102 protein-coding genes, 5 tRNA genes and 1 riboswitch (1 of these 108 running past the window's edge) are annotated in these 115343 nt (G+C 66.6%); of the genes, 71 read left to right on the plus strand and 36 right to left on the minus strand.

Annotated elements, in window-relative coordinates; translation table 11 throughout:
- The coding region (locus tag IEX43_RS00005; RefSeq protein ID WP_188808535.1) for an integrase core domain-containing protein at positions 1-253 on the plus strand (253 nt) is incomplete at its 5' end.
- On the opposite strand, the gene IEX43_RS00010 is transcribed toward IEX43_RS00005, so the two are convergent.
- Positions 250-984 carry an IclR family transcriptional regulator gene (locus tag IEX43_RS00010; RefSeq protein ID WP_188808536.1) on the minus strand — a complete coding sequence of 245 codons (735 nt, stop codon included), beginning with the start codon at positions 982-984 and terminating at the stop codon, positions 250-252. The two genes, IEX43_RS00005 and IEX43_RS00010, sit on opposite strands and share 4 nt — an antisense overlap.
- A gap of 305 nt (positions 985-1289) precedes the next feature.
- On the opposite strand from IEX43_RS00010, the gene IEX43_RS00015 reads away from it, so the two are divergent.
- A complete protein-coding gene (locus tag IEX43_RS00015; protein WP_188808537.1) occupies positions 1290-2621 on the plus strand; it encodes an MFS transporter in 1332 nt (443 codons plus the stop codon).
- A 126-nt stretch (positions 2622-2747) separates the two neighbouring features.
- On the opposite strand, the gene IEX43_RS00020 is transcribed toward IEX43_RS00015, so the two are convergent.
- The 3 genes from IEX43_RS00020 to IEX43_RS00030 all read right to left on the minus strand — a co-directional run bounded on the left by IEX43_RS00020 (position 2748) and on the right by IEX43_RS00030 (position 5815).
- Positions 2748-3395: a phosphoribosyltransferase gene (locus tag IEX43_RS00020; protein WP_188808538.1), complete on the minus strand. Its 648-nt coding sequence runs from the start codon at positions 3393-3395 to the stop codon at positions 2748-2750.
- Between the two features lie 124 nt (positions 3396-3519).
- Entirely contained in the window at positions 3520-4359 is an 840-nt protein-coding gene (locus IEX43_RS00025; protein WP_188808539.1) for an alpha/beta fold hydrolase, read from the minus strand.
- A 73-nt stretch (positions 4360-4432) separates the two neighbouring features.
- On the minus strand, positions 4433-5815 hold the full coding sequence (locus IEX43_RS00030) for an amino acid permease (protein ID WP_188808540.1): 1383 nt from the start codon (positions 5813-5815) through the stop codon (positions 4433-4435).
- A gap of 255 nt (positions 5816-6070) precedes the next feature.
- Between IEX43_RS00030 and IEX43_RS00035 the strand changes: the two genes are divergently transcribed.
- From IEX43_RS00035 to IEX43_RS00055, 5 genes are read left to right on the plus strand one after another with little or no spacing between them, the layout of a single operon-like run.
- Positions 6071-6781, plus strand: coding sequence for an NUDIX hydrolase (locus IEX43_RS00035; protein ID WP_188808541.1), 711 nt, complete (start codon positions 6071-6073; stop codon positions 6779-6781).
- Positions 6778-8082 carry a quinolinate synthase NadA gene (gene nadA, locus IEX43_RS00040; RefSeq protein WP_188808542.1) on the plus strand — a complete coding sequence of 435 codons (1305 nt, stop codon included), beginning with the start codon at positions 6778-6780 and terminating at the stop codon, positions 8080-8082. Before IEX43_RS00035 ends, nadA begins: the two co-directional genes overlap by 4 nt.
- A gap of 50 nt (positions 8083-8132) precedes the next feature.
- Positions 8133-9923 (plus strand): L-aspartate oxidase, encoded by a 1791-nt coding sequence (gene nadB / locus IEX43_RS00045; protein ID WP_188809029.1) that lies wholly within the window; start codon positions 8133-8135, stop codon positions 9921-9923.
- Positions 9916-10833 carry a carboxylating nicotinate-nucleotide diphosphorylase gene (gene nadC, locus IEX43_RS00050; protein WP_188808543.1) on the plus strand — a complete coding sequence of 306 codons (918 nt, stop codon included), beginning with the start codon at positions 9916-9918 and terminating at the stop codon, positions 10831-10833. The genes nadB and nadC overlap by 8 nt, the downstream gene beginning before the upstream one ends.
- Positions 10834-10836: 3 nt before the next feature.
- Positions 10837-11991 carry a cysteine desulfurase family protein gene (locus IEX43_RS00055; RefSeq protein WP_188808544.1) on the plus strand — a complete coding sequence of 385 codons (1155 nt, stop codon included), beginning with the start codon at positions 10837-10839 and terminating at the stop codon, positions 11989-11991.
- Between the two features lie 42 nt (positions 11992-12033).
- Here IEX43_RS00055 and IEX43_RS00060 read toward each other — a convergent pair whose 3' ends face one another.
- A complete protein-coding gene (locus tag IEX43_RS00060; protein ID WP_188808545.1) occupies positions 12034-12696 on the minus strand; it encodes a DUF1684 domain-containing protein in 663 nt (220 codons plus the stop codon).
- 155 nt (positions 12697-12851) lie between these two features.
- Between IEX43_RS00060 and IEX43_RS00065 the strand changes: the two genes are divergently transcribed.
- A complete protein-coding gene (locus IEX43_RS00065) occupies positions 12852-13664 on the plus strand; it encodes a hypothetical protein (RefSeq protein ID WP_188808546.1) in 813 nt (270 codons plus the stop codon).
- Between the two features lie 71 nt (positions 13665-13735).
- Positions 13736-14542, plus strand: coding sequence for a transglutaminase-like domain-containing protein (locus tag IEX43_RS00070; RefSeq protein ID WP_188808547.1), 807 nt, complete (start codon positions 13736-13738; stop codon positions 14540-14542).
- On the opposite strand, the gene IEX43_RS00075 is transcribed toward IEX43_RS00070, so the two are convergent.
- From IEX43_RS00075 to bcp, 8 genes are all read right to left on the minus strand, one after another.
- The gene (locus tag IEX43_RS00075; protein WP_104184868.1) at positions 14539-15021 is read right to left on the minus strand and encodes a MarR family winged helix-turn-helix transcriptional regulator; all 483 of its coding nucleotides are present in this window, start codon (positions 15019-15021) and stop codon (positions 14539-14541) included. The two genes, IEX43_RS00070 and IEX43_RS00075, sit on opposite strands and share 4 nt — an antisense overlap.
- Complete coding sequence (locus IEX43_RS00080) at positions 15021-16130, minus strand: LLM class flavin-dependent oxidoreductase (RefSeq protein ID WP_188808548.1); 1110 nt, start codon at positions 16128-16130, stop codon at positions 15021-15023. Before IEX43_RS00080 ends, IEX43_RS00075 begins: the two co-directional genes overlap by 1 nt.
- Before the next feature lie 136 nt (positions 16131-16266).
- Positions 16267-19497, minus strand: coding sequence for an efflux RND transporter permease subunit (locus IEX43_RS00085; protein ID WP_188808549.1), 3231 nt, complete (start codon positions 19495-19497; stop codon positions 16267-16269).
- A gap of 69 nt (positions 19498-19566) precedes the next feature.
- Complete coding sequence (locus IEX43_RS00090; protein ID WP_188808550.1) at positions 19567-21069, minus strand: malate:quinone oxidoreductase; 1503 nt, start codon at positions 21067-21069, stop codon at positions 19567-19569.
- A 79-nt stretch (positions 21070-21148) separates the two neighbouring features.
- Complete coding sequence (locus IEX43_RS00095) at positions 21149-22756, minus strand: ABC transporter substrate-binding protein (protein WP_377102885.1); 1608 nt, start codon at positions 22754-22756, stop codon at positions 21149-21151.
- Between the two features lie 240 nt (positions 22757-22996).
- Entirely contained in the window at positions 22997-23671 is a 675-nt protein-coding gene (locus tag IEX43_RS00100; protein ID WP_188727963.1) for a fasciclin domain-containing protein, read from the minus strand.
- Between the two features lie 254 nt (positions 23672-23925).
- A tRNA-Leu gene (locus IEX43_RS00105) sits at positions 23926-24007 on the minus strand.
- Positions 24008-24105: 98 nt separating this feature from the next.
- The gene (bcp, locus tag IEX43_RS00110) at positions 24106-24579 is read right to left on the minus strand and encodes a thioredoxin-dependent thiol peroxidase (protein WP_188808552.1); all 474 of its coding nucleotides are present in this window, start codon (positions 24577-24579) and stop codon (positions 24106-24108) included.
- A 96-nt stretch (positions 24580-24675) separates the two neighbouring features.
- On the opposite strand from bcp, the gene IEX43_RS00115 reads away from it, so the two are divergent.
- Entirely contained in the window at positions 24676-25137 is a 462-nt protein-coding gene (locus IEX43_RS00115) for a MarR family winged helix-turn-helix transcriptional regulator (RefSeq protein WP_188728229.1), read from the plus strand.
- Between the two features lie 223 nt (positions 25138-25360).
- Here the strand turns inward: IEX43_RS00115 and IEX43_RS00120 are convergent.
- The 3 genes from IEX43_RS00120 to IEX43_RS00130 all read right to left on the minus strand — a co-directional run bounded on the left by IEX43_RS00120 (position 25361) and on the right by IEX43_RS00130 (position 27885).
- Positions 25361-25436, minus strand: a tRNA-Lys gene (locus tag IEX43_RS00120).
- Positions 25437-25550: 114 nt separating this feature from the next.
- Positions 25551-26630, minus strand: a complete 1080-nt coding sequence (locus IEX43_RS00125; protein ID WP_229666241.1) for a PQQ-dependent sugar dehydrogenase — start codon at positions 26628-26630, stop codon at positions 25551-25553.
- Between the two features lie 49 nt (positions 26631-26679).
- Entirely contained in the window at positions 26680-27885 is a 1206-nt protein-coding gene (locus IEX43_RS00130; protein WP_188808554.1) for a sunset domain-containing protein, read from the minus strand.
- Positions 27886-28152: 267 nt separating this feature from the next.
- Between IEX43_RS00130 and ilvD the strand changes: the two genes are divergently transcribed.
- From ilvD to serA, 5 genes are all read left to right on the plus strand, one after another.
- Entirely contained in the window at positions 28153-29871 is a 1719-nt protein-coding gene (gene ilvD / locus IEX43_RS00135) for a dihydroxy-acid dehydratase (protein WP_188808555.1), read from the plus strand.
- Positions 29872-30217: 346 nt separating this feature from the next.
- Entirely contained in the window at positions 30218-32125 is a 1908-nt protein-coding gene (locus IEX43_RS00140) for an acetolactate synthase large subunit (RefSeq protein WP_188808556.1), read from the plus strand.
- A 2-nt stretch (positions 32126-32127) separates the two neighbouring features.
- A complete protein-coding gene (gene ilvN / locus IEX43_RS00145; RefSeq protein WP_009356538.1) occupies positions 32128-32640 on the plus strand; it encodes an acetolactate synthase small subunit in 513 nt (170 codons plus the stop codon).
- Positions 32641-32732: 92 nt separating this feature from the next.
- Positions 32733-33758 carry a ketol-acid reductoisomerase gene (gene ilvC, locus IEX43_RS00150; protein ID WP_188808557.1) on the plus strand — a complete coding sequence of 342 codons (1026 nt, stop codon included), beginning with the start codon at positions 32733-32735 and terminating at the stop codon, positions 33756-33758.
- Positions 33759-33885: 127 nt separating this feature from the next.
- Complete coding sequence (gene serA, locus IEX43_RS00155; RefSeq protein WP_188808558.1) at positions 33886-35475, plus strand: phosphoglycerate dehydrogenase; 1590 nt, start codon at positions 33886-33888, stop codon at positions 35473-35475.
- Positions 35476-35611: 136 nt separating this feature from the next.
- On the opposite strand, the gene IEX43_RS00160 is transcribed toward serA, so the two are convergent.
- Complete coding sequence (locus tag IEX43_RS00160) at positions 35612-35755, minus strand: hypothetical protein (RefSeq protein ID WP_188809072.1); 144 nt, start codon at positions 35753-35755, stop codon at positions 35612-35614.
- Here IEX43_RS00160 and IEX43_RS00165 point away from each other — a divergent pair.
- From IEX43_RS00165 to IEX43_RS00185, 5 genes are all read left to right on the plus strand, one after another.
- The gene (locus tag IEX43_RS00165; RefSeq protein ID WP_188808559.1) at positions 35685-38480 is read left to right on the plus strand and encodes an ABC transporter permease; all 2796 of its coding nucleotides are present in this window, start codon (positions 35685-35687) and stop codon (positions 38478-38480) included. The two genes, IEX43_RS00160 and IEX43_RS00165, sit on opposite strands and share 71 nt — an antisense overlap.
- On the plus strand, positions 38477-39232 hold the full coding sequence (locus IEX43_RS00170; RefSeq protein ID WP_188808560.1) for an ABC transporter ATP-binding protein: 756 nt from the start codon (positions 38477-38479) through the stop codon (positions 39230-39232). Before IEX43_RS00165 ends, IEX43_RS00170 begins: the two co-directional genes overlap by 4 nt.
- Before the next feature lie 34 nt (positions 39233-39266).
- On the plus strand, positions 39267-40826 hold the full coding sequence (gene metG, locus IEX43_RS00175) for a methionine--tRNA ligase (protein WP_188808561.1): 1560 nt from the start codon (positions 39267-39269) through the stop codon (positions 40824-40826).
- Between the two features lie 174 nt (positions 40827-41000).
- A complete protein-coding gene (locus tag IEX43_RS00180) occupies positions 41001-42053 on the plus strand; it encodes a 3-isopropylmalate dehydrogenase (RefSeq protein WP_188808562.1) in 1053 nt (350 codons plus the stop codon).
- Positions 42054-42155: 102 nt separating this feature from the next.
- Positions 42156-43268 carry a branched-chain amino acid aminotransferase gene (locus IEX43_RS00185; protein ID WP_188808563.1) on the plus strand — a complete coding sequence of 371 codons (1113 nt, stop codon included), beginning with the start codon at positions 42156-42158 and terminating at the stop codon, positions 43266-43268.
- Positions 43269-43420: 152 nt separating this feature from the next.
- On the opposite strand, the gene IEX43_RS00190 is transcribed toward IEX43_RS00185, so the two are convergent.
- The gene (locus tag IEX43_RS00190) at positions 43421-44014 is read right to left on the minus strand and encodes a hypothetical protein (protein ID WP_188808564.1); all 594 of its coding nucleotides are present in this window, start codon (positions 44012-44014) and stop codon (positions 43421-43423) included.
- 121 nt (positions 44015-44135) lie between these two features.
- Between IEX43_RS00190 and IEX43_RS00195 the strand changes: the two genes are divergently transcribed.
- The 8 genes from IEX43_RS00195 to IEX43_RS00230 all read left to right on the plus strand — a co-directional run bounded on the left by IEX43_RS00195 (position 44136) and on the right by IEX43_RS00230 (position 52031).
- On the plus strand, positions 44136-44972 hold the full coding sequence (locus IEX43_RS00195; RefSeq protein ID WP_229666242.1) for an MBL fold metallo-hydrolase: 837 nt from the start codon (positions 44136-44138) through the stop codon (positions 44970-44972).
- Positions 44973-44977: 5 nt separating this feature from the next.
- Positions 44978-45754, plus strand: coding sequence for a fumarylacetoacetate hydrolase family protein (locus IEX43_RS00200; RefSeq protein ID WP_188808566.1), 777 nt, complete (start codon positions 44978-44980; stop codon positions 45752-45754).
- A gap of 50 nt (positions 45755-45804) precedes the next feature.
- Positions 45805-47319, plus strand: a complete 1515-nt coding sequence (gene gltX / locus IEX43_RS00205; RefSeq protein ID WP_188808567.1) for a glutamate--tRNA ligase — start codon at positions 45805-45807, stop codon at positions 47317-47319.
- Positions 47320-47332: 13 nt separating this feature from the next.
- Positions 47333-48067, plus strand: coding sequence for an HAD family hydrolase (locus IEX43_RS00210; RefSeq protein WP_188809030.1), 735 nt, complete (start codon positions 47333-47335; stop codon positions 48065-48067).
- Between the two features lie 158 nt (positions 48068-48225).
- A tRNA-Gln gene (locus tag IEX43_RS00215) sits at positions 48226-48297 on the plus strand.
- Between the two features lie 138 nt (positions 48298-48435).
- A tRNA-Glu gene (locus IEX43_RS00220) sits at positions 48436-48511 on the plus strand.
- A 113-nt stretch (positions 48512-48624) separates the two neighbouring features.
- A complete protein-coding gene (locus tag IEX43_RS00225) occupies positions 48625-50418 on the plus strand; it encodes a dynamin family protein (RefSeq protein WP_377102879.1) in 1794 nt (597 codons plus the stop codon).
- Entirely contained in the window at positions 50415-52031 is a 1617-nt protein-coding gene (locus tag IEX43_RS00230) for a GTPase (RefSeq protein ID WP_188808569.1), read from the plus strand. Before IEX43_RS00225 ends, IEX43_RS00230 begins: the two co-directional genes overlap by 4 nt.
- Here the strand turns inward: IEX43_RS00230 and IEX43_RS00235 are convergent.
- Both IEX43_RS00235 and IEX43_RS00240 read right to left on the minus strand, forming a co-directional pair.
- Entirely contained in the window at positions 52009-52554 is a 546-nt protein-coding gene (locus tag IEX43_RS00235; protein WP_188808570.1) for a DUF1697 domain-containing protein, read from the minus strand. The genes IEX43_RS00230 and IEX43_RS00235 overlap by 23 nt on opposite strands.
- A gap of 50 nt (positions 52555-52604) precedes the next feature.
- Complete coding sequence (locus IEX43_RS00240; RefSeq protein ID WP_066276894.1) at positions 52605-53324, minus strand: IclR family transcriptional regulator; 720 nt, start codon at positions 53322-53324, stop codon at positions 52605-52607.
- A gap of 113 nt (positions 53325-53437) precedes the next feature.
- Here IEX43_RS00240 and leuC point away from each other — a divergent pair, with 113 nt between their 5' ends.
- The 6 genes from leuC (at position 53438) to IEX43_RS00270 (ending at position 59972) form a co-directional block, all read left to right on the plus strand.
- Entirely contained in the window at positions 53438-54892 is a 1455-nt protein-coding gene (gene leuC, locus IEX43_RS00245) for a 3-isopropylmalate dehydratase large subunit (protein WP_066280764.1), read from the plus strand.
- Between the two features lie 8 nt (positions 54893-54900).
- Positions 54901-55512 (plus strand): 3-isopropylmalate dehydratase small subunit, encoded by a 612-nt coding sequence (gene leuD / locus IEX43_RS00250; protein ID WP_188727996.1) that lies wholly within the window; start codon positions 54901-54903, stop codon positions 55510-55512.
- Between the two features lie 151 nt (positions 55513-55663).
- On the plus strand, positions 55664-56989 hold the full coding sequence (gene murA, locus IEX43_RS00255; RefSeq protein ID WP_188808571.1) for a UDP-N-acetylglucosamine 1-carboxyvinyltransferase: 1326 nt from the start codon (positions 55664-55666) through the stop codon (positions 56987-56989).
- A 9-nt stretch (positions 56990-56998) separates the two neighbouring features.
- Positions 56999-57772, plus strand: coding sequence for a lysophospholipid acyltransferase family protein (locus IEX43_RS00260; protein ID WP_188808572.1), 774 nt, complete (start codon positions 56999-57001; stop codon positions 57770-57772).
- Positions 57769-58821, plus strand: coding sequence for an NAD(P)H-dependent glycerol-3-phosphate dehydrogenase (locus IEX43_RS00265; RefSeq protein WP_188808573.1), 1053 nt, complete (start codon positions 57769-57771; stop codon positions 58819-58821). Before IEX43_RS00260 ends, IEX43_RS00265 begins: the two co-directional genes overlap by 4 nt.
- A gap of 2 nt (positions 58822-58823) precedes the next feature.
- Positions 58824-59972 carry a D-alanine--D-alanine ligase family protein gene (locus IEX43_RS00270; protein ID WP_188808574.1) on the plus strand — a complete coding sequence of 383 codons (1149 nt, stop codon included), beginning with the start codon at positions 58824-58826 and terminating at the stop codon, positions 59970-59972.
- 18 nt (positions 59973-59990) lie between these two features.
- On the opposite strand, the gene IEX43_RS00275 is transcribed toward IEX43_RS00270, so the two are convergent.
- Entirely contained in the window at positions 59991-60494 is a 504-nt protein-coding gene (locus tag IEX43_RS00275; RefSeq protein WP_188808575.1) for a DUF3515 domain-containing protein, read from the minus strand.
- Positions 60495-60752: 258 nt separating this feature from the next.
- Here IEX43_RS00275 and thiL point away from each other — a divergent pair, with 258 nt between their 5' ends.
- Genes thiL through rsmD form a run of 4 tightly spaced genes read left to right on the plus strand, consistent with a single transcriptional unit; the run spans position 60753 to position 65638 of the window.
- Positions 60753-61703, plus strand: a complete 951-nt coding sequence (thiL, locus tag IEX43_RS00280; protein WP_229666277.1) for a thiamine-phosphate kinase — start codon at positions 60753-60755, stop codon at positions 61701-61703.
- A 22-nt stretch (positions 61704-61725) separates the two neighbouring features.
- The gene (locus IEX43_RS00285) at positions 61726-62712 is read left to right on the plus strand and encodes a DAK2 domain-containing protein (protein WP_188808576.1); all 987 of its coding nucleotides are present in this window, start codon (positions 61726-61728) and stop codon (positions 62710-62712) included.
- Positions 62702-64969 carry an ATP-dependent DNA helicase RecG gene (locus IEX43_RS00290; protein WP_188808577.1) on the plus strand — a complete coding sequence of 756 codons (2268 nt, stop codon included), beginning with the start codon at positions 62702-62704 and terminating at the stop codon, positions 64967-64969. Before IEX43_RS00285 ends, IEX43_RS00290 begins: the two co-directional genes overlap by 11 nt.
- Before the next feature lie 45 nt (positions 64970-65014).
- Complete coding sequence (rsmD, locus tag IEX43_RS00295) at positions 65015-65638, plus strand: 16S rRNA (guanine(966)-N(2))-methyltransferase RsmD (RefSeq protein ID WP_188808578.1); 624 nt, start codon at positions 65015-65017, stop codon at positions 65636-65638.
- Between the two features lie 28 nt (positions 65639-65666).
- Here rsmD and IEX43_RS00300 read toward each other — a convergent pair whose 3' ends face one another.
- Complete coding sequence (locus IEX43_RS00300) at positions 65667-66452, minus strand: spermidine synthase (protein ID WP_188808579.1); 786 nt, start codon at positions 66450-66452, stop codon at positions 65667-65669.
- Complete coding sequence (locus IEX43_RS00305) at positions 66452-67681, minus strand: aminotransferase class I/II-fold pyridoxal phosphate-dependent enzyme (RefSeq protein ID WP_229666243.1); 1230 nt, start codon at positions 67679-67681, stop codon at positions 66452-66454. The genes IEX43_RS00300 and IEX43_RS00305 overlap by 1 nt, the downstream gene beginning before the upstream one ends.
- Before the next feature lie 43 nt (positions 67682-67724).
- Between IEX43_RS00305 and coaD the strand changes: the two genes are divergently transcribed.
- The 5 genes from coaD to mutM all read left to right on the plus strand — a co-directional run bounded on the left by coaD (position 67725) and on the right by mutM (position 70837).
- Positions 67725-68225 (plus strand): pantetheine-phosphate adenylyltransferase, encoded by a 501-nt coding sequence (gene coaD / locus IEX43_RS00310; protein WP_188808581.1) that lies wholly within the window; start codon positions 67725-67727, stop codon positions 68223-68225.
- Between the two features lie 123 nt (positions 68226-68348).
- The gene (locus tag IEX43_RS00315) at positions 68349-68873 is read left to right on the plus strand and encodes a YceD family protein (RefSeq protein ID WP_188808582.1); all 525 of its coding nucleotides are present in this window, start codon (positions 68349-68351) and stop codon (positions 68871-68873) included.
- 36 nt (positions 68874-68909) lie between these two features.
- On the plus strand, positions 68910-69113 hold the full coding sequence (rpmF, locus tag IEX43_RS00320; RefSeq protein WP_009356569.1) for a 50S ribosomal protein L32: 204 nt from the start codon (positions 68910-68912) through the stop codon (positions 69111-69113).
- 21 nt (positions 69114-69134) lie between these two features.
- The gene (rnc, locus tag IEX43_RS00325) at positions 69135-69863 is read left to right on the plus strand and encodes a ribonuclease III (protein ID WP_188809032.1); all 729 of its coding nucleotides are present in this window, start codon (positions 69135-69137) and stop codon (positions 69861-69863) included.
- Between the two features lie 2 nt (positions 69864-69865).
- Positions 69866-70837, plus strand: a complete 972-nt coding sequence (gene mutM / locus IEX43_RS00330; protein WP_188808583.1) for a bifunctional DNA-formamidopyrimidine glycosylase/DNA-(apurinic or apyrimidinic site) lyase — start codon at positions 69866-69868, stop codon at positions 70835-70837.
- Positions 70838-70872: 35 nt separating this feature from the next.
- On the opposite strand, the gene IEX43_RS00335 is transcribed toward mutM, so the two are convergent.
- Genes IEX43_RS00335 through IEX43_RS00345 form a run of 3 tightly spaced genes read right to left on the minus strand, consistent with a single transcriptional unit; the run spans position 70873 to position 75592 of the window.
- A complete protein-coding gene (locus tag IEX43_RS00335; protein WP_188808584.1) occupies positions 70873-71844 on the minus strand; it encodes an NAD-dependent epimerase/dehydratase family protein in 972 nt (323 codons plus the stop codon).
- The gene (locus tag IEX43_RS00340) at positions 71841-74576 is read right to left on the minus strand and encodes an alpha/beta fold hydrolase (protein ID WP_188808585.1); all 2736 of its coding nucleotides are present in this window, start codon (positions 74574-74576) and stop codon (positions 71841-71843) included. The genes IEX43_RS00335 and IEX43_RS00340 overlap by 4 nt, the downstream gene beginning before the upstream one ends.
- The gene (locus tag IEX43_RS00345) at positions 74570-75592 is read right to left on the minus strand and encodes a 3-oxoacyl-ACP synthase III (RefSeq protein WP_066276852.1); all 1023 of its coding nucleotides are present in this window, start codon (positions 75590-75592) and stop codon (positions 74570-74572) included. Before IEX43_RS00345 ends, IEX43_RS00340 begins: the two co-directional genes overlap by 7 nt.
- Positions 75593-75824: 232 nt before the next feature.
- Here IEX43_RS00345 and smc point away from each other — a divergent pair, with 232 nt between their 5' ends.
- Positions 75825-79412, plus strand: a complete 3588-nt coding sequence (gene smc, locus IEX43_RS00350; protein WP_188808586.1) for a chromosome segregation protein SMC — start codon at positions 75825-75827, stop codon at positions 79410-79412.
- 75 nt (positions 79413-79487) lie between these two features.
- On the plus strand, positions 79488-80696 hold the full coding sequence (gene ftsY, locus IEX43_RS00355; protein ID WP_188808587.1) for a signal recognition particle-docking protein FtsY: 1209 nt from the start codon (positions 79488-79490) through the stop codon (positions 80694-80696).
- A gap of 19 nt (positions 80697-80715) precedes the next feature.
- Here the strand turns inward: ftsY and IEX43_RS00360 are convergent, their stop codons facing one another.
- Positions 80716-81906: an MFS transporter gene (locus IEX43_RS00360; protein WP_188809033.1), complete on the minus strand. Its 1191-nt coding sequence runs from the start codon at positions 81904-81906 to the stop codon at positions 80716-80718.
- A gap of 282 nt (positions 81907-82188) precedes the next feature.
- On the opposite strand from IEX43_RS00360, the gene IEX43_RS00365 reads away from it, so the two are divergent.
- Both IEX43_RS00365 and IEX43_RS00370 read left to right on the plus strand, forming a co-directional pair.
- Positions 82189-83550 carry an ammonium transporter gene (locus IEX43_RS00365; RefSeq protein ID WP_188808588.1) on the plus strand — a complete coding sequence of 454 codons (1362 nt, stop codon included), beginning with the start codon at positions 82189-82191 and terminating at the stop codon, positions 83548-83550.
- Entirely contained in the window at positions 83547-83885 is a 339-nt protein-coding gene (locus tag IEX43_RS00370) for a P-II family nitrogen regulator (RefSeq protein WP_066276845.1), read from the plus strand. Before IEX43_RS00365 ends, IEX43_RS00370 begins: the two co-directional genes overlap by 4 nt.
- Before the next feature lie 141 nt (positions 83886-84026).
- Here IEX43_RS00370 and IEX43_RS00375 read toward each other — a convergent pair whose 3' ends face one another.
- Positions 84027-85430: a glucose-6-phosphate dehydrogenase gene (locus IEX43_RS00375; protein WP_188808589.1), complete on the minus strand. Its 1404-nt coding sequence runs from the start codon at positions 85428-85430 to the stop codon at positions 84027-84029.
- A gap of 117 nt (positions 85431-85547) precedes the next feature.
- Between IEX43_RS00375 and ffh the strand changes: the two genes are divergently transcribed.
- Positions 85548-87131 (plus strand): signal recognition particle protein, encoded by a 1584-nt coding sequence (gene ffh / locus IEX43_RS00380; protein ID WP_188808590.1) that lies wholly within the window; start codon positions 85548-85550, stop codon positions 87129-87131.
- A 105-nt stretch (positions 87132-87236) separates the two neighbouring features.
- Entirely contained in the window at positions 87237-87968 is a 732-nt protein-coding gene (locus tag IEX43_RS00385) for an alpha/beta hydrolase (RefSeq protein WP_188808591.1), read from the plus strand.
- A gap of 76 nt (positions 87969-88044) precedes the next feature.
- Here IEX43_RS00385 and thiC read toward each other — a convergent pair whose 3' ends face one another.
- Positions 88045-89868: a phosphomethylpyrimidine synthase ThiC gene (gene thiC / locus IEX43_RS00390; protein WP_188808592.1), complete on the minus strand. Its 1824-nt coding sequence runs from the start codon at positions 89866-89868 to the stop codon at positions 88045-88047.
- Positions 89863-89970, minus strand: a riboswitch (TPP riboswitch). Its footprint overlaps the gene before it by 6 nt.
- Before the next feature lie 77 nt (positions 89971-90047).
- Here thiC and IEX43_RS00395 point away from each other — a divergent pair.
- The 17 genes from IEX43_RS00395 (at position 90048) to IEX43_RS00475 (ending at position 103536) form a co-directional block, all read left to right on the plus strand.
- Entirely contained in the window at positions 90048-91130 is a 1083-nt protein-coding gene (locus IEX43_RS00395; RefSeq protein WP_188808593.1) for an amidohydrolase family protein, read from the plus strand.
- 100 nt (positions 91131-91230) lie between these two features.
- The gene (locus tag IEX43_RS00400; RefSeq protein ID WP_188808594.1) at positions 91231-92106 is read left to right on the plus strand and encodes a VOC family protein; all 876 of its coding nucleotides are present in this window, start codon (positions 91231-91233) and stop codon (positions 92104-92106) included.
- 235 nt (positions 92107-92341) lie between these two features.
- Positions 92342-92782 carry a hypothetical protein gene (locus IEX43_RS00405; RefSeq protein ID WP_188809034.1) on the plus strand — a complete coding sequence of 147 codons (441 nt, stop codon included), beginning with the start codon at positions 92342-92344 and terminating at the stop codon, positions 92780-92782.
- 214 nt (positions 92783-92996) lie between these two features.
- The gene (gene rpsP / locus IEX43_RS00410) at positions 92997-93419 is read left to right on the plus strand and encodes a 30S ribosomal protein S16 (protein WP_104184819.1); all 423 of its coding nucleotides are present in this window, start codon (positions 92997-92999) and stop codon (positions 93417-93419) included.
- A gap of 1 nt (position 93420) precedes the next feature.
- Positions 93421-93663, plus strand: a complete 243-nt coding sequence (locus tag IEX43_RS00415; protein WP_018759999.1) for an RNA-binding protein — start codon at positions 93421-93423, stop codon at positions 93661-93663.
- A gap of 107 nt (positions 93664-93770) precedes the next feature.
- The gene (gene rimM / locus IEX43_RS00420; RefSeq protein WP_188808595.1) at positions 93771-94319 is read left to right on the plus strand and encodes a ribosome maturation factor RimM; all 549 of its coding nucleotides are present in this window, start codon (positions 93771-93773) and stop codon (positions 94317-94319) included.
- Positions 94320-95132, plus strand: coding sequence for a tRNA (guanosine(37)-N1)-methyltransferase TrmD (gene trmD, locus IEX43_RS00425; RefSeq protein WP_188808596.1), 813 nt, complete (start codon positions 94320-94322; stop codon positions 95130-95132).
- 275 nt (positions 95133-95407) lie between these two features.
- Positions 95408-95767, plus strand: coding sequence for a 50S ribosomal protein L19 (rplS, locus tag IEX43_RS00430; RefSeq protein ID WP_066276805.1), 360 nt, complete (start codon positions 95408-95410; stop codon positions 95765-95767).
- 84 nt (positions 95768-95851) lie between these two features.
- The gene (lepB, locus tag IEX43_RS00435) at positions 95852-96526 is read left to right on the plus strand and encodes a signal peptidase I (RefSeq protein ID WP_188808597.1); all 675 of its coding nucleotides are present in this window, start codon (positions 95852-95854) and stop codon (positions 96524-96526) included.
- The gene (lepB, locus tag IEX43_RS00440; RefSeq protein WP_188808598.1) at positions 96527-97354 is read left to right on the plus strand and encodes a signal peptidase I; all 828 of its coding nucleotides are present in this window, start codon (positions 96527-96529) and stop codon (positions 97352-97354) included.
- 2 nt (positions 97355-97356) lie between these two features.
- Positions 97357-98139: a ribonuclease HII gene (locus tag IEX43_RS00445; RefSeq protein ID WP_188808599.1), complete on the plus strand. Its 783-nt coding sequence runs from the start codon at positions 97357-97359 to the stop codon at positions 98137-98139.
- 48 nt (positions 98140-98187) lie between these two features.
- Entirely contained in the window at positions 98188-98514 is a 327-nt protein-coding gene (locus IEX43_RS00450; protein WP_056335405.1) for a DUF2469 domain-containing protein, read from the plus strand.
- Positions 98515-98651: 137 nt separating this feature from the next.
- Entirely contained in the window at positions 98652-99008 is a 357-nt protein-coding gene (locus tag IEX43_RS00455; protein WP_066276799.1) for a YraN family protein, read from the plus strand.
- On the plus strand, positions 99009-100553 hold the full coding sequence (locus tag IEX43_RS00460; RefSeq protein ID WP_188808600.1) for a YifB family Mg chelatase-like AAA ATPase: 1545 nt from the start codon (positions 99009-99011) through the stop codon (positions 100551-100553).
- Positions 100550-101755 carry a DNA-processing protein DprA gene (dprA, locus tag IEX43_RS00465; protein ID WP_229666244.1) on the plus strand — a complete coding sequence of 402 codons (1206 nt, stop codon included), beginning with the start codon at positions 100550-100552 and terminating at the stop codon, positions 101753-101755. The genes IEX43_RS00460 and dprA overlap by 4 nt, the downstream gene beginning before the upstream one ends.
- A gap of 109 nt (positions 101756-101864) precedes the next feature.
- The gene (locus IEX43_RS00470) at positions 101865-102791 is read left to right on the plus strand and encodes a tyrosine recombinase XerC (RefSeq protein ID WP_188808601.1); all 927 of its coding nucleotides are present in this window, start codon (positions 101865-101867) and stop codon (positions 102789-102791) included.
- 241 nt (positions 102792-103032) lie between these two features.
- On the plus strand, positions 103033-103536 hold the full coding sequence (locus IEX43_RS00475; RefSeq protein WP_066276789.1) for a DUF3145 domain-containing protein: 504 nt from the start codon (positions 103033-103035) through the stop codon (positions 103534-103536).
- A gap of 88 nt (positions 103537-103624) precedes the next feature.
- Here IEX43_RS00475 and IEX43_RS00480 read toward each other — a convergent pair whose 3' ends face one another.
- From IEX43_RS00480 to aceE, 6 genes are all read right to left on the minus strand, one after another.
- Positions 103625-104860 carry a beta-ketoacyl-[acyl-carrier-protein] synthase family protein gene (locus IEX43_RS00480; RefSeq protein WP_188808602.1) on the minus strand — a complete coding sequence of 412 codons (1236 nt, stop codon included), beginning with the start codon at positions 104858-104860 and terminating at the stop codon, positions 103625-103627.
- A gap of 207 nt (positions 104861-105067) precedes the next feature.
- A complete protein-coding gene (locus IEX43_RS00485; protein ID WP_009359314.1) occupies positions 105068-105313 on the minus strand; it encodes an acyl carrier protein in 246 nt (81 codons plus the stop codon).
- A gap of 79 nt (positions 105314-105392) precedes the next feature.
- Positions 105393-106454: a beta-ketoacyl-ACP synthase III gene (locus IEX43_RS00490; protein ID WP_188808603.1), complete on the minus strand. Its 1062-nt coding sequence runs from the start codon at positions 106452-106454 to the stop codon at positions 105393-105395.
- Positions 106451-107380, minus strand: coding sequence for an ACP S-malonyltransferase (locus tag IEX43_RS00495; protein WP_188808604.1), 930 nt, complete (start codon positions 107378-107380; stop codon positions 106451-106453). The genes IEX43_RS00490 and IEX43_RS00495 overlap by 4 nt, the downstream gene beginning before the upstream one ends.
- Positions 107381-107468: 88 nt before the next feature.
- The gene (locus IEX43_RS00500) at positions 107469-108713 is read right to left on the minus strand and encodes a PucR family transcriptional regulator (RefSeq protein WP_188728069.1); all 1245 of its coding nucleotides are present in this window, start codon (positions 108711-108713) and stop codon (positions 107469-107471) included.
- Positions 108714-108867: 154 nt separating this feature from the next.
- Entirely contained in the window at positions 108868-111621 is a 2754-nt protein-coding gene (gene aceE / locus IEX43_RS00505) for a pyruvate dehydrogenase (acetyl-transferring), homodimeric type (RefSeq protein WP_188808605.1), read from the minus strand.
- Between the two features lie 426 nt (positions 111622-112047).
- Here aceE and IEX43_RS00510 point away from each other — a divergent pair, with 426 nt between their 5' ends.
- The 5 genes from IEX43_RS00510 (at position 112048) to IEX43_RS00530 (ending at position 114507) form a co-directional block, all read left to right on the plus strand.
- Positions 112048-112467: a DUF3052 domain-containing protein gene (locus tag IEX43_RS00510; RefSeq protein WP_066276773.1), complete on the plus strand. Its 420-nt coding sequence runs from the start codon at positions 112048-112050 to the stop codon at positions 112465-112467.
- Positions 112464-112958: a peroxiredoxin gene (locus IEX43_RS00515; RefSeq protein WP_188808606.1), complete on the plus strand. Its 495-nt coding sequence runs from the start codon at positions 112464-112466 to the stop codon at positions 112956-112958. The genes IEX43_RS00510 and IEX43_RS00515 overlap by 4 nt, the downstream gene beginning before the upstream one ends.
- 6 nt (positions 112959-112964) lie before the next feature.
- A complete protein-coding gene (locus IEX43_RS00520; RefSeq protein WP_188808607.1) occupies positions 112965-113885 on the plus strand; it encodes an NAD-dependent protein deacetylase in 921 nt (306 codons plus the stop codon).
- Between the two features lie 111 nt (positions 113886-113996).
- Positions 113997-114072 (plus strand) — tRNA-Val (locus tag IEX43_RS00525).
- Between the two features lie 144 nt (positions 114073-114216).
- Complete coding sequence (locus IEX43_RS00530; protein WP_188808608.1) at positions 114217-114507, plus strand: hypothetical protein; 291 nt, start codon at positions 114217-114219, stop codon at positions 114505-114507.
- Between the two features lie 215 nt (positions 114508-114722).
- Here IEX43_RS00530 and IEX43_RS00535 read toward each other — a convergent pair whose 3' ends face one another.
- Positions 114723-115343, minus strand: the 3' portion of a protein-coding gene (locus IEX43_RS00535; protein ID WP_104186114.1) for a FadR/GntR family transcriptional regulator. 105 nt of this gene lie beyond the right edge of the window; only the last 621 of its 726 coding nucleotides appear in the window; the start codon falls outside the window, past its right edge; its stop codon occupies positions 114723-114725.

Here is a 115343-nt window from a genome sequence, read left to right on the forward strand (position 1 = left end):
CACCTGCCAAGAACTGGGGATCACGGCAAAGAAGACCCGGCCATATCGCCCACAGACCAACGGCAAGATCGCACGCTTCCACAGAACCCTTGCCGACGGGTGGGCCTTCAAGCGCTTCTACGCCACGGAATCAGCCCGCAGAAACGCCCTCCCGGCATGGCTGCACCACTACAATCACCACAGGCCCCACACCGCAATCGGAGGCCACCCGCCCATCAGCCGCTTAACCAACCTGCCTGGGCAGTACACCTAGGCCAGCTGCCGTTCAATCCTTGCCGCGCTCTCAACCAGCGCGGCTCCCACCGCCGCGGGATCACGGGATGAGCGGATATAGACGACGGCCAGCGCAGCAGGGCGGCCGCCGGGAACCCTGACAGGCGCGGCCAGGGAGGAAACTCCCGCAATCACCTCATCGTGGCTGGCCGAATAGCCTGTGCGGCGGGCTTCGGCAGCCTCGGGGCGGTAGGGGATGCCCGTGGCCAGCCGGTCCCATTCCGCCTCGGTGAGCGCGGACTGGATGGCGATCCCGGGCGCGCCGGCGTTGATGGGGTGGCGGGTGCCGGGATGCTGCGCCACGGTGGCACCGGAATGCCGGGGCTCCACCGTGAGCAGGGTGATGCAGTCGTGGTGGTCCCACACCGCGACGAACGCCGTCATATCCAGGGCATTGGCCAGCTGCGTCAGTTCCGGCAGTGCGGCAGCCTGCAGGTTGCGGGAAACGCCGCGCGCCAGGACCGCAAGCCCGGGCCCCGGCTGGACCCGGCCGGCGTCGTCTCGTACCAGGAGTGAATGGTCCTCCAGGGTACGGAGGATCCGGTAGGCCACCGAGCGGTGCACGCCCATGGCGTCGGCCAGTTCCGCGATGGTGAGCGGCCCGGGCGCTGCCGCCATGATCTCCAGGGCACGGATTCCCCGCGACAGGGTCTGGGAGGGGGAAGCCTGCGCCGGCGCTGCTCCGGCCGGGGCTGCAGCGGTGGGATTCATGGTGTCCATCCTAGGTGGCGGGTATGGGCGACGCCCCAAGGCCGGGCCGGCTAACCCGGGTTGGCGTCCTGAATACGAAACGGCATTCCAAATATAGAACTCGGGCTTTGGGGAGTCCACGGGCGCCGGGTACCGGGCAGCGGGCGCCACGGAGATGCAAGCCTCTTCTGCCAACCGCGCAAGAAAGTTCCGGGAGGCCGTGTTCCGCCTCACATTTTCGGTGTACCCTACTAACTAACTGACCGTTCTGTCGGTAATCCTGAAGGCGTCCCGGCAGCACTGCTGCCTTGAACAATGGAGTTTCAATGACCACACCTTCCAAGGTGGACACACTCGCCGGTCCCAGCTCCCGGCGGGAGGAACGCAAGGTCCTCGCCGGCACCCTCGTCGGTACCACCATCGAGTGGTACGACTTCTTCATCTTCGCGCAGCTGACGGCAACGCTGCTGTCACCGCTGTTCCTGGCACCGCTGAACGAGTCCGACCCCGGCCTGGCGCAGATCCTCTCGTTTGCCCTGATCGGCATCAGCTTCCTCTTCCGGCCCCTCGGTGCCGTGGTGGCCGGGCACCTGGGCGACCGCCTGGGACGCAAGGCAGTGCTTGTGATGACCCTGGTGATGATGGGTGCTGCCACCGCCTTGATCGGCATGCTGCCGACCTATGCCCAGATCGGCGCGTGGGCCCCAATCCTGCTGATCCTCCTCCGCATCCTCCAGGGGTTCTCTGCAGGAGGCGAATGGGGCGGCGCGGCCCTGATGGCGGTGGAACACGCACCCCTCAACAAGCGCGGCCTGTTCGGCGCCTACCCGCAGATCGGCGTGCCGATCGGCATGATCCTGGCCACCGGGCTGCTCTTCCTGCTCAACACCAGCATGTCGCGGGAAGATTTCACCTCATGGGGCTGGCGGGTGCCTTTCCTTCTCTCCATTGTCCTCATCGTTGTTGGTTACCTGATCCGTCGCGCCGTGGCCGAAAGCCCGGTCTTCCAGGAAATGGCAGCACGGAAGAAGGAAAGCAAGGCCCCGCTGGGAGAACTGATCCGCAACCACAAGAAGCCGGTCCTGTACTCCACCATGATCTTCATTGGCAACAATGCCGCCGGTTACCTGCTGATCGCCTTCTTCATTGCCTACGCCACCCGGACGCTGCAGATGCCCACGCCCCAGGTTCTCCTGGCCACCACGCTTGCCTCCTTCGGCTGGCTGATCTTCACCCTGGCGGGCGGCTGGATCTCGGACCGGATCGGCAGGGTCAAGACGTTCCTGACCGGGTACGCCATCATCTTTGTTTGGATGATTCCCATGTTTGCCCTCATCGATACCAGGAACATCTGGCTGTACGGACTGGCGCTGTTTGTCCTCACCATTGGGCTCGGACTGTCCTACGGACCGATGTCCGCAATGTACGCCGAGATGTTCCCGGCCAACGTGCGCTACTCGGGAATCTCCATCGGTTACGCGTTCGGCGCCATCCTGGGCGGCGCGTTCGCAGCGACCATCGCTGAGACCCTGCTGCAGGCCACCAAGTGGACAGGCTCCATCGGCATCTACATCATGATCCTGTGCGTCATCTCCGCCGTTGGTGTGGTCCTGGCCAAGGAAACCAAGGGGCGGCCACTCGGCGTCAGCCACCACTGATCCCCAGCACCGCCCAGTGCAGGACGACGGCGGGCCGGACCATGGCGGTCCGGCCCGCTTCGCCGTAAGGGCCTCCTGTGCGGTACCGGGCCCCTTGCCTCCCCCGAAACGTAGGGGCCCGCGGCGTTACTGCTCGAGGACGCTGATCGCTTCGTCGTCGGACAGCTGGTCAAAATGCCGGTAGAAGCTGCCTACCGCCCGGAACTTGCCGGGCAAGTGGAGGCACATCACGGCGTCGCAGACCCGCTCCACGGACGCCGCCGCCTCCACGGAGCCCACCGGGGCGGCGGCCACGACGGTGGCCGCGCCGCCCCCACGCACTGCTTCTACCGCTGCCCTCATGGTGGCTCCGGTGGCCAGGCCGTCGTCGACCAGGAGGACGGTCTTTCCCGCCACGTCCAGGTCCGCTCCGGGGTAGATCTCCACGCGGCGGAGCATCTCGGTCCGCTCCCGCTGCTCCACCGCGTCCAGCCACTCCTGGTGCACGCCGTGTTCGAGGACCCGGTCCAGCAGGGGTTTGTTGATCAGCCGGACGGTGCGGCCCCGGACCCACGCCAGTGCCCCGTAGGCCGTTTCTTCGTGGCCGGGAATCCCCAGCTTCCGGACCAGGACTGTTCCGAGGGGCAGGTAGAGGGCTTTGGCGACGGCGGCCGCTACCGGGATACCGCCCCGGGCCAGGCCCAGGACTACTGTGTTTGGCCGCTCCCGGAACTGCGTTAGTACAGCGGCGAGCCGCTCACCGGCGTCCGTACGGTCTTCGAAAAACGTGCCCATCAGTCCCTCCAGGCTCTTCCAGCCTAAAGTTCAGCCTACCGTTTGCGGGGACGGCAGGCGCCCCCGGGTACCGGCAAATCCGCCTGACGAACCGTCTCTGGAACGGGCCGGAAGAAAGCGGCCCTCAGGCAGGTTCCTGGCCGGCCAGGAACCTGACGGCCGCCTGCTTGAACGCCCTGCTGGTGATAGCGTTCGTGTGGTTCCGGCCGGGAAGGACCAGCTGTTCGGCCGTCCCTCCGGCCTTCCGCGCCAGTTCAGCAAGCTGCGGCAGGCTGCCGGCGCGTTCGTCCTTGTCCCCGGCCACCAGGAGCATGGGGACGTGGGGCACGGCTTCTGCAGGGTCGTAGGGTTCGGCTTTGATGGCCTCCACAAGGGAGAGCAGCGCGAAGATGTTGTTGCTGGGCAGCAGCAGCGCCATCTTGAGCAGCTGGGCCGTGGATTCGTCCGCGATCGGCGTGCCGTCGGCCAGGTAGTCCTGTGCGGCCCGAAGGTCGAACTCCGCCAAGGGATCGGAGACGTTGGGACCGCCCAGGACGAGGCGGTGCGTGATTTCCGGCTGGGTTGCGCCGAACTCCCAGGCGAGCCGGGAACCCAGCGAGTAGCCCACCACGTCAAGGCCGCTGGAAGGTTCCCCCTCCTGCAAAGGCCGAACGCCGGCGTCGAACGCTGTTTGCAGCAGGTCCGCGCGGATCCTGCTGGGGGAGTAGGAGTCCAGGTCTTCCGGCGCGCCGCTGCGGCCATGCCCGGGCAGGTCCACCGTGATGACGCGCCGCCCGGCATCGAGGAGCGCTGCCACCCAGCCGGTGTCCTCCCAGTTGAGCTTGCTCGACGAGGAGAAGCCGTGTACCAGCAGGACGGGGCGGAGCCCGGCGTCAGCGGCGGGTTCGTGCACCGCCACGTAGAGCTGCGGGTCCGTGCCCTCCACGGTATGCGTCTGCTGTTGGCCGCTGTGCCTGCCGCTCATGGTGTCAGTCCTCATCAACTACGGCGCCCGGGCGGACCCGGCGCTTCGGTGCCTCTTGCTTTTGGACGTTACTCTACCTGCCGGCCCGCTGCGTGAGCCGGGCTCCCAATGCACAGGCCAGAGCGATGCCGGCGATGAGCCCAAATGTGCTGAACAGCTGGATGCGGCTGCCTTCGGCGCTGAAACCCACGGCGAAAATGATGGACAGAAGCACAAGTCCCAGGATGGTCAGGCCGGGGAAGCCCTTCATCCGCAGGGGCAGGGGCGTGCCGGCGCGGTCAGCGCGGCGCCGAAGGATCAGCTGCGACACGAGGGCGCTTCCCCACACCACCAGGCAGGTGGACCCCACCAGCTGGAACAGCGCCGGCAGGATCCGTTCGGGGAAGAGGAGTTCCAGCACTGTGGCGATGAATCCGAACGCCACCGAGACCCCGACGGCCAGCACGGGCACGTTCGCGCCGTGAAGCCGCGTCAGGAACCGGGGTGCGGCCGAGCGCTGGGCGAGGGAGTAGGCCATGCGTGAGGCCCCGTAGAGGTTGGCGTTCAGAGCGGACAGGAGTGCGACGACGGCCACCAGGGTGATGGCCGTGCCGGCACCGGGGATCCGGGCGGCGTCCAGGACGCCGGCGAAGGGTGAGGACAGGCTCTGGGAGGTTGCCGGCAGGACAGCGGCGATGACGAAGACGGAGCCGATGTAGAAGACCAGGATGCGCCACACCACAGTGCGGATGGCTTTGGCCACGCTCCGCTCTGGATTTTCGGTCTCCGCTGCCGCCACGGACACGATCTCCGTGCCGCCGAACGCAAAGATGACCACGAAGAGCGCCGAGGCGATGCCGCCGAGGCCCTGCGGGGCGAAATCAGCGGTGAGGTTGGACAGCCCCGGCGAGGCGACGTCCGGCAGCAGGCCCAGGAGCAGGGCGGCGCCTACCGCAAGGAACAGCACAATCGCAGCCACCTTGAGGATGGCGAACCAGAACTCGAACTCCCCGAAGTTCCGTACCCCGGCAAGGTTGATGCCGGTGAAGACCACCATGAACACCAGCGACAGGGCCCAGACCGGAACGGCGGGCCAGACGGAGAAGAGGAGGGCCGCAGCGCCGAGGGCTTCGGCGGCGATGACCACCACCAGTTGGAGCCACCACAGCCAGCCGATAGTGGCTCCGGCGGTCTTGCCCAGGGCGCGTTCGGCATAAACGGAGAAGGCTCCGCTGTTGGGGTTCGCGGCGGCCATCTCGCCCAGCGCCCACATGACCAGGATGATGAGGGTGCCGGCCACCAGGTACGAAATGAGGACCGCCGGGCCGGCGGCCTGCACGCCGGCGCCTGAACCCAGGAAGAGCCCAGCGCCGATGGCACTGCCCAACCCCATCATGGTCAGCTGCCTGGGCTTCATGCTGTGGACGGGATGCAGGCGGCGCCCTTCGGGTCGTGCTGTGGTGGACTTCGTCGTCATAATGCCGTGAACCTTCTTGGGGTCTGGATGATGGCTCCTTGTGGGACCACTTGAATTTACCGCCTCCGTCCCGCCGGCGGTATTCGGCGCAGTGGAGTGCTTAGCGGAGTGCCCGGTGGAAAGTCCGGGCAGGCGGGCAGAAACATTTGGTGTTTCCACGGCGCGTGCCCGTACAATTAGTTTTGGTCATACTGACCATAACTAGACCGGGCCCTTGCCGAACAAGGGCCCCTGCTGCCAGGAAGGCGGTGGAACATGTACTCCAGCTCTGCGAATGTCTCGGAGCGCCAGGCGGCACCCCCCTCACTGGCCATCTCCACCGTCATTTTTGCCCTCCGGCCCAGTGAAAGCTCCGGCCGGCCCACGCTCTGGCTGCCTTTGGTCCGCCGGATCAGGGAGCCCTTCAAGGGGCTCTGGGCGCTTCCCGGCGGTCCGCTCAGCCACGCGGAGTCACTCCAGGACGCCGCGTCCCGGAACCTGAGGGAGACCACCGGGCTCGCCCCCAGCTACCTGGAGCAGCTGTATGCGTTCGGTGGGCTGCACCGCTCACCCACCCAGCGGGTGGTGTCGATCGTGTACTGGGCCCTGGTCCAGCCGACGGAAGCCGCGCTCGCCGATGAGTCCGAAAACGTCCGGTGGTTCCGGGCGGACCGGCTGGGGGAGCTGGCCTTCGACCACAACGCGATCGTGGACTACGCCCTCTGGAGGCTGCGCAACAAGCTCGCCTACGGGTCCGTGGCCTACCACCTCCTGGGGGAGTACTTCACGCTGGCCCAGGTCCGCGAGGTCTATGAGGCAGTGCTGGACCGTGAGCTCGATCCGGCGAACTTCCGAAGGCAGCTGAAATCCACCCCCGAAATAGAGGAAACCGGCGAGTACCTCCAGGGCGGCAAGCACCGCCCCCCGCGCCTCTACCGCTTTACCGGCCGGCCCGGCCTTGACCCAGACAACAGGAGCACACCATGAGCAGCGTCAACACAGCAATCCAGCTGATCACGCGCGAACAGGCGGAACAAGGCGCGACGGCGAAGGGCAGCACCTGCAGTCCCGCCCTGGCCAAGGGCCCGTGGGACTACGACCTCGCCGAGGCGCTCGCCGGCATCCCCGCCTATGGTCCCGGAGCCTCCAGCGCAGACGCTGCGCCGGCCGCCACCCCGCGCCAGGGCCAGCTGCCGGAGGAATACAAGCTCGCCAGCGACGCTGAGCTGGGCGAACGCATCCTCGCGGCTAAGGCTGCGCTCGGTGACCGTGCCGTCATCCTGGGGCACTTCTACCAGCGGGACGAAGTGATCCAGTATGCCGACTTCGTGGGCGACTCCTTCCAGCTGGCCAACGCCGCACTCACCAGGCCGGACGCGGAAGCGATCGTCTTCTGCGGTGTCCATTTCATGGCGGAAACCGCTGACATCCTTTCCGCACCCGAACAGGCAGTCATCCTTCCCAACCTGGCGGCCGGCTGCTCCATGGCAGACATGGCCGACGCCGACTCCGTGGCCGAGTGCTGGGAGCAGCTTGAGGAGATTTTCGGCACCGAACCCGACGCCGAGGGCCGGGTACCGGTCCTCCCCGTCACCTACATGAACTCCTCCGCAGCCCTGAAGGCGTTCTGCGGTGAGCGCGGCGGCATCGTCTGCACGTCATCCAACGCCAGGACCGTCCTTGAGTGGGCGTTCCAGCGTGCCCAGCGCGTGCTGTTCTTCCCCGACCAGCACCTGGGCCGCAATACCGCCAAAGCCCTGGGCGTGCCGCTGGAGCAGATGCCCATGTGGAACCCGCGCAGGGAGCTGGGCGGTAACGACGCGCAGGCCCTGCTCGATTCCCGGGTGATCCTGTGGCACGGATTCTGCTCGGTGCACAAGCGCTTCAACGTGGGGCAGATCGAGAAGGCCAGGAAAGACTTCCCCGGCGTCCAGGTGATTGTCCACCCCGAGTGCCCCATGGAAGTCGTGGACGCCGCCGACTCTGCCGGCTCCACCGACTTCATCAAGAAGGCCATCGCGGCTGCCACGGAGCCAACCACCTTCGCGATCGGCACCGAAATCAACATGGTGAACCGGCTTGCAGCGGAATACCCGCAGCACACCATCTTCTGCCTGGACCCCGTGATCTGCCCCTGCTCCACGATGTACCGCATCCACCCGGGGTACCTGGCCTGGGTGCTGGAGGAGCTGGTGGCCGGCCGGGTGGTCAACCGCATCACCGTTGCAGAGTCCGTCCAGGACCATGCCCGGACCGCCCTCGAGCGCATGCTCGCAGCCAGGCCGTAATGTCCAGCCAGGCCGTAATGTCCAGCCAGGCCAGAGTGTCCAGCCAAGCCATGGTGCCCGGCGGGCCCGGGATGCCCGCGCGCCGCCGGCTCGTCGTCGTCGGCAGCGGCATTGCCGGACTGTATGCGGCGCTGCTGGCCGCCGATGCCGGTGCGTCCGTGGTTCTCCTGACGAAAGGCGGACTGGACCACAGCAACACCTGGTACGCCCAGGGCGGGATCTCGGCCGTGCTGGATGAACCATTCCCGGGTGACACCGTAGCGGCCCACATCACCGACACGCTCCATGCCGGTGCCGGGTACTGCAACGCCGACGCCGTCCGGCTGATGTGCACGGAGGCCCGGAGTGACATCGCCGGCCTGCAGCGGTTCGGCGTGCGTTTCGATGTGGAGACGGCCGGGGGCCCGGCGCTGGGGCTGGAGGCCGCCCACTCCGCGCCGCGCATCCTCCACGCCGGCGGTGACGCCACGGGCGCGAAAGTGGCCGGCGCGCTCATCCAGGCTGTGCTCTCCCGGCAGGCGGCAGGTGTCCTGACGGTCATCACCGGTGCCCACGCCACCGCCCTACTCCACGGCGGCGGCACGGTCACCGGAGTAGAGTTCCTGCAGCACGGGAAGAGCACAGCACTGCACGGGGACGCCGTCCTCCTGGCAACGGGAGGCGCCGGCCGGCTGTTTGCCCAGACCACCAACCCCGCAGTGGCCACCGCCGACGGCCTGGCGCTCGCGGTCCGCGCCGGAGCCAGGACAGCCGACCTGGAATTCTTCCAGTTCCACCCCACCTGCCTGGTCCGGCCAGCCGGTCCCGCCCCCGGCGAGCCGCTGCTGATCTCCGAAGCTGTCCGCGGCGAAGGGGCCCTCCTCGTTGACGGCAACGGGAAGCGCTTCATGCGGGCGTACCATCCGGACGCAGAGCTTGCCCCGCGTGACGTGGTCTCCCGCAGCATAGCCCTGCACCTGGCCAAGCTCGGCGACCCCAACGGCCACGTGTACCTTGACGCCCGCGTCATCGAGGCAGCCAGGGGAGCCGGTTTCCTGGCACGGCGGTTCCCTACCCTCACCGAAAAGACCCTCGCGGCCGGTATCGACTGGACCCGGGACCTGGTCCCCGTGGCCCCGGCAGCCCACTACTGGATGGGCGGGGTCCTCACCGACCTCCATGCCAGGACCAGCATGCCCGGACTCTACGCCGCCGGGGAAGTTGCATGCACGGGCGTCCAAGGGGCAAACCGGCTGGCCAGCAACTCCCTCCTCGAGGGACTCGTCTTCGGCCGCCGCGCTGTTGAAGATTTCCTCTCCGATGACGCCTCTGGTTGGGGGTCACCTGAGGGCGCCCCTCCGCATGCTAGGTCGGCCGCGGGCGGCCTCCCCTTTACGCATGCTTCCGGGGCACCCTCAGGCAACCGTACGAACGTCGCCTTCCCTGCAGATTCAGCAGGTGCGGTGGCCGATTCGGTTGCGCCAGGTGGGAGCCTGCCGGCCAGCTTCGGTGGGGGCGGAGGTATGGAAACTCCGTTTTCCCGGGATGCTCTTCGGCGCTTGATGACTGCCAAGGCCGGGGTGCTTCGGAATGGGGTGCTGTTGCGGGAGGCGACGGAAACCCTTGACCGGTGGGCCGCCGTCGTTCTCCCCGGAACAGTAGCCGCCGGGGCCGGGCCGCGGGAGCATGAGGACCGCAACCTGCTGCTCGCCGCGCAACTGCTCGTGGCTGCCGCCCGGGAGCGGACTGCGTCCCTGGGCGCCCATTACCGGAGCGACAGCCCGGCAGATGCCGCCGGCATCGCTGATGAACTCCAAGAACACTCCCGCCTGCGCCCGAAAGCGAGCCTTGTCCGTGACTGAAAACTCCGTAATCGCACCCGTGGCGGCCAGGGCCGTTGGCCTGGACCTCGCCCTGCCGGCTGCTCCCGTCCGGGAGATCCTGGAGCGCGCCTTCGCCGAAGACGCGCCGGCCGGGGACATCACCTCCCAGCTGCTCATTCCCGCCGATGCCCGCGCCACGGCGGTCCTGAACGCCCGCGTGCCCGGCGTCTTCAGCGGTGCCACCGTCTTCCGGGGCGCCATGCAGCTGGTGGACCCCGGCACCACGGTGGAGCTGCTGCTGGCGGACGGGGAAAGGTTTGACGCCGGCACCCACCTTGCGCGGGTCAGCGGACGGGCACGCCCGGTCCTGCTCGCCGAGCGTGTGGCCCTCAACCTGGTCCAGCGGATGTCAGCGATCGCCACGAGGACCGCGGAGTTCGTCCAGCTGGCCGAGGGGACACGGGCCAGGATCACCGACACCCGGAAAACCACCCCCGGCCTCCGGATCCTGGAACGGTTCGCCGTGCGGTGCGGGGGAGGCGCCAACCACCGCTACAGCCTCTCTGACGCAGTGCTGGCGAAGGACAACCACCTGGCCGTGATGACCGGAGGGGACCCGGCCAGGCTGACGGAGCTGCTCCTGGCGGCCAAGGCCCAGCTGGGACACACCACCCACTTCGAAGTCGAGGTGGACCGCATGGACCAGATCGAACCCGTCCTGGCAGCAGGCGTGGACACCATCATGCTGGACAACTTCACGCTGGAGGAGCTCCGCCAGGGCGTTACGCTGGTGGCCGGACGGGCCCGCGTGGAAGCAAGCGGCAACGTCAACCTCAGCACGGTCGCGGGAATCGCCGCCACCGGCGTGGATGTCATCTCCGTCGGGGCGCTCACCCACACGGTGGCAGCCCTGGACCTTGGCCTGGACGTGGAACTGACAGCCGGGTAAGCCATGATTTTCCTTGATGCAGCCGCCACCACCCCGGTCCGCCGCGAGGTGCTGGAAGCCATGTGGCCATACCTGACCAGCGACTTCGGGAACCCCTCCAGCCACCACACCCTGGGTGAATCAGCTGCCACGGCCCTCGCCGGTGCACGGGACTCAGTGGCGGCTGTCCTGGGCTGCCGTCCGGGAGAGGTGATCTTTACGTCCGGCGGGACTGAGGCGGACAATCTGGCCGTCAAGGGCATAGCCCTGGCGCGGCAGGCTTCCCGCCCGCAGTTTAACCGGGTGGTGATCAGCGCCGTCGAACATCCGGCCGTGGAGGAATCCGCCCGGTACCTGGAACGCTTCCACGGATTCGCGGTGGACGTGGTCCCCGTGGACGGCACGGGGCTGGTGACGCCGGAAGCCCTCCGTGCGGTCCTGCGTCCGGAAACCGCGCTGGCCAGCATCATGTACGCCAACAATGAGGTGGGGACCGTACAGCCGGTGGCAGAGCTGGCTGCGGAGGCGGGGCACGCTGGGGTTCCCTTCCACACGGACGCGGTCCAGGCGGCGGGATGGCTGCCCCTGGACACCGGCACGCTGGGCATCGACGCCATGAGCATTTCGGGCCACAAGTTGGGGGCGCCCAAGGGATGCGGTGTGCTCTTTGTCCGTGGCCGCACCAGGATCGAGCCGCTCATTCACGGCGGCGGCCAGGAACGGGGCCGCAGGTCGGGGACGGAAAACGTGGCAGGTGCCGTGGGCATGGCCACGGCGCTGACGCTTGCCCAGGCCCGCCAGGAGGAACAGCGACGACGTGTGGTGGCCCTGCGCGATGCCTTCATCAACGCAGTGCTCACCGGCGTTCCGGGCGCTGCCCTCACCGGGCATCCTTCCCGCCGGCTGCCGTCCGTGGCATCGTTCTGCTTCCCGGGAACCAGCGGCGAATCCGTGCTCCTGGAGCTGGAGCGGCAGGGCGTGGTGTGCTCCAGCGGATCAGCGTGCGCAGCCGGGTCCGATGCGCCGTCGCCTGTCCTCACGGCGCTGGGCTATGAGGCGGAGGTTGCCCAGACAGCGGTCCGGTTCAGCTTCGATGCCTCGGTCACGGAGGAGGACCTCAACACCGCAGCGGGGGCAGTCCGCCACGCAGTGGAGAGCGTGCGGGCGCTCGGCGGCTAGCCGTCCTCTAAAAGGCTTGGGGCTTGCTGCTGCCCTCAGCGGTCAGTACAGCTCGCCGACCGGGATTTCCACGGCCAGCCGGTTGGACGGACCCGGCAGGGGGCAGGCCCAGGCCTCGTTGTAGGCACAGGAGGGGTTGTAGGCGAAGTTGAAGTCCAGGACGAACGCGGCGCCCGGACCTGTCCCGCTGACCCCGTGGAACGCGCCCTTGATGGTGTCCAGCAGGTACCGCCCGGCGCCGTAGCTTCCGCCGGGCTGGCCGGCGGTTGCGTCCCGGAACGGCACGAAGATGCCGCCGCCGTATCCCCGCAGCTTCCACACGGCGAGCTGCCCCATCTCGGGAAGGTCGAACGTGCCAAGCCGGACGAAGTCCACCACCCCGTCGGTGCCGGTTTCCACGCTCATCTCCCGCCCCGCACCCTCATTGGTCAGCGGGACGTGGAAACGGTAGATGGGATCATAGTCAGCCGTCTTGAGGCCGGAGAAGCGCGCCTTGTCCGCTGCGGACAGCGCGGAGGCGGGGTGCGTGGCAAAAAGAAGGTCGCGCTGGTGGCGCCAATACGAATGTGCTTCCGCCGGGCTTTCCACGGACAATTTGCGCACATTGTCGTACAAGGCAAAGGTCCGCAGCCGCCAGTCAGCAATGTCGACGGCGGAGATCTCCGCCACGTGATCTTCGGCTGCGCCGTGCTGGATGTCCGCCATAGCACCAGCCTAGTCCCCGGGGCCGGTGATGCCCCGCCGGCGGCGACACGCACCGCTGTTGGCCGGCTCCGGCCCCTCGTTTGGGCCCCGGGAGTGGCAGAAAACGCCGATCCGGGCCAGGTCCTGCCGCTGCCCCGTCCCGTTAGGCTGGCTGCATGAGACGCATCGCATCAGCTGGGGTCCTGCCCGGAGCCGCCGTGCTTCTGGCCGGCGCACTCCTTGCCGGCTGCTCCACCCCGTCAAACAGCGGGCCCGCATGGACAGCGGAGCCCGGTGACTCCGGCGCCACCGGAACCGCCACCGCTGCGCCGGAAGGGGCGGCTTCGGCTGCGGCATCCCCAGGCGCCACGGCCGCTGCGTCCGGCTCCGCAACAGCCCAGCCTGCCGCCACAGCCTCCGCGTGGAAGACTTTCTCCGATCCGGCCAAAACCGTGGTCTTCGAACTGCCGGAAACCTGGATAGCGCAGTCGGTCCCACCTGAGGAGGGAACCCTGCCCGGTGCCTTGAAGATCGAGGTGAAAAAGCCGGACGGCACCTTCATGGCGGCGCTCCGGACGGGGCTCCCGCCGTCGTCCGCCGACTGTCCCGAGGACGCCCGGCGGCCCTACACCGTGATCAGCAGCGTGCCTGTTGAACTGTCCGCCGCAGGCGGGGAGGGGACCATTCCGCCCAGGGTGGTGTTCCGGGCAATCCAGGGGTACCGGTTCTTCGGCTCCTACGGCATCACAAACGTGGTTGGCGGCCCCGACGGGCAGGCCTGCGAACTGCGCAACATAGTCCGTGGGCCGGCGGGTAAGGGCGACTACTCCTTCGGTGACCTGGTGTCCGTCAGGGCCTTTGCGCCCGATGAAAAAGTGGCGCCCGCCAAAGCATTCGACACCCTTGACCAGGCCGCAAAGTACGCCAGCGAGAGTGCTGACTTCGCCAACGTCCAGCGGATGCTAATGTCTCTGGAGATCAAAAACTAGTCCCGTTCCCTGCCCGCATCCCCGGCCGGGACCAGCGGCGGCTTCTTTCCTGCCGACACCCCCGGAGAGTCATGGAACGCACTGTTTCCGCACGCCTGGTCTTCAAGACCACACCCAACACCAAAGTGGCCATGGCCATCGCCGCCGCCAGGAACCCCGGCTACTCGTCCTTCGAGGAAAACCTGTCCGTTACGGCTGGCGGCGCGCAGGTCCCCGTGAGCGAGGTGCCGGACCACCACGGCGGCCGGCTCCACTACATGGAGTTCGCGGAACCGTCCGAGGTGGTCGTGGAATACTCCGCCACGGTCGCCGGAAAGGCGCAGCCTGAGGAAGCGGAACTTGCTGACCGCATCCGCTACGTCCGGCCCAGCCGCTACGCGGAGTCGGACCGCCTCCTGCCCACCGCGTACGCGGAATTCGACGGAGCCACCGGCGGGGAACTGCTGCACGCCGTGCGGAACTGGGTGAACGGCGAGCTGCGGTACATCAGTGGCTCCTCCCGCGGGACCGACGGCGCCGTGGAAACCCTCCTGAGCCGCCGGGGCGTCTGCCGGGACTTCGCCCACCTGGCCATTGCGCTGCTGAGGTCCAAGGACATTCCGGCACGCCTGGCCGCCGTGTACGCCCCCGGCCTGACCCCCATGGATTTCCATGCCGTCGCGGAAGCCTACGTGGAAGGCGGGTGGCACGTGATCGATCCCACGGGCCTGGCCCCGCGGGAGTCGATGCTGCGGATCACGGCCGGCCGGGACTCGGCCGACACCGCATTCCTGTCCACGGTGGGCGGAAGCCTGAGCCTGAGCCAGATGCAGGTCACTGCCGTGGTCAACGGCAGCCTGCCGGTGGAGGACCCCGCCAGGCTCGTGGCCCTGGGCTAGCGCGGGTCCTGCCGGGGCGGCCGCGGGCCCAGTGAACTCCGCAGCTTGGTGGTGAGCCGCATGAGTTCCTTCTGTTCCGCCTGTGTCAGGGCCGGGCCCATGAGTTCGGAGATGTCGCGCACATGCTCACGGCCAATCTCCTTCTGGAGTTCCCGGCCCTCATCCGTCAGTTTCAGCAGGACACCACGGCCGTCCTCGGGCGCGGGCATCCTCGCGATGAGCCCGCGCTTCTCAAGCCGCTCCACCAGCCGGCTGAGGCTGGACTGGCTCAACAGGACGTTGTCGTTGAGTTCATTGAGCCGCAGCCAGCCGGACGGGCACCGGGACAGGGTGAACAGGACGTCGTACTCATTGACTGCCAGCTTCCGGAAGGCCGGGCCGGACTGCAGCTTCCGCATCACCGCAACCTGGGCCCGGAACAGCGACTCCCAGGTTTCTGCGGCGAGCCGCACCGGCGACTCCGCGCTCTTGCCTGCCATCACGCGTCCGCGGCGGACTTTTCCGCGTCCTGGGCGGCCAGCAGTGCGGCTACCCGGCCGGCGTGCGTGGGCGGCTCGGGAACGTGGGCCGGCTTGCGGGCCGCGTACTCTTTACGCAGGACGGGGAGGACCTCCTCGCCGAACAAGTCCAGCTGTTCCAGCACGGTTTTAAGCGGCAGGCCCGCGTGGTCGATCAGGAACAGCTGGCGCTGGTAGTCGCCGAAGTACTCCCGGAACGTCAGGGTCTTTTCGATGACTTCCTGCGGGCTGCCCACCGTCAGCGGCGTCTGCGAGGTGAAGTCCTCGAGCGAGGGGCCGTGGCCGTAGACCGGCGCGTTGTCGAAGTACGGACGGAAGTCCTTGACGGCGTCCTGCGAGTTCTTCCGCATGAAGAACTGTCCGCCGAGGCCCACGATGGCCTGGTCCGCCTTGCCGTGGCCGTAGTGCTCATAGCGTTCGCGGTACAGGCCGATCAGCTGCTGGTAGTGCTCCTTGGGCCAGAAGATGTTGTTGGCGAAGAAGCCGTCACCGAAGTAGGCCGCCACCTCGGCGATCTGCGGTGTGCGGATGGAGCCGTGCCACACAAAGGGGGCGACGCCGTCCAGCGGGCGGGGCGTGGACGTGAAGTTCTGCAGGGGCGTCCGGAACTTGCCGGACCAGTTCACGGTGTCCTCGTCCCAGAGCTTCCGCAGCAGGCTGTAGTTCTCGATGGCCAGCTCCACGCCGTCCTGGATGTTCTTGCCGAACCACGGGTACACCGGCGCGGTGTTGCCGCGGCCCAGGACCAGGTCAACACGGCCGTCGGCCAGGTGCTGGAGCATCGCGAAGTCCTCCGCGATCTTCACCGGGTCATTGGTGGTGATCAGCGTGGTGGCCGTGGACAGCGTGATGCGTTCCGTCTGGGCCGCGATGTACGCCAGGGTTGTGGTGGGGGAGGAGGAGAAGAAAGGCCGGTTGTGGTGCTCGCCGAGGGCGTAGACATCCATGCCGATTTCCTCGACCTTTTTGGCGATGGCCACCGACGCCTTGATGCGTTCGTTCTCGGTGGGGGTCTGCCCCGTGGTGGGGTCAGTGGTGATGTCGCTGACGCTGAAAACACCGATCTGCATGATGTGCCTTTCCCTTCCTGGACTCTCCGGGCTTGGTCCCAGTGTAGTCCAATTTAGATGCATTTGCATCTACCGCAGGGTACAACGCATCCCTTGGGGATATATTCCGTTAAGCCCGTGCGGGCCGGGCCGGTCGTTAGGCGGGACCGCCCGGAGCGGCGCGGCGGCCGCTGGTCTTGGGAACCATGCCCGTCGTCCAGTCCCTGAACTCCTCATCGACGTCCGGCCCGGGGCCGAAGTCGTGGCGGGCCTGGAGATCCCGGAGCAGCGCCTTCTTTTCACGCCGGCCCTCCACCAGCCTGTACAGGACAGGCACCAGCACCAAGGTCAGGGCGGTCGAGGAGATCAGCCCACCGATGACGACGACAGCCAGCGGCTGCGAGATGAAGCCACCGCCGCCGGTGAGGCCCATGGCCATGGGCGTCAGCGCGAACACGGTGGCGAGCGCGGTCATCAGGATGGGGCGCAGGCGCTGCCGTGCCCCGTGCGTGATCGCATCCGCCACGTTCATGCCCGGCCGGCCGTCCCGGGGCTGCCGGTACTGGTTGATGAGGTCGATCAGAACGATGGCATTGGTGACCACAATCCCCACCAGCATGAGCATGCCGATCAGCGAGGGAAGTCCCAGGGGCACGCCTGTCACCAGGAGCAGTGCTACGGCTCCGGTGGCTGCAAACGGGACCGATACCAGCAGGATCAGCGGCTGGATCAGGGATTTGAAGGTTGCCACCATGATCACGTAAACGATGGCGATGGCCGCCAGCAGGGCCAGCCCGAGCTGCTGGAAGGACTCCTGCTGCTGGGTGGTGGCACCGCCGATTTCAGCGGTGACCCCTGGTGGCAGCTGGACATCCGCCAGCCGCTTCTGGACTTCCGCGTTGACCGCACCCAGGTTGGCGTCCGACGGCGTCACGGACACGCGTGCCGTGCGCTGGCCGTTGCTGGCGGTGATGGACACCGGCACATCCACCTGTTCCACGGAAGCGATGCTTCCCAGAGGCACCGGCCCGCCCGCTGCCGGAAGCGGAATACCACGGACGGCGTCGATGCTGGTGAACCTGGTGCCCTGGCCGATCTGGACAGGGAAGTCGTTGGTGTCAATCCGGACTTCTCCGGCCGGGATGGGGCTGATGGTGGACGCCAGGACGCCGGCCACCTGTTCCTCGTTGAGCCCGGCGGCTACCGTCTTGGCCCGGTCCACCCTGACCTGGACCACGGGCTGGCTGGCCGCGAGGTTGGTCGCCACCTCGCTGGTGCCGGGCACCCCGGTCATCGCCGCCATCATGGTGTCGCTGGCTTCCTGGAGGTCGGCAGTGCTGGCCGCCTTGAGGGTGATGTCCACGGTGGACGAGGTGCCGAAACCGCCCTGCTGCGTTCCTACCGAGATCTTGCCGGAATCGGGCACCTTGGTCAGTTCGCTGCGTACCGTCTCCTGGAGCTGTTCCTGATCCGCCTTTTCGTCCGTCACCACGGTGAACGTGGAGTTGGACGAGCCGGTGGAGGTCAGCGCGGCGAAACCTGCCTGGGCGTTGCCCGAGGTCACCTGGATGTCCTTGACGCCGTCGATGCCGCGAAGCACTTCCTCCAGCCGGATGGCTGCCGCGCTGGTGTCGGCGAGTGTGGTGCCGGCCGGCAGGACCTGGCGGACCGTGAGGCTGTTCTGCCCGGAGTTCCCCAGGAGGTTGGTGGCCAGGAGCGGTGTCATGGCGGCGGTGGCACCGAGGACCAGGGCTGCCGCCACCAGCGTGATCACGGGATGCTTCTGGGTTTTGGTGAGGATTGGCAGGTAGCCGCGCTGGAGCCTGCTGCGCTGTTCCGCCTCCAATGCCTTGGCACGGGCCTCGTCCGCTCTCCGCCGGGCAGCTGCGGGAGCGGCCGCCCCCGCGCCTGCGGCACCGTTGTTCTTCAGGAACCAGTAGGCCAGAACGGGGACGATGGTCAGCGAGACCAGCAGCGAGGCCAACAGCGCCATGGTGACCGTGAGGGCGAACGGCCTGAACAGCTCACCTGCGAGCTCGCCAACAAACGCGATGGGGAGGAACACCGCCACGGTGGTGAGGGTGGAGGCGGTGATGGCCCCGGCCACCTCCCTGATGGCAGTCAGGATGGCAGTGACTTTGTCCTCGCCGTAGCTCAGGTGCCGCTTGATGTTCTCGATGACAACGATGGAGTCATCCACCACGCGGCCGATGGCGATGGTGAGCGCACCCAGCGTCAGGATGTTCAGGGAGTATCCGGTGGCGGACAGGCCTATGAAGGTGATCAGGAGCGAGAGCGGAATGGAGACCGCCGTGACCAGGGTGGAGCGGGTGGACATCAGGAACACCAGGATGACCGCAACGGCGAAGCCCAGGCCCAACAGGCCCTCGGTGGTGAGGTCCTTGATGGACTTCTCAATGAAGGGTGCCTGGTCGAACACCGGAGTGAACTTGGCATTCGAACCCAGTTCCGCCTCAAGCTCGTCAAGCGTGTCCCGCACCGCGTGCGAGATGCCCACCGTGTCGCCCTCAGGCTTCTTGGTCACGGACACGGCGAGGGTTTCCTCCCCGTTGGTTCGCGTGATGGATGTCCGTTCGTCATCCTGCAGCGACACGTCCGCCACGCTGCCGATGGTGGCCCCGTCTTTTGCTCCCCCCAGCGGCAGCGCCTCGATGGCCGCCAGGGAATCCACGGGGCTGCCGATCTGCAGGGAGAGCGTCTTTCCCTGCTCCTCGAGCGTGCCGGCCGGGATCAGCGCACCGTTGTTCTCCAGCGCGTCCCGGATGGAGGTGATGCTCGCACCCGCCGCGGCCATGGCGTCACCGCGCGGAAGGATCTCGATGTGCTGGGAGGCGCCGCCGGTCACATCAGCGCCGCGGACGCCGTCGATCTTCTGCAGCCGGGGCACGCTCAGCCGCTGGAGGTCTGCGTTCAGCTCGCTGAGCGTCTTGTCCGAGGACACGGCCAGGAAAACGATGGGAAAGTCGCTGATACTGCCGGCAATTGCCTGCGGCTGGACATCCTCCGGCAGGGACCGCTTGGCGTTGGAGATGGCGCGGTCGATCTGGTTCCTCGCACGGTCCAGGTTCGAACCGTAGGTGAACACCATGGTGATCTGCGAGACGCCGTTGCGGGAGGTGGAGGATGTGGATTCCAGCCCCTCCACGCCGTTCAGCGCCGTCTCCAGCGGCCCGCTCACCTGCTTGTCCACCACCTCGGGGGAGGCGCCGGGCATGGCGGTCAGCACCGTGATCTGCGGGAACTCGATCGAGGGGATGAGTTCCTGCTTCAGCGACGACATGGTGATCACGCCGAAGACCGAGGCGAAGACTGTGATCAGTGCGATCAGGGCCCGGTTCGCAAGTGAAAGTTGTGCCAGCCGGAACATCGCATGATCTCCTGTGGGATTGAGGGACTGATACGGACCCGAAGGTGCCGGCCGCCGGCCCCGGCAGGGTCAGTGGCTGGCGGAAACGCTCTCCAGCTGAAGTGATGCGGCCGTCGCCTTTTCCAGCTCAACAGCCAAGTCCGGGTTCTCGTCCAACTTGACCCCGTAGCCGGGCATCATGTCCTTGAGCTTGGACTGCCAGCCCTTGAAGTTCCGGGGGAAGGTCCTCTTCAGCAACTCGATCATGATAGGTACCGCAGTGGATGCTCCGGGCGATGCGCCCAGGAGCGCGCCGATGGAACCGTCGCGGCCGGCGATCACTTCAGTGCCAAACTGCAGCACGCCGCCCTTCTGCGGATCTTTCTTGATGATCTGTACACGCTGGCCGGCGGTGATCAGTTCCCAGTCGCCGTCCTTGGCCTCTGGGTAATACTCACGAAGAGCCTCCACCTTGTCGGCGTGCTTCTTGGCCACTTCCTTCACCAGGTAGGCGGTGAGGTCCATATTGTCCTTGGCCACTGCGAGCATGGGAATGATGTTGCTGGGCCTGATGGACAGCGGAAGGTCCAGGTACGAGCCGTTCTTCAGGAAGTTGGTGGAGAATCCGGCGTAGGGGCCGAACAGCAGCGACCGCTTGCCGCCAACGTACCGGGTGTCGAGGTGCGGGACGGACATGGGGGGAGCGCCCACCGATGCCTGGCCGTAGACCTTGGCACTGTGCTGCGCGGCAATGGTTTCGTCGGTGCAGCGGAAGAACTGCCCGGAGACCGGGAACCCGCCGTAGCCTTTGCTTTCCGGGATGCCCGAGGCCTGCAGCAGGTGCAGGGCACCGCCGCCCGCGCCGACAAACACGAACTTGGCGTGGATCTTGCTGTGCTCCCCGGACTTGGGGTACTTCAGCGAAAGGTTCCAGCCGCCGTCGGACGCCCTGGAAATTCCCGTGACGTCATGGCCGTAGTTGATTTCGACGCCGTTGTTTCCGAGGTAGGTGGTCAGCTCCCGGGTCAGCGCCCCGAAGTCGACGTCGGTGCCCTCGGCGGCGCGCGTGGCGGCAACGCGCTGCTTCGGGTCGCGTCCCTTGACGATCAGGGGCGCCCACTTGGCGATCTGGGCGTGGTCCTCGGAATATTCCATGCTCCGGAACAGCGTGTGGGGCTTGAGGGCCTCGTAACGCGACCGCAGGAACCGGGAATGGTCCTCGCCGATCACGAAGCTCATGTGCGGGACGGTATTGATGAAGCCCTTAGGGGATCCGATCAGTTTCTGGTCCACCAGGTGGGACCAGAACTGGCGGGAAAGCTGGAACTGTTCGTTGATGAGCAGCGCCTTGGAGGGGTCCACTGAGCCGTCTTTGGCTGCAGGGGAGTAGTTGAGCTCGCAGAGGGCGGCGTGGCCGGTTCCGGCGTTGTTCCACGGATCGGAGCTTTCCAGCCCCGGCTGGTCCAGGCGCTCGAACAGGGAGATGGTCCAGTCCGGCTCAAGCTGCTTGAGGAATGCCCCCAGCGTGGCGCTCATGATGCCGCCGCCAATCAGGACGACGTCGGCATGTGGGGTCTTGGAAATGAAGGTCACGATCAGTCTCCGATTGCAGCGGCTCTGGCTGTCACAGAATATCCCCGGGCAGCGGACATACTGAAATTGGACCGCTCCGTCAAGGCTTTAGTTGCACCTTCGTGAAAACTTCATTTAAGACCGGGGACGCCGGATAGCTCAGTACGCGGTCGGACAGGGCCAGCGCGGAGATCGGGAAGGCGACGGGGACGGCCGGTACGGTCGCGGCGATCTGGGCGTTGATGGTGTGATATTGCTCATCCCGTTCCTCGCCTTCCGGAAGCCCGCGCGCCCGGTTGATCTTCGAAAAGACCTGCGGATCGTGGTAGCCGAACTCGCCGTTCCTCTCCCCGAAGAGGGGGCCCACGAAATTGTCGGCGTCGGAATAGGAGCCGTTCCAGCCCAGCAGATGGAGCGCATGGTCGCCGGGGGACTGCACCTTCTGCAGGTAGCCGTCCGCCCAGTCCACCGGCACGGGACGGATGTTGAGCCCGACGGCGGTGAGCTGGCGGCTGATCTCGGCGTACACCTTCTCGGGTGTGGGCAGGTAGGGGCGGGTGACGTTCAGGGGATAGTAGAACTTCAGCTCCTCACCGGCGTACCCTCCCTCTTCGAGGTATTCCTTGGCCTTGGCGGGGTCGTGGCCCAGGGCCGGGGCGTCGTTGTTGAAGCCGCTGATCTTGGGCGGGACGAACTGCGTGGCCTTGGCGGTGTTGTCAATGAAGAACCGGCGGATCAGCGTTTCCTTATCGATCGCCATTTCGATGGCCTGGCGGACCTTCAAATTCTTGAGCACGGGAATGTCCTGGTTGATGCCCACGTACATCACGGAGAACGGGTCACGCTGGACGATCTGCTTTCCGCGCTTGACCAGCTGGTCGAAGTTGCCCACCGTCACGGCGTCGTAGCCGTCGATCTTGCCGTCCAGCAGGGCCTGCAGCCGCGACTGCGGGTGGTCGTAGGCTACGAAGTTGATGGTGGCAATCTGGCCGCGGTCCCCCCAGTAGGAGGTGTTGGTGGCCAGGGTGACACTGCCTTCGTCCCACGAGGCGAGCCTGAACGGCCCGGTTCCCACCGGATTGGTCCCGAAGCCTGACACGGGCTGCCCGCCGCGGTTCTGGTCCAGGACGTCAGCCATGCCTGCGGCGAGGGCTGCCGGTGAGGCGATGGCGAAGGCAGGCAGGGTGAGGGCCTGCAGGAAGGCGGTGAACCGCTGGGTGAGGTCAATCCGAACCGTGTCCGCGGATTCGGCCGTGCAGCTCCTAAAGATGGAGAGCTCAGGCTCATCCGAGTGGGCCTTGAAGACTCCCTTGAAGGAGCTGCCGGGCGCCTGCCGCCTTATGTCGGGGGAGAACGCGAACCAGCGGTTGAAGTTGGTGCACACGGCGTCGGCGTTGAACGGGGTTCCGTCCTGGAACACAACGTCGGTCCGGAGCTTGAAAGTGTAGGAGCGGCCTTCGTTGGATTCGGTCCATTCCGTGGCGAGCAGTGGTGTGGGTTGCCCGGTGATCTGGTCCACGCCCACCAGTCCCTCAAGGATCTGGCGGGTGATGCGCTGGGACTCAACATCGCTGGAAAGGGCTGGATCCAGGCCCAGCGGCTGGGCTGCGGTTCCGAAGTTGAAGGTAGCGGCGGGCTCGGGAGCAGCAGTTGTGCTGGGGGAGCCGGAGGACGGCGAGGGGGCAGGGACGGCGGTGCACGAGGTCATGCCCAAGGCGAGGAAAACAGCGCCGGTCTTGATGACCGTCCGCCGCGATGTACTGCTGGGCACTCGATTATCACCTCGGGATTTTGCCGGCTCCGCCGCGTGCGGGCCGGAGCCCAGTCTAATAGACGCTCCTTGGAGGTACCTGGAACCGGTCGGAGGGTTCCCGCCAGGGCAGAAAAGCCGGGGGCCGTCCTTTCGGACGGCCCCCGGCTTACCTGAAGGAACTGGCCTGCCGGGTGCTTACTTGGGCATCAGCACCGAGTCGATCAGGTAGACGGTGGCGTTCTTCGTCTGAACGCCGCCGCAGATCACGTTGGCGTCGTCAACCTTGAGCTCGTCGCCGCTGCCGGTAACGGTTACGCTGCCGCCCTCGACGGTGGCGTGGGTGCCGGCGATCATGTCAGGGGTGATCTGGCCCGGAACCACGTGGTAGGTGAGGATCTTGCTCAGGAGTGCGTCGTCCGTCTTGAGGGTTTCGATGGTGGCTGCATCGATCTTGGCGAAAGCGTCATCCACCGGTGCGAAGACCGTGAACTCTCCACCGTTCAGGGTGTCCACGAGGTCCACCTTGGGGTTCAGCTTCCCGGACACTGCCGAGGTGAGGGTGGTGAGGATCGGGTTGTTGGATGCCGCGACGGCAACCGGGTCAAGGGCCATGCCCTCAACCGAGCCTGCGCCGGAGGGAACCTGCTCGGCGTAGGCAGCGCAGCCCGGGCCCACCAGGTTGGCGGCCGGATCCATGGCCGCGGCAGAGGTGCTGGCCGACGGCGAGGGGGCCATGCTGGACGCGGACGGCTCGGCTGCCGGGGCGGAGGAGGCGGTGGTGGTTGCGGACCCGCCGCAGGCAGTCAGGCTGAACAGGGCTGCTGCTGCAACGCCTGCGACGGTGAAGGTTGTGCGCTTGATGGTCTGCATGTCGGTTCTCCTTGGTTGTGGCATCTGCCCGCCGCGGGCGTGGTGCCTGCGGCGTCTTTCGAAACTTGCTGGTGGGCACCTGCCCTTGGCTGGTGTCTCACTGTCTATTCGGCCGGCGGCAGGATGCGGATGGGTAAATTCCTTGGAGTTTTTCGGCGGAGCCCGGATTCCCCTTCGGTGCAGTGCGGAAGGGACAGGGCCGAAGGGGCGACAAATGCAAAAGGTCCCCCGGCCACAGCCGGGGGACCTTACAGTGCGCAAGGGGGGACTTGAACCCCCACGCCCGAAGGCACAGGAACCTAAATCCTGCGTGTCTGCCAATTTCACCACTCGCGCAGGGCTGCCGGTCGTTGCGGCCCTCACAGGGCCCGACGGCGGATGCCAGTGTCCATTGTAGCGTCGCCGCGGCAAGGCCCCGGCTTAGCCCATCTTTGTCAGGCGTCCAGGTTCAGGTCCCGCCGAAGTTTGGCTACGTGGCCTGTGGCCCTGACGTTGTACTGGGCCAGCGCAACCTTCCCGTCCGGGTCCACCACGATGGTGGAACGGATGAGCCCCTCATAGGTCTTGCCGTAGTTCTTCTTTTCGCCCCAGGCGCCATATGCCTCGGCAACCGCATGGTCCGCATCTGAGAGTAAAGGGAAGCCCAGGCCTTCCTTGGCTGCGAATTTTGCAAGCTTTTCCACGGGGTCCGGGGAGATGCCCAGGACGTCGTAGCCCGCCGCCTGGAGGGAAGCCAGGCTGTCGCGAAAGTCGCACGCCTCCTTGGTGCAGCCCGGCGTGGCGGCCGCCGGATAGAAGTACACAATGGTGTGGCGGCCCTGGCGGGGGGACAAACTGACGTCGGTGCCTGAGGAATCCTTCAATGTGAAACCGGGCGCGTCGTCTCCGGTAACGAGTCTTTCAGCCAATGTTTTTCTCCTAGTTGCAGGCGGGACACACCAGCCTAGTAAGCACCGGGAACCAGCGCTAATCCCTACTTGGCTATACTGGCTGCTATGCCTGATATGGATCACTGGCCCACGGGGCGCCTCTTGTCCACTGCTGCGCGCCTCGTCGAACACTCCTGGAACGAAAAACTTGGCGCCATCGGCCTCACCCACGCAGGTGTTATAGCCATCGAGGTCCTGGATGCCCAGGGCCCCATGACGCAAGCCCAGCTTGCGCAGTACGTTCGCGTCCAGGCTCAGACCATGGGTAAGACGCTCAGCCGCTTGGAGGCCCACGGACACATTGTCCGGGTCCGCAGCACCTCGGACCGCAGGAGCCACGTCGTGTCCCTTACCGAGCAGGGCAAGGAAGCTGTCGCGGCGGCGGTGGAAATGGAACGGTCGGTGCTGGCGTCGGCGTCGATCGATCCGGACCTGCTGCGGCAGGAGCTCCAGGCAGTGGTGCGGGAACTCGCAAGCCAATTCGCCAATTCTCCCGGCGAGGGAGCATTGATAGAGAACTCGCCTTCAACACGCTAAACCGGCGTCTCCAGCGCCCGGGCGTGGCCACAGCTTCACAGCTGCGGTCACGCCTTTTTTGTGGCCATCACGTGTGTGGTTGCAGGCGGAGGTAAGCCTCCTGTTGAGGATCAGCAGCGTGGGGCGAAAGCGTGAAGGAAAGTCGGCAGGCCCGCCTGCAGCGCGGCACACAACAAGACAGCCCCCGGTTCGCGTTTCCGCGAGCCGGAGGCTGTCTTCCCAGTGGTGCACCCCCCGGGACTTGAACCCGGAACCCATTGATTAAGAGTCAATTGCTCTGCCAATTGAGCTAGAGGTGCATCTTATTTGCTGTGATCATCGGGCTTTTCTTTCCCCGTTGATCTCCGCAACGACATGAAACTCTACACGAACTTTTTGCCCATGTGAAATCGGATCCCTGGACTGCTCCCGCATCAGGGCAGCGGGGGCAAAACCAGCACAGAATCAGGGTTTTCGTTGTTAGTCAGAAGCCAGAATCCGCCCTCTGGAGTCCGTATGACGTCGCGGATCCTGCCGTATTGGCGTGTGAAATGGCCCACAGGCGTCCCGGCTTCCTCGCCCGCAAGTGGCACCGTCCATAGCCGTTGGCCCCGCAGCGCCCCCAAGTAGGCGGTGGATCCCACGATCTCCAGGCCGCTGGGGGACGATTCGCTGGTTGAAGGCCACACCACTTTTGCGTCCTGGAACTCGGGGCGGCGGGGTGCGCCGGTCACCGCCGGCCAGCCGTAATTTCCCCCGGATACGATCAGGTTCAGTTCGTCATTGACGTCGGGGCCGAATTCACTGGCCCACAGCCGTCCTGCACTGTCCCAGGCGAGGCCCTGGACGTTGCGGTGGCCCAGGCTGTAGACGGCGTTGCCGAAGGGATTGCCCGGCGCCGGACCGCCGTCGGCCGTCAGTCGCAGGATCTTGCCGCCCAGGGCGTCGGGGTCCTGGGGCTGGTTCCTCCGCTGCGAGTCGCCCGTCCCCACGTACAGGAACCCATCCGGGCCAAAGCGGATCCTGCCGCCGTTGTGGGTGTTGGCTTTCGGGATGCCGGTGAAGATAACCTCCGGCCGGTCCAGGGACAGTCCACCGTCACCGGTTTCCTGCACCCCTGCCCTGGCAATCCTGTTGTCCTCCTGTGCGGTGAAGTACATGTACAGGTAGCGGTCGGAGGCAAAGCCGGGGGACAGTGCAAGTCCCAACAGGCCGCCCTCGCCGGCGGCGGACACCCCTGGAACTTCACCAAGGTTTATGGTTTCCCGGCCTCCTCCTCCGGCCGGCACTGCCTTTAGGCGGGCCGTGTCGCGCTCGGAGATGATGGCCGTTCCGTCCGGCAGGAACACGGCGGACCAGGGGATGCTCAGTTGAAGCTCAAGGCGTTCGGCGACGTCCGGCACCCGCACTTCACTTGTCTCCGGGAGGGTCGTGCTTCCGGTGGGCCCGCCGCCGTCACCGCCCGTGCAGCCGGCCAGGAGCAAAGCGAGGCAGGCTGCAGCGACAGCAGGCAACCACTTTCGGAGACAGGGAGGGGGCTGGCCGGAGCCGGCTGGTCCGTTGCTAGAGGCGCCGCCGCCGTGGTGCCCGGAAGCCCGCTGCCTCGGCATGCGCCTCCGATTCGAACCAGACGTCGGCCCGGGCCTGTTCATAGTCGGGGTGTCCCTCCTCGTAGTAGACCATGGCTCCGGCATCGCCTTTCACGGTGTATCCGTCCGGGCCGCTGCCGTCTGTTCCGGCGGACGCCGAGCCGGCGCCATAGGGCTCATCGGCTGCCAGGTGTCCCGCCGGTTCGGGCGTTGGAACGGCCTGGGGCTGCTGGTCCCGGTCCGCTGCGGTTTCCACCAGCGCGGAAGACTGGGTGCGGTCCGCGGTCTCAGCTGTGGCGGCGGTCTCGGGAACAACGGCGGCTTCCGCGGACGCCGCTGCGCTGTCCTCCTGGCCGTGCCGGGGCGCTACGCCGGCGTCCCCGTGAGGCGCAGCGCTGGCGCTGATCCCGGTGGCCGGCTGTGGCCCGACGGTACCTGCAGGCGCCGGAGCCTGCGCTGCAGTCCCGGCGTCGTCAATGTCCTCCACCGCGGCTGTTTCCGCGCCCGGCAGCGTGGGAGCGTGGGGCTCGGTGTACTCGGGGTGGTGGATCGGGGCGCGGTGGGATTCCGGATCCGGCGCTGCCGCTGCTTCCGCCTGGTGCCCCGTTGCAGCGGGCATCCCGCTTTCGCCGGCCGGATTCACCTCCGTTGTATGGGTGGGAACGGCACCCGTGGAGGCGCCACCCCTGGATGCCGCGCCCGGGGAATCGGCGGAGGAGCCCGAAGCCTCCGACCACTGGGTCTCCCACTCGTCGTCGTCCTGGCTGCGTCCGTCCTGCCCGAACGTTGCCGGGGCGGCGGTGGATCCGGAGGCCCCGGGCGCGCCGGTTGCTACAGGGGCAGCGGCTGCGGAGGAAGCACCGGAACCTTCCCGCTCCTTCGGGCCGGTGGGCTGTGCCGTCTCCGGCTCGCGGGCCGGTGCCGCTGCTCCGGCATGATCGTCGGCGGTGGTGGGAGCCGCGGGCTCGGCGGGGCTGCCAAAGCCTGCAGCGCCGGCGATGCCGGTGGTTCCGGCAGCTTCAGCGGACGCCGCGGCACTGCCGCCGGAAAGCGCTCCATCCGCGCGGCTCCTCTCCGGGGCGGAGGCTCCCGGCGCCGTGGATGAACTGTTGCGCTTGAGCAGCCACCACACGACCCCCACGATGACAACAAGCAAAATGATCCAGAAAACAAAATCCATGGCAAGCCCTTCAGTCCGGATGGCAAGGTGTACTTTCCCCGACGCTACGTCCGGCGGTCAGAACTGTCCAGATTGACGGGGAAGTCCGCCGCCGCCGGCGCAGGCGGCCAACATCCGTGAGCCGCACCACAGGCGGGGGAGGGCAAACCAGTTTCATCTCATTATCTGAGATGGGTGTCCATAATCTGAATGAAATTTTCTGTTTTTTGCCCCCAAACGTCCCGGATCTGTCGTTGCGCCGTTCTGCGGAGCCATAGACTTTCCCCTATGAGTGACACCCACATCGCAACCGAGAACAAGCCTGACATCAAACCCCGGAGCCGGGTTGTAACCGACGGAATCCACGCGGCTCCCGCACGTGGCATGTTCCGGGCGGTCGGCATGGGGGACGACGACTTCGCAAAACCCCAGGTCGGTGTCGCGAGTTCGTGGAACGAGATCACTCCCTGCAACCTCTCCCTGAACCGGCTCGCGCAGGGCGCCAAGGAAGGCGTTCACGCGGGCGGCGGTTTCCCCATGCAGTTTGGCACCATCTCCGTGTCCGACGGCATCTCCATGGGCCATGAAGGCATGCACTTCTCCCTGGTTTCCCGCGAAGTCATTGCCGACTCCGTGGAGACCGTGATGCAGGCTGAGCGAATCGACGGATCCGTGCTGCTGGCCGGCTGTGACAAGTCGCTTCCCGGAATGCTCATGGCAGCGGCCCGCCTGGACCTGTCCAGCGTGTTCCTCTACGCCGGCTCCATCATGCCCGGCTGGGTCAAGCTTGAGGACGGTTCCGAGAAGGAAGTCACCCTCATCGATGCCTTCGAAGCCGTGGGCGCGTGCGCCGCCGGCAAGATGAGCATGGAAGACCTGACGCGCATCGAAAAGGCCATCTGCCCGGGCGAAGGCGCCTGCGGCGGCATGTACACGGCCAACACCATGGCCTGCATCGGCGAGGCGCTCGGCATGTCCCTGCCCGGCTCCGCAGCCCCGCCCTCGGCAGACCGCCGTCGTGACGAATTCGCCCGCAAGTCCGGCGAAGCCGTCGTCAACCTGCTGCGCCAGGGCATCACCGCCCGCGACATCATGACCAAAAAGGCCTTCGAGAACGCCATCGCCGTCACCATGGCGTTCGGCGGCTCCACGAACGCCGTGCTGCACCTGCTGGCCATCGCCCGCGAGGCCGAAGTTGAGCTGACGCTGGATGACTTCAACCGCATCGGCGACAAGATTCCGCACCTGGGCGACCTCAAGCCCTTCGGCCGCTACGTCATGACCGACGTGGACAAGATCGGCGGCGTGCCCGTGATCATGAAGGCACTGCTCGACGCCGGCCTGCTGCACGGCGACTGCCTCACCGTCACCGGCAAGACCGTGGCCGAAAACCTCGAGGCCATCAACCCGCCGGACGTGGACGGCAAGATCCTCCGCGCGCTGGACAACCCCATCCACAAGACCGGCGGCATCACCATCCTGCACGGCACCATGGCCCCCGAGGGCGCCGTCGTGAAGAGCGCAGGCTTCGACGCCGACGTCTTTGAAGGTACCGCCCGGGTGTTCGAGCGCGAACAGGGCGCCCTTGACGCGCTGGACAACGGCCAGATCAAGGCCGGCGACGTCGTGGTGATCCGCTACGAAGGCCCCAAGGGCGGCCCGGGCATGCGCGAAATGCTGGCCATCACCGGCGCCATCAAGGGTGCCGGCCTGGGCAAGGACGTCCTTCTCCTCACCGACGGCAGGTTCTCCGGCGGCACCACCGGCCTGTGCATCGGCCACGTGGCCCCGGAAGCGGTCGACGGCGGCCCCATCGCCTTCGTGAAGGACGGCGACAGGATCCGCGTGGACATCGCCGCCCGCAGCTTCGACCTGCTGGTGGACGAGGCAGAGATCGAAGCCCGCAAGGTGGGCTGGGAGCCCCTGCCGGCACGCTACACCAAGGGCGTCCTGTCCAAGTACGCAAAGCTGGTGCACAGCGCCAGCACAGGCGCATACTGCGGGTAGCAGCTGCGTTTCGGCGGCTAACCCCAACTAGGTAGCACTAAGTGTCGTTTTGAACGCTCAAAACGACACTTGCCGCTACCTAGTTGGGGGAGCCAGCCAAAGAGTGGACAATGGGGTCCACATGGTGAGATCGCGGGGCAGCTCGTTGACACGCATCTTGCCCAGAGGGAAAACTGAACGCATGACTTTCGTTACCGGCATCGTCGTCGTCCTTACCAAGCGCGTGGCACATTAGCCCCGGGTAACGAACCGTCACGCGCAACCCCTCGAAGAGCCGCCAGGCTGAGGGGTTTTTTTATTTCCTGCAGTTTCCACGAACCACAGATGATCCACAAGGAAGAGTCCGATGAGCAAAGGATCGCCGATCAGCCCCTCGCTGATGGCTACTAAGTCCGCTGGAGCCACCAAGTCTCCGGAACGCGCCGACCGGACGGCCGACCAGGCCGTCGTCGCCGCTGACCTTGCTGCCGCCTCTCCTGTCCTTGGGCCGAACAACGTTGTACCCCCAACGGTGATGACCGGCTCGCAAGCTATTGTCCGCTCGCTCGAAGAACTCGGCGTCGACGATATTTTCGGTTTGCCCGGTGGCGCGATCCTGCCCACCTATGACCCCTTGATGGCCTCCAGCATGAATCACGTGCTGGTCCGTCACGAACAGGGAGCCGGCCACGCCGCGCAAGGCTACGCCATGGTGACCGGACGGGTTGGCGTGTGTATCGCCACCTCGGGCCCGGGCGCCACCAACCTCGTCACCGCCATCATGGACGCCCACATGGACTCCGTTCCGCTGGTGGCCATCACCGGCCAGGTGTCCAGCGGCGTGATCGGAACCGACGCGTTCCAGGAAGCCGACATCGTGGGCATCACCATGCCCATCACCAAGCACTCCTTCCTGGTGACGGACCCCAACGACATCCCGCATGTCATGGCTGAAGCGTTCCATCTCGCGTCCACCGGCCGCCCCGGTCCCGTCCTCGTGGACGTGGCCAAGGACGCCCAGGTCGGCCAGATGACATTCTCCTGGCCGCCGAAAATCGACCTGCCCGGCTACCGGCCGGTCACCCGCGGGCACAACAAGCAGGTGCGCGAGGCAGCCAAGCTGATCGCAGCGGCGAGCAAGCCTGTGCTGTACGTTGGCGGCGGCGTCATCAAGGCGCACGCCGCGGCGGAGCTGCTGGCACTCGCCGAGGCCACCGGAGCCCCGGTTGTCACCACGCTGATGGCCAAGGGCGCCTTCCCGGACTCACACCCCCAGCACATGGGAATGCCCGGCATGCATGGCACCGTCTCTGCCGTAACTGCTTTGCAGCAGTCCGACCTGCTCATCACCCTCGGTGCCCGTTTCGACGACCGCGTCACCGGCGTCCTCAAGACCTTCGCGCCCATGGCAAAGGTTATCCACGCGGACATCGACCCCGCCGAGATCTCCAAGAACCGCACCGCGGACGTGCCCATCGTCGGGTCCGTCAAGGAGATCATCCCTGAACTCACCGAAGCTGTTCGCACCCAGTTCGAGGCATCCGGAACGCCGGACCTCACCACCTGGTGGGCCTTCCTGAATAACCTCAAGGAGACCTACCCGCTGGGCTGGACCGAACCCGATGACGGGCTCAGCGCACCGCAACGGGTCATCGAGCGCATCGGCGCCCTGACCGGGCCTGAAGGCGTCTACGTTGCCGGCGTGGGCCAGCACCAGATGTGGGCAGCACAGTTCATCAAGTACGAGCGTCCGCACGCCTGGCTGAACTCAGGCGGTGCCGGGACCATGGGCTACGCGGTTCCTGCCGCCATGGGCGCCAAGGTCGGCGAGCCGGACCGCGTAGTCTGGGCCATCGACGGCGACGGCTGCTTCCAGATGACCAACCAGGAACTGGCCACCTGCGCCATCAACAAGATCCCCATCAAGGTGGCGGTGATCAACAACTCCTCCCTGGGCATGGTCCGGCAATGGCAGACCCTCTTCTATGAGGGCCGGTACTCAAATACGGACCTCAACACCGGCCACGACACCGTCCGCATCCCGGACTTCGTCAAGCTGGGGGAGGCCTACGGCTGCGCCGCGTTCCGCTGCGAACGCGACGAGGACATCGACGCCACCATCCAGAAGGCACTCGAAATCAACGACCGGCCTGTGGTTATCGACTTCGTGGTGAGCCCGAACTCCATGGTGTGGCCGATGGTGCCCGCCGGCGTGAGCAACGACCAGATCCAGGTTGCCCGCAACATGACCCCGGAATGGGAAGAAGAGGACTGACCATGAGCCGCCACACACTCTCCGTCCTGGTGGAAGACAAGCCCGGCGTCCTGACCCGCGTCGCGAGCCTCTTCGCCCGCCGTGCCTTCAACATCAACTCACTGGCTGTTGGCCCCACCGAGGTTCCGGGGATCTCCCGGATGACCGTCGTCGTCGACGCCGACGGTGACCTGATCGAGCAGGTCACCAAGCAGCTCAACAAACTGATCAACGTCATCAAGATCGTTGAGCTGACTTCTGAATCTTCCGTACAGCGAGACCACATCCTGGTCAAGGTACGTGCGGATGCCGCGACACGTCTGCAGGTGACCCAGGCTGCAGACCTGTTCCGTGCCGCCGTCGTCGACGTGTCCACAGACTCGTTGGTGATCGAGGCAACCGGTACTCCGGAGAAGCTTGCAGCACTGCTCTCAGTGCTGGAGCCCTTCGGCATCCGCGAAATCGTGCAGTCCGGCACCCTGGCCGTTGGACGGGGATCCCGCTCCATGAGTGACAGGGCGTTGCGTTCCGCCTAGGACGCTGCCCGGGCCCGGCCCGGCAGCAGGCAACGCCCGCAACCGCACCACAAAGACACCCATCTACAACCCACTCAAGAGGAGTTACGCAAGTGACTGAAATGTTTTACGACGACGACGCCGACCTGTCGATCATCCAGGGCCGCAAGGTAGCCATTGTTGGCTACGGCTCCCAGGGCCACGCCCACGCGCTCAACCTGCGCGATTCCGGCGTCGAGGTTGCCATCGCCCTCAAGGAAGGCTCGACGTCGATCGCCAAGGCCGAGGACGCAGGCTTCACGGTCAAGAACGTTGCCGACGCCGCCGAATGGGCCGACGTCATCATGATTCTGGCGCCGGACCAGCACCAGCGCTCGATCTACAACGACTCCATCAAGGACAAGCTGAAGCCCGGCAAGGCCCTTGCCTTCGCCCACGGCTTCAACATCCGCTTCGGCTACATCCAGGCTCCCGAGGGCGTTGACGTCATCCTCGTCGCCCCGAAGGCTCCCGGCCACACAGTGCGCCGCGAATTCGAAGCCGGCCGCGGCATCCCGGACATCATCGCCGTTGAGCAGGACGCCACCGGTTCCGCCTGGGAGCTGGCCAAGTCCTATGCCAAGGCCATCGGCGGCACCCGCGCCGGTGTCATCAAGACCACCTTCACCGAAGAAACCGAAACGGATCTCTTCGGCGAGCAGGCCGTCCTGTGCGGCGGCGTGTCCCAGCTGGTCCAGTACGGTTTCGAAACCCTCACCGAAGCCGGCTACCAGCCCCAGATCGCCTACTTCGAGGTCCTCCACGAGCTCAAGCTCATCGTTGACCTCATGTGGGAAGGCGGCATCGCCAAGCAGCGCTGGAGCGTTTCCGACACCGCTGAGTACGGCGACTACGTCTCCGGCCCGCGCGTCATCACCCCCGAGGTGAAGGAAAACATGAAGGCCGTCCTGGCCGACATCCAGTCCGGTGCCTTCGCCAAGCGCTTCATCGAGGACCAGGACAACGGCGGCGTGGAGTTCAAGGCACTGCGTGCCAAGGCTGAGCAGCACCCCATCGAGGCTGTCGGCCGCGAACTGCGCTCCCTCTTCGCCTGGCAGCAGCAGGACGTGGACTACGTAGAAGGCTCCGCAGCCCGCTAAGCCTGGCTCAACGTGCCGTTATAAAAGACAGACTGTGAGGCCGGGTTCACACTTAACAATGTGAGCCCGGCCTTTCCGTCGGCCTAGACTTGTTTTATCCCCCGGACTGCAACGCAGAGGATCAGCCGTGTCAAAACCCGTAGTACTGCTCGCCGAAGAACTTTCCCCCGCTACCGTCGAGGCCCTGGGCCCGGACTTCGAGATCCGCCAGACCGACGGCGCCGACCGTTCCCAGCTGCTCTCCGCCATCGGCGACGTTGACGCGATTCTGGTCCGATCGGCCACGCAGGTGGACGCCGAGGCGATCGCCGCTGCGAAGAACCTCAAGGTCATCGCCCGCGCGGGAGTAGGCCTGGACAACGTGGACATCAAGGCAGCCACCCAGGCCGGCGTCATGGTGGTCAACGCGCCCACCTCGAACATCGTTTCGGCAGCTGAACTCACCGTTGGCCACATCCTCAGCCTGGCCCGCCACATTCCCCAGGCAAGCGCAGCCCTGAAGGACGGCGAGTGGAAGCGCTCCAAGTACACGGGCATCGAACTCTTCGAAAAGAAGGTCGGCATCATCGGTCTGGGCCGGATCGGCGCGCTTGTGGCCGCCCGGCTGAAGGGCTTTGACACCAAGATCCTTGCGTACGACCCCTACATCACCTCAGCCCGCGCGGCTCAGCTCGGCGTGCAGCTGGTGACCCTGGACGAACTCCTGGCACAGGCGGACTTCATCACCATCCATATGCCCAAGACGCCGGAAACGGTGGGCATGCTGGGCGCTGACGCCTTCAAGAAGATGAAGAGCACCGCTTACGTCGTCAACGTCGCCCGCGGCGGACTGGTGGACGAGGAAGCACTCTTCACGGCCCTGCAGGACGGCGAAATCGCCGGCGCCGGCGTGGACGTCTTCTCCAAGGAACCCAGCACCGACCTGCCGTTCTTCAAGCTGGACAACGTGGTGGTCACCCCGCACCTGGGCGCCTCCACCGATGAAGCGCAGGAAAAGGCCGGCGTGTCGGTCGCCAAATCGGTCCGGCTCGCCCTCGCCGGCGAACTGGTGCCCGACGCCGTGAACGTGGCAGGCGGCGTCATCGCCCCCGACGTCCGTCCCGGCATCCCCCTGATCGAAAAGCTGGGCCGGATCTTCACCGCTCTGACGCACGCCTCCCTGACCCAGTTCGACGTCGAAGTGGCCGGCGAGATCTCGTCCCTCGACGTCAAGGTCCTGGAACTGGCCGCCCTCAAGGGCATCTTCGCGGACGTCGTGACCGAGCAGGTCTCCTACGTCAACGCTCCGGTCATCGCCGAGCAGCGGGGCATCAACGTCCGCCTGATCACCACACCCGAAACCGAGTCATACCGCAACGTCCTCACCCTCCGTGGCGCCCTGAGTGACGGCACCCAGATCTCCGTGGCCGGCACCCTGACCGGACCCAAGCAGATCCAGAAGCTCGTGGGCATCAACGGCTTCGAGGTTGAAATCCCCATCAGCGAGCACCTCGTGGTGGTGGCCTACACGGACCGTCCCGGCGTCATCGGAACCATCGGCCACATCCTGGGCATGAACAACATCAACATCGCCGGCATGCAGGTGGCACGCTCTGACGAAGGCGGCCAGGTGCTTGCCCTGCTGACCATCGACAGCTCCGTACCCCAGCAGGTCCTGGACGCCATCAAGGCCGGCATCGGCGCCGAGATGGTGCGTGAAGTGGACCTGGAGGACTAACCCGCACCCCGGGAAACACCGCACCGCCGGCCGCCCGCGGCGAGTCCCGGCACGGCCACGTATGATTGGCCGGTCTGCTTACAATGGCTGGGTCCTGGTTCGGGACCGGGCCGGCAGGCCGGCCAATATCTTTTGCTCATCCGTCCCCGTCCATGTCCACATGGGCGGGGCGCGTATGTGCGCACGCAATCCAGGTTTCAGGGAGTTCCATGAACGCCGTCCAGAGGTTCATCAGAAGCAAAGTGCTGCTGTTGACCGCGGCCATCTTGATCGCAGCCATGTGCTTGTCGGTCCTTGTCCAAAGCCAGTCCCAGGCCGCGCTGAACAGGACCGTGGATGAAAATTCACGCGGCCTCTACGACGTCCTGGTCCAGGCCAAGGCCTCCTCCGGCTCGCTCATGCAGCCCGAGATCGCCAACGGCTCCGGCGGCATCAGCTTCGAGCAGCTGGAGGCCATCAGGAAGCTCTCCGGCACCTCCGTGGCGGCCCCGATCAGCCTCGTCTCCCGCGTGACCCAGAACCTTGAATCCCCACGCCTCGATGCCATGGACTACCTCGGCTACAACGCCGGGCTGGCCGGCACCGCGACCGCGGATCAGGCCGCCGGGGCAACCGCCCCGGACCAGTGGCCCGCTGCCGAATCGGTCCTGGGCGATGAAACCAGGAAGTACCGCCTGACGGCCAGTGCAGTCAGCTCCGACGGCGTCTCCGAACAGACCCTGTTCAAATCCACTGCCGAAGGCACCCTTGGCAAGGCCAGGCTCGTGGAGGAGCAGACTGCCGGCGGCAGCAGCATCCGCATCGCAGCGCCCGGGGACGAAACCGGGATCAAGTTTCCCGCCCCGGCCGGGGGCTCCGAACACAACCTCTTCAACCTTTCCGTGTCACTGCCCATGGCCCCCGAAATAACGGAGTCCGTGGTCGCCGTCGATCCGGCTGCCGAACGCGCCCTCCTGGGTTCCGCCGGCGACTTCCTGTCACCGCTGGAAAAGGCGCCACCGGGCGACGCGCGCGACGCCGGGGCGGTGGGACGGTACCTCGAGGGACTGTTCACCAACGGCATCAGCCTGGACGAGTTGGAGGAAGGGCCGGATTTCCTCGGCGTCAAGCTCAAGTACTGGGCGCCGCTGATGACCCAGTACCAGCAGGCCAAGCGGAACGGGCAGCTGACTGACGATTCCCAGGCCATTCCCCTGATCGTCAGGTCCGGGACGTCCCTGGACCTGAAGTACAACGTCAAGATCGAAGAGATTGACGACGCCGGCAGGGTCGTCAAGGACGTCGGCACCGTCTCCCGTTCCCTGGACAAGGACTACCTGCCTTTCGTTTCGAAGGACCCCTTCGTCCTGTCCTGGCCGGGTTCCACGGACCACTCCTCACTGCTCGGCAGCAGCGGCAACTTCAACCAGGGCCTCTACACTCCCGCCACCTGGAGCACCGACTTTGCCGCGGCGCCCAAGTACACCGACGGCGAAGCAGCCGCCAACGGTGCCGAGGCAAAGACGGCAGTGCCCGGCGAATGGGTCACCGTCAACCGGCTTCCCGAAAAGAGCGCCAACGGCATGCCCGTTGACCAGACCCAGCGCGAGCCCGTGGATGAGCGCTCCTACCGGGAAAACCTGGAAACAGGGGAGCAGGCGGCCGCCCCGCTCGCCATGGTCTACGGTACGTTCGATCCCTCGGCTGTTTCCGCCGCCGCTGGGGACGTCAACAAGCTGCCTCTGGGCGGCTACGACCCCACCCCCTTCACGCTGGTCAAGGACGCTGCGGGCAACGAAGTGCCCGCCACGGAACTTGAACCCTCCCTGAGCGCCACCGGGCTCGCCAGCCAGTCCGCAGGCGCCATCACCGACTATTACGGCCTTGCTGCTGCCCGCGGCTACACGGAGAATGCCAGCGTCATCGACGCCGTCCGGGTCCGTGCAACGGCGCCCGGCAGCTGGAAGGAAGCGCAGCCCGACGTCGAACAGCTGGCCGGGGAGATCCGCGGGATGGGCCTGGAGGCCACCATCGTGGCCGGTTCCGCGCGGGAGGATGCCAGCATCTTCGTTCCGGGCTACAGCAAGGACGACGCCGGCAAGGAATCCGCCCTGGGGACCGTCAAGCAGTCCTGGGTCCGGCAAAACGCCGCGGAGGCCGTGACCGGGTCGCTGTCCGGCACCAACATCACCCTGCTCTTCCTGACGCTCTGCGGCGCAGCCCTCCTGACCGGCGCATCCACGGTGAGCTACATCCGCAAGCGCAAGAGCGAAGCCGGAACCCTGCGTGCCATGGGTTGGACCCAGGGCCGGATCCGCCGCTGGGTACTGGAGGAATTCGGCGTCGGCGCGGTCCTGCTGGCCGTGGCCGGGATCGTTCTGAGCCTGGCCAGCTGGAGCCTTTCCACCGCCCTGGTGTCCGCGTCTGTCCTGGTGCTGTACGCTGCGGCGGCGTTCTTCGCCGCACAGCAGCTGCGCCACCGTGACGAGATCGACCAGGAACCGCAGCACGACGAACGGCTGATTCCGGTGGACTCACCGCTGACCTTCGCCAACCGCCAGCTGAGCACCAACAAATTCAACACCCTGTCCCTGGCCGTAGCCGTGGGAGTGTTCGGGGCTGCAGCAGGCGGCCTGGCCGCCCTGCTCATCGACATCCCCCGCGCTGCCGGCGCCAGCGCACTGAGCGGTTTGGCCGCGGCCAGCGTTGCCTTTCCGAGCATCCTCCTGGCCCTCGCCGGAGTTGCGGTAGGGCTGGTGCTGACCCTGGTCACCGGGCGGTTTGAACTCAATGCCAAGCGCCAGTACCTTGGCATCCTCGAGGCTATGGGCTGGAACCCGGACATGCTCCGCCAGGTCCGGCTGTTCGAGAACGCGCTGGTGGGAACCGTGGCCCTGCCCCTGGGCGTTTTGGGCGCCCTGGGCATCGGCCTGCTGCTGGCACCCTACGCCGCGCTGTGGGCGGGCGTGGCCGGCCTCGTGGCTGTACTTTGCTGGATACCGATTGCAACGAAAGTGGTCCAATGACAAACCCGACCAACGTCCAGCGGAGCCGCCGGTCCGGCTCCGGTGAGGTCCCCCTGCAGACCCGGGCCAACACCATCGTCAAGGCTGCCGACCACGCCACGCCGCTGGAACTGAGCGACATCACCATCCGCTATGGCGGCGGCAAGGGCGGCGCCGAAGCCGTCAGCGTGGTGGAAGGCTTCGACCTGACCCTGCACGCCGGTGAGATGCACTGTGTTGCCGGCCGCAACGGTTCCGGCAAGACCAGCATCCTGACCGTCGGCGCCGGACTGACCCTGCCGACGTCGGGCCGCGTCTTCTGGGAAGGCGATTCGCTCGAAAGTATGGGCGACGACGAAATCGCGGACCGTCGTCGTGCGCTGATCGGTTACGTTGACCAGGGCGGCGCCCTGATCGACGGAATGAGCGCCCTGGAGAACGTGCTCCTCCCGGCCGTTCCTGACGGTGAAGTGGACCAGCGGCGGGACATGGCCAAGGACCTGCTGGACCTTGTTGGCCTGGGCCGGCGCATGCGGCACCGTCCCGCCCAGCTGTCCGGCGGTGAACGCCAGCGCGTGGCCATCGCCCGGGCTCTGATCCTGGGCACCCGGGTCCTGGTGGTGGATGAGCCCACCGCCAGCCTTGACCGCGCCTCCGCCAACCGAATCATCAGCATCCTGAAGGACACAACGTCCGACGGAATCGCCGTTCTGGTGGCCTCGCATGACCACGAACTTGTCCGGCTCAGCGATACCCTGACCGAACTCATCTAGCCCGTCCCTCCCCACCGAAGGTAACGTCCTCCACGTGACTGCTTCAGAGAAAACGCCGTTCTACATCACCACGGCCATCACCTACCCCAACGGTGTGCCGCACATCGGCCACGCCTACGAGTACATTGCCACCGATGCGATGGCGCGCTTCAAGCGGCTGGACGGCTTTGACGTGATGTTCCTGACCGGCACGGACGAGCACGGGATGAAGATCGCCCAGGCTGCCGAAAAGGAAGGCATCACTCCCAAGGAGCTGGTGGACCGGAATGCGGACATCTACCAGGCGGCCCACGCCGCCCTGGGGATCACCTACGACCGCTTCATCCGCACCACCGACGAGGACCACTACGCCGCCTCGCAGGCCATCTGGAAAAAGATGGAGGCCAACGGCGATATCTACCTGTCCAAGTACGAGGGCTGGTACTCCGTCCGGGACGAGGCCTATTACGGCGAGGACGACACCGTGGTCAAGGACGACGGCGTGCGCTACTCCAAGGAAACGGACACCGAGGTGACGTGGACGGCTGAGGAGAGCTACTTCTTCCGGCTTTCGGCCTACCAGGACAAGCTCCTTGCCCTGTATGAGGCCCACCCGGAATTCGGCGCGCCGCAATACCGCTTCAATGAAGTCATCAGTTTCGTCAAGCGCGGCCTGGAGGACCTGTCCATCAGCCGCACCACCTTCGACTGGGGCGTCCCGGTCCCGGGCAACGACAAGCACGTCATGTACGTGTGGGTGGATGCCCTGACCAACTACCTCACCGGCGTGGGGTACCCGGACGTCGACTCGGATAAATTCCGGAGATACTGGCCTGCTGACGTCCACATCATCGGCAAGGACATCTCCCGTTTCCACGCGATCTACTGGCCCGCCTTCCTCATGAGCGCCGGCCTCGAGCTGCCCAAGCGGGTGATGATCCACGGCTTCCTGCACAACAACGGCGTGAAGATGTCCAAGTCGCTGGGCAACGTGGTTGCTCCGGCGGACTTCGTGGCGCAGTACGGACTGGACCAGGTGCGCTTCTTCTTCCTCCGGGAAGTGCCCTTCGGTGCGGACGGCAGCTACAACCACGACGCCATCGTTGGGCGGATGAACTCGGACCTGGCCAACAATTTTGGAAACCTGGCCCAGCGTTCGCTGTCCATGGTGGCCAAGAACTGCGGCGGGCGCGTTCCCGTCCCGGGGGAGTTCACTGCCGCGGACACTGCCATCCTGGCCCAGGCCGACGCCCTCCTTGCCGCAGCCCGGGCAGCGTTTGAGAAGCAGGAGTTCAGCCGCGCCCTCGAGGCGATCTGGGGTGTCCTGGGGGACACGAACGCCTACTTCGCGGAGCAGGCGCCGTGGGTGCTGCGGAAGACCGACGTCGAACGCATGAACACCGTGCTGTACGTGACCCTTGAGGTGCTGCGGATCGTGGCCATCCTGGCACAGCCGGTCATGCCCCGGGCAACCGGTGCACTGCTGGCAACCCTCGGCCAGCCCGAGGGGGAAGCCCGGCAGTTCGCAGCGATCCCAACCCGGATTGCGGCCGGAACCGAGCTGCCCGCTCCGTCTCCCGTCTTCCCCAAGTACGAGGAGCCGGCCGGGGCCTGACCCGGCCACGCTCTCTCACTTCCTGCACGTTGTGGCCCAACGCTCTCTCACCGCTGGACAGGCGGTGAGAGAGCGTTGGTTGTTTTCCTGCAGGAAGTGAGAGAGCGTCCCTGGGGGTGTTCGAATTGTGAGACGGCTTGACCAGCATATGGATAACTTGGCTAACCTGAATCCATGAGCGCATCCTCCATCGATCTTGCAGTTATCCCCGGCGACGGCATCGGCCCCGAAGTGATTGCCGAGGCAGTCAAGGTCCTCGAGAAGGCCGTGGCGGCGGAGGGCGTCGAGCTCAAGCAGACGCACTACAAGCTCGGCGCTGAACACTGGCTGGCCACGGGGGAGACCCTGCCCGACGAAGTCCTCGCGGACCTCCGCACGCGGGATGCCATCCTGTTCGGCGCAGTCGGCGCAGCCCCCGGCGACACGCGGATCCCGTCGGGGATCGTCGAACGCGAGATGCTGCTCAAGCTCCGCTTCAGCCTGGACCACTACGTCAACCTGCGTCCGTCCAAGCTGTACGGCACGGTGGGCAGCCCTCTGGCCAACCCCGGCATCATCGACTTCATCGTGGTCCGCGAAGGTACCGAAGGCCCCTACGTCGGCAACGGCGGCACGCTCCGTGCGGGCACTCCCCACGAGGTTGCCACCGAAGTCTCGCTGAATACCGCGCACGGTGTGGAGCGTGTTGTCCGGGACGCCTTCCGCCGCGCAAGCGCCCGGGAGCGCAAGCACCTCACCCTGGTCCACAAGCACAACGTCCTGGTCTTCGCAGGGCACCTGTGGAAGCGCACGGTTGAGGCAGTGGCCACCGAGTTCCCGGAGGTCACCCACGATTACCTGCACGTGGACGCAGCCACCATCTTCATGGTGACGGATCCGTCACGCTTCGACGTGATCGTCACGGACAACCTCTTCGGCGACATCCTCACGGACCTCGCCGCCGCCGTGACAGGCGGCATCGGACTGGCCGCGTCAGGCAACATCAACATGGACCGCACGGCGCCGTCCATGTTCGAGCCGGTCCACGGTTCCGCCCCGGACATCGCCGGCCAGGGCAAGGCCGACCCCACGGCTGCGATCCTGTCCGCCGCCCTCCTGCTGGACCACCTCGGCTACGCCGCTGCGGCCCGGAAGATCGAAGCGGCAGTGGTTGCCGACGTCGAAAAGCGCGACGGCGGTGCCCGCAGCACGAGTGCCGTGGGCGACGCTATCGCCGCCGGACTCTAACCCGCGCCGGGCCGCAGGCATCGGGCGTAAGCTTGTCTCGAATCACCAAATGCCGCCTTGCCGTTCAGTGCTGAACCCGGGGCGGCCGATCGTGGAGGAACCATGACTCAGACTGCCCATGGCGTCGAATTCAGCCAGCAGCCCTCGGCCACCCCGAAGTCTGCTGAAGAGCGTGCAGCCATCCTGGCCAACCCGGGCTTCGGCAACCACTTCACCGACCACACCGCCATCGTGGACTACAGCGTGGACGAGAACGGCAACGGCGGCTGGCACAATGCCCGGATCGAGGCGTACGGGCCCATTGTCCTGGACCCGTCGGCTGCCGTCTTCCACTACGGCCAGGAGATCTTTGAAGGGCTCAAGGCGTACCGCCACGCGGACGGCTCCATCTGGACCTTCCGTCCTGAAGCGAACGCGGCACGGCTGAACAAGTCGGCCCGCAGGCTCGCCCTTCCCGAACTGCCGGCCGAGTACTTCCTCGGGGCAATCCGTGAACTGGTGGCCATTGACAAGGAATGGGTCCCCGCCGGCGAAGGGGAGGCGCTGTACCTGCGGCCGTTCATGATTGCCACCGAGGCCTTCCTGGGTGTCCGCGCCGCACGGGAGGTCTCCTTCCGGGTGATTGCCTCACCGGCTGGCAACTACTTCGGCGGCGAACTGAAGCCCGTGTCCATCTGGATTTCACGGGAGTACGCCCGCGCCGGCCGTGGCGGAACCGGCGATGCGAAGTGCGGCGGCAACTACGCGGCGTCGCTGATCGCGCAGCAGGAGGCTGAAGCCAACGGCTGCAAGCAGGTCCTCTTCCTCGACCAGTTCAACGACAACGCAGTCGAGGAACTGGGCGGCATGAACGTTTTTTTCGTGATGAGGGACGGCTCGCTGGTCACCCCGGCGCTGACCGGCACCATTCTCGAAGGCATCACAAGGATGTCCGTCATCCAGGTGGCCAAGGACATGGGCCGCGAGGTCACCGAGCGCAAGATCACCCTCGATGAATGGCGCGACGGTGTTGCCTCCGGTGACATTGCCGAGGTGTTCGCCTGCGGCACGGCAGCTGTGATCACACCGATCGGAGTCCTCAAGGACGCCACCGAGTTCATCGGCTCCGAGGACGCCAAGGCAGGGGAGACCACCATGGCCATCCGCGAGCAGCTGCTCGGTATCCAGACCGGCACCGTGCCGGACACGCATGGCTGGCTGACCCGCCTGGCGTAGCTGCGGGTTCAACCACCGCAAAGAACGACGGCGCCTGCCGGGCTTGGTCCCGGCAGGCGCCGTTTGTGCGTCGAACCGATCCCGGCCTTGTCCGCGAAACCTGGCCTTGAAGGTCCGGTTTCGCGAACACCCTTAGGACCCGACGGCGGCACTCAGCGCCGGGCGGCCTTCCGGGCGGCGTTCTTCAGCGCCTTGCGGGACACCGGCTTGAGTGCCTTCCGCGCCGCTTCTTCGGCGATGGCCTGGTTGCGGCGGGCATCAATGATGTCGTTCCACAGTGCCGTCGCGAAGGCTCCGCCGTCCTGGGCATATACGTCGTAGGGATAGTCCGCAAATATTGAAGGCGTTGTGCTGCCGGTGGGCAGGGACTTCCCTGTTGCCTCGGCGGCAGCGTCGGCGACAGCCCAGGTCCGGGTTAGGTGCCGGGTCAGGTTTTCCTGGACAAAGATGTTCGCATCACTTGCTGCGGCTGCGCGTTCCAGGAGTGCCTCCAACTCCTGGGAGACAGTTCGGGCCGCCACATCTTCCACCTGGTGTGAATCCGATGCGAGGTCCCCGGCCAAAGCGTCCACTTCCTCGCGCCAGTCGGATGTCTCCCGGAACTTCTTCCACGTGGGAAACCAGACAATGCTGCCCGTAGCGTGATTGTGGATGTGCTGGAGTCCGCTGTTCTTCTCCGTTGCGGCATGGTCGTGGCCGGCGGCATCGGCGGAGGCGAGGAGGTCTGCAAGGGTAGTTGTGCTCATGGTGTCTGGTTCCGGCTTCCTGAAGATCGTGTGGTGTTCACTGGAGGTCAACCCGGTCCGGCCGGCGTTCTATTCCGCTGCCAGGACACCCCGATCCGGCCGTCGGTGCAAGGATGGGGTGGTGACTCCAGCTTCCCGTCCCGTTCTGCAGCGCAGCACCGCCCTGACACAGTTCGTCCTGGCTCCCAATCCCGGCCCGATGAGCCTGGAGGGAACCAATTCCTACGTCCTGAGGGCACCCGGCAGCCCGGCCGCCGTGGTGGTTGATCCCGGACCGCTTGACGAGGCCCACCTTCAAGCACTCGCCGCCGCCGGGCCGGTTGACCTGATCCTCGTGACCCACCGCCACGCTGACCACACTGCCGGCTCCGCCCGCCTGCATGAACTGACCGGCGCCCCGGTGCGGGCGGCAGACAAAGCCCACTGCCACGGCGGCGGCGCTCCCCTGAAAGACGGCCAGGCAATCCTCGCTGGAGGCCTGGAGGTCAGGGTGGTGGCTACTCCCGGCCACACGTCGGATTCGGTCTGCTTCCACCTTCCCGCCGACGGCCCCCATGGTTCGGTTCTCTCCGGCGACACCATTCTTGGCCGCGGCACCACCATGCTCGACTACCCTGACGGAACCCTGGGCGACTACCTTGCCTCGCTGGACAAGCTCGAGGCACTTGGGTCTGCAGCGGTCCTCCCCGCCCACGGCCCAACCCTTCCGTCCCTGGCTGACGTTTCGCGCGCCTACCGCAGCCACCGCCTGGAACGGCTGGCACAGGTGCGCGCTGCGCTGGCCCGCCTGGGCGCGGAAGCCTCCGCCGGTGACGTCGCGGACGTCGTCTATGCCGACGTCGACCCTTCCGTGCGGCGCGCGGCCGAAACGTCCGTTTCGGCCCAGCTTCACTACCTTCGGGGAGACGCTGGGCAGCGCCGGGCCTGGGGAGTCACGCCCGGCGAGACGGTAGGGTAGGAGCCATGCGTATTGCCAGGTTTGTTGTTGATTCTGATCCCCTTTACGGCGTCGTCGAAGGTGACACGGGCAGTGAGGAAATCACTGTCATCCATGGCGACCCCTTCTTCAACGGCGTGGAGCGTACCTCCGTCCGCCACAAGCTGGAGGACGTCCGGCTGCTCGCTCCCATCATTCCCCGCAGCAAGGTCATCGGCGTGGGCCGCAACTTCGTGGAGCACGCACACGAGCTCGGCAACGAAGTCCCCGCCCAGCCGCTCCTGTTCCTCAAGCCGAACACCGCCGTCGTGGGTCCCAACGATCCTGTGGTGCTGCCGGATTTCTCCGAGGAAGTCTCCTTTGAAGCGGAACTGTGCGTGGTAATCGGACGGATCTGCAAGGACGTGCCCGAGGACCGCGTGGATGATGTCATCTTCGGCTACACCTGCGGCAACGACCTCACCGCCCGGGACGTCCAGAAGACCGACCTGCAGTGGACCCGGGCCAAGGGTTTTGACACCTCGGCGCCCCTTGGCCCATGGATCGAGACCGATCTGGATACCGAGGACCTGCAGATCCAGGGCCGGCTCAACGGAGAACTGCGGCAGGACGGCAGCACCAGCCAGATGATCCGGGGCGTCCGCGAGCTGGTGTCCATTGTGTCCCAGGCCTTCACCCTGCTGCCCGGCGACGTCATCATGACCGGAACGCCGGCCGGAGTGGGCCTGGTCAGCGCCGGTGACCGCTTTGAGGTTGAGATCGAGGGCATTGGCCGCCTGTCCAACCCCATAGTCCGCCGCTGACGCGCGGGCCGCCCGGACCCTCGGCGGCAGACGGTAAAGTTGGAGCCACTATGACTACTGCTTCCGCGTCGAATGCTGCCTCCCTGCCCCCCGTTTCTGCCGACACTCCCGTGCGGGTCCGGTTCTGCCCGTCGCCCACCGGCACCCCGCACGTCGGGCTGATCCGGACGGCCCTGTTCAACTGGGCCCATGCCAAGCACACCAAGGGCACGTTTGTGTTCCGCATCGAGGACACGGACGCGGCGCGCGACTCGGAGGAAAGCTACCTGCAGCTGCTCGAGGCACTGAAGTGGCTTGGCATTACGTGGGAAGAGGGCGTCGAAGTGGGCGGCCCCCACGAGCCCTACCGTCAGTCGCAGCGGCTGGACCTCTACAAGGACGTGGTGGCCAAGCTGATCGAGGGCGGCTACGCCTACGAGTGCTACTCGTCCCCCGAGGAAGTGGAGGCACGCCACCGCGCCGCTGGCCGCGACCCCAAGCTGGGCTACGACAACTTTGACCGTGAGCTGACAGACGAACAGGTGTCCGCCTTCAAGGCGGACGGCCGCCAGCCCGTGCTGCGGGTCCGGATGCCCGATGAGGACGTCACCTTTACCGACCTGGTCCGCGGCGAGATCACGTTCAAAGCCGGCAGCATCCCGGACTACGTCATTGTCCGCGCTGACGGCTCCCCCCTCTACACACTGGTGAACCCGGTTGACGACGCACTCATGGGCATCACCCACGTGCTGCGCGGCGAGGACCTGCTGTCCTCCACGCCGCGCCAGGTTGTCCTCATCCGTGCACTCATGGAACTCGGTGTTGCCAGCTACATGCCGGAGTTCGGCCACCTGCCCTACGTCATGGGTGAGGGCAACAAGAAGCTCTCCAAGCGTGATCCGCAGTCCAACCTGTTCCTGTTGCGTGACCGCGGCTTCATTCCCGAGGGCCTCCTGAACTACCTGTCCCTGCTGGGCTGGAGCCTCTCCGCCGATGAGGACATCTTCACCGTGGACCAGCTCATCGAAAACTTCGACGTCCACGATGTCCTGGCCAACCCGGCGCGCTTTGACATCAAGAAAGCCGAAGCCATCAACGGCACGCACATCCGCATGCTTGCACCCGGGGACTTCCGGGAGCGGCTGGTGCCGTACCTGCGCACCGCCGGATATGTGGGGGAGCAGCTCACTGCGCGGCAGGAGGACATCCTTACCGAAGCCGCGCCGCTGATCCAGGAGCGCATCACCCTGCTGGGTGAGGCACCGGACATGCTCGGATTCCTGTTCAAGGACGACGACGCCATCGACGTTGCCGACGACGCCCGCAAAGGCCTCCCGCAGAACCTCGACGAGGTACTGGACGCAGCTATTGCGGCCCTGGACAGAGTCCAGGAGTGGACTGCCGAAGAGATCCAGGCAGCGCTCAAGCAGGCGCTCGTGGAAGACCTGGGCCTGAAGCCCCGGCTCGCCTTCGGACCCGTGCGCACCGCTGTTTCCGGCCGGCGCATTTCACCGCCGCTGTTCGAGTCCATGGTGATCCTGGGCAGGGAATCGTCCCTCCGCAGGCTCCGGGCCTTCCGTGGCTGATGACCTCGCGGCGATGACAGCTGCCCGGACGGCCGGCGGCGTCCTGGACACGCCCTTCGGGGCAGTCCGAGGGGTGCTGTTCGACATCGACGACACGCTGGTGGACCTCGAGTTTTCGATGACCACAGCCCTTCGGGAGGTCAGTGAACACCTCCTGCCGGGCATGGACCAGGCAGGCTGGGATCGGTTCGGGCGCATCTTCACGCATGAAACCACCCACTATTACGACCGCTACCTGGCCGGGGAACTGACGTTCAACGAGCAGCGGCTGCTGCGCGGCCGCGCTGCCCTGGGCCACTTCGGGGTTGAGCTGGAAGAAGGTGAGCAATCCCACCAGTGGCTCACGGCATACGTGGAAAAGCAGCCCGCCTACGTGAAGCCGTTCCCGGATGTCATGCCGCTGCTGGACCTGCTGGACCAGGCAGGCGTCCCCTACGGCGCGGTCAGCAACAACGTCCACGACTATCAGCGAGCCAAGCTGGACGGCGCAGGACTTGAACGCGTCAGGCGCCTGGTGGGGACGGACACCCTGGGTGTGGCAAAGCCTGATCCGTCCATCTACCTGGAAGGTGTCCGGCTCCTGGGCACCGGACCTGCGGAAACGCTCTACGTCGGTGACAACCGCTTACTGGACGCGGAGGGCTCGACGGCGGCCGGCCTCTTGGGTGTCTGGCTCAACAGGGCGGGGGAGCAGGTGCAGGAATTCCGGGGCAACATGGTGTCGTCGCTGGGCGAACTTATCGCCTGAGGGCACTCCGTGCGGGCCGGGCGTAAGCCCGGCCCGCGTCCCCGCCCGGCACGCCGGAGGCCGATTTGTGCGAGCACGAAGTCTCGGGTAAAGTAATTTCTCGTGCTGAGGCGCACGGAGCAGGGCAAAAGCCCTGAAAACCGGCCCGAAAGTATCATTGGGATATGGTGTAATTGGCAACACTACGGTTTCTGGTACCGTCATTCTAGGTTCGAGTCCTGGTATCCCAGCTCTGGTTTGAGCACTGATTTAGAGCCCAAAACGGAAGGTTTCAGGCGGTTCGCCGATTTGAAACCGAAGCGAAGTGTGTGAAACAATCACTGAGCTTGACCAGCGGAAACGCCGGTCAGAAGTACGGTAAAGTACACGGCCCCATCGTATAGCGGCCTAGTACGCCGCCCTCTCACGGCGGTAACGCGGGTTCGAATCCCGCTGGGGTCACCAATAAAATGGTCCCGGGCAGACGCCCGGGGCCATTTTTTGTTGTGTGCTGGAGCCCACCGGCAACGCGCGCCGGAACTGCGGCCGTGTGGAGCCCGAACTGGCATGATGTTGCTGTGACCTCCCCGAACGAGCAGGACCACCCGAATCACGCGCAGCACACGCCCACGGGCAGTGCCGGAGCCCTGGCTGCTGTCACGCTGCTGGAAGAGGTGCGGGAGGATCTGGCCGCCACCGAGCTGCCGCTTGCCCTGCCTGGCTCGGAGCAGGCCCGGCGTGAGGCAGCCAGTGCCGTGGCCCAGCTCGATGACTACATCCTTCCGCGGTACCGAAGCCTTGACGCTCCGCTCCTTGCCGTCGTCGGGGGCTCTACGGGTGCGGGCAAGTCAACCCTCGTGAACGGGATCGTGGGGCACCCGGTTACCCGCGCAGGCGCCATCCGTCCCACCACCCGCCAGCCCATCCTCCTGCACCACCCGTCGGAGGCGGACTGGTTCGAGGGCCAGCGCGTGCTGCCGAGCCTCAGCAGGATCCGTGGGTCCGTCACCAACAGCCCCGTGCCGGCAAACCGGGCAGGAGCGGTTCCGGATGCAGCCGCCATGTCTTCCCTTGTCCTTGTGGCAGACCCTGGAGTGCCCGCCGGAGTTGCCGTCCTGGATGCCCCGGACGTTGATTCCATCTCGGATGACAACCGCAAGCTGGCCGCCCAACTCCTGGCCGCCGCCGACCTGTGGGTCTTCGTTACCACTGCCAACCGTTACGCCGACGCCGTCCCCTGGAAACTGCTCCTCAACGCCGCTTCGCGGGACATCATGGTGGGGGTGGTCCTGGACAGGGTTCCCCCGGGTGCGGAAGAAGAAGTCAGCGAGGACCTGCGCAGCCTCCTGGACCGGGAAGGCCTCGGCGCGGCGCAGCTGTTCGTCATTCCGGAGACCACCCTGGATCCGATGGGCATGCTGCCCGCCGGGGCCGTCCAGCCGCTGCGGGCCTGGCTGGCGGACCTGGCCGCCGACGCCGCCGGCCGGTCCGACATCGCCCGCCGCACGTTGAACGGGACCGTCCGGGCGATGGCAGGGCGCGTCTCCGCCGTCGCGCAGGCCGCGCGGGAGCAGCAGCACGCCGCCGCCAACCTCGAGGATGCTGCGGTCGGTGCCTACCGGGACGCTGCGGACCGCATCCTGGATGCCACGAGGGACGGCGCCCTCCTGAGAGGGGAGGTACTGGCCCGCTGGCAGGACTTTGTGGGTACGGGGGAATTCTTCCGGACCCTCGAGCAGAACGTGGGACGGTTCCGCGACCGCGTGGGTGCCTTCTTCCGTGGTGAACCCGCACCCGCCGTCAGGGTGGAGGCTGCCATCGAGACCGGCCTGCAGGCAGTCATTGTTGACGAAGCCGCCAATGCTGCCGAGGACACTGACCAGCGCTGGCGGAACGATCCCGCCGGGCGCCAGCTGCTGGGTACGGATGACCTCTCCGGCACAACGCCGGGCTTTGAAGACCGCGCCGCCGCTGAGATCAGGGCCTGGCAGGAAGCCCTGATGGACATGATCCGTACAGAGGGCCAGGGAAAGCGGACGCAGGCCCGCTGGCTGTCCTTCGGCATCAACGGACTCGGCGCCGCGCTGATGATCGTCGTCTTTTCCATGACGGCGGGGCTCACGGGACTCGAGGTGGGCGTCGCCGGAGGAACCGCCGTCGTGGGCCAGCGGTTGCTTGAGGCCGTCTTCGGCGAGGACGCCGTCAGGCGCATGGCCGAAAAAGCGCGCGAGGACCTTCACACCCGGTGCCTGGTGCTGCTGCAGGAAGAGAGGCGCAAGTTCCTCTCCCGCCTGCCGGACTACGACGACAGCACCCAAGACACCCTGGCCGCGCACGCCGCTGCCCTGGTGCGCCTGGCGGACAACGCATGAGCCGGCACAGCGACACCCGGGAGGCGACCCGGCTTGACCGCCGGCTTTCCGCCCTCAACGACGCCCGCGAGCTTGGCGAAGGCGTCCTTCCGGACGAGTCCCTGCAGGAAGTCTTCAGTGTCCTGGAGCGCGCAAGTTCACGGCGTTCGCTCTCTGCGGACCACACGGTGGTGGGATTTTTTGGTGCCACAGGCAGCGGAAAATCCTCCCTTTTCAACGCGGTCAGCGGCGCGGAAATTGCGACGGCGGCAGCGCGCCGTCCAACGACGTCGGAACCTTTGGCAGGGGTCTGGGGTGCGGACGGCAGCGAACCGCTGCTGGACTGGCTGGAAGTCCGCAACCGCCACCACGCCGCCGCCGTCGACGGATTCGCGGACGAGGACACCGGCCTGATCCTGCTGGACCTGCCGGACTTCGACTCCACCAAGGCATCCAACCGTGAAGTGGTACAGCGGATGGTGGGAATGGTGGACGTCCTGGTGTGGGTCCTTGATCCGCAAAAGTACGCCGACGCGGCAGTGCACAACGACTTCCTGTCCCGCCTGGCCTCGCACGGCGCGGTGACCCTGGTGGTCCTGAACCAGGTGGACCGGCTGCCGGAACGTGACGTGCAGCCCGTCCTGGAATCCCTGCGTTCCATCCTTGCCCGGGACGGATTAGCCAAGGTCCAGGTGCTTGCGGCTTCGGCGTTGACGGGGGCCGGCGTTGACCAGGTCCGGGCTGCCATCCGTGGGGCCGCCGTCAAGCGCAAGGCCCAGTCGCAGCGGCTTGCTGCCGATATCACCAGGGCATCAGCGGAACTGGGTGCTGTGTCCGGCGAGGGGACCGCGGCCGGTGTACGGCCTGCGGCCATTAACCGCCTGGCCGACGAACTGGCTGTGGCAGCCAACGTTCCCGTGGTGGTCCGCGCGGTGGGCCAGTCCTACCGGCTGGAGTCCGTCAGGCGCACGGGCTGGCCGGTGACCCGGTGGCTCTCCCGGTTCCGTGCTGATCCGCTGCGCCGGCTCAATCTGCGCAGCGCGGCGCCATCGGAACTCAACCGGACATCCCTGCCACCGGCAGGAGCGCCGGAGCGGGCACGCACGGACGCCGCAGTGCGTGAATTCGCCGATGCCGCGAGCACCGGGGCTCCCGGGCCTTGGCGGGCCGCCATCAGGGGAGCCGCCCGGGAGGGGCGGGAACGCCTCCCCGATGCACTTGACCAGGCCATCGCCGGAACGGACCTCGCCGCCAACCGGAAGTCCTGGTGGTGGGGAGTTTTCAATGTGGTGCAGTGGCTGGCGCTGCTCACCGTCCTGGGCGGGCTGGGCTGGCTCGGCGTCCTGGCGGCCCTGGGCTATTTCCAGATGCCCGTGCCTGAGGTGCCCCGGGTGGAGGGGTGGCCAGTTCCCACCCTGATGATTGCCGGGGGTGTGGTGCTGGGTATTTTCCTGGCCATCACCGGCCGCTTCATAGCCGCTGCTGCGGCCAACATACGGGCGGCGAGGGCACGGAAGCGGCTCAATGCCGCAGTGGCTGCTGTTGCGCAGGAACTCGTGGTGGAACCGGTGGAACTGGAGGTCAGCAGGCAGGCCGCATTCGATGCTGCGCTCAGGACGGCTGCAGCCGGCTAGCTGCGTCCCGGACCTTGACCAGCGTCCGCAGGTTGCGCGTCGTGGTTGCGGCCTTGAACCTGGTTTTCGCGGAGATCCTGCTGAAGGGGCTGTCCAGGGTTCCGCCGGCCGGTGCCAGCCAGGCCAGCGCCTCCGGCCCCAGCCTCTTCTGCTGATGTCCTTCCAGTGCAGCCCCGGCCGCATCGAGTTCATCGAGCACTTCCTGGTTCGAGGAGAGCGTGATGTAGGTATGGGTGGCCTTGTCGTCGTCAGGGTAGGGGCACGCCGCCACGAGTTCTGAGACCCGGCCGGCTTGGAGGACCACCACCCAGGCATCATAGCCAAAGGCATCCCGGAGGCACTTCTCACACGTGTGCTTGACAGCGGCGGCGCCGAGGTTGCTGGTGAGGACTACGTTTCCGCTCGCAAGCAGTGTCCCGGCATCCTGGAAGCCGGCAGCCTGGAGGGCGTCCCGCAAGGCGGCCATTTTGATGTTGATGCCGCCCACGTTGATGCCACGGAGAAAAACCGCATAGCTGCCCATGGCGAAATCCTAGCGCCGGGCGGGCTGGTTGTGGCGGCCTGTGCCGGGCGTCAATCGTTGTTTTTGCGGAGGGCTTCGGTGAGGAGCCGTCCGGCGTTGCACACTACTTCCGCGTGCAGCCGGCCGGGTTGGCGGGTAAGGCGCTCAATGGGCCCGGAAATGGAGACGGCGGCGATGACCCGGCCGGACGGTCCCCGCACCGGTGCGGAGACGGAGGCGACCCCCGGTTCCCGTTCGCCGAGGCTCTGTCCCCAGCCCCGGCGTCGTACTCCTGCCAGGACTGTCGGCGTGAAGCGTGCTGACTGCAGTCCCTCGAGAAGGCGGTCATGGTCTTCCCACGCGAGCAGCACCTGCGCCGCCGATCCTGCCTTCATGGACAGCTGGGTGCCTACGGGGATGGTGTCGCGAAGGCCGATGGGCCGTTCGGCCGACGCCACGCACACGCGCCAGTCACCCTGGCGGCGGAAAATCTGTGCGCTTTCGCCGGTGGCGTCGCGCAGCTGCATCAGGACGGGCCCGGCGGAAGCTATCAGACGGTCCTCGCCTGCCGCCGATGCCAGCTCAACCAGGCGGCTTCCCAGGACAAAGCGGCCCTGGATGTCGCGGCTCACCAGGCGGTGGTGGACCAGGGCGAGGGCAAGGCGGTGGACAGTGGGCCGGGCCAGGCCGGTGGCTGCCACGAGCTGCGCCAGCGTGGTGGGGCCGGCTTCGAGCGCATCAAGCACCTGGGCCGCTTTATCAATGACACCGACTCCACTAGAATTGTCCATGTAATGATATTGCCGTCTCAATATCTGAGATGCAAATCTTTCGGCTGGCGCAGGGCGGAGCCGTCCTGATTCAGTTGATCTCATCAGCCAAACAGCAGTGAAGGGAGATGGCCATGGCAAAGACATTGGCCGAGAAAGTCTGGGACGCACACGTGGTGCGCAAAGGTGATGGTGACGGTGCCAACGCCCAGCCCGACCTTCTCTTCATCGACCTTCACCTGGTCCACGAGGTGACGTCCCCGCAGGCGTTTGAAGGCCTGCGCCTGGCAGGGCGCAAGCTGCGCCGCCCGGACCTCACCATCGCCACGGAGGACCACAACACTCCCACGCTGGACATCGACAAGCCTATCGCCGACCTCACCAGCCGCACCCAGATCCAGACCCTGCGCAACAACTGCGCCGAGTTCGGTGTCCGGCTGCACAGCCTCGGGGACGCGGAGCAGGGCATCGTCCACGTGGTCGGCCCGCAGCTCGGTCTCACCCAGCCGGGAATGACAGTGGTCTGCGGCGACTCCCACACGTCAACGCATGGTGCCTTCGGCGCCCTGGCCATGGGCATTGGCACCTCTGAGGTGGAGCACGTCATGGCCACCCAGACGCTCTCCCTGAAGCCATTCAAGACCATGGCCATCAACGTCGAGGGCACACTGCGTCCCGGCGTGACCGCCAAGGACATCATCCTGGCCGTCATCGCCAAGATCGGCACCGGCGGCGGGCAGGGCTACGTCCTGGAATACCGTGGATCCGCCATCCGCTCGCTGTCCATGGACGCGCGCATGACCATCTGCAACATGTCCATCGAAGCCGGTGCCCGCGCCGGCATGGTGGCGCCGGACGAAACCACCTACGCCTTTATGGAGGGCCGTCCGCACGCTCCCCAGGGCGCCGACTGGGACGCCGCCGTCGAGTACTGGAACACGCTGCGCACCGACGACGACGCCGTCTTCGACGCCCAGGTTGACCTGGACGCCGACACCCTGGAGCCCTTCGTCACCTGGGGCACCAACCCCGGCCAGGGCGTCTCGCTGTCCGAGTCCGTGCCGTCCCCGGAGGACTTCGGCGACGAGAACGCGAAGGCTGCCGCCGAGCGGGCGCTGCAGTACATGGGGCTGGAGGCCGGCACCCCGATGAAGGACATCCGCGTGGACACGGTGTTCCTGGGCTCCTGCACCAACTCCCGCATGGAGGACCTGCGGGCTGCCGCGGACATCATCCGCGGACGCCAAAAGGACCCCAACGTCCGGATGCTGGTTGTTCCGGGCTCCGCGCGCGTACGGCTGGAAGCCGAGGCCGAGGGCCTGGACCGCGTGTTCAAGGACTTCGGCGCCGAGTGGCGCTTTGCCGGCTGCTCCATGTGCCTGGGCATGAACCCGGACCAGCTGGAGGTGGGGGAGCGCTGCGCTTCCACCTCGAACCGCAACTTCGAAGGACGCCAGGGCAAGGGTGGCCGCACCCACCTGGTGTCCCCGGTGGTCGCCGCTGCCACCGCCATCCGGGGCACCCTGAGTTCGCCGTCGGACCTTGATCCGGCCCCCGAATCCGCCGCCATCCGCACCGACGCAGCCTAGGACACGCCATGGAAAAGTTCACCACCCACACCGGAATCGGCGTCCCGCTGCGGCAGAGCAACGTGGACACGGACCAGATCATCCCCGCCGTCTACCTCAAGCGGATCACCCGGACCGGCTTCGAGGACGCCCTGTTCTCGGCATGGCGCAAGGACCCGTCCTTCATCCTCAACAAGGAGCCCTTCTCTGCCGGCTCCGTTCTGGTGGCTGGCCCGGACTTCGGTACCGGATCGTCCCGCGAGCACGCCGTCTGGGCGCTGAAGGACTACGGCTTCAAGGCCGTCCTCTCCTCGCGCTTCGCCGACATCTTCCGCGGGAACTCCGGCAAGCAGGGGCTGCTTGCCGCCGAACTCTCCCAGGACGACATCGAGCTCATCTGGAAGGAACTCGAGAATGCTCCGGGAACCGAAGTCACCGTGGACCTGGTGTCCAAGACGGTGGTGTGCGGAAACATCGTTGCGCCCTTCGAGATCGACGATTACACCCGCTGGCGCCTGCTGGAAGGCCTCGATGACATCGGGCTGACCCTGCAGCATGAGGCGGACATCACGGCCTACGAGGCCACCCGGCCCTCGTTCAAGCCCAAAACCCTGCCTGCGCGCCTTTCCTCCGCGGGCTGAAGCAGAGTTGCATGTCTTAAAAAGGTGCGACGGCGGCGCGCCACGCCCTGCCGCCGTCGGCCGCGTATTTCGGTTCGGTAACGCAACCTCCTATGCTTGGTTGGAGCCTTTGCAAGGATTTGGGGGCGAGTGATCGTAAGGAAACCGGTATATGAGTAGTGTTCTGACAATCCGCGGCGGAGTCCCGCTTACAGGCCGCGTCAGCGTCCGGGGAGCAAAGAATCTTGTCCCCAAGGCGATGGTGGCAGCGTTGCTGGGCAACGAACCCTCGGTGTTGCGGAACGTCCCGGAGATCAAGGACGTGGAGGTGGTCACCTCCCTCCTGCAGCTGCACGGCGTCACCGTGGTCAAGGACCCGGTCAACGGGGACCTCACGCTGGATCCGAAGGCCGCCAAGACGGCGTCCAGCACTGCCATTGACGCCCACGCGGGCGACTCCCGGATTCCCATCCTGCTCTGCGGGCCGCTGATCCACGCCATCGGCGAGGCGTTTATTCCCGATCTCGGCGGCTGCAAAATCGGCGACCGCCCCATCGACTACCACCTGGACGTGCTGCGCCAGTTCGGTGCCGTGGTGGAGAAGCGCCCCGGCGGGATCCACATCTCAGCGCCCAAGGGCCTGCACGGGGCAAAGATTTCCCTGCCGTATCCTTCGGTGGGCGCCACCGAGCAGGTCTTGCTGAGCGCCACGCGCGCAGAGGGCATCACCGAACTTTCCGGCGCCGCAACCGAGCCGGAGATTATCGACCTCATCGCCGTGCTGCAGAAGATGGGCGCCATCATCAGCGTCCAGACGGACCGGACCATCCGCATTGAAGGCGTCCGCGATCTCGGCGGCTACAACCACCGGGCACTCTCGGACCGGAACGAGTCAGCGTCGTGGGCCTCCGCTGCGCTGGTCACCAAGGGCGACATCTTTGTTGAGGGCGCCTCCCAGCGGGACATGATGACTTTCCTGAACACGTACCGCAAGGTGGGCGGCGGGATGGACATCGGCGAGGACGGCATCCGGTTCTACCACAAGGGTGGCAAGCTTAACCCGCTGGTCCTGGAAACGGACGTGCACCCCGGCTTCATGACGGACTGGCAGCAGCCGTTGGTGGTTGCCCTGACCCAGGCCGAGGGCGTCTCAATCGTCCACGAGACCGTCTACGAGAACCGCTTCGGGTTCACCGACGCGCTCATCCGGATGGGTGCCAGCATCCAGGTGCACCGCGAATGCCTGGGCAGCGTGCCGTGCCGTTTTGGCCAGCGCAACTTCCTGCATTCCGCCGTGATCTCCGGACCCACCCAGCTCAAGGGCACCGATATCGACGTTCCGGACCTGCGCGGCGGCTTCAGCCACCTGATCGCCGCGTTGGCGGCGACGGGAACCTCACGCGTCACCGGCATTGACATCATCAACCGCGGCTACGAACGGTTCACCGAAAAGCTGGCCGGGCTGGGTGCCGACTTCGACATCACCACCACGAAGTAGCGGGCAGACGTGAAGGAACCGGCCAAGAGCCGCGCCACCCTTGCGGTGGTCGCCGGAATAGTCCGCCCCCTGTTCAACCTCATGATGGACAAAGAGTGGAAGGGCACTGAGAAGCTGCCTGCCGGCGGCTTCATCGCTGCGCCCAACCACTGCACCGAGATCGATCCCCTGATCGTCGGCCACCTCCTCTACAACCACAAGGTTCTGCCGCATTTCCTGGCCAAGTCCGGACTGTTCAAGGTTCCTGTGCTGGGCTGGGTCCTGCGGGCCACCAAGCAGATCCCGGTGGAGCGTTCGACGGCGGGAGCGAACCGTTCCCTCCAGCTCGCCCAGGAGATCGTTGCCGAGGGCGGCGCCATCATCATCTATCCCGAAGGCACCCTCACCAGGGATCCGGACCTCTGGCCCATGAAGGGCCACACGGGCGCCGCCCGTCTCGCCCTGGAAGGCGGCATTCCGGTGGTTCCGATCGCCCATTGGGGCGCCCACGAGGTATTCCCCCGCTACGGCAAGCGGTTCCACCTGTTCCCGCGCAAGAGGTCCAGGGTTGTGGTGGGCGACCCCGTGGACCTGAGCGCCTTCGCCGGGCGTCCGCTGGATAAAGCCACGCTGGCCGGCGCCACGGACGCAATCATGGACGCGATCACCGGCCTCCTCGCGGAGCTCCGCCAGGAAGAGCCTCCCGCGGAGCGCTGGGACCCGGCCAAGCAGCAGCAGGCGAAGCACGGCAGGTTCGTGGAGCGCGGACAGCAGCAGCCCGGCACCGGAACGGAAGCTCCGTGACCGCTGGGGAAAGGCTGACGGGCTCTGCCCGTTCCGTTGCTGTCCTCGGTGCCGGCTCCTGGGGGACGACGTTCGCCAAGATCCTGGCTGATGCAGCGGCTGCCGCAGGTGATCCGCGCACCATCAGGCTGTGGGGCCGGCGCGCTGAAGTGGTGGACCAGATCAACACCAGCCACGTCAACGAGCAGTACCTGAAGGAGGTCCCGCTCCCCGGGATCATCTCGGCGTCGACGGACGTTGCCGCCGTCCTGGAAGGCGCGGACCTCGTGGTTATCGCCGTCCCGGCGCAGTCTTTGCGGCCGCAGCTGCGGGAGTGGAAGGGCCTGATCGCGCCGGACGCCATGGTGGTTTCCCTCATGAAGGGCCTGGAGCTTGGCACGGACGCCCGCATGAGCGAGGTCATCGGCGAGGAGCTTGGCCTGCCCGCCGAACGCATCGCCATTGTGTCCGGTCCCAACCTGGCCATGGAGATCGCCCGCGAAGAACCAACCGCATCGGTGGTTGCCTGCACGGATTCCGCCGCTGCCGGCTGGATCGCCAGGAGCTGCACGGCTCCGTATTTCCGGCCCTACACCACAGCGGACGTCGTTGGGGTGGAGATCGGCGGAATCGTGAAAAACGTCATTGCGCTGGCCGTGGGCATCTGCGAGGGCAAGCAGATGGGGGACAACACCAAAGCGTCCGTCATCACCCGCGGCCTCGCCGAAACGTCCCGCCTCGCCCTGGCACTGGGCGGTGAAGCCAAAACGATGGCCGGACTGGCCGGGCTGGGCGACCTCGTGGCCACCTGCTCCTCGCCGCTCTCGCGCAACCACACCGCGGGCCGGCTGCTCGGCCAGGGCCTCACGCTGGAGGAGGTGGGCCAGAAGATGACCCAGACCGCCGAAGGCATAAAATCGGGCCAGGCCGTCCACGAACTGGCAGGCAAGCTGGGAGTCGAGATGCCCATCACTGCCGCCGTCGTTGCCGTACTGGCCGGCAAGCTGTCCGTTGACCAACTGGGGCCCCTCCTGCTGTCCCGGGAACTGAAACCTGAAGGCGATTACTGACGATGTCCCACGAAAACTTGGCCGCGGGGGAGACCGCGCCGCGGGCGAAACCCCGGGTGGCGGTACTTTTCGGCGGCCGCTCCAGCGAGCACGCCGTGAGCTGCGTAACGGCCGCCGGAGTGCTCGGCGCCATCAACAAGGACAAGTACGAGGTGATTCCGATTGGAATCGCCAAAACCGGGCAGTGGGTCCTCGCGGGCGCCGACACCGCCCAATGGTCCCTGGCATCAACAGCTCTGCCCGAGGTGGCGCCGTCACCGCAGACCGTCACCCTCGCGGAAATCGGGGGCGAACACCAGCTGATCGTGGCCTCCCCGAACGAGGTGCCCCAGGAGCTCGGAACTGTTGACGTGGTTTTCCCGCTGCTTCATGGCCCGTTCGGCGAGGACGGCACCATCCAAGGGCTGCTGGAACTCTCGGACACCCGCTACGTTGGCGCCGGCGTCCTTGCTTCCGCCGTGGGCATGGACAAGCACTACATGAAAGTCGTCTTCGAGGCTGCCGGGCTGCACGTGGGCCCGTATGTGGCGGTCACCGACCGCCAGTGGCGCAAGGACCCGGAGCTGGTCCGGAAACAGGTGGACCGGCTGGGCTTCCCGGTCTTCGTCAAACCCGCCCGCGCAGGCTCCTCGATGGGCATTTCCAAGGTTGATTCACTGGCGGACCTGGACGCCGCCATCGAGGAAGCCCGCAAGCACGACCTCAAGCTGGTGATCGAGGCCGGGATTATTGGCCGGGAGATCGAATGCGCTGTCCTCGAAGGCAGGGGCACAGACGCTCCGCGGACCTCCATGCCCGGGGAGATCTCCGTGGCCGGCGGCACCCACGAGTTCTACGATTTCAACGCAAAGTATGTCGAGGATGACGCCGCCTCCCTCAGCTGCCCGGCAGACATTCCCGAGGAAGCCATCGCCCGGGTCCGCGAGCTCGCAGCGACAGCCTTTGATGCCGTAGGTGCCGAAGGACTGAGCCGCGTGGACTTCTTCTACACCCCCGCCGGTGAGCTCATTATCAACGAGATCAATACCATGCCCGGGTTCACGCCCAAGAGCATGTACCCGCAGATGTGGGCGGCCTCCGGGCTGGGTTACGCCGACCTCATCGATGAACTGATCTACCTGGCGCTGCACCGCAAAACCGGGCTCCGCTGACCTTCCCCCGCGGGCACCCTATTGGCTGGGCGGCAGGTTCTGCAGGTCCTCCTGGCCCACGCAGTTCCTGGCCGCCGGTACCTTGCCGGCGGCCGCGGCGAGGTCTGCCAGGACTGTGGCAGAGCTGATCTTGTCCGGGTCCATCAGGATCTCGGTTGCCGGTTCGCGGCCATAGGTTGTCAGGGTCCAGACGGGGTTGCCCTCCTTGATGACCCAGTCGATGCCGTTGACAGTCACGCAGCGGTCTGTCGTGGGGCCCGGGACGTTGACGCCGCAGCGGAGGATCACCAGGGAAGGATCACCCCAGGCCGCCGTCGCCTGGCTGTTGGTCTTTCGGAGTGAGTACTCGCCAATCGCGTCCGGCAACGCCACCATCATGGGAGCGCAGGCGGGGTTGGCTGCGTCCTGGGCGGCAGGAACATCCACGGGAGGCGAGCACGACGTCAAAGGTATTGCCGCCAGGCTCCCAATCAGTGCCAGCCTGGCAATACGGGCGGGCAGGGAAAGCTGGGGACGGTGCATCCCCCCAGCCTATCGCCGCGAACGGGGCAGCCCCGACGCCGGGCACTGCCTGCCCTCGATGTCAGGGCCCCGCGATAGCGTAGTGGGGTGCCTGAAAAACCCACGTCCTCCCGCCCGCAGCCCCGTCCGCAATCCGGTGATGACCAGCCCGCTGCAGACGGGCCCCAACTGACCGTCTCCGCCCTGCCTGTCTCCGGCCTGCCTGTCTCTGCCCTCTCGGAGGGCGAGCTGCTGGCCCGGATCTTTCCGCGGCTGGCCATGGAAGGCACGCACGGCGCCGCCACCCTCCTGGGGCCGGGGGACGATGCCGCCGTGATCGCTGCCCCGGACGGCAGGACCGTCATCAGCATCGACACCCAGGTCCAGGACCAGGACTTCCGGCTCCAGTGGCCAAGCGGCTACGAAACCACCGGGTTCGACGTTGGCTGGAAAGCCGCGGCGCAGAACCTCAGCGACATCAACGCCATGGGGGCCAGCGCAACCTCGCTGGTGGTGAGCCTCACGCTTCCTCCTGACACCCCTGTGGGCTGGGTGGAGGACCTGGCGGACGGACTCACCTCCGGGATCAGGGACCTCGGCGCGGCCAACTGCTCGGTGGCCGGAGGCGACCTGGGGCGCGGCCGGGAAATTTCCGTGACGGTTGCGGTGCTGGGCACCCTCGATGGCGGCCCGGCAGTCCTCCGGTCCGGGGCCAAACCCGGAGACACCGTGGCCCTCGCAGGCACCGCCGGCCAGGCCGCCGCCGGCCTCGCACTGCTGGAGTCCACCATTCCGCTGGAAACACTCAGCGCCGAGCTCCGGGGCCTGGCCGAACTTCAGAGCAGGCCGCGGCCACCCCTGGCCGCGGGACCCGCCGCGAGGGCCGCCGGCGCAACAGCGATGCTGGACATCTCGGACGGCATGCTGCGGGACGGCCTGCGGCTGGCGGCAGCCAGCGGTGTCGCCGTCGACCTCCATCCGGGTGCGCTGGAGCGGCTCAAGGACGTCCTGCGGCCCGCAGCGGAACACCTGCACGCTGATGCCGGGGACTGGGTGCTCGGCGGCGGGGAAGACCACGGGCTGCTGGCCACATTCCCCTCCGGCACCCTGCTGCCCGCCGGATTCACTGCGATAGGCTCAATACAAGCACTGGGAATCAACGAGCGCCCGGTCGTCACGATAGCGGGCCGGTCCGCGGACACCGGGGGATGGGATCACTTTGCACACTAAGGTTGCCGCCAACGCGCAAGCGATGAAGAGGTGGTTGGGCAAGGCTGAGACGGCACTTGGCAACCACAGCGACCGCCTGAATGCCATTAATATTTTCCCGGTGGCCGATGGCGACACCGGGACAAACCTCTACGTCACCGTGCGGGCGGCCGCCCGGGCTGTGTCCGCCGGCGGGGACCAGCCCGCGCAGATGGACGTGGGCGCCGTCCTGGCCACCGCCGGCCAGGCCGCAATGGAGGAAGCACGGGGAAACTCGGGAACGCTTCTCTCGGTGTTCCTGACTGCCGCCGCTGAGCCGCTCGCGGGACACACCCGCCTCACATCCACCCTCCTCGCAGCAGCGCTTAACCGCGCCCAAATCCGCGCCTGGTCAGCCTTGAGCGACCCCGTTCCCGGCACCATGCTCTCCGTCATGGAAGCGGCAGCCCAGGCTGCCGCGGCCGTGGATGCAGGGCAAAACGGTGACGACAGCAACCACGCCCTGGGCCTCGCCCTGGACGCTGCCGTCGAAGCTGCCCTCGCAGCCGTGATCCACACCGAGGACCAACTGGCCGCCCTGACCTCCGCGCACGTGGTGGACGCCGGCGGGGTGGGAATGCTGCTGATCCTCGATTGCCTGCGCTCGGCGATCCTGGGCGAGGAGCTCCAAAGCGAGCTCCTCGACGGACTGCACGGCTACGACGTGTCGGATCCGCACATCCACACGGCCATGCCGGACGACGACGGCGTGGAAGTCATGTGCACCATCAGCCTTTCCCCGCTCAACGCAGCCACCCTCCGGCAGCGGCTGGACGAGATCGGCGAATCGGTCATCATGAGCCAGGTGGGCAGCGGGCCCGATTCCGAGGGCAACTACCGGTGGCGCGTCCACGTCCACGTGCCCGAAGGGGAGCCCGCCGTCGAGATCATCCGTTCCCTCGGTGAGCCCGCCAACATCAGCATCAGCGAACTTGCCCTGCCGCGCGATCCGGCAGCGGATGCAGTGAACTCCAGCGGGCATGAGCGCTGAACTGGACCTGGCGCTGGAACGCCGGCTTGGAAAGCGTTCCGCCGCAGTCATTGAAAAGCACCTGGGCATCACCACGGTGGAGGGGCTGCTGAACTATTACCCGCGCCGCTACATGAACCGGGGGGAGCTGACCCCCATCAGCGAGATCCCGCGGGACGAGGAAGTCACCCTGATCGCGCGGGTCCTGTCCAGCAGCACCCGCCGCATGCAGGCGCGGCGCGGCACCATCACCGACGTCGTGGTTTCTGACGACGACGGAAAACAGGGACTTCGGCTGGTAGGTGGCACGGAGTACCGTGGCAAAGCGCCAGGGACCCTCAAAATCAGCTTCTTCAACGGTTACAAGGCCCAGGCGGAGCTGCTCCAGGGCCGGCTGGCCCTCTTTTCCGGCAAGGTCACCAGCTTCAAGGGATCCCTAGGCCTCACCAACCCGGACTACCAGCTCCTGGACGAGGACATGTTCAGTGACAACGGCCGCGATCCGGAAAAGATGGCCGCCATGCCCATCCCCGTGTACCCGGCCACGTCCAAGCTGCCCAGCTGGAAAATCCAGAAGGCCGTCTCCACGCTGCTCGAAACCGCGGACCTCGACACCCTGCCCGACCCCATCCCTGCCGACATCGCGGCACGGGAGAAATTCATCCCCATTGCCTCGGCCTACCGGCTGATCCACGAGCCGGAGTCAGCCGGTGACTGGCAGCAGGCCCGCCGCCGTTTCCGCTACCAGGAGGCGCTGGTGCTGCAGTCCGCGCTGGCCCGCCGCCGCGCCCAGCTTGCCGCGGAGGAAGCCACGGCCCGCAGGCCCGTCCCGGACGGTCTCCTGGCCCGCTTCGACGCCGATCTTCCCTTCACCCTCACTGCCGGGCAGGCCGCCGTCGGGGAGACCCTTGGGGGAGAGCTGGCCCGGGACACCCCCATGAACCGGCTCCTGCAGGGCGAAGTGGGCTCCGGCAAGACAGTAGTGGCGCTCAGGGCCATGCTGCAGGTGGTGGATGCCGGGGGCCAAGCGGCCCTGCTGGCACCCACGGAAGTCCTCGCCGCGCAGCATTTCGATTCGATCCGCCGCACGCTGGGACCCCTGTCCAGCGACGGCCTGCTGGGCGGAATGGACGGCGCCTCCGTCCAGGTCTCGCTGCTCACCGGATCCATGCCCACGGCGGCACGCCGCCAGGCCATGCTCGATGCCGCATCCGGAACCGCGGGGATAGTCATCGGTACCCATGCCCTGCTCAGCGGCAATGTTTCCTTCTACGACCTCGGCCTGATCGTGGTGGATGAGCAGCACCGGTTCGGCGTGGAGCAGCGTGACGCGCTCCGGGCCAAGGCCAGGAAGCCCCCGCACCTGCTCGTCATGACTGCCACGCCTATCCCGCGGACGGTCGCCATGACCGTTTTTGGCGACCTCGAAACGTCCGTCCTGAACGAACTGCCGGCCGGCAGGGCCCCCATTTCCACGCACCTGGTGGGGCTCGCCGAGAACCCGGCATGGGCAGGCCGTATCTGGGCAAGGGCGCGGGAGGAGATTGACGCGGGCCACCAAGTGTACGTCGTCTGCCCCAGGATCGGAACGGACGACGACGGCGATTTCAGTCCCGGTGAAGCGGCGCCACCGGAGGCGGACACGGAAGGCGACGGCGGGCGGGAGCTCGCCTCGGTGACCGCCGTCGTCGAGCATCTGTTGGAGGAGCCGTCCTTGTCCGGGGTGCCGCTGGCACCCCTCCATGGCCGGCAGGAGCCTGACCTGAAGTTCGGGGTGATGGACGATTTTGCGGCGAACCGCATCAAGCTGCTGGTGTCCACCACCGTGATCGAGGTGGGCGTGGACGTCCACAATGCAACCCTGATGGTCATCCTTGATGCCGACAGGTTCGGGATCTCCCAGCTGCATCAGCTCCGCGGCCGGGTGGGCCGGGGCGGGCTCCCGGGGACCTGCCTGCTGGTAACGTCACTTGAGCCGGGCCACCCCAGCCGGCGCAGGCTGGAGGCAGTGGCCGCGACCACCGACGGGTTTGCGCTGTCCGAGGAGGACCTCAAGATGCGCCGCGAGGGCGACATCCTTGGGGCCTCGCAGTCAGGCGGACGCTCCACCCTGAAGCTGCTGCGGGTCCTGGAACACGGGGATGTTATTGCCCGGGCACGGGAAGATGCACAGCAGATCGTGGGCGGGGACCCCGCCCTGGCGGACCGTCCCGAGCTTGCCGAAGCGATAGAGAAGTACCTCAATCCGGAAAAGGAGGCGTTCCTTGAACGCGGATAGCATGGTGCGCGCCGGATTGCCTGGCTTCGCAGACAGGAGTGCCCAGTGAGCCGGATCATTGCGGGGGCCGCCGGCGGCTCCCCCCTCACAGCCGTTCCCGGTTCCCTGACCAGGCCCACCACGGACCGGGTCAAGGAGGCGCTTTTCTCCCGGCTTGATGCCTTCAACGTCATTGCCGGCGCACGGGTCCTGGACCTTTATGCCGGTTCCGGTTCCCTGGGGGTTGAGAGCGGCAGCAGGGGAGCGCAGACAGTCGACCTGGTGGAGTCGGACGGGAAGGCAAGCGCCGTGTGCCAGCGCAACGCCGACCTCGTCAACGGCGTGCTGGGGCGCAAGGCCGTCACCGTGCACCGCTCGAAGGTCGAACCCTTCCTGGACCGTGCCCCGGAGACCGCTGAATGGGACCTTGTCTTCATGGACCCGCCGTACCCGCTTGAGGAGGTGGCGTTGAATGCCGCGCTCCAGAAGCTCGCACCGCACCTGTCGACTATCGCCGTGGTGGTGGTGGAGCGGTCATCCCGTTCCCCGGAGCCGCAGTGGCCTGACGCCCTGGCCCGGTTCGCGGAGAAGAAATACGGCGAAACCAGGCTTTGGTACGCGGAGCCCAACGTGCCTGACGCCATTGACAAGGGCGACGTTCCGGAAGCGGCGGATCAGGCAGAACGCTAGCCGGGCCGGCGCCCGCCCTGCCCAGCGGTCAGCCCGCAAAGGGGTCCAGATCCAGTCCGGCCAGGACTTTCGCCGGGTGCGGCCCCAGGGCGGTCAGTTCGGTGGTCCAGTCCCGGGGCCACGGGGTCTGCGTGCCCGCAAGGATCACGTTTCCGGGGTGGCGGCCCTCGAACATGCCCGCTTCTGCGAAGGCAGCCACATCCGCCATAGCCTCCCGCATGGCCGCCACCTGGCTCCGGACCAGTGTGAGCCCCGGTTCGTCACCCACATTGACGATCAGCACGCCGCCGGGGCTGAGCCGATCCCTTGTTTCCCGGTAGAACGCGCTGCATGCCAGGTGCGCCGGGGCCTCCGGCCCGGAGAAGATGTCCAGGATGACGACGTCGAACCGGAGTTCCGGGTCCAGCCGGGCCAGTGATTCCCGGGCATCGCCCGTGACAGTGTGGAGGTCTGTGCCCTCGGGCAGGGGGAGCTGGCGCAGGACGAAGTCAAGCAGCTCGCGCTCCAGCTCCACGGCATACTGCTCCGATCCCGGCCGGGTTGCCTGGATGTACCGCGCCAGGGTCAGTGCCCCGGCCCCCAGGTGCAGCGCGCGGACAGGCTCCCCGGCAGGTGCTGCAAGGTCCACCAGGTGGCCGATCCGGCGGAGGTACTCGTAGAAGATCTCCTCCGGCCGGACAAGGTTGACGTGGGACTGTTCCGCCCCGCCGATGCTCAGGACGTAGCTGCCTTCGGTGAAGGCATCCGGTTCAATGGACGCGTGCTGCCCGGTGGTCCGCAGGAACCGCGCCCGGGTTTCACGCCCGGCGGACATCAGAGCCTGCCGCTGAGGGAAGCCAGGCGCCCGGCGGCCTCGTGCAGGACGCCGTCCTTCTTGCAGAAGGCGAACCGGAGCAGGCTTCGGGTCCGCTGCGCACCCTCCTCGTGGCAGAACACGGGGACGGGGATCGCAGCGACTCCCACCAGCGCCGGAAGCCTCCGGGCCAGGTCCACAGAGTCGGTGATGCCCAGGGGAGCAGTGTCAACATTGACGAAGTACGTGCCCTGCGGGGAAAAGACGTCGAACCCTGCGGCGCGGAGCCCCTCGCTCAGGATGTCCCGCTTCTTCTGCAGCGATGCCGCGATGCCCTCGTAGAAGGAGTCCGGCAGGCCCAGCCCCAGGGCGATGGCCGACTGGAAGGGGGTGCCCGAACTGTACGTGAGGAACTGCTTGACGGTCCGCACGGCGGCCACCAGGTCCTCCGGGCCCGTGAGCCAGCCGATCTTCCACCCTGTCAGGGAGAAGGTCTTGCCCGCTGAGGAAATGGTGATGGTGCGGTCCGCGGCTCCGGGCAGGGATGCCACCGGCACGTGGCTGACGCCGAACGTGAGGTGTTCATAAACCTCATCCGTGACGATGACGCTGTTGTGGGTGCGTGCCAGGTCGACGATCCGCTGCAGCACCTCCCGCGGGAAGACAGCACCGGTCGGGTTGTGGGGGTTGTTCAGGAGGACAATCTTTGTCCGGGGGCTGAACGCGGCTTCGAGCGCTGCCATGTCCGGCATAAAGTCCGGGGCCAGCAGCGGGGCGGTCACGTGGGTTGCGCCGGACAGGCCGATCACCGCGCCGTAGGAATCGTAGAAGGGCTCCAGCGTCAGCACCTCGTCGCCGGGCCCGGCAAACGCCAGGAGCGAGGCGGCGATGGCCTCGGTGGCGCCCGTGGTGACGACTACCTCGGAGGCGGGGTCGGGCGAAAGGCCATAGAAACGTTGCTGGTGTGCCGCCACAGCCTCCCGCAGTTCCGGGATGCCTTTGCCCGGCGCATACTGGTTCGCTCCTGCTGCGATGGCGGCCCGGGCGGCTTCCCGGATTTCCAGTGGTCCGTCCTCGTCCGGAAATCCCTGGCCGAGGTTGATGGCGCCTGTCTGGACAGCCAGGGTGGTCATCTCCTCGAAGATGGTGACGCCCAGCCCTCCGCCGGGGGAGAGGAGGTTTGCTCCGAGGGCTGTGCGCTGCCAGGGAGCGGGAGCCGTGGGCGCGGAAACTTCCCGTGGTGCATGCATCCAGTCATGGTATCCCGGCCTTCCCATGGGGTAGGTTCGGAGCATGAGACGCGCTGTCTGCCCCGGATCCTTCGACCCCATCCACAACGGCCATCTCGAGGTTATTGCACGGGCGGCCGGCCTCTTCGATGAAGTCATCGTGGCCGTATCCACCAACCAGGCCAAGAACTACAGGTTCACCCTGACCGAGCGCCTGGAGATGGCGCGGGAAACCCTCGCCTCGCTCAAGGGCATCGTGGTGGAACCCGTAGGGGAAGGGCTGTTGGCAGAGTATTGCCGGCAGCGGGGCGTCTCAGCCATCGTCAAAGGGCTGAGGTCGTCGTCGGACTTTGACTACGAACTGCCCATGGCCACTATGAACCGGCAGCTCAGCGGCGTGGAAACAGTCTTCCTGCCGGCTGAGGCGCACTATCTCCACTTGTCCTCCACCCTCATCAAGGAGGTGGCAGGCCTTGGCGGCAACGTGGCCGACTACGTGCCCCGGTCGGTGCAGCGGCGGATGGTCCCGGGCGAGCCTCCGCACAACCAGCACCCGAAAGGGTAGGCTTGTCCGGTACTTCGGCACTGTGCGCCGGCCGGTTTGAGTCCCCGTGGCTCTTCAGGCTAAGATGGTACGTCGGTCATATGTTCAACAGGAGTTCTCATTAAAAGAGATGCTGGTTCGCCCTTGGCGTTCGATGTCAAGGACCTCGGGCGCAGCCCGGGAAGCATGCGGACACTGACGGAACATGTACCCGCACCAGGTGACCTTGGTGTGGCGCTCATTGGCGTTCAGGAAGGCTCGGATGTCGAGTTGGACCTGAGGCTTGAGGCCGTACACGAAGGAATTCTGGTATCAGGTACCGTGATCACCGAGGTAACAGGTGAGTGCGGCCGATGCCTGGATCCCCTTGCGTATGACCTTGAGGTCAATGTGCAGGAACTTTTCTTCTATGAGGGCGTGGAGCTTTCGGACGAAGAAGATAATGAAGAGCAACGTCGAGTCGAGCACGATGTAATCGATCTTGAACCGGTGTTGCGGGACGCAGTAGTGACCGCGCTGCCGTTCCAGCCGGTGTGCCGGGAAGACTGCCAGGGCCTTTGCTCCGAATGTGGAGTTCGCCTGGAAGACGAGCCGGGGCACCACCACGAGGTCCTGGATCCTCGCTGGGCTGCCCTAGCTGATATGGCTAAGCCTGACCGGCAAAATTGATGTGTACGTGTTTGTCTAGAGAGAAATGAGTTAGCCGTGGCTGTTCCCAAGCGGAAAATGTCTCGCTCGAATACCCGCGCCCGCCGCTCCCAGTGGAAGGCGACCGCCCCCCACCTGGTGAAGACCGTCGAGAACGGCCAGGTCACCTACAGCCTGCCGCACCAGGCAAAGGTCGTCACCGACTCGGCCGGCACTGCGCTGTTCCTTGAGTACAAGGGACGCAAGGTCGCAGACGTCTAATCGGCCACTCAGGCTGACATGATGTCTTCAACTGAAGAGCTTCTGAAGCGTCTCGGTGTCTCTATTGACGCCGGGACGCTTCGTCTTGCGCTCACCCACCGTTCCTACGCCTACGAAAACGGCGGCATTCCCACCAACGAGCGCCTGGAATTCCTGGGCGACTCCATTCTGGGATTCTCCGTCACGGACGCCCTGTACCGGGACAACCCGGACCTTCCGGAAGGCGACCTGGCGAAACGGCGTTCCGCCGTCGTCAGCACCCGCGCGCTGGCCGGCATCGGCCGCAGCCTGGGCATCGGGGAGTACATCTACCTTGGGCAGGGCGAAAAGCTCACCCAGGGCAAGAACAAGGCGTCAATCCTGGCAGACACCATGGAGGCCCTGATCGGCGCCACCTACGTCTCCAACGACATCGAGACAGCCCGCCAGCTGGTGATGCGCCTGATCGGCCCGCTGCTCAAGGACGCAGCAGCCCTGGGCGCCGGGACGGACTGGAAGACCAGCATCCAGGAACTGGCCGCCAGCCGCCAGCTGGGTACCATCCACTACGCCGTGGATGGTGCCGGGCCGGATCATGCGCGGACCTTCACAGCAGTCCTGCACGTCGGCGGCACCGCCTACGGGAAGGGCTCCGGCCACTCCAAGAAGGAAGCGGAGCAGGAAGCTGCTGCTGACGCCTGGCGGGTACTTTCCGGAGCCGGCAACCCTCCGGGGGCAGCCGCGTCCGCCGGTTCCGTCCCCGCAACGTAGCCGTGCCCGAACTTCCCGAAGTCGAGGTGGTCCGGCGCGGACTGGTGAGCTGGGTCAGGGGACGGACCATCGATGCCGTGGAGGTGGTTGATCCACGCTCGATCCGCCGGCACGCGCTGGGCACCGAGGACTTTATCGGGAACCTGCAGGGCGCCACCGTCAGGGACGTTGTGCGGCGGGGCAAGTTCCTCTGGATGCCGCTTCTGGACACCGGCGCCGGCGCGTCGGCGGAAACCCGGGAGAGTGCCGGCGTCCCGCAGGTGGCGCTCATGGCCCACCTGGGCATGAGCGGCCAGCTCCTGATGCAGGGCAGGGACGTGCCGGACGAAAAGCACCTCAAAGTCCGTTTCCGGCTCAGCCCGCGCAACGGCATGCCCGACCAGCTGCGGTTCGTGGACCAGCGGATCTTCGGGGGCCTGTTTGTCACGGACCTGGTTCCAACAGACGACGGCGGCCCCGGTGGACTCGGTGAATCGCCCCTTCCGCTGATTGCCGGGGAAGCGGCGCACATCGCACGGGATCCGCTGGACCCGGCCTTCTCGTTCGACCTTTTCTACCGGCGTCTCCGGAAACGCAAAACGGGGCTGAAGCGGGCACTGCTGGACCAGGGCCTGGTGTCCGGCATCGGCAACATCTATGCCGATGAAGCCCTCTGGCGCGCCCGGCTGCACTACGCCAGGCCCACGGACACGCTGCGGCGTGCCGAGGCGGAACGGGTCATCGCGGAGGCCCGGGAGGTCATGCTGGACGCCCTGGCCGCCGGCGGGACCAGCTTTGACTCCCTTTACGTGAACGTCAACGGCGCCTCAGGGTACTTCGACCGGTCCCTGAACGCCTACGGCCGCGAAGGGCTGGAGTGTAAGCGCTGCGCCGCAGCTGGCGTGTCCAGCCGCATGAAGCGCGAGCAGTTCATGAACCGCTCGTCCTACACTTGCCCGGCCTGCCAGCCCCGGCCGCGGAACGGCCGCTGGTAGCGGAACGCTCGCGGGAGGCCGGATAGAGCAGCCGGCTACCGGGCGCGGTAGTGTCCGGCCAGCTTCGCCAGGCCCTCGTCAATGGATACTGCCGGTGCCCAGTCGAGGAGCCGCCGGGTTTCACGCTGGTCGAACCAGTGGGCGGTGGAGAGCTGTTCGGCGAGGAACCTGGTCATCGGTGGTTCCCCGGCCCGCCCGGCCCGGGTCCACAGAACTTCGATCAGCGATCCTGCCGCCCGCGCCAGGCCGCCCGGAACGGACCAGGACGGAGCCGGGGCGCCGCCGGCGGCGCAGATGCCCGCCAGCAGCTCGCCTACCGGCCGCGGTTCACCGTTGCTGACCACGAGCGCCCGGCCGTGGATGTGGTCCATGCGGTGCAGCGCCGCGGCGATGGCTGAGGCGGCATTGTCCACGTAGGTTGTGTCGATCAGGGCAGCCCCGTCGTCGAGCAGCGGCAAGCGGCGGCGGCGTGCGCGGTCCAGTACACGTTCCACCAGCTGGGTGTCCCCGGGGCCCCAGACGATGTGCGGGCGCACCGCGGCGACCCGGAAATCCGGCGAGTCAGCAGCCAGCGCAAGAAGTTCGGCCCGCGCCTTGGTACGCGAATAGTCCCCGTGCGCCCGGTCCGGGTCCGCCGGTTCGGCGCCCAATCCCGCTATTGCGGCCCCTGAGTTGGCCACGGACGGCGAGGAAACGAAGACCAGGTCCCTGACGCCCGCCCCGCGTGCCGCGCGGAGCAGGCGGCGCGTGCCGTCCACGTTCACGGCATCGAAGTCCGTGGCCTTGCCCGTGAAGGAGACCTTGGCGGCCAGGTGGATAACGCCCTCCGCGCCGGCAACGGCGCGGCGGACGGCGTCGTCGTCCGTGATGGACCCGGGATGGTCCGTGGCGCCGTCGACGCCGGCCGGGCGCCGCTGGAAGGTGCTGACCTCGTGGCCCTGGCGGACCAGCAGGCGCGCCACCCCACCACCGAGCAGGCCGCTCGCCCCGGTGACCAGGACCCTCATGGCCTGCCCGCCCGGCCGCCGGACAGCACCGCGGCGGCCCACCGGGACAGGCGGGCCCGGTCGATCTTGGCGTTATGGCGGATGTCGGTGGGCTGGGAAGGGACAACCAGGACGGCGGAGACGCTGACGCCCGCCGCCCGGGCCGCTTCCCGGACCCGCGCTGCGAGCTGCGGCGCGGCGGGGCCCGCCCGGCGGGCCTGCGGCTCCGTCTCGACGACGGCCACCACAGCCTGCGTCCCGGAAGGGCCCACGCCGACGACGGCCGCCAGCCCGACGCCGTCCAGCCGTTCGATGGCCTGTTCTGCGCCCACCGGAGTCACCACGGCGTCCGGCGCGGTGACGACATGGGCCAAACGCCCTTCCACCCAGAGCCGGCCGGCACTGTCGAAGTGTCCGACGTCGCCGGTACGGTGCCACCCCGCCGTGCGGCTGCTCTCACGCTGGGTCAGCCAGAGCCTGTCATAGGTTTCCTTCACATGCGGGGCGCCCACCAGGATCTCGCCGGTGACCCCCGGCTCCGTGACAGGGGTGTTGCCGGGGGCGGTGCCGTCCGCAGTGAGCGGGATGAGCGCTACGCGGGCGCCATGCACCGGCAGGCCCACACACACGCCGTTGCCCGCCCCTGCCATGTTTCCGGCGGCAGCGTCTGCCGCGGCGGTACGGATCTGTTCAAGGCTGATGTCCGTGACGGGCAGCGCCTCGGTCATTCCGTAGGGGGTATGCAGCGAGGCGCGGGGCACCAGCCGCTGCATCGCCGCGAGGAGTGTTTCGGCCACCGGGGCGCCGGCCGAGAGGAGAAGCTCCACGCGGTCCAGGGCCTGCTGGCCGGCCTGGCCCAGGCCGTTCCGTGTGGCGAGGACGTTGCGCAGCGCCGCGGGGGAGGCGAAGACTACGGTGGCGTCGATGGCCGCGGCGGCGTCCGCCAGTGCGCGGGCTGTGAGGGTGCGCGGTGCGGTGACGTCCATGGCGGGCGTAACGGAGACGGCCCCCAGCGCCGGTCCCAAGAGTGCGAACGGCGCGAATCCGGCCACCAGGCGTGCGCCGGGGCGGATCCCCAGTGTCGCGGCCACGGTGTCCCGCATCGCCGCCAGCCGCCGCTGCGTGTAGACCACACCCTTGGCGGGTCCCGTGGATCCGGAGGTGAAGAGCACCGCGGCGAGCGCATCCGGGTCCGGGTCCTGCAGGAGTGGTGCCGTGAACTTGCCCTGGCGGGCCAGGGCGGCGAGGGAGGTCTCGACGGCGAGGAGCCGGCGGCGGGCGGGCGGCAGGTCCCGCACGCTGATGCGCCGCCCGGGCCAGCCGAGCACGGATGCTGCGGCGAGGGCCCTGTCGATGCCGATAAGGAAATCCGGGACGGCGCCCTGGACGGCGCGGCTCAGGCCCCGCGTGCCGAGTCCGGCATCCGCCACCACCACCACGGCGCCGAGCCGCAGGCAGGCGTAGAGGACTACGGTCAGGTCCACGCCGGGTGGAACCATGAGGCTCACGCGGCTGCCCGTCCGCACCCCGGCCTGCCGGAGTCCATTGGCGACGGCGGCGATCTGCTGTTCAAGCTCCAGCCAGCTGAGCGAACGGGAGACACTCCCGTCCGCGGCCATTTCCGCGACGGCGGTGTCCCCGCCGGCCGGTCCTGCCGCGAGCTCCGCCAGCGGTTCCCACAAAGGCGTAAAGCCGGTGCCGGAATCTTCCGCAAGGGAAGGCGCCGCAGGCGAAGGCACAGCCGGGGAAGACACAGCCTGGGGAGGCACGGCAGACTGAGCTGCCGCCGCGGACACAGTCCCTCCGCCGACAGGCGTACTGTCCCCGCCGTACCCGGCGAGCCACTCGAAGACGGGACCGGCGATGTCCCGGTCCTCCGCGACCAGATGGCCGGCACCTTCGAAACGGTGAACTTTCGCGGCCGGCAGCCGGCCGATCAGGTCCTTGAGGTACCGGTCGGAAAAAATCGGATCCCGCGGGCCCCAGAGCAGCAGCGCTGGAACGCGCAACCCGGGCAGCCCTTCGGCGACGCGCCTGAGCGCGGCAAAGCTGGGATGGGAAGCGTCTGCGGGGATGTCCGCCACGAAGTTCCCCACGCCCCCGCGGCGGCCGGCGCCCGCGTACGGGGCCATAAACGCGCGGCGGACGTCGGGGGCAAGCGGCGGGCGGGCCAGGGCATGGGTCACCCGCAGGAAAGCGTCCGACGTCGTTGTGCCCCACCTGTGCACGGCGGGGTGCAGGGCAAGCCGCAGCGCCGGCGGGATGGGTGAGCCGGCAGGCTGGTGGACAGCGGTGTTGGTCAGCACCACCCCGGCGAGCTGCTGCGGATGGGCCAGCGCCCAGCCGAGGCTGATCACCCCGCCCCAGTCGTGGCCGACGGTGACCACGGGGCCGTCCAGTCCCAGGGCGGCGGTGAGGTCGCCAAGATCGTTGATCCTGTCTGCCAGCCGCCGGAATGTGCCGGTCCGCTCGGAGAAGCCCATGTCCAGCTGGTCCACGGCCACCACGCGCCAGGGCTGCTCCGGGCGCGATCCGGCGGCCAGCAGCGTCCGCCACAGGTAGGACCAGGTAGGGTTGCCGTGCACGCACAGCAGGGTGCCGGCGGGAGCCAGGCCGCGGCGGGACAGCTGCGCTCCGTTGTCCAGGAGGTGCCAGCGGCGCACCGTTCCGGGTTCATCCGCGGCTGAGGTGGACGGCACATCGATTCCGCGTGACCATTCGGGGTCGACGCCGGGCCAGTCGGCGGCTACCAAACGATTTCCACCATGGCGGTGTTGAGGCCCGAACCGACGCCCATGCACAGCACTCGGTCCCCCTCATTAAGGTTCTGCGCCTCGGCGGCCAGGGTCATGGGGAGGGAAGCCGGCCCCACATTGCCCCAGTGCGGGAACGTGATGGGCACCTTGTCCGGGTCCAGGTCGATGGCGTCAACGATGGCCTGGGTGTACGCCGTACTCACCTGGTGCGTGACATAACGGTCCATCGAGCCCCAATCCCACTCCGGCTGGGCCTCGTGCCAGGCGTCGAGCACCAGCTGCAGGCCGCCGTCGAGAAGGCCCTTTGTGTCGGTGGCCATGCCGTCGATGCCGCCGACGCACAGCTCGTGGTGTTCCGTCCCGGCCCGCATCACACCGCCGAGGATCCGGTGCGCCCCCGGGTGTTCGTCCGCCGGCCCCAGGACGGCCGCAGCTGCCCCTGAGCCCAGGGTGAGGGTGGCGAACTCGCGGTTGAAGTCCTCGCGGGTTGTTTCGGGCCGCTGCAGCCGGGCCAGGGTGGCCTCCTGCGTGGCTTGTGCATCCTCGCCGTTGACGATCACCGCGTACTTGATCTGGCCGGAGTCGATCATGTTCGCGGCCAGGGTCATGCCGTTGACGAATCCCAGGCAGGCGTTGGCGACGTCGAAATTCATGGCCGAGGACGGGAGGCCCAGTCCGTGGTGGACCTTGACCGCGACGGACGGTTCGAGGTTCCGCCGCGTGACGGACGTGTTGATCAGCAGTCCCACCTCGGACGCTTCGATGCCGGAATCCGCCAGGGCCTTTGCGCCCGCCTCGATGGCGGCGTCGTCGAAGGAGGTACCGGGGGCCCACCACCTGCGGTGCGTGACACCGGCCACACGCTCGAGCAGCTTCGGCGGGAATTTCAGCCGGCGCAGGGTGGATGCCAGCCGGTGGTCGAATTCCGTGGAACTGACAATCCGCGGAGCCTGGACGCTGATCACCGAGAGCAGAGCGGTGTTGCGGTGCCGGAACGTTGCATTCCCTATCAAATCAAGCCTCTGTTCGTGTCCGTCCTGTGCTGTGGCGGGTAACCGCCCCCTCAAGCACAAAGCCCAAGGACTAATCATGCCCGGTGCCGGTCCATTCCTGCACATGCAGAACAGGGCATCCGGCCCGGCCCGGCCGGGCTTCTGCACGAAAATGTCCCGGCCCGCAGTAGATTGTAGGTATCCGTGGCTGTCCCCACCATCCGCGTCCGCCGAGCAGGAGAACCGAAACGCCTTGCACCTCAAAAGCCTGACCGTCCGGGGGTTCAAGTCATTCGCGTCCGCCACCACCTTCAATTTCGAGCCGGGGGTTACCGCGGTGGTTGGCCCCAATGGATCCGGAAAGTCCAACGTGGTGGACGCCCTTGCCTGGGTTATGGGGGAGCAGGGTGCCAAGACCCTTCGCGGCGGCAAGATGGAAGACGTCATCTTCGCCGGCACCTCGGGCCGGCCGCCGCTGGGCCGGGCCCACGTATCGCTGACCATCGACAACACTGACGGCGCCCTGCCCATCGAGTACAGCGAAGTGACCATTTCGCGGACCCTGTTCCGCTCGGGCGGTTCGGAATACGCCATCAACGGCGCCGGGTGCCGCCTGCTGGACATCCAGGAACTGCTGTCGGATTCCGGCCTGGGCCGCGAGATGCACGTCATTGTGGGCCAGGGCCAGCTCGACCGCGTCCTGCACGCCACGCCGGAGGACCGCCGGGGTTTTATCGAGGAAGCGGCAGGCATCCTGAAGCACCGCCGGCGCAAGGAAAGAACGGTGCGCAAGCTGGACGCCATGCAGGCCAACCTGCAGCGCCTCAACGACCTCACCGGAGAAATCCGCCGTCAGCTCACGCCCTTGGGAAAACAGGCCGAAGTGGCCCGCCGGGCCCAGCGCGTCCAGTTCGATGTCCGCGATGCCCGCGCCCGCCTCCTGGCAGACGACCTCGTCCAGCTGCAGCTGGCGCTGGATCAGGACGTAGCGGACGAGGCCGCCCTCAAGGAACGCCGGGCCCTTGTTGCCGGGCAGCTGGAAACCGGCCGGCGGGAGCAGGCCGTGCTGGAACAACGTGCAGCTGAAGCAACCCCCCAGCTCAACGCCGCCAGGGACGCCTGGTACCGTTTGTCCGCCACCAGGGAGCGCCTGCGCTCCCTGGGCTCACTGGCGCAGGAACGCAACAGCCTCCTGGGTTCCGTGGAGGCCCCGCCGCCCGGCCGCGACCCGGAACAGCTGGAACGCCAGGCGGCCAGGGTCCGTGAGGAGCTTGCCGAACTGGAGCGCGACATCCTGGACCGGCGAAGCGCCCTCGAAGCAGCCTCTGCGGACAAGGCCGAAGCGGAACGCGCTGCCCTGGAAGAGGACAAGCGGCTCACCGCAGAGCTCCGCGCGGCAGCAGACCGGCGTGAGGGGCTGGCCCGCCTGGCCGGCCAGGTGGCGGCGGCGCGTTCACGCGTGGAATCCGCCCAGGCGGAGCTGGGCAGGCTGCGCGAATCACTTGCCGCCGGAACCGAACGGCGGGCCCGCGCCCAGGCCGAATTCGCGGCCCTGGAAAACCAGGTGGCAGGCGTTGAGGAGGGGGAGGAATCCCTCGACGCCGACTACGAGGCCGCCAGCGACGCCCTGGACACGGTGGTCCAGCAGATCGCAGGCCTCCAGGCCGCCGTCAGCGAGGGCGTCCGGAAGCGCGACGCCTTGGTGGCGCGGCGGGACGCCCTGAAGCTGGGCCTCGAACGGAAGGACGGCGCAAGCCACGCCCTGCATGCAGGCCTCGAAGGGATCCACGGAACCCTGGCAGCGCAACTGACCGTGACACCGGGCTTCGAGACCGCCATCGCCGCGGTCCTGGGCGAGGCCTCCGAGGCCGTCCTGGTCCAGGATTCCGCCACTGCTGTTGCCGTGGTCCAGCTTCTCAAGGACCACGACGCCGGACGGGCGTCGCTGCTCGTCGAATCGGCTGATGATGCTGCGGAAAAGCCGGCGGACGCCACAGTGCCCCTCCCTGAGGAGGCACACTGGGCAGCGGACCTCGTCACCTCTGCGTCCCCGTGCACACCGCTTGTGGCGCACCTGCTGTCCGGCACCGCCGTCGTCCCCGATATCCAGGCCGCGTCCGCCCTGGTGGCGGCCCACCCGGAGATGACTGCCGTCACCCGGGCCGGAGACATCTTTACAGCCCTGTCAGCCACGGGCGGCTCGGCGAAGGCGCCGTCCCTCCTTGAGGTGCAAGCGGCCGTTGACGACGCCGAGAGCGGGCTTTCCGAGGTCACGGCAGGTCTCGAGCGGAACAGGTTCGCCCTGTCCGGCGCCGAGGCCCAACGCGCCGAGGCGCAGGAGCGCGCCGACGCCGCACTGGACAGGCTGCATGACTCGGATGCCAGGCTGGCCGCCGTGGCAGAACGCCTGGGCCACCTGAACTCCGTCCTTCGCAGCGCCGTCGGTGAAAGCGACCGCCTGGCGGCATCGCTGGCCAAGGCTGAGCAGAACGTTGCCGCCGAGGAGGAAGCGCTCGCTGCCGTCACCGCCCGTTTGGCCGCATCACAGGAAGTCCCGCTGGAACAGGAGCCCTCCACCGGGCACCGTGACGCGCTGGCCCAAGCGGCATCACACGCCCGCAGCGCCGAGGTGGAGGCACGTCTGTCGCTCCGCAGCGCCGAAGAGCAGCTCGCGGCCACACGGAACCGGGCGGCATCCCTGGAGCGCGCAGCCGCCACGGAACGCAGGGCACGCGAGGAAGCTGCTGAACGCGCCCGGGTCCGCCGCATCAAGGCGCGCCGGGCAGCTGCCGTTTCCGCCGCCGTCGGCCTGGCGCTTCGCTATGTTGACGTGTCCGTGGACCTGGCACAGCATGAGCGGGACCTGGCGGAAGAAAACCGGGAGCAGCGGGACCGGGAGCTCGCGGAGATCCGTACCGCAAACGAACTGCTGGCGGGTGAATTCTCCGACCTCACGGACAACGTCCACCGTGATGAGCTCGCCCGGACCCAGCAAAAGGCACGGATTGAAGCCCTCGAGAGCCGCTCCATCGACGAACTGGGGATTACCCCCGATGCCCTGGTGGCCGAGTTCGGCCCGGATGTCCCGGTTCCGGTCCCGGCCGGGGAGGGCGGTGACAAATGGGCCGCCCTCCGCGCCCCGGTGGACCACACCGGTGCGGACATCGTGGAGGGTAAGCCCTACGTCAGGGCAGAGCAGGAAAAGCGGCTGCGTAAGGCCGAACGGGACCTCGCCGGCCTGGGCAAGGTCAACCCCCTGGCGCTGGAGGAATTCGCCGCGCTTGAGGAGCGCCACCAGTTCCTCAGCGCCCAGCTGGAGGACCTTAAGTCCAGCCGGAAGGACCTCCTGGACATCATCAAGGAAGTGGATAACCGCGTCCAGCGGGTGTTCACGGAGGCGTTCGAGGACACCCAGGCCCAGTTCACCCGGGTCTTCGCCAGGCTCTTCCCGGGCGGCGAGGGACGGCTGGTCCTGACCGACCCCTCCGACATGCTCACCACCGGCATCGACGTGGAGGCCCGTCCCGCGGGCAAGAAGATCAAGCGGCTGTCGCTCCTGTCCGGCGGCGAACGCTCGCTGACCGCGGTGGCCCTGCTGGTTGCCATCTTCAAGGCGCGGCCTTCGCCGTTCTACGTCATGGACGAGGTGGAAGCGGCCCTCGATGACACCAACCTGGGCCGGCTCATCACGATCTTCGAAGAACTCCGGGAATCCAGCCAGCTCATCGTCATCACCCACCAGAAGCGGACCATGGAAGTCGCCGACGCCTTGTACGGCGTCACCATGCGCGGCGACGGCGTCTCCACCGTGATCAGCCAGAGGCTTGGGGCCGAGGTCTGACGCTGCCGGTGTAACGGCAGGTCAACTGCCTTGCCGGCCCCAAAAGAGCCCCGGCGTCTATGAGAAGCTAGGGGAGTGAATGACATCCTTCCCATCCTTCTTTCCATCCTTGCTGCCCTGGTGGTTCTCGGCGGGCTGATTCCGGTCCTGATGAAGACCCGGAAGAACATCACGCGCTACCCCGGCACGCGGGACGCCAACGACCCCGTCCAGCCTCGGGCCGGCAGCACGGCCGTGGAGGACCGGCCGGGCTCGGTGGCAGACCGCACGGCCCCGGACGGCGCGGACCTTGAAGGGCTGGAAACCACCGAGGTCCCGGACAACGCCGCAGGACTTGAAGTCATTCCGGTGGAAACCCCGCTGCCTGTGGCAGGCCGGCTGGTCCGTCTCCGCGAACGGCTGGTCCGCTCCAACAACGTCATGGGCAAGGGGCTCCTGGCCCTGCTCTCGAGCGACAAGATCGACGAAAACGTCTGGGACGAAGTGGAGGAAACGCTCCTCCTCGCAGACCTCGGCACCGAACCCACCATGCAGCTCGTGGACGCGCTGCGCGAACGCGTGAAGGTGCTGGGCACCCGGACTCCTGAGCAGGTCAAACTGCTGCTGCGGGAGGAGCTTATAAAGCTCGTCGATCCCACCATGGACCGCACGCTCAACGTCCAGCGGCACGCCGACAGGCCTGCCGTGATGATGGTGGTCGGCGTGAACGGCGTCGGCAAGACCACCACCGTAGGCAAGCTTGCCCGGGTGCTGGTGGCAGAAGACAAGGACGTCCTGCTCGGTGCGGCGGACACGTTCCGTGCTGCCGCCGCAGAGCAGCTGGCAACCTGGGGCCAGCGCGTCGGCGTTCCCACCGTCAAGTCGGACATCGACGGCGCAGATCCCGCCTCGGTTGCCTACGAGGCGGTCAAGGCCGGCATCGACCAGGAAGTCGACGTGGTCATGATCGACACCGCCGGCCGGCTGCAGAACAAGGTTGGCCTGATGGACGAACTCCGGAAGGTCAAGCGCGTGGTGGAGAAGCTGGCCGAGGTGGACGAGGTCCTCCTGGTGCTGGACGCAACCACCGGCCAGAACGGCCTGAACCAGGCCCGCGTGTTCTCCGAAGTGGTCAACATCACCGGCATCGTCCTGACCAAACTGGACGGAACCGCCAAGGGCGGCATCGTCGTCGCAATCCAGAAAGCCTTGGGCGTCCCGGTGAAGCTGATCGGCCTCGGGGAAGGGGCAGACGACCTTGCCCCCTTCGAGGTTGAGGGCTTCGTGGACGCTCTGCTGAACTAGCCGCAGCAGCAGCCGGCCGTTACGCCGCGGGCTTCCTCAGGCTCTCCCGGGTGGCAAGCCAGGTGCACGCCGCCACCACCATGATGCCGCCGGTCACCCCGAAGGCCCAGCCGTAGCCCAGCCGGTCGGCCAGCACGCCGGCCAGGACGGGCCCCACAATCGCGCCGACATCGGACGTCATCTGGTACACGGCCAGCACCTTCCCGCCGGACCGCCCGTTGCCGATCACATCGGCGACGGCGGCCTGCTGGGCAGGGCCGAAGAGTCCCGAGCCGACGCCGGCCAGCGCCGATGCCGCCAGGAACCAGCCCAGCCCGGTGGTGAAGCCGATGGCAGCCGTGGAGGCACCCGCCACGAGAAGTCCGGCCACCATCATGGGCTTGCGGCCCAAGGTATCGGCCAGCCGGCCCGAGAACGTCAGGGCGGCAGCGTTGCCGGCAGCAAAGACCGCCAGCGCGAACCCCGCCGCTTCAGGCCCCGCGCCGAGGGCGGCCACCGCGAACAGCGGGACGGTCGCCATCCGGACGCCGAACGTGGCCCAGCCGTTCACGAAGCTGGACACCAGCGCCGTCCGGTACGTCCCTGCGGCAAGGGCCTCGGCCAGCGGCATGTCGGCGCGTTCCTGCCGGGGCCCGCTGCCCCGGCGCTGGTGGCTCAGCTGCGTCTGGACCACGACGGCGGCCACCACCAGGGCAGCCGCGTACGCCAGGAAGGGAACGCGCAGGCCGAAACCTGCCAGCAGCCCGCCCACGATCGGGCCGCACACGTTGCCGATGAGGAACGCCGACGCATAGGCACCCGAGACGCGGCCCCTGCTCTCGGGCGGCGCGAGCCGCACCACCAGCGCCATCGACGCCACCGTGAACATCACTGAACCGGCGCCGCCAAGCCCGCGGAACAGCAGCAGCTGCCAGTAATCCTGGGCGAAGGCGCAGGCAGCAGTGGACGCCGCCACGATCAGCAGCCCCGTGACATAGACGGGGCGCTCGCCCAGCCGGCCTATCAGGGCGCCGCCCGCAGGGGCAAAGACCAGCCGCATGAACGCGAAGATGGCCACGATCACGGACGCCTCGGTATTTCCCACCCCGAAGGTTGTGGCGAATTGCGGCAACACTGGGGCAACAAGACCGAATCCCAGCGCAATCAGGAAAGCCGCGGCCAGCATCACCTTGATGTCGCGCGGGAGCTTCTGCCTGTCCCTGCGCAGCATCGAAAAAATCCGCGATGTTGCGCGGCTCACGCGGGTATCTGCCGTCATGGTCCAGTGGTCCTTGCGTATGTGGGTGCCGGGCTTCGGCGGGAGGGGTGAAACATAACCGTAACAAGCCAGATATGCACCATTTACTTCCTAGAGGTTGTTGTAACAGCCCCGCAATACAAATCCTCCGCGGCCGAAACACAGCGCCGACACACTCGTTACAGGACGCAAAAGGCGTTGGCAGGCGGATCAGCTCCGCAACTTTCGACCAAATAGATAAGAGAGGCGTGCACCATGGAACTTACCGCAGGTCACGTATGGATCATGGTGTCGGCGGCGCTTGTGCTGTTGATGACACCGGGTCTGGCATTTTTCTACGGCGGCATGACCCGGGCCAAGGCCGCGCTGAACATGATGATGATGAGCTTCATCTCCATCGGCATGGTGGGAGTCATCTGGGTCCTGTGGGGATACTCAATGACCACCGGGGACGGCTTCCTCCAGATGGTGGGCAGCCCCTTCGCCAACTTCGGGCTTGAAGGCATTGACAGCCCCGACGGGCTCATCACGGTGGGCTTCGGCGCCACCTTCGCCATCATCACGGTGGCCCTCATCAGCGGCGCCATCGCTGACCGTGCAAAGTTCGGCGCCTGGACCGTCTTCGTTCCGGTCTGGGTCACGCTGGTCTACTGCCCGCTTGCCTACATGGTGTGGGGCGGCGGCCTGTTCAGCACCGAAGGCGCTGTGGGCGCGGCACTCGGCGAGGCCATCGACTTCGCCGGCGGCACCGTAGTGCACATCAACGCCGGTGTTGCAGCCCTGATCCTCGTCTTCATCGTCGGCAACCGCCGGGGCTTCGGCAAGGACCCCAACCACCGCCCGCACAACATCCCGTTCGTGATGCTCGGCGCTGCAATTCTGTGGTTTGGCTGGTTCGGCTTCAACGGCGGCGCTGCCTCCACCGCAGAGCAGGGCGGCCTCATCTGGGTCAACACCCTCGCCGCCCCGGCAGCAGCAATGCTCGGCTGGCTGGTCACGGAGCGCATCCGCGACGGCCACCCCACCTCCCTCGGTGCAGCCTCCGGCGTGGTTGCAGGCCTCGTTGCCATTACCCCCGCCTGCGCCAACGTCAGCCCGGTCGGTGCCCTTGGCCTGGGCATCGTGGCAGGCGTCGCCTCCGCCCTGGCAGTTGGCCTGAAGTTCCGCTGGGGCTTCGATGACTCGCTCGACGTCGTGGGTGTCCACCTGGTTTCCGGCATCATCGGTACCGTGGCCCTTGGCTTCATCGCCCTTCCCGAGGAAGGTGCCGGCGGCGGCCTCTTCTACGGCGGCGGCATGACCCAGATGTGGGCGCAGCTCGCAGCAGCCGGCATCGCCATTGCCTACTCCGCGGTCCTGACCACGATCATCGCCCTGGCCATTCACAAGACCATGGGCTTCCGGGTCTCGCAGGAACAGGAGACGGTGGGTGTGGACCTCAGCCTGCACGCCGAAACTGCCTACGAGTTCGGCGTCGGGGGACACGGCGGAAGCTTCCAGCCCCTGCACGACATGATCACCGGAAAGGCCCAGGCGGACGCCGCGCAGGCATCCGACGCGGCAACGGGTGCGCAGAAGACAGAATCAGCAACAGGTAAGGAAAGCGTGGGGGCATGAAACTGATTACAGCGATCGTCAGGCCGGAAAAGCTCGAAGCCATCCGGGAAGGACTGGAGGCCTATGGCGTGCAGGGTCTGACGGTCAGCGCGGCCAGCGGCTACGGCCGGCAGCGCGGCTATACCGAGGTCTACCGCGGAGCGGAGTACAACGTGGATCTGCTGCCAAAGATCCGCGTGGAGGTCCTGGCCACAAACGAGCAGGCGGACGACATCCTCGATGTCATCATCGCCAGCTCCAACACCGGCCGGGCAGGTGACGGCAAGGTCTGGACCATGGATGTCTCCGAAGCCGTCCGGGTCCGCACCGGTGAACGCGGCGTCGCCGCAATCTAGGGCCGGCGGTACTCCACGGAAACATCCGTGAACAGACGTCAAAGAGCGGGCAGGAAACTCCAGGGTTTCCTGCCCGCTCTTCCGTTGTTTAAGGCAGCGCCGCAGATCGGCGGCTTGCCCGCCGCCCCAAGCCGCTGCGGCTCAGTCCCCGGGCACCGCGGTGGGCCAGGCTGCGGGGCCGGCAGAGCCGGCGTCGTACTCCTCCAGGGGGACCGAGTCCTGCTGCCAGGCGTGCAGGACGGGCTCCACAATCCGCCAGCACTCCTCCGCCGTGTCTCCGCGCACGGACAGAAGCGGGTCGCCCGCCAGCACCCCCTCCAGGACTTCGCCGTAGGGGAGGAGGTCGGAGCCGCTGAGCTCGGTTTCCAGGGTGGCCCGGCTCAGGCTGAAGATGTTCCCGGGCCCGTTCACGTCGACATCGAACCTCAGAGTGTCCGGGCCGAAGCCAATGCGCAGCTTGTTGGGCGAGTCCACGCCGGTAAAGCCCCGGGGCAGGTGGGGAACCGGGCGGAAGGTGACCACTGCCTCCTTGCGCTTGACGCCCAGTGCCTTGCCGGACCGAAGAATGAACGGGACCCCGTTCCAGCGCCAGTTGTCGATGTTGACCTGGATCTCGGCCAGCGTCTCTGTTCCGCGTTCAGCGTCCACGCCTTCCTCCCGTGCGTAGTCGGGAACGTCTTTGCCTGCTGCCTGGCCGGCTGTGTAGCGTGCCCTGCGGGTGGAATCGGCATAGGACACCGGAACGCTGCTGGCCCGAAGGACGGCGGAAATTGCATCCCGCAGGTCCCGTTCACCGATGGTGGCTGGAGGCTCGATGGCCAGCAGGGCCATGATCTGCAGCAGGTGGCTCTGGATCATGTCCCGCAGTGCGCCGGCGCCGTCGTAGTAGCGGGCCCGCCCCTCCAGCGCGAGGTCCTCGTCGAAGATGATTTCCACCTTTTCCACGTGGTGCCGGTCCCACACCGGTTCCAGGAAATTGTTGGCGAACCGCAGGCCCAGGATATTCAGCACCGTGGCCTTGCCCAGGAAGTGGTCCACCCGGTGGACATGGTCTTCGGGGACCAGCCGGACCAGTGTCTGGTTGAGCGAGCGGGCCGAGTCCTCACTGGAACCGAAGGGCTTTTCCATTACCAGCCGCGTTCCCGGCGGGACCTGATCCGGCCGGAGGGCCTCACAGGCAAGCTGGCTGATGCGCGGCGGCAGGGCAAAGTAGACGGCGGTGGGCCCCTCCGGCGTGTCAAGGAGTGACGCCAGCGCCCCCTCGGCGGTGACATCCAGCTGGTGGTACACCGTTTCCTTCTCAAGGGACTGGAGTGCTTCCTTCCCCCCGGCGCCTGCGGACCCGGCGGCTGCCTCGAAGGACGCATGCACCCGTTCCCGCCATTGTTCGGGGGTCCAGGGATCGGATCCGGCACCCACCAGCCGGAGGCCCGCGGCGCGTCCCCTGGCCACCAGGCGCGCCAGTCCCGGCAGGAGCAGCCTGCCCGTCAGGTCCCCCGAGGCGCCGAGGATGAGCAGGGTCTTAACAGTTGGTTGGCTCGTCATTTGGCCAGCATGCCACCTTGCGGGCCCGGCTTGGTACCCTAGATAGTCGAGTCCCGATCATCAACAGCCTTTGATCATCCACTGCCCTGATCATCCACTGAAAGAAGTGCACGTCGCGTGTTCAATTCACTCTCTGACCGGTTGACAGCAACCTTCAAGAACCTGCGCGGTAAAGGCAGGCTTACCGAAGCCGACGTCGATGCCACAGTCCGCGAGATACGCCGCGCCCTTTTGGACGCCGATGTTGCCGTTCCAGTTGTCCGTGAGTTCACCGGCCGGGTACGGGAACGCGCCCTGGGCGCCGAGGTTTCCGGGGCACTGAACCCGAGCCAGCAGATCGTCAAGATCGTCAACGAGGAACTGGTGGAGATCCTCGGCGGTGAAACCCGCCGGATCCGCCTGGCCAAGAGCGGCCCCACCGTCATCATGCTGGCCGGCCTCCAGGGTGCCGGCAAGACCACCCTCGCCGGCAAGCTGTCCAAGTGGCTGAAGGCACAGGGCCACAGCCCGATGCTCGTAGCCTGTGACCTCCAGCGCCCCAACGCCGTGACGCAGCTGCAGATCGTGGGCCAGCGCGCCAAGGTGCCGGTCTTTGCACCCCACCCCGGTGCCACCTACACCGAGCTCGAACACCCTGCCGGGGACCCGGTTGAGGTTGCCCGCGCCGGTGTGGAGGAAGCACGCCAGAAACTCCACGACGTCGTCATTGTAGACACCGCCGGCCGGCTGGGCGTCGACGCCGACATGATGGAGCAGGCGCGGCAGATCCGCCGCGCCATCGTGCCCAACGAGGTCCTGTTTGTCATCGACTCGATGATCGGCCAGGACGCCGTGAACACGGCCCTCGCTTTCGACGAAGGCGTCAACTTCACCGGCATCGTGCTGTCCAAGCTCGACGGCGACGCCCGCGGCGGTGCCGCCCTTTCCGTCGCGTCCGTCACGGGCAAGCCGGTGATGTTTGCGTCCACCGGCGAGGGCCTGGACGACTTTGAGCTTTTCCACCCGGACCGGATGGCCTCGCGCATCCTGGACATGGGTGACGTCCTGACCCTGATCGAGCAGGCCGAGAAGTCCTGGGACAAGGACGAAGCCGCCCGGATGGCGAAGAAGTTCGCCGACCAGGAGGACTTCACCCTTGACGACTTCCTGGCCCAGATGCAGCAGATCCGCAACATGGGCTCCATGAAGAAGATGCTCATGATGATGCCGGGTGCCCAGAACATCCGCCAGCAGCTGGAGCAGTTCGACGAGCGCGAGATCGACCGCGTGGAGGCCATCGTCAGGTCCATGACTCCGCACGAGCGCGTGGCTCCCAAGATCATCAACGGCTCCCGCCGTGCCCGCATCGCCCGCGGTTCCGGCGTCCACGTTTCCGAGGTCAACGGCTTGCTGGAGCGCTTCGCGCAGGCCCAGAAGATGATGAAGAAGATGGCCCAGGGCGGGATGCCGGGCATGCCCGGGATGCCAGGCCTGCCGGGTGCCGGCGGCGGTGCCCGGAAGAACGCCAAGAGCGCGCCCAAGAAGAAGGCCAAGTCCGGAAACCCGGCAAAAGCCGCGCAGGAGCGCAAGGACGCCGAGGCCCGCAGGGCGAACGCCGCCAAGGCGCTGCCCACCGGCGCAGCTTTTGGCCAGCAAACGGGCGACTTCGATCCCTCCCAGCTGAACCTGCCCAAGGGCTTCGACAAGTTCCTCGGCAAATAAGCACACCTGGCCCAACTGGGTAGCAGCAGATGTCGTTTTGAGGGCTCAGAACGACATCTGCTGCTACTTACATGGGATGTCGGGGCCGTGGAATAGGGTTGGGTCATGTTCAAGCAGAGGGTAGTGTTCGTGCACGGCGCGGGCAGCTTCGGTGCCGCGGCCTGGCCCCGCCAGCACGGTGTGGCCCTGTCCTACGATGCCCTGTTCCTGCGCCGGCACGGCTTCGATCCCGTTGCCGAACCCATCGAGTCCTCATTCGAGGAGGACACACGCATTCTGTTGGACTCCCTTGGGGACGACGGCAGCGGCATCGCCGGCGGGCACGTCGTGGCCCATGCGCAGGGCGCCATTGCAGCGATGATGGCCGCCGTCGAACGTCCGGACCTTGTCTACTCGCTGACCCTGGTGGAGCCGGCCTGCCTGTCCCTGACCGCTGAACTGCCGGCCACGGCGGCGCACATCGGGCTGATGCAGCCCCTGTTCAACGTCCGGCATCAACTCAGTGACGAGGATTTCCAGCGGGAGTTCGTCCGCAGGGTCTATGCCACCGACCTGCAGCAGCCGGTGACTGCCGAGGAGAAGCGTTCTGCCAGGCGGCTGCGGCTGCAGGCGCCGTCCTGGGAAGCCCCGCTGCATATCGTTCCCGGCGTGCCGACGCTCGTCCTGACCGGCGGCTGGGAGCCGCTCTACGAGGAGATCGCCGGCTACCTCCGTGAGACCGGGGCGCTTCACCGCACGGCCGCCGGCGGCCACCGGCCCCACGACTCCCCGGAAGGGGACCGCATCATCCGTTCGTTCATCAACGACTCAAGCCGCGTGCAGGCTCGCGCCTCCTGATCCCGCCTGAACCTGCCCTCCACAGGAGCCCGTCCGGCCGGCCCCCAATGACCAGCCGGACGGAACCTGCAGGCTCCTACCGGCCCGGCGGAACGCTCAGCTCCGGCAAATAAACTTTCCCGCCGGCGGCCAGGAATTCCTCGCTCTTGCCCCGCATGCCGGCTGCCGCTTCGGCAAGGGCTGCCTGTGCCTCCGCGGATCCGTATTCGTCCCGGATGTCCTGGCTGATCCTCATGGAGCAGAACTTGGGCCCGCACATGGAGCAGAAATGCGCGGTCTTCGCCGGTTCGGCCGGGAGGGTCTCGTCGTGGAAGGCCTCGGCCGTCTCCGGGTCCAGCGACAACGCAAACTGGTCACGCCACCGGAACTCGAAGCGTGCCTTGGACAGTGCGTCATCACGTTCGTGGGCGCCCGGGTGGCCTTTGGCAAGGTCTGCCGCGTGCGCAGCGATCTTGTACGTGATCACCCCTGTCTTGACGTCGTCCTTGTTGGGCAGCCCCAGGTGTTCCTTGGGCGTGACGTAGCACAGCATCGCCGTGCCGTAGCGGGCAATTTCCGTGGCTCCAATGGCGGAGGTGATGTGGTCATAGCCCGGGGCCACGTCGGTCACCAGCGGGCCCAGCGTGTAGAACGGCGCGCCCTTGCACAGCTCCTGCTGCCGTTCAACGTTCTCCCTGACCAGGTGGAACGGAACGTGTCCAGGACCCTCCACCATCACCTGGACGTCGTACTCCCAGGCACGCTGCGTGAGCTCGGCGAGGGTGTCCAGCTCGGCAAACTGCGCGGCATCGTTGGCATCCGCCGTCGCCCCCGGCCGCAGGCCGTCACCCAGGGAAAACGCGACGTCGTACCGGGCGAAAATTTTGCAGAGCTCATCGAAGTGCGTGTAGAGGAAGTTCTCCCGGTGGTGCGCCAGGCACCACCCGGCCATGATGGACCCGCCCCGGGACACGATGCCCGTGACGCGGTTGGCGGTCAGGGGAACGTACCGGAGCAGCACACCGGCGTGGATGGTCATGTAGTCCACCCCCTGCTCGCACTGTTCGATGACGGTGTCGCGGAAGATCTCCCAGGTCAGGGCGTTGGCTTCGCCGTTGACCTTCTCCAGGGCCTGGTAGATGGGGACGGTGCCGATCGGGACAGGCGAATTGCGGATGATCCACTCCCGGGTGGTGTGGATGTCGTCGCCGGTGGAGAGATCCATGACGGTGTCGGCGCCCCACCGGGTTGCCCACTGCAGCTTGTCCACTTCTTCGGCGATTGAACTGGTCACTGCCGAGTTGCCGATGTTGGCGTTGATCTTCACCAGGAAGGCCTTGCCGATGATCATCGGCTCGGATTCGGGGTGGTTGATGTTGTTGGGAATGATGGCCCGTCCCGCGGCGAGTTCGCTCCGTACCAGTTCAACATCGCAGTTCTCCCGCAGCGCCACGAAGCGCATTTCCGGGGTTATGACGCCCTGCCGTGCGTAGTGCATCTGGGTCACGGTCCGGCCCTCGACGGCGCGGCGGGGCACGGGAGGCGCTCCCTTCCACTCCGCACTGGCGGCGCCGCGGCGCACGGCCGAGCGGCCGTCGTCGAGCAGGTTCCTCTCCCGGCCGCTGTACGCTTCCGTGTCTGCCCGCGCCTCGATCCAATCCTTGCGGAAAGGAGGAAGGCCCTGAACGGGGTCGCTCCCCGGACCGGCCGTCCGGTAAGTCCGGAACGGCTGGTTCGGCACGCCGTTGGGCGACGGCTCCAACGCGATTTCCGTCACGGGAACACGGATACCGGTCCCGGCGTCCTCGAGGTAGGCCAGGGAATGGGATTTCAGGGATTGCGTCACCGGGGGCGGGTTCCCGTCAGTGGCGGCACCCGGGTTGTTGCGGGCAGGGTTCAGCTGCTGATTTGGTGTATTCAAGGAATACTCACTTCCTTCGCCGGCATTACCCGGACAGGTTCGACGGTCGCAGGCTGCGTCAGCCCGATCTCAGCCCCTGCAGGGGCACCCGTGTGGTCAAGATGAAAGCTACCACAGCCTTTCTTTCGGGGCTTGTCACATTGCCGGTGCTAGCCTGACCGGGCAGGAAAGAGGTGCACATGGCAGAAATCATCGAGTTCACGGGGACGGTCCTGACCGGACCCGGGAGTGAACAGCGCGGACTGTGGTCTGTTGACGGTCGCCTGACGTTCCGCCGGCCGGCGACGGCCCCTGACCGGAGCCTGGCGGGATGGGTGCTGCCGGGCTTCGTGGATGCCCACTGCCACATCGGGCTCGGCGTGGGAGGGGCGGTGGATGCTCCGACCGCCGAAGAGCAGGCACGGACCGACCTGGACGCAGGCACCACGCTGGTCCGCGACGCAGGTTCCCCGGCGGATACGCGGTGGCTGCAGGACAGAAGAGACGTCCCGGTGCTGATCCGCGCCGGACGCCACGTTGCGCGCACGCGCCGGTACCTGCGGGGGTTCGCCGAGGAAGTTGAACCGGAGGGCCTGGTGGAAGCTGTCCGTAAACAGGCCAGGGAAGGCGACGGATGGGTCAAGCTCGTGGGGGACTGGATTGACCGCGACGCCGGCGACCTCGCGCCGTCGTTCCCTGCCGCCGTCGTCCGCGATGCCGTCCAGGCCGCCCATGACGAAGGCGCGCGCGTCACCGCCCACTGCTTCGCGGAAGAGACGCTCGACGACGTGCTGGACGCCGGCATCGACTGCGTCGAGCACGCCACCGGCCTCCTGCCGCGGCACCTGCCCCGGTTCGTGGAGCAGAAGGTGCCCATTGTGCCCACCCTGATCAACATCGCCACGTTTCCGGACATTGCTGCCCAGGCGGCGCCCAAGTTCCCACGGTATGCGGCCCACATGCGCTCACTGTGGGGACGGCGGGAGGAACGGGTGCTTGAGGCGTTCGAGGCAGGCGTGCGGATCTACGCCGGGACCGACGCCGGCAGCGTGATCAGGCACGGCAGGATCGCCGATGAGATCCTGGCCCTTCATGCTGCCGGACTGCCCATGGCGTCTGCCCTGGACGCCGCGTGTTGGAGTGCGCGGGAGTGGCTGGGCGCGGACGGCCTGGAAGAAGGGGCGCGGGCAGACGTTGTCGTGTGCCGGGAGGACCCGCGGAAGGTACCGGAAGCGGTTCATGGCCTGGCGCACGTTGTCCTGGGCGGTCGGGTCATCCGCTGAAAAGATATCCGGCCCGGGACTTGGAATAAATTGAAGCTTCAAGTAATTTTAAGTGTGTAAGGCCTGCCAACCGGAAGGCCCACAGCACCGGGAGTTATCAATGTCTGCACAAGCCGCAAGCCAGGATCTTCTGCCTGCCGACCTCGCCATGGGCACCGTGATGCTCAAGGTAGGCAACATGAAGGTGATGACCGACTACTACCAGCGCGCCCTCGGCCTGGAGGTCATTGCCGAGCAGGACGGCGGAATCTACCTTGGCCGTCTGCAGAAGCCGCTTGTGCACCTGGCGCCCGCACCCGGGCTGAACCTGCCGGGCAGGGGAGAGGCCGGCCTGTTCCACACCGCGCTGCTGTTTGAGAACCAGGCAGACCTGGCCGCCACCATCGCCACCGCCGCCCGGTTCGAACCGCGCTCGTTCACCGGCAGCGCCGACCACCTTGTCAGTGAAGCCTTCTACTTCAATGACCCCGAGGGCAATGGCATCGAACTCTATTGGGACCGGCCGCGCAGCAACTGGTCCTGGAACGGCACTGACGTGGTGATGGACAGCCTGGCGCTCCCGCCGCAGCGGTACCTCGAGCAGCACCTGACGGAAGATTCCCTGGAGCGCCAGCTCGGGTCCGTGGCGGGCGTCGGCCACGTGCACCTCCAGGTGGGCGACGTCCAGACAGCCCGCGACTTCTACGTGGGGACCCTCGGCTTCGAGAAGACCGCCGGCTGGCACGGACAAGCCCTGTTTGTTTCCGCCGGCCGCTACCACCACCACATGGCCATGAACGTCTGGAACAGCCGCGGGGCGGGACCGCGCAAGGACACCCTCGGCCTGGGCGAGGTCCTCATCGAGGTGCCGTCAGGGGACGACGTCGGCTCCCTCGCCGACCGCCTCAAGGTCGCCGGTGTTGCCGCCCACCACACCGGAGCCGAACTCCGGTTCGAGGATCCGTGGCGCAACCGCATCCGGGTGGCTGTGCGCTGACCACCGGGTATGCCGGCGCTGCACGCGCCCTGTTCCGGCGGCCTGGAGCTGCCGGGAAATTCCGGCCGCAGCTCTGCCGGGCATGACTCCGGACCGTGCTGGATCCGAATGGGGCTGAATGCGGTCCGTGCTGAATTCGAACTGGGCTGAATTCGAACTAGGCTGAATCCGAACGGCCGGGCAGGAGCAGCCTCCCGGCGGCCGCACCACCGCCAACGGAATGAGGGCAATCCCCATGGGCTTCACCGAGATCTTTGTTGCCACCCACGACGCAGCACTGAAGCGTGCCGGCGTCCTTGACGGCGGCGGCAGCGCGCCCGCAGGTGACGCGGTCCGGATCCCGGACATCAGCGATTTCGAAGTGGAGCAGCTGGGCGACCTGGCCGGTGCCGCCGTGCACGCCGGAGGAGCCGATTACGAACTGACCATGGTGGATGTGGGCAGCGATTCGCTCCTGGCCGTGCCCCCGGCCATGGTGCGCGCCCTGGCCGACCTGCTGTCCTATGAAACCGAAGGGGAAGGCGACATCCTCGAAGAGGTCGCCGAACAGTGGGCCGCGCAGGATGACATGCCGTTTGGCGCTGCAGAGGCGCGGACTTACGTGCAGCGGCTCGCCGAACTCGCCAGCGGAATCGACGACTCGGAGCGTACCGGCCTGTACGTCTGGTCCGCCTGAGCTGATCCGGCCGGAACCTCCGGCCGGCGTCGCCCGTGTCACGCCGCGCCAAGTCGAAATCCTGGCGCTGATCTGGCACAATAAACAGGTACTCGATCTGCGTGGCCCCTCTCTCCGCGTCTGGATCCTGTCCTTTGAACCCGCAAGTACGGCCCGCCCCACGGGTGCAGAACGCCGGGTTCACCCCCTTTCTGAAACAGGAGTGACCACAACAGTGGCCGTAAAGATTCGCCTTAAGCGCTTTGGCAAGATGCGCGCACCGTACTACCGCATCGTCGTCGCGGACTCACGCACCAAGCGTGACGGCCGCGCCATCGAAGAGATCGGCAAGTACCACCCCACCGAAGAGCCCTCATACATCGAGGTCAACTCCGAGCGTGCCCAGTACTGGCTGTCCGTCGGCGCCCAGCCGTCTGAGCAGGTTGCCGCGATCCTCAAGATCACCGGTGACTGGCAGAAGTTCAAGGGCCTGCCGGGCCAGGAAGGCACCCTGAAGACCAAGACCCAGAAGGAAGCCTTCGTTGCCCCGGAAAAGGGTTCCGTGATCATCCCGGAAGCCATCACCAAGAAGGCATCCAAGTCTGATGCAGCCGAAGCTCCTGCCGAGGCCGAAGCAGAGACCACCGAGGCTGAGTAGATTGCTGGCAGAAGCGCTGGAACACCTGGTCCGCGGAATCGTTGATTCCCCGGATGACGTCAAGGTCAGCTCCAAGAACAACCGCCGCGGGGACACCCTCGAAGTGCGCGTTCACCAGGACGACCTCGGACGGGTGATCGGCCGCCAGGGCCGCACGGCGCGTGCACTGCGCACCGTGGTGGCAGCTCTGGCCGGTGGCGAACCGGTGCGGGTCGACGTTGTCGACACCGACCGCCGCCGCTGAGCGCTCGGCACTATTCAGTTTTAGCTCCGGCCCCTCCACCCATGCGGTGGAGGGGCCGGAGTGCTTTCACCAGAGCACCGAAAACCACATCCAACACAGAGGAACACATGCAGCTTCAGGTGGCACGAATCGGCAAACCGCACGGTATCCGCGGCGAAGTGACGGTCCAGGTCCTGACCGACGCCCCTGGAGACAGGTTCGTGCCGGGCACCGAATTCGTGGTTGAGCCGGCGTCAGCGGGCCCGCTCACCGTAAACAGCGCCCGCTGGAACAAGGACATCCTGCTGCTGGGCTTCGACGAAATTCGGACCCGCAACGAGGCGGAAACCCTCCGGGGCGCCAAGCTTTTCATCGAAACCGAGGAGTTGGACGAAGACGACGACGAAGGCTGGTACGAGCACGAACTCGTCGGCCTGGAGGCCAGGATCGGTCCCCGAGTGGTCGGCAAGGTTACCGCACTGAACACCATGCCTGTCCAGGACCTCCTGATGGTCACCACGCCGGAGGGCAAGGAAATCCTGGTTCCCTTCGTGGAGCAGATCGTGCCCGAGGTCAATGTTGACGGGGGGTTCATCCTCCTCACGCCGCCGGACGGCCTCTTCGAGCTGAATGCGGAGGAGCAGGCAGCCGCTTCGGAGCCGGAGGAGAAAGCCTAGATGCGGATCGACGTCGTCAGCATTTTTCCCGAATACCTGGCACCGCTGGAACTGTCCCTGATCGGAAAAGCCCGCCAGGACGGCATCCTGGACCTCCGCGTCCACGACCTCCGCGCCTTCACCACGGACAGGCACCGCACCGTCGACGACACGCCCTACGGCGGGGGCGCCGGCATGGTGATGAAGCCCGAACCGTGGGCGCAGGCCCTGGAGTCCATCGCTGCCGACCGCCCGGAGGGGTCGGGCAGGCCGGTCCTGATCGTGCCGTCGCCGGCGGGGGAGAGGTTCACCCAGGCGCTGGCGTACGAACTGGCCGAGCAGGAGCACCTTGCGTTCGCCTGCGGACGCTACGAGGGCATCGACGAGCGCGTCATCGAATGGTCCCTGGAGCATTTTGACGTCCGCCCCGTCAGCCTGGGGGACTACGTCCTCAATGGCGGCGAGGTTGCGGTGCTGGCCATGGTGGAAGCCATTGGACGCCTGCTGCCGGGCGTGGTGGGCAACCCCGAGTCCCTGGTGGAGGAATCCCATTCCGACGGGCTCCTGGAGTACCCCGTCTACACCAAACCCTCTGTGTGGCGCGAGCGGGAAGTGCCTGCCGTGCTGCTGAGCGGGAACCACGGCAAGATCGCGCAGTGGCGCCGCCACGAACAGTTCCGGCGGACGGCGGAGCGCCGCCCCGACCTCCTCGAAGCGTTCGACGCCGGCAAGCTGCCACGTGCCGACCGCACCGAACTGCAGGACCTGGGATACGACGTCGTGGACGGCCGCCTGCGCCGCCGACCCGGCGCTGAAGGCACACCACAGGACTAATGGCGTCATGATGCCGTGGCCGGCTCCCTGGGCTCCGGGAGCTGCAGGATTGGCTGTAGCCCCCGCGGTGTGGCAAAATTAGTCCTTGTGTCTGCTGGGTCCGCACCTGCCACAGGGGGAGCGCAACCAACAGCTAAGGCAACCGGCCTCATCAATCAGTGAAGTGGCCGGACCACTTACCTTTCGGCGGAAATCCCCGGTGCGCCACGAACGCCCCAGGTTTTGCTGCCGTGACCCAAAGTGAATGACCTGTGGCGTTCACCAGGAGTGCAATTATGCATATTCTCGATTCCCTCGATGCAGCCTCGCTGCGTACCGATGTTCCCGAGTTCCGCGCGGGTGACACCCTCAAGGTGCACGTGAACATCATCGAAGGCAAGAACTCCCGTGTCCAGGTATTCCAGGGCTTCGTCCTGGGCCGCCAGGGCGACGGCGTCCGTGAGACCTTCACGGTCCGCAAGGTTTCCTTCGGCGTCGGCGTGGAGCGTACCTTCCCGGTTCACTCCCCGATCATCGACAAGATCGAGGTCGTCACCAAGGGTGACGTCCGCCGCGCGAAGCTTTACTACATGCGTGCACTGCGCGGTAAGGCTGCGAAGATCAAGGAAAAGCGCGACTTCAGCACCGCCAAGTAAGTCCTTTCGGACTGCAGAGGCCGGGCCGCGGCCGTATCCGGCCAGCGCCGGAGCCATTCAGCACCAGCGCCCAGGATACGGACCATGGACCACACAAAACGCCAGCCCCGGAAAATGGGCTGGCGTTTTGCGTTCCTGGCCGTCATCCTGGCGGTTGCGGTCAGCGGACTGGTCCGATCGCTGTGGCTTGATGTCTACTTCATCCCGTCCGCGTCCATGGAACCCGTGCTGGAAGGCGGGGACCGCATCCTGGTTTCCCGGACCGATTTCCGCGCTGAGCCCATCCGGCGCGGGGACATCGTCGTCTTTGACGGAAGGGGCAGTTTCGCCCCGCTCAATAGCGGCAACGGCCCCCTGGTGGACAGCGCGGCCGCCGTCACCCACTGGATCGGCCTCACCGGCAGCGACACCACCTACGTCAAGAGGGTCATCGGGCTCCCGGGGGACTCGGTGGCCTGCTGCGACGCCGGCGGCAACGTGACGGTGAACGGAGAGCCCCTGGCGGAGCCCTACATCTTCAACGGAGATGCCCCCAGTACCCAAAAGTTCAGTGCCGTGGTCCCGGATGGCCGGCTGTGGCTGATGGGGGACCACCGCTCCGTGTCGGCCGATTCGCGAAGCCTGCTCGGAGCCCCCGGCGGCGGCATGGTCCCGCTGGACAGGGTGATCGGCAGGCCGGTCCAGATCATCTGGCCGCTTGATAGGTTTGCTTCAGTACCCCGTCCGCCTGCAGGACCAACAACAGAGAACGGACAGTAGATGCCCGAGAACCACGCGCGGACTCCCGAACCACGCCATGAAGGCGCTTCGGACGTTCCGGCCGATGCCGTTCCCGGGACTTCCGGCCAGCGCCCTGACGCGCCTGCGGCCGGCGCCGAGGGCAGTCGCGCCGCCGCCAAGTCAGCGGCGAAGCCCGCCGGCAGCCCCGTCTTCGCGTGGCTGAAGGAAGTGGCCACGGTGGTGGTGATCGCCGTCGTCCTTTCCTTCCTGATCAAGACCTTCCTGTTCCGTGCGTTTTTCATCCCGTCCGAATCCATGGTCAATACCCTGGAAGTGGACGACCGTATCTTCGTCAACCTCCTGGTCCCCGAGCCGTTCGCGCTGAACCGCGGCGACGTCGTGGTTTTCCGGGATACCAAGGGCTGGCTCCAGGCCGCGCCCGAACAACCGCAGGGTCCCTTCACCTGGGTCCAGGACGGGCTGACATTCGTTGGCCTGCTGCCGGACAATTCCGAGCAGCACCTGGTCAAGAGGGTCATCGGGCTCCCGGGGGACCATGTGGTCTGCTGCGATGCCGGCGGTAGACTGACCATTAACGGGACCGCCATTAACGAGAGCTACATCAACCCGGCTGAAATCCCGCAGATCCGCAACTTCGACGTGACTGTCCCCGAGGGCAAGGTGTGGGTGATGGGAGACAACCGTAACCATTCCGCCGACTCCCGCGCCCACATGGACTCCGACGGCGGATTCATCGACATTGCCGACCTCGAAGGCAAGGCCGCCGTCATCGCCTGGCCACTGAGCCGGTTCACCACCCTGGGCAACTATCCGGATGTGTTCCGCAACGTACCGGCGGCGCCCTGACCATGCCCGCCGCACTTAAGACCAGGACGGGCTCCACCAGGGTTCCCCAGGCCAAGGCACCCACCCTCAGGCACGAGCGGACCTTCAAGGCCCAGGGGATCCGGTACCTTGCCGGTGTGGACGAGGTGGGGCGCGGCGCGCTTGCCGGGCCCGTCAGCGTGGGCATCGCCGTGGTGGACCTGGAACGGCAGAAGCCCCTGGCCGGGGTCCGGGACAGCAAACTCCTGGCCCCTGCGGAGCGGGAACGCCTTGACCCGCTGGTCCGCCGGTGGAGCGTGGCCTCGGCAGTGGGCCACGCCTCAGCGCAGGAAATCGACTCCATCGGCATTATCGCCGCGTTGCGCCTTGCAGGAACCAGGGCGTGGCAGGAAGTCCTTTCTGCGGGTGTCCGCCCCGAGGCGGTGCTCCTGGACGGAAGCCACAACTGGCTTTCACCTGCCGGGCAGCTGTCCCTGTTCGACGAGCCCATGGTGGAGGCCAGCTGCGACGCTCCGGTTCACACCAAGGTCAAGGCGGATATGCAGTGCCTGAGCGTGGCGGCTGCCAGCGTCATCGCAAAGGTTGAGCGGGACCGGTTGATGCGGGAGCTCCATGGGGAGTTCCCGGACTTCGGCTGGGACATCAACAAGGGCTACGCCACCGCACTGCACCGGGACGTCCTCCGTGCGGCCGGACCCACGCCGTATCACCGGGTCAGCTGGCGGCTCCTTGGTGGGGAACTGGCTGACGCCGGCCTGCCGGACGGTGCAGGGCCAGGCGGGGAAGAAGCTGCCGCGGGGGCCTGAGCCCCGCGCCGGACACCAGCCGCCCTGCCGATGGTGCAAGATGGAAGCATGAGTGCCGAGGATCTTGAAAACTATGAAACCGACATGGAGCTTCAGCTCTACCGTGAATACCGCGATGTCGTCGGGCTGTTCAGCTACGTTGTCGAGACCGAACGCCGCTTCTACCTGGCCAACCATGTGGACCTTCAGGCCCGCAGCGCAGACGGCGAGGTCTACTTTGACCTGACCCTGCAGGATGCCTGGGTCTGGGACGTCTACCGTTCTGCACGGTTCGTCAAGAGTGTCCGCGTCCTGACCTTCAAGGACGTCAACGTCGAAGAGCTTCCGCGCAATGAGGAGCTTGCCCTGCCCAAGGATGTCGACCTGGGCAACTAGCACCCTGCACTGCCTGGACTTCTCCTGCACAGCTGACCTTTCCTGCACAGGGCCTGCCGGCCCCGGTTCATCCACATAGGGGACCGTCGTCCTGTCCTTCGTGTCCCAGCCCGTCCAGGCTGGTTGCGGAGGTAGACATGAAATCGAAAGACCTGCTGGGCCGGCACGGCGAGGACCTTGCCGCCGGTTACCTGGAAACCCTCGGCATGCTCGTGGTGGAGCGCAACTGGCGCTGCACCGAGGGCGAAATAGACATCGTCGCGCTCGACGGCGATGCCCTGGTGATCGCCGAGGTCAAAACCCGCCGTACCCTCGATTACGGCCATCCCTTTGAAGCCGTTGGCCCGGACAAGCTGGCGCGGCTGCACCGGCTTGGGGCCGCATGGTGCCGGGACCGTGAGCTTCGGATGCCGCTGCGGCGCGTTGACGTCATCGCCGTGATTGACGACGGCGGCGGGTCGCCCCTGGTGGAGCACCTCAGGGGGGTGGGCTGAATGCCGCTGGGACGCACCTACTCCATCGCCCTGGTGGGGCTGAACGGCTACATGGTGGAGGTCGAGGCCGACATCGGCCAGACGCTCCCTGCATTCGTACTGCTCGGGTTGCCGGACGCCTCCCTGAACGAGGCCAAGGAGCGGATCCGGTCGGCTGCGAAGAATTCCGGAATTCCGCTGAGCCGCCGGAAGATCACCGCCAACCTCATCCCCGCGTCCCTGCCGAAGCGGGGATCCGGATTCGACCTGGCGGTGACCATGGCCGTACTCCGTGCCGCCAATGACATCAAACCCACCGGGCGGACGGTGTTTATCGCCGAGCTGGGACTCGACGGCCGGCTGCGCCCTGTTCGCGGCATCCTTCCGGCGGTGATGGCCTCGGTGCAGGCCGGTTATCCGGACATCGTTGTGGCGCAGGCAAACCTGGCGGAGGCATCGTTGGTTCCTGATGCCAACGTGCGGGGGTACAGCACCCTGGCCCGGCTGGCGCTGGAATTCGGCGCGGATCCCCAGGAGCTTGCGCTGGATTTCGAACCCGAGGACCCGGACAGCCCCGGGGACGCAGGAGTGGAGGCCGGCACCTACCCTGACATGGCGGACGTCTCCGGCCAGGGGGATGCCCGGCGCGCACTGGAAGTCGCAGCTGCCGGCGCGCACCATCTCCTCCTGACGGGCCCTCCGGGCGCGGGCAAGACCATGCTGGCGGAACGCCTGCCCGGGCTCCTGCCGGATCTTGGCGACCATGAGTCCATGGAGGTCACAGCCATCCATTCGCTGTGCGGACTGCCGTCGTCCCCGGTGCAGCTCCTCCGGCGGCCACCCTTCGAAAGCCCGCACCACTCCGCAACCGCGGCGGCCATCATTGGGGGAGGCTCCGGGCTTCCCCGGCCCGGAGCTGCTTCCCGTGCCCACCGCGGAGTCCTGTTCCTTGACGAGGCACCCGAGTACGAGCGCCGCGTGCTGGATGCCCTCCGCCAGCCCCTGGAAAGCGGAGAACTGGTGATCCACCGCTCAGCCGGAACCGCTGCTTATCCAGCACGGTTCCAGCTTGTGCTTGCCGCCAACCCCTGTCCCTGCGGCAAGGCCTCCGGTAAAGGCCTCGACTGCACCTGCACGCCCATGATGCGGCGGCGCTACCTGGCCAGGATGTCCGGTCCGCTCCTCGACAGGGTGGACATCCAGCTTCAGGTGGAACGGGTCTCGCTGGCCGACTTCGGACAGGCAGGGGCCGAGGAAGACACGGCAACCGTCGCACGGCGGGTGTTGGGCGCCCGGTCCCGTCAGCTGGAGAGGTTGGCCGCCTACGGGCTGGAGACCAATGCGCAGGTCCCCGGCCGCGTACTCCGGGGTGAGCTTCGGCTCCCGCCGGCAGTCACCCGCATCCTGGACCATTCCCTGGAACGTGGTGTCCTCACCGCCCGCGGGTATGACCGGGTGCTCCGGCTCGCATGGACCCTTGCCGATTTGGGATACCGGGAGCAACCGGACATCAACGACATCGGCCAGGCGCTGGGGCTTCGGCAGGCAGCGGCGGCGGCAGCATGAGGGAGGCAACCATGGATGTGGGCAGCGAGCGGCGTTCCCGAGCCGCCCTCTCACGCCTCATGGAACCCCAGGACGCTGCCGGACTTGCCCTGGTGCAGGCGGTCGGGGCAGTGGACGCCCTGCGGATCGCCACGGGGCAACTGTCGGCCGGCCCCGAGCTGGAGCAGGAGATCACCGCGCTGCTCTCGGACGGGGGCTCCGGCACCAGCTGGGCAGGGATGGCCGCTTCCCTGAAACGCTGGCATCCCCGGATACCCGACCTGGCCCCCGACCGGGACCTTGCAACCATGGCGCGACTGGGCGGGCGGTTGATCATCCCGTCGGACGAATTGTGGCCGGTCCAGCTGGCAGACCTTGGAATCCAGGAACCGATCTGCCTCTGGTGGCGGGGCCAGGAACAGCCGCTGCCCGGAGCAGCAACATCCATAGCCCTGGTTGGCTCGCGGGACAGCACAAGTTACGGCGCCGCCGTCACCGGCGATCTTGCCTACTCGCTAGCCCAGCGCGGCTTCACCGTGGTGTCGGGAGGGGCCTACGGCATCGACGCGCATGCCCACCGGGCCGCCCTCGCCGGAGCGTCCGGTGCGGTCCCCACCATTGCTGTGATGGCAGGGGGAGTGGACCGGTTCTATCCTTCTGGGAACGAGGATCTCCTGCGGGCCGTGTGCAACCAGGGCGCCGTCCTGGCCGAGGTTCCTCCGGGCTCCGCCCCCACGCGCTACCGGTTCCTGCAACGTAACCGCATCATTGCCGCCCTGTCCGCCGTGACCGTGGTGGTGGAGGCCAGGTGGCGGTCCGGGGCGCTCAACACCGCCCATCACGCGGAGACCCTTGGCCGGGCGGTCGGCGCTGTGCCGGGGTCCGTGCACAGCGCCAACTCGGCCGGATGTCACCGGCTTCTGAGGGATGGAGGAGCAGTCTGCGTAACGGATGCTGCCGAGGTTGCCGAGTTGGCCGGCCCCAGTGGCTCCGCCCTCCCTGATCCCCGCCACGGGCAGGCTGCAGTGCAGGACGGGCTGACGCTGGAGGATCTGATCCTCCTGGACGCGCTGCCGCTGCGCTCCGTGACATCGGTCGAAAAGCTCTCGGTGGTGGCGGGCCTGGCCCAGGTGTCGGTGCGGGCCGGGCTGGGCCGGCTGGGCCTGCTGGGCCTCGCCGTCTCAGAACGGGGAGGCTGGAAACGCGGCAAGGCAACCGGCTGACGCCCACTTCATAGCGGGTCCGGGCCGCCCGGTACGGGAAGCGCAGGCACCGGGTTGAGTGGAGCGTGTCAGCCAATAGTTTCCCAGCCGCAGCTGAGAGAGTAGGTGGGTGGATAATGAGGGATTGCCTGCGGAGCTCGGCGGGGCGCTTGAGGCCTTCGCGCGGTACCTCTCCGCCGAGCGTGCGGTCTCCCCCCACACTCTCCGCGGATACCTGGGCGATGTCCGCAGCCTCCTGTCCCACGCTGCGTCTGAAGGCGCTGTCCGGCTCCACGACCTGGAACTCGGAACGCTCCGGCGCTGGCTCGGTGCCCAGAGCCAGGAGGGCGCGGCGCGGAGCACTTTGGCCCGCCGGTCCGCCTCTGTCAGGGTTTTCACGGCCTGGGCCATGGCGGAGGAGCGTATCGCCACCGATCCCGCGCTCAGGCTCAAGGCCCCGAAACGCGAGCAGTCCCTGCCCGGGGTTTTGCAGGCCGGGCAGTTAACCCGGCTGCTGGCCACCTTGGAAGAAGCGGCGGCCGAGGGTGCGCCGCTCGCCCTGCGGGACCGTGCCATCGTGGAACTGCTCTACGCCACGGGAGTCCGGGTGGGCGAACTGGCGGGGCTGGATGTTGATGACCTGGACCCGGACCGGCGCACTTTGCGCGTGATCGGCAAGGGCAACAAGGAGCGCACTGTTCCGTACGGTGTTCCGGCAGCCCTCGCGGTGGATGACTGGCTGCGGCGCGGCAGGCCACTGCTTGCCCGGGACAACAGCGGGCCGGCCCTCTTCCTGGGCGCCCGGGGCGGAAGGGTGGACCAGCGGCAGGTCCGTTCCATGGTCAACAACCTTTTCGCCGGGCTGGGGGACACCTCCGCGTCAGGCCCGCACGCGCTGAGGCATTCGGCGGCCACGCACCTGCTGGACGGGGGAGCCGATCTGCGCGCAGTGCAGGAAATCCTCGGGCACAGCAGCCTGGCCACCACCCAGATCTACACCCACGTCTCGGTTGACCGGCTGCGCAAGAGCTACCAACAGGCCCACCCAAGGGCGTAAGTCCGCGGTGCAGAATCGCACTGGCGTAATTTGGTGCGGTACGGCACAATAAGAGTCACGTCCGGCAACTTTCAAGTCCCGCTTGAAGCTACCAGCTTCTTGCGTCACGGTAAGCCCGGACACAGCTTTATCTGATACATCTGAATACGCAGGCAGGAACTACAGCCGCAGTGCACGGCACGGCAGTTCCATCCAGGCAGAGGTCGTTGGGGAAGACGTACCTAGAGCTATGGAGGATGGAATGTCTGTTGCAATGACCCGCGGTGTGCTGTTCGTTCACTCGGCCCCTACGGCTCTGTGCCCCCACGTTGAGTGGGCCATCGGATCCGTCGTGGACAAGCGGACGGACCTTGAGTGGACCCCGCAGCCTGCCGCGCCCGGAATGTTTCGGGCCGAGCTGTCCTGGACCGGTGCCCCCGGTACGGGATCACAGCTTGCGTCGTCCCTGCGGGGGTGGGCGCATCTCCGGTATGAGGTCACCGAGGAGCCGAGCCAGGGTGTCGACGGCGGCCGCTGGTCCCACACCCCGGAGCTGGGCATCTTTCACGCTGTCACCGACGTGCACGGCAACATCATGGTGTCCGAGGACAGGATCCGGTACGCCTACGAGTCAGGTGCCGGCGACCCCGCAGCCGTCTACCACGAGCTTTCCCTTGCCCTCGGCGAGGCCTGGGACGAGGAACTCGAGCCGTTCCGGCACGCCGCCGAAGGCGCACCCGTTCGTTGGCTCCACCAGGTGGGCTGACCGCCGTCGACCTGAATTTTCCATAGCAAAGAGGAGGCCCCGCCGAATGGCGGGGCCTCCTCTTGTAGGCGGTTCGACGTCCTGAAGGTCAGACGCTGCGGACCGCAATGACGGCGTTGTGGCCACCGAAGCCGAACGAGTTGCTCAGCGCCACGATGTTGCCGGCCGGCAGGTCGCGGGCTGAGGTGACGACGTCGAGCGGGATCTCCGGGTCCTGGTTTTCCAGGTTGATGGTGACCGGTGCCTTCCGGTCGTAAACAGCAAGCACTGTCAGGACGGCCTCGACAGCGCCGGATGCGCCCAGGAGGTGGCCCATCTGGGACTTCGTTGCGGAAACGGCGACGTTGTCCACATGGCTTCCCAGTGCAGCCCGGAGGGCAGTGTATTCAGGCTTGTCTCCCACCGGCGTTGACGTGGCGTGCGCGTTCACGTGCACCACGTCCTCAGGCTGGATGCGGCCATCGAACATGGCAGCTTTGAGTGCACGGGTGGCACCCAGGCCTGCGGGGTCGGGAGCCGTGATGTGGTAGGCATCAGCGGTGACGGACGTTCCCGCCAGTTCACCGTAGATGCGCGCTCCGCGGGCCAGGGCGTGCTCCTCAGCCTCGAGGACCAGTGCACCGGCGCCTTCGCCCATGACAAAGCCGTCGCGGCCCGTGTCGTAGGGACGGGAGGCGCCCTGCGGGTCGTCGTTCCGGCGGGAGAGTGCCTGCATGGAGGCGAAGGCTGCGAGGGGCATCGGGTGGATGGCTGCTTCGGCGCCGCCGCACATGACCACGTCGGCCTTGCCTGAGCGGATCAGGTCGAGCCCAAGGTGCAGGGCTTCGGTGCCGGACGCACAGGCGGAAACAGGGGTGTGGGCACCGGCGCGGGCGCCGAGGTCCAGGCTGACGGCTGCGGCAACACCGTTGGGCATCAGCATGGGAACGGTCATGGGGAGGACCCGGCGGGGGCCTTTTTCCTTGAGGGTGTCCCAGGCGTCAAGGAGCGTCCAGACGCCCCCAATGCCCGTGGCGAAGGCGACTGCCAGCCTGTCCTTGTCAAAGTCGGTGATGCCGGAGTCAGCCCACGCCTCACGGGCGGCGATGACGCCGAACTGGGTGGACGGGTCCATGCGCTTGGCCTCGACGCGGCTGAGCACGTCCAGGGCGGGGGTGCTGCAACGCGCGGCGAAGTGGACGGGCAGCTCGTACTTGGCTACCCAGTCGTCCTCCAGGGTGCGGGCACCGGAGACCCCCTTGAGCGCGTTGTTCCACATCGTGGGTACATCGCCGCCGATGGGCGTGGTGGCACCCAGACCGGTGATGACTACTTTGCGTGTCATGGGATCACTCTTTCGTCGGTGGGGAATCCGTCTGCCGGAGGTCCCGCGTATTGATGATCGGCATCCTGCTGCAAGCAACATCACTGCCAGGAACAGCCCCCTGGGAGCAGTCCTGTGTGGGCAGGTACCGGAAAAATGCGGCGGGCTGCCGGCCCGGTCGTCCGGACCGGCAGCCCTGCCATGCCGATTGAACGGCGGAAGCCTTGGTTAGGCCTGTGCTCCGGCGATGAAGCTGACGGCGTCGCCGACGGTCTTGAGGTTCTTGACCTCTTCGTCCGGGATGCGCACGCCGAACTTCTCTTCGGCGTTTACCACAATGGTCATCATGGAGATGGAGTCGATGTCCAGGTCCTCGGTGAAGGACTTGTCCAGCTCCACGGCCTCGGGGGCCAGGCCGGTTTCTTCGTTGACGATTTCAGCCAAGCCGGCCAGGATCTCTTCGTTGCTAGCCATTGATGGCTCCTTTTCTTGTATTGCCGGCAGGGGCTGCCGGAAATGGTTCAGGACGCGGTTGCGGCCTGTTGGGGCGTTCCTAAGGAAGGACAACTACCTGTGCGCCGAAGACGAGCCCGGCTCCGAATCCGATCTGGAGGGCCAGCCCGCCGCTCAGTTCCGGTTTTTCGGCCAGCAGGCGGTGGGTGGCCAGCGGAATGGACGCGGCCGAGGTGTTACCTGCATCGGCGATGTCCCGTGCCACTGTAACCGTCTCGGGCAGCTTCAGTTTCTTCACCATCTCGTCGATGATGCGCATGTTGGCCTGGTGGGGGATGAAGGCCACCAGGTCCTCTGCCTGGACTCCGGCTGCGTCCATGGCCTGCTGGGCCACCTTTGCCATCTCCCACACTGCCCAGCGGAAGACGGTCTGGCCGTCCTGGCGGAGGGTGGGGTACAGTTCCTGGGCTTCCTCGAGCAGGGCAAGGTCCCCTGTCGAATCCGACTGGCGGGCAGCCATGCCGAGGTCGCGGACATCGAGCATGGAACGGGTCATGCCGATGGCGTCCCACTTGCTGCCGTCCGACCCCCAGACCGAAGGTGCGATTCCGGGAGTTTCGGAGGGGCCAATGACAACGGCGCCGGCACCGTCCCCGAGCAGGAAGGAGATGGTGCGTTCACGGTTGTCGATGACGTCTGACAACTTCTCAGCGCCCACCACCAGGACATACTTCGCGGCGCCTGAACGGACCAGGGCGTCCCCCTGGGCGATGCCGTAGCAGTAGCCGGCGCAGGCTGCGGAGATGTCAAATGCAGGTGCCGGGGTGGCGCCTAGGCGGTCTGCCAGGGCGGCCGCGGCAGACGGCGTGGCGTAGGGATGGGTCACGGTGGAGACAATGACGGCCCCCAGGTCCGAAGCCTGGATTCCAGCCTTATCCATGGCCTCGCGGGCAGCGCCCTCGGCCATGTCGATGACGCTGACCCCGGCCGGGGCCCGGTGCCGGGTCACGATGCCGGTGCGCTGGCGGATCCATTCATCGGAGGAATCGATCCACTGGCACACGTCCTCATTGGTGACGATAACGTCCGGCCGGAAGGCACCCAGGCCGAGGATCCGGGTGTGCTCCTGAATCGGGGCCTGTTTCAGCGTGGGAACGCTCATGCGTTGCCCTCCAGTTCTGCGAAAAGCGCCAGTGCGGCGGAAAGGTCGTCCGGGGTTTTGACCGCGACGGTTTTGACGCCGGGCATGCCCCGCTTGGCGAGGCCGGCAAGCGTGCCGGCAGGAGCAAGTTCAATGACGCCGGTGACGCCCCGCGCGACCATCGTCTCCATGCACCGGTCCCAGCGGACAGGACGTGACACCTGGGCAATGAGGCTCTCGACGGCGGCGTGGCCGTCGGTGACGTCACCGCCATCGTAGTTGGACAGCAGCGGCACCTTCGGGGCCTGCGGCTTCAGCTGGGGTTCCAGCGCCTTCAGGGCACTGACTGCGGGAGCCATGTGGCTCGTGTGGAAGGCGCCGGCAACCTTCAGGGGAATGACCCGGGCCTTGGCCGGCGGGTTCTCGGCCAGGGCCTTCAGCTGGTCAAAAGTGCCGGCGGCAACGGTCTGGCCGGCGCCGTTGACGTTGGCCGGGGTGGCGCCCGTGGCGGTGATGGCTGCCAGGACCTCGGCGGGGTCGCCGCCCACCACTGCGCTCATGCCGGTGGGGGTGACGGCTGCGGCTGCGGCCATGCTGTTGGCACGCTCGCGGACGAAGGTCATGGCCTCCTGCTCGGTGAGTACGCCTGCGAGGGCGGAGGCGGTGATTTCACCAACGGAGTGGCCTGCCAGGATGACCGGCAGGGAGCTGAGTTCAACATCGAACAGGGAAGCGGCCGCAACAAGTCCGGCAGCCACGATCAGGGGCTGCGCTACGGCAGTGTCCTTGATGGTGTCTTCGTCGGAAGTGGTCCCGTGGGCGATCAGGTCAATGCCTGCGATGTCGCTGAGGGCGGCCAGCTGGCCTGCCACCGGGGGCAGTTCCAGCCAGGGGGCCAGAAAACCCGGGGTCTGTGAGCCCTGTCCAGGGCAGACTATTGCAAGCACGTATCCAGCTTTCCAAATTACTGTGTGATCCAGCGGTGTTTGTCCGCACCAAGCTCACGGGGTCAGGTTGTAGGAAGTCTACAACGCGTTAGGGCTGATTCCGGGACGGCTGGCGTTCAACCGCAGCTTTCGGTGGCGTCGAAAGACGGCCCACAACGAGTGCGGCCTGCAGGACAAAAGCCTCCCTTGGCAGGAGCGGATCCCACCCTGTGACGTCGCAGACGCGCTTCAAACGGTACCGCACAGTGTTCGCGTGAACGAAGAGTTCCCGGGCTGTCGCCTCCAGTGAATGCCCCAGCTCCAGGTAGGTGCCGAGGGTTTCAACAAGCCCGTTGGACGCGGCCAGCAAGGGTCGGTAGATGTTCTTGACCAGGGAACGGCGGGCGGCGTCGTCCCCGGAGATGACCCGTTCCGGCAGCAAATCGTCGGCAGCCACGGGCCGGGGGGCGGACGGCCACGCCCTGGCCGCGGTCAGCCCGGCAAAAGCCGACTGGGCGGACCCGCTGGCTTCCAGCAGCGAACCGGCCTCAGGGCCGTACACCACAGGGCCGGGAGCAAACATTTCGCTGAGTTTCACATATGCGGTTTCCCTGTCCTGTACGCCGCCCAGGATGAGGATGAGCCGGTCGCCCTGGATGCCCACCAGCGCGTCCTCCGCGTACCGGCCGGCCATCCGGCGCAGTTCGCTGACGTAGCTGGCACTGGGCTCCGAAGGGGAGTTGCCCACCATGACCGTGAAGCGCTCCTGGGCCTTCCAACCAAGCGCCGCGATCCTGGAGCGCAAAGCGTCCGTGTTCTCGCCGCGCAGGATGGCGTCCACAATCAGGGCCTCGAGCCGGGTATCCCAGGACCCCCGGGATTCCGCGGCACGCGCGTAGACGTCCGCCGCAGCAAAGGCAACCTCCCTCGAGTAGCGCAACACGGCTTCACGGAGGGACGGCTGGTCGGCCTCCGGTGCAATGACCGGTACCTGGTCCTCCACCACCTCCACCACGATCCGGATCAACTGCAGCGCTTTCTGCAGGCTGATGGAGCGGGTCAGTTCGGTGGGTGCTGTTCCAAAGACGTCCGTCAGGATCCATGACGGAGAGCTGGGCCTCTCATACCACGTGACGAAAGCCGCAATGCCGTTCTGTGCCACCATGCCCAGCGCCGAGCGCTCGTCCGAGCTGAGCCGGCTGTACCAGGGCAGGGACTTTTCCAGCTCGCGCATGGTGGTGGTGGACAGCTGGCCCACGTTTGCCCGCAGTTTCTTGAGGGTCTCCGACTTCTCCGGAGTAACCCCCGGAGTGGACGGTTTGCGCTTGGCGGACGGGGTGGCGGGTGCTGGCATTCTTTGAGCATACGGGCAGCGTCCCGCAACCTCCATTTGTGCAAAGGCTACAATCCACATTGCCCTGCGTCACATGGCCACCGGGCCTTAACGGACGACGGCGGCCCCCGCCTTTCGGAGGGGGCCGCCGTCGCGTCTTTATTCAGGAAACAGGCTAGGCCTCGCCGCCGGCGTTGCCCGTGGTGCCCGCATTGACGTTGTGAAGCCTGTACTTCTCAATCGCCTTGATCGGGGCCTGCGCATCCACCTCGCCGCGGCGGGCGAGCATCTCCAGTGAACGCACCACGATGGAATGGGTGTCGTTTTTGAAGAAGCGGCGGGCTGCTGCGCGGGTGTCGGAGAAGCCGAATCCGTCGGCGCCGAGGGTGGCGAATTCGTTGGGGACGAATTGGCGGATCTGGTCCGGGACGGCTTTCATGTAGTCGGAGACGGCGACGACGGGTCCGGTGGCTCCTTCGAGCTGCTGGGTGACGAAGGGGACGCGGGCGGGTTCGCCGGGGTTGAGGAAGGCTTCCTCTTCGGCGGCGAGTCCGTCGCGGCGCAGTTCGTTCCAGGAGGTCACGGACCAGACGTCGGCGGAGACTGACCAGTCTTCGGCGAGGATCCGCTGGGCTTCGATGGCCCAAGGGACGGAGACGCCGGAGGCCAGGATCTGGGTCCGGGGACCGTCGATCTTCGCCGGGGCCAGCAGGTAGATGCCCTTGATGACGCCCTCGACGTCCAGTTCCTCCGGTTCGGCGGGCTGGGTGATGGGCTCGTTGTAGACCGTGAGGTAGTACATCAGGTTCCGGTCTGTGTTGTCTCCCTCGGAGCGCTCCCCGTACATGCGTTCGAGGCCGTCCCGGATGATGTGGCCCATTTCGTAGCCGTAGGCGGGGTCGTAGGTGACCACGGCGGGGTTGGTGGAGGCGAGCAGGGGGGAGTGTCCGTCGGCGTGCTGGAGTCCTTCGCCGGTGAGGGTGGTCCGTCCTGCGGTGGCGCCGATGATGAAGCCGCGGGTCATCTGGTCTGCTGCTGCCCAGAACGCATCGCCGGTGCGCTGGAAGCCGAACATGGAGTAGAACACGTAGACCGGGACCAGGGGCACGCCGTGGGTGGCGTAGGCGGTGCCGGCGGCGGTGAACGCTGCCACGGCGCCGGCTTCGTTGATGCCGGGGTGGATCAGCTGGCCCTGGGCGGATTCCTTGTAGGCCAGGACCAGGTCGCGGTCCACGGAGAGGTAGTTCTGGCCCTTGGGGTTGTAGATCTTCGCGGTGGGGAAGAACGCGTCCATGCCGAACGTGCGTGCCTCGTCCGGGATGATCGGGGCGATGTGCTTGCCGAAGTTCTTGTCCCGCATCAGGTCCTTGAGCAGGCGCACGAAGGCCATGGTGGTGGCGGCCTGCTGTTTGCCCGAGCCGCGTTTGGCGACCTCGTAGGACTTGGCCTCGGGCAGGGTGATCTCGGCGTGCTTGGACCGGCGTTCAGGAACGGACCCGCCCAGGGCCGCGCGGCGCTCCATCATGTACTTGATTTCCGGAGCGTCCGTACCGGGGTGGTAGTACGGGGGCTGGTACAGGTCTTTTTCGAGCTGGTCGTCCGTGACGGGGATCCGCAGGTGGTCGCGGAACTTCTTCAGGTCATCCAGGGTGAGTTTCTTCATCTGGTGGGTCGCGTTGCGGCCCTCGAAGTGCGGTCCGAGGCCGTAGCCCTTGACGGTTTTGGCGAGGATGACGGTGGGTTTGCCCTTGAATTCGGTGGCTGCCTTATACGCGGCGTAGACCTTGCGGTAGTCGTGGCCGCCGCGTTTGAGGTTCCAGATCTGGTCATCGGTGAGGTCCGCGACGAGGTCCTTGGTGCGGGGGTCCTTGCCGAAGAAGTGTTCGCGGACGAACCCGCCGGATTCTGCCTTGTAGGTCTGGTAGTCCCCGTCGGGGGTTTCGTTCATGATCTTCACCAGCGACCCGTCGGTGTCCTTGGTGAGCAGGTCATCCCATTCCCGGCCCCAGACGACCTTGATGACGTTCCAGCCCGCGCCGCGGAAGAACGCCTCGAGTTCCTGCATGATCTTCCCGTTGCCCCGCACAGGCCCGTCCAGGCGCTGGAGGTTGCAGTTGATCACGAAGTTCAGGTTGTCCAGGTTCTCGTTCGCGGCGAGCTGGAGCAGGCCGCGGGATTCGGGCTCGTCCATTTCCCCGTCGCCCAGGAACGCCCAGACCTGCTGGTCGCTGGTGTCTTTCAGGCCGCGGTTGTGCAGGTACCGGTTGGACTGGGCCTGGTAGATCGCGTTCATCGGCCCGATGCCCATGGACACGGTGGGGAATTCCCAGAACCCGGGCATCAGCCGCGGGTGCGGGTAGGAGGACAGGGCGTGGCCTTCCTTGGACTTTTCCTGCCGGAACCCGTCCAGGTCCTCCTCCGAGAGCCGGCCCTCCATGAACGCCCGGGCGTACATGCCGGGGGAGGCGTGGCCCTGGAAGAAGACCTGGTCACCGCCGCCGGGGTGGTCCTTGCCGCGGAAGAAGTGGTTGAAACCCACCTCGTACAGGGTCGCGGCCCCGGCATAGGTGGAGATATGCCCGCCCACCCCGATGTTCGCCCGCTGCGCACGGTGGACCATCACCGCGGCGTTCCACCGCATGTACGCCCGGTACCGGCGCTCGTACTCCTCGTTGCCCGGGAACTCCGCTTCCTGGTCCACCGGGATCGTGTTCACGTAATCGGTCGTGGTCACCATCGGCACCCCGACGCTCTGCGCACCCGCACGCTGCAGCAGGCTCCGCATGATGAATTGGGCACGCTCAGTGCCCTGTTCCCTGATCAAGGAATCCAGGGACTCAACCCACTCGGCAGTCTCTTCCGGATCACGATCAGGCAGCTGGTTAGTCAACCCGCTGAGGATATGGGAGGTATCTTCTCCTGCAGCCACGTCCAACCTCTCTTTGCGCGCATTGATGGCGCACTCAGGCCGGGCAGGGTGACCGCCCGGCGTACATACGCCGTGTGCGACGTATCGGTTACAACAGCCCGGTCATGTGTGCCGGGCAGGGTCCTAGCATTCCTACGTCTGCATTGGAGTTACAGGGTTGTTGCCCCGCAGGCATAGTTGTCACCTGCCACTCTAACTCTGTCCCCAACGCGATGCGTAGCCGCGGCTTGGGCGGCCCGGTTGTATTTCGCCGTCATACTGGTTGTGTGACGAAAAGCCGCTGTGCTGCGGGTTGGCGGAACCTGGTGTGACGCAGAATATGCCACATCACGGGGGCGGCAGCTTGAAGCTCAGGCACAAAGGGTGTTGGCTGGGAGTAATGGAAATCACTATGCGCACCGCGCATAAAAGGCATTGGAGGTACACGTGAGCGAGGCCGACGCCGCCACTTCGGTAAATGTGGCGGAAAAATTGGGTTTCAAGAATGGGGATCTGATTCAGGAGTTCGGTTACGACGACGACGTCGATTTCGACTTGCGTGACGATATTGAGGACCTGACGGGTTCCGAGCTGCTGGACGAGGACGACCATGAAGTGGCGGACGCCGTCGTTTTCTGGTGGCGCGACGGCGACGGGGACCTGGTGGACAGCCTCATGGATTCGCTGACCACGCTGAGCGAAAACGGCGTCGTCTGGGTCCTGACACCCAAGTCCGGAAGGACTGGATACGTCTCCCCGGCGGACATCCAGGAAGCGGCGCCGACCGCCGGACTGCACGTGACGACGTCGGCAGGCGTGTCCAAGGACTGGAGCGCAACGCGGCTGGTGAGCAGGAAGAACAAGTGACGGCAGCGCTTGCCGCTGCCTCCGTTGCCGTCCCCGCCGTTGGCGCTCCGGCACCCGACTTTGAACTCGTCAATCAGTACGGCGAGCCGGTCAGGTTGTCCGCCTTCCGCGGCCAGAACGTGGTGCTGGTGTTCTATCCGTTTGCCTTCTCCGGCATCTGCACCGGCGAGCTCTGCGAAATCAGGGACAACCTGGCCCTGTTCGAAGACGAGAATGCCGTTGTCCTGGCGGTCTCCGTTGACAGCAAGTTCACCTTGCGGGCATACGCCCAGCGGGAGGGGTATACCTTCGACCTGCTGGCGGACTTCTGGCCCCATGGCGCTGCAGCAAGCCTCTATGGTGTCTTCGACCCCGAGAGCGGAATGGCGCTGCGGGGCACGTTCATCATCGATGCCGGGGGCACCATCCGCTACACCGTGGTGAACCCGCGCGGACAAGCCCGGGACCTCGGCGAATACCGCAAGGCGCTGGCCGGGCTGGATAAGGCCTGACGGATTATGGCTGAGCAGCGGCATGGTGTGGGCCTCACGGGCTTTGCCAGCATGCCGCCGGTTCCTCCCGCCATGCCTTCCGCCGATGAGCTGGAGGTCCTGGTCCGCATCAGGGACCTGCTGGGAGGGGGCCGGTTCGCCCTCCTTACCGGTGCCGGCCTAAGCACCGACTCGGGCATTCCCGACTACCGTGGGCCGGGGTCGCCGCCGCGGACACCCATGACATACCAGGAGTTCGTCAAGGCGGCCGCGAACCGCCAGCGCTACTGGGCGAGAAACCACATCGGATGGTCACACCTCCGCCACGCTGATCCCAACCAGGGCCACCGTGCCGCTGCCGAACTGGAACGCCGTGGACACCTGACGGGCCTCATCACGCAGAACGTGGACCGGCTCCACCAGGACGCCGGCAGCGTCAATGTTGTGGACCTCCATGGCCGGTATGACCAGATAGTGTGCCTGGACTGCCGCCGGACCTACTCCCGCCGCCTGCTGGCAGGAATGCTGGAGGAATTGAATCCCGGCTTCCTTGACCGGGCGAAGGAATCAGGCCTGGTGGAAATGGCGCCGGATGCCGATTCAACCGTGGAGGACCAATCCCTGATCAGCAGCTTTGTTGTTGCTGTGTGCCCAGCCTGTGGAGGAACACTGAAACCGGACTTCGTGTACTTCGGGGAGAACGTGCCCAAGGACAGGGTTGAAACGTCGTACCGGATGGTCGACGACGCCGCGGCGCTGGTGGTCGCGGGCTCCTCCCTCACGGTGATGAGCGGCCTCCGGTTTGTCAGGCACGCGGCGAAGGACGGCAAACCGGTGGTCATCATCAACCGTGGGGCCACCCGCGGGGACGACAAGGCGACCGTCAAGCTTGAAGCTGGCGTCAGCGAATCGTTGACCTGGCTCGCCGCTGAGCTGCCGCCGGTATAGCCGGGCGGCGGAATGGGCAGGGCGGGTGCGCCGATTCGCACTTTATGCCCGGCGTCGGGTAGAGTCTATGTTCGTTGGTCAGGGCGCAGCAGCGCCTGATACGGCAACCATGGGTCTTTAGCTCAGCTGGTAGAGCGCCACGTTTACACCGTGGATGTCATCGGTTCGATCCCGGTAGGACCCACCAACAAACCCCGCAGTCTCCGCCTTAAGGCGGAAGCTGTGGGGTTTTTTGTTGCCTCCTTACTACTGCCCCCTTACTGCTGCCCGGGTTTCCCGTGCGGTGTCCCGGCCCGGCGTGAATGTCGGCCCCCTGCCATAGCTTGCAGGCATGGAACACGTGATTGTGAGGACAGGCACCGACGGCAGGCCGACGGCGGTGCTCAGCAGTGGCAGGGAATGGGCCGTGGGTGCCGAACCGGTGAGGTGGTTCGAACGGGTCAACTGGTGGGAGACGCGCCGCCGGATGCCCAAGGGGCTCAGCAGGGTGGACGTCGAGGTCCTCCAGCTTCAGGTCCGGCTGGGCAGGAACGCGGGGTCAGCCCTCACCACCATGCTCCTGGAAAGGGACGGGATGGGCGGGGGCTGGCGGCTCCGGGAGGCGGTTGCAGATGCCGCCTAGGGGAGGCCCGACGCCGGAACAGGCCTTTCAGGGCAATGGAAAACCCTCCACCGCGACTATTGGGGGATGCCGCGGTGGAGGGCCTGAGTTGAATATACCGTGAACTTACGGAAACAAAAAGCCGATTCCTGCTGTGTCATGCACCAACTGCGGTGCGCCTGGAATGCCGCAGCGGTTCGATGCTCCGGCCGCGGACCGTGAACCGCGGGCCGGGGTCAGCGGTGCACGGGGATAAAAACCCGGGGCTGTTCCGTCCAGGTGTCTGACATCTGCGACATGGTCCGCCTCATGATCTTGTCGGAGGCCTCGCGGGCAGCGCCGGCGTCGCCCCGGGCAATTGCCTCCGCCACATCCACGTGCCACTGCAGTGCTGCCTCGTGCGGATGGTCGGGCATCAGCCCATGCACGGTCCGGCCCGTCAGGGTTTCGGCCACCTGCCCCATGAGGTTCGCAAACATCTCGTTACCGGATCCGGAGAGCAGCAGCGAATGGAACTGGATGTCCAGCTCAAGGAAGCGTGGCACTTCCCCCCTGTGGCCGGCGTCGCGCATTGCATGGGCAACATCCACCAGCTCCAGCCGCAGCGGCGCGGGGGCGTTCTGCGCGGCAAGTTCGGCAGCTGCCGGTTCCACGGCCGACCTCAGCTCGGCCAGGGACCGCAGCTGGGCACCGCGCGCCTTGCTGGCGAGCCGCCAGCGGATGACCTGCGGGTCAAAGGGGTTCCAGCGGCTCGGCGGCAGGACCCGGATTCCCACCCGCTTGGTGGTTTCCACCAGCCCAAGGGATTGCAGCACACGGACGGCCTCGCGGATCACCGAACGCGAAACCTTGAGCTC

The sequence above is a fragment of the Pseudarthrobacter polychromogenes genome (genome assembly GCF_014644495.1).
In the GTDB taxonomy this organism is placed as follows: domain Bacteria; phylum Actinomycetota; class Actinomycetes; order Actinomycetales; family Micrococcaceae; genus Arthrobacter; species Arthrobacter polychromogenes.

Coding starts and splice junctions, on each gene's coding strand:
- IEX43_RS00210 (WP_188809030.1), top strand. CDS start 47,333: ATGACAGCTGCCCGGACGGCCGGCGGCGTCCTGGACACGCCCTTCGGG.
- IEX43_RS00095 (WP_377102885.1), bottom strand. CDS start 22,756: ATGACCTCGTGCACCGCCGTCCCTGCCCCCTCGCCGTCCTCCGGCTCC.
- nadA (WP_188808542.1), top strand. CDS start 6,778: ATGAGCAGCGTCAACACAGCAATCCAGCTGATCACGCGCGAACAGGCG.
- IEX43_RS00010 (WP_188808536.1), bottom strand. CDS start 984: ATGAATCCCACCGCTGCAGCCCCGGCCGGAGCAGCGCCGGCGCAGGCT.
- IEX43_RS00100 (WP_188727963.1), bottom strand. CDS start 23,671: ATGCAGACCATCAAGCGCACAACCTTCACCGTCGCAGGCGTTGCAGCA.
- IEX43_RS00080 (WP_188808548.1), bottom strand. CDS start 16,130: ATGCAGATCGGTGTTTTCAGCGTCAGCGACATCACCACTGACCCCACC.
- coaD (WP_188808581.1), top strand. CDS start 67,725: ATGAGACGCGCTGTCTGCCCCGGATCCTTCGACCCCATCCACAACGGC.
- IEX43_RS00375 (WP_188808589.1), bottom strand. CDS start 85,430: ATGACGAGCCAACCAACTGTTAAGACCCTGCTCATCCTCGGCGCCTCG.
- IEX43_RS00365 (WP_188808588.1), top strand. CDS start 82,189: ATGGAACTTACCGCAGGTCACGTATGGATCATGGTGTCGGCGGCGCTT.
- IEX43_RS00275 (WP_188808575.1), bottom strand. CDS start 60,494: ATGCACCGTCCCCAGCTTTCCCTGCCCGCCCGTATTGCCAGGCTGGCA.
- rnc (WP_188809032.1), top strand. CDS start 69,135: ATGTCTTCAACTGAAGAGCTTCTGAAGCGTCTCGGTGTCTCTATTGAC.
- rplS (WP_066276805.1), top strand. CDS start 95,408: ATGCATATTCTCGATTCCCTCGATGCAGCCTCGCTGCGTACCGATGTT.
- IEX43_RS00370 (WP_066276845.1), top strand. CDS start 83,547: ATGAAACTGATTACAGCGATCGTCAGGCCGGAAAAGCTCGAAGCCATC.
- IEX43_RS00165 (WP_188808559.1), top strand. CDS start 35,685: ATGAACGCCGTCCAGAGGTTCATCAGAAGCAAAGTGCTGCTGTTGACC.
- IEX43_RS00170 (WP_188808560.1), top strand. CDS start 38,477: ATGACAAACCCGACCAACGTCCAGCGGAGCCGCCGGTCCGGCTCCGGT.
- thiL (WP_229666277.1), top strand. CDS start 60,753: ATGGAAGGCACGCACGGCGCCGCCACCCTCCTGGGGCCGGGGGACGAT.
- IEX43_RS00405 (WP_188809034.1), top strand. CDS start 92,342: ATGGGCTTCACCGAGATCTTTGTTGCCACCCACGACGCAGCACTGAAG.
- IEX43_RS00200 (WP_188808566.1), top strand. CDS start 44,978: ATGCGTATTGCCAGGTTTGTTGTTGATTCTGATCCCCTTTACGGCGTC.
- gltX (WP_188808567.1), top strand. CDS start 45,805: ATGACTACTGCTTCCGCGTCGAATGCTGCCTCCCTGCCCCCCGTTTCT.
- IEX43_RS00065 (WP_188808546.1), top strand. CDS start 12,852: ATGAGACGCATCGCATCAGCTGGGGTCCTGCCCGGAGCCGCCGTGCTT.
- IEX43_RS00455 (WP_066276799.1), top strand. CDS start 98,652: ATGAAATCGAAAGACCTGCTGGGCCGGCACGGCGAGGACCTTGCCGCC.
- IEX43_RS00075 (WP_104184868.1), bottom strand. CDS start 15,021: ATGGCAGGCAAGAGCGCGGAGTCGCCGGTGCGGCTCGCCGCAGAAACC.
- IEX43_RS00445 (WP_188808599.1), top strand. CDS start 97,357: ATGCCCGCCGCACTTAAGACCAGGACGGGCTCCACCAGGGTTCCCCAG.
- IEX43_RS00130 (WP_188808554.1), bottom strand. CDS start 27,885: ATGGATTTTGTTTTCTGGATCATTTTGCTTGTTGTCATCGTGGGGGTC.
- IEX43_RS00055 (WP_188808544.1), top strand. CDS start 10,837: ATGATTTTCCTTGATGCAGCCGCCACCACCCCGGTCCGCCGCGAGGTG.
- IEX43_RS00230 (WP_188808569.1), top strand. CDS start 50,415: ATGAGCCGGCACAGCGACACCCGGGAGGCGACCCGGCTTGACCGCCGG.
- IEX43_RS00385 (WP_188808591.1), top strand. CDS start 87,237: ATGTTCAAGCAGAGGGTAGTGTTCGTGCACGGCGCGGGCAGCTTCGGT.
- IEX43_RS00190 (WP_188808564.1), bottom strand. CDS start 44,014: ATGAGCACAACTACCCTTGCAGACCTCCTCGCCTCCGCCGATGCCGCC.
- IEX43_RS00460 (WP_188808600.1), top strand. CDS start 99,009: ATGCCGCTGGGACGCACCTACTCCATCGCCCTGGTGGGGCTGAACGGC.
- IEX43_RS00485 (WP_009359314.1), bottom strand. CDS start 105,313: ATGGCTAGCAACGAAGAGATCCTGGCCGGCTTGGCTGAAATCGTCAAC.
- IEX43_RS00185 (WP_188808563.1), top strand. CDS start 42,156: ATGACTCAGACTGCCCATGGCGTCGAATTCAGCCAGCAGCCCTCGGCC.
- IEX43_RS00020 (WP_188808538.1), bottom strand. CDS start 3,395: ATGGGCACGTTTTTCGAAGACCGTACGGACGCCGGTGAGCGGCTCGCC.
- leuC (WP_066280764.1), top strand. CDS start 53,438: ATGGCAAAGACATTGGCCGAGAAAGTCTGGGACGCACACGTGGTGCGC.
- IEX43_RS00475 (WP_066276789.1), top strand. CDS start 103,033: ATGTCTGTTGCAATGACCCGCGGTGTGCTGTTCGTTCACTCGGCCCCT.
- IEX43_RS00480 (WP_188808602.1), bottom strand. CDS start 104,860: ATGACACGCAAAGTAGTCATCACCGGTCTGGGTGCCACCACGCCCATC.
- IEX43_RS00035 (WP_188808541.1), top strand. CDS start 6,071: ATGTACTCCAGCTCTGCGAATGTCTCGGAGCGCCAGGCGGCACCCCCC.
- IEX43_RS00115 (WP_188728229.1), top strand. CDS start 24,676: ATGGATCACTGGCCCACGGGGCGCCTCTTGTCCACTGCTGCGCGCCTC.
- IEX43_RS00335 (WP_188808584.1), bottom strand. CDS start 71,844: ATGAGGGTCCTGGTCACCGGGGCGAGCGGCCTGCTCGGTGGTGGGGTG.
- IEX43_RS00500 (WP_188728069.1), bottom strand. CDS start 108,713: ATGCCAGCACCCGCCACCCCGTCCGCCAAGCGCAAACCGTCCACTCCG.
- IEX43_RS00060 (WP_188808545.1), bottom strand. CDS start 12,696: ATGGCGGACATCCAGCACGGCGCAGCCGAAGATCACGTGGCGGAGATC.
- IEX43_RS00140 (WP_188808556.1), top strand. CDS start 30,218: ATGAGCAAAGGATCGCCGATCAGCCCCTCGCTGATGGCTACTAAGTCC.
- IEX43_RS00240 (WP_066276894.1), bottom strand. CDS start 53,324: ATGGACAATTCTAGTGGAGTCGGTGTCATTGATAAAGCGGCCCAGGTG.
- nadB (WP_188809029.1), top strand. CDS start 8,133: ATGGTGCCCGGCGGGCCCGGGATGCCCGCGCGCCGCCGGCTCGTCGTC.
- IEX43_RS00285 (WP_188808576.1), top strand. CDS start 61,726: ATGAAGAGGTGGTTGGGCAAGGCTGAGACGGCACTTGGCAACCACAGC.
- leuD (WP_188727996.1), top strand. CDS start 54,901: ATGGAAAAGTTCACCACCCACACCGGAATCGGCGTCCCGCTGCGGCAG.
- IEX43_RS00360 (WP_188809033.1), bottom strand. CDS start 81,906: ATGCTGCGCAGGGACAGGCAGAAGCTCCCGCGCGACATCAAGGTGATG.
- IEX43_RS00160 (WP_188809072.1), bottom strand. CDS start 35,755: ATGGCTGCGATCAAGATGGCCGCGGTCAACAGCAGCACTTTGCTTCTG.
- IEX43_RS00520 (WP_188808607.1), top strand. CDS start 112,965: ATGGCTGAGCAGCGGCATGGTGTGGGCCTCACGGGCTTTGCCAGCATG.
- IEX43_RS00030 (WP_188808540.1), bottom strand. CDS start 5,815: ATGACGACGAAGTCCACCACAGCACGACCCGAAGGGCGCCGCCTGCAT.
- IEX43_RS00235 (WP_188808570.1), bottom strand. CDS start 52,554: ATGGGCAGCTATGCGGTTTTTCTCCGTGGCATCAACGTGGGCGGCATC.
- lepB (WP_188808598.1), top strand. CDS start 96,527: ATGCCCGAGAACCACGCGCGGACTCCCGAACCACGCCATGAAGGCGCT.
- IEX43_RS00180 (WP_188808562.1), top strand. CDS start 41,001: ATGAGCGCATCCTCCATCGATCTTGCAGTTATCCCCGGCGACGGCATC.
- IEX43_RS00270 (WP_188808574.1), top strand. CDS start 58,824: ATGTCCCACGAAAACTTGGCCGCGGGGGAGACCGCGCCGCGGGCGAAA.
- IEX43_RS00450 (WP_056335405.1), top strand. CDS start 98,188: ATGAGTGCCGAGGATCTTGAAAACTATGAAACCGACATGGAGCTTCAG.
- IEX43_RS00085 (WP_188808549.1), bottom strand. CDS start 19,497: ATGTTCCGGCTGGCACAACTTTCACTTGCGAACCGGGCCCTGATCGCA.
- dprA (WP_229666244.1), top strand. CDS start 100,550: ATGAGGGAGGCAACCATGGATGTGGGCAGCGAGCGGCGTTCCCGAGCC.
- IEX43_RS00290 (WP_188808577.1), top strand. CDS start 62,702: ATGAGCGCTGAACTGGACCTGGCGCTGGAACGCCGGCTTGGAAAGCGT.
- IEX43_RS00530 (WP_188808608.1), top strand. CDS start 114,217: ATGGAACACGTGATTGTGAGGACAGGCACCGACGGCAGGCCGACGGCG.
- IEX43_RS00025 (WP_188808539.1), bottom strand. CDS start 4,359: ATGAGCGGCAGGCACAGCGGCCAACAGCAGACGCATACCGTGGAGGGC.
- IEX43_RS00395 (WP_188808593.1), top strand. CDS start 90,048: ATGGCAGAAATCATCGAGTTCACGGGGACGGTCCTGACCGGACCCGGG.
- rimM (WP_188808595.1), top strand. CDS start 93,771: ATGCAGCTTCAGGTGGCACGAATCGGCAAACCGCACGGTATCCGCGGC.
- IEX43_RS00490 (WP_188808603.1), bottom strand. CDS start 106,454: ATGAGCGTTCCCACGCTGAAACAGGCCCCGATTCAGGAGCACACCCGG.
- IEX43_RS00305 (WP_229666243.1), bottom strand. CDS start 67,681: ATGCATGCACCACGGGAAGTTTCCGCGCCCACGGCTCCCGCTCCCTGG.
- trmD (WP_188808596.1), top strand. CDS start 94,320: ATGCGGATCGACGTCGTCAGCATTTTTCCCGAATACCTGGCACCGCTG.
- IEX43_RS00400 (WP_188808594.1), top strand. CDS start 91,231: ATGTCTGCACAAGCCGCAAGCCAGGATCTTCTGCCTGCCGACCTCGCC.
- IEX43_RS00015 (WP_188808537.1), top strand. CDS start 1,290: ATGACCACACCTTCCAAGGTGGACACACTCGCCGGTCCCAGCTCCCGG.
- IEX43_RS00070 (WP_188808547.1), top strand. CDS start 13,736: ATGGAACGCACTGTTTCCGCACGCCTGGTCTTCAAGACCACACCCAAC.
- ilvN (WP_009356538.1), top strand. CDS start 32,128: ATGAGCCGCCACACACTCTCCGTCCTGGTGGAAGACAAGCCCGGCGTC.
- murA (WP_188808571.1), top strand. CDS start 55,664: ATGAGTAGTGTTCTGACAATCCGCGGCGGAGTCCCGCTTACAGGCCGC.
- IEX43_RS00300 (WP_188808579.1), bottom strand. CDS start 66,452: ATGTCCGCCGGGCGTGAAACCCGGGCGCGGTTCCTGCGGACCACCGGG.
- lepB (WP_188808597.1), top strand. CDS start 95,852: ATGGACCACACAAAACGCCAGCCCCGGAAAATGGGCTGGCGTTTTGCG.
- ilvD (WP_188808555.1), top strand. CDS start 28,153: ATGAGTGACACCCACATCGCAACCGAGAACAAGCCTGACATCAAACCC.